Consider the following 85,033-nt stretch of genomic DNA (forward strand, 5'->3'; position numbering starts at 1 on the left):
GTTCGATCTTTACCGGATGAGAATGCCATATCGAAATTGGCGATGGATTTTCCGTCATTGGTGTAGCGAATCTCTGGATCGTTTCCAAGATTTCCAGCCAGTACGCATGTGTTGAGCATAGTGATTAACTCCTCCTAACGTCGAAGAATGAATAGCAGTAGTAGTACGAAAACTGCGGTGAATGAAACGGGCAGAATCAAATGTGAGATGCTTTCAGCCAGCAGCAACGTGATGGAATTGAGTTGGACGAATGCGAAGTGAAGCAGCGGTAGGAACAACAATGCGGGAATACACAACATCAGCCAGTAATAGAGGCATATTTTTAGTAGATTTCGCAGCGTACGTCTTGGACTGAGCGTGTATTCGATGGAGGGAATGGTGAAACGTAGCGATTCTAAGATTTGAAAAACGGGATTTTGTTGCAGGAAATTTGGGTCAACTTGCGGTGGTAGCAGTGGTAGATTTTGCTTGGGTTTTGCTTGCATTCATAGTCACCTCCTGAGAGTTTTCAGCCGCTTTGCGCGTTTCTAATGCCAAGATAGACGCCAAGTATCAATGAGACGGCGATTCCGGCGATAAACAGCCCCTTCAAAAACGCATTGGAGCGCTCTAATTGGATGATCTGCTCGGTATGCTGGTTGATCTTCGCTGACAGCGACTCGAATTGAGACTCCAGGACGGTCAGTTGCTGGATTTGCGTGGTGATGGTGGTGGATTGCGAGTCGTTTTGCGGTGTTTCGTTGGTAGGTTGCTTGCTGCATGAAGTGAGACAAATGAGACAGAAAATCAGTGAAAATGCTCGAAAACTACGGACATCGGGTGGCTTTAAGACGTTCATTCATACATAACCTCCTGAAAATTGGAATGATGATTAGGGTTTAATATATATAGTGGATGACGAGATTTAACAGATAGGATTAACGGGCTGAGCAGAAAAAAGAGAATCTTGGACAAATCCTTTAAATGGAATTGATACATAATTTTTGGGTACTGGCTGGATTTCCACTCTGTGAGCCTCCTCTACTTTAGTTGAAGGTAGTATAGGAAGGGAAAGCATGTTTTGCTTTCCCTTCCAACTTAATACCGATTTGGAATCTTTAATTATTGGGTAAAACTCTGATGCTTTCTGCAAACAGAGAGTCAACCAATTCGTCGCCGTCGCTGTCGAACAGTTTGACATGCACTGCCGCACTGTCTCCAGACTGAACCTCAATTTTGTCCGTCAGTCGCGAACGAATGAGCGTCGTTTCATTAATACGAATGGGAATACCTGAAAGGATCAGTTCACCTGCGTCGAGATCAATGGAATCAACCACGCCTCGAATTCCGCCTTCGTCTTCATCCAGGATGCGATGCACGTCGTCCATCACGCGGACGGTCAATGCCTTGATGATTGCTCCTTCGTCTGTTTCGACAATTTCACCGACTAACGATACCCGTTGTCCTGCTTCAATTACAACTTCTTGATCGGGATCGTCTATTGAGAACCAATGTACATATTGCAACTCGGCCTCAGAGGCGTCGATGACAAATGCACCATTCAGAACTGAAAACATCAATTCTTGCACTTCGGTTACTGTAGCCGTCAGTTGAATTTGCCCTTCTTCCAACAATGGGCCGAAGTGATTTCGAGTTGCTGATTCGATATTTCCGAAATGGCCGTGACCGCCATGACGCCAATTTCCATGACCTCTACCGCCCATCATGCCGCCGAACTGGCGAGCGCCATTTAATTCATTGAATGAATCGCAAATGCCATCGCCGTCTTCATCGCGAAAATTAAATTGAGAATTTTCTGATGGCGCCTCAATAACGCGTTGATTATTGAGTTCAGGCCCGAAAACGCGAATACGGTTGTGTCCAAATCCTTGAGCGGATGCGTCTGCGGATGCGAACAACAGCCCCAAGGCCATTCCAAATGCGAATAAGGCGTACATTTTCCTCTGCATGTTTTACTCTCCTGTTTGCAAGGTTGATGATTCACGGAGCAACGACGTTCGAACGTAAGTTGCGGCCCTGTAAAAAGGAATGCGTGAGTAGAGTGTTTGGTTTACGCAGCAGGCAAAAAATCAGGGGATGTGTTGAGAAAACGAGAGGCCGCCGCCGAAACTGCCTAAATCGCCCACGCTGCGAAGTCCATTGCTTGGTTGGTAGCAGGCGTCTTTATAAAGAGAACCGATTCCCGGCAAAGGACATAGCGCAAGGCTTGAATCTACTTCATCCGGGCCGAAACTAGTGACGCCGTATCCTCGAATTGGATTTCGGGGGGGAACCATAAAATGAGAGTAATCATAGTAGCCATAGCCAAAGACGCTTGGTGAAGAATTGATGTCTAATGAAACGGTTTGGTTGATCGCCTGCGCAGTGGATTGGGTAAACGTATCATTTAATAGTGTTGCGTCGTCTGGAAGGTATGCGCCCAGCAACGGCTGTAACGCTTCCTGTGCATCGTAATTGGTCATAAAACGAGTGGGCGGTTCGCTTGAGCCGTATGGGTACTTACCCTGATCGATAGCAAAGGCTTCAATAGCACTAGAAACTTGGCGGAGATTGTTTTGCGTTTGTGCGATGCGGGCTTTAAGGATCGCGTCGCTGGCAACGGGGATTGTAATCGCGCTGAGAATGCCAAGGATCGCAACAGAGACAAGCAGTTCATTGAGAGTGAACGCTTTCTGATCCTGATTCCACCGAAGATGCCGTATTGAGCGACTCATGATATCCTATTGTATTGTGAGTGGTTCCATTTGTAAACAATAGATTCGAACAATAACTGGATGAAAGCATATCCAAAAAATATTTTTTATCGAGTAAACCCAAAGCGAACGCCAAGCATTCAATTGTATAGATGCAATGTAGACGAAAGGATCAACAGAGTGGCGGTTTCCGGTCAAACGCTTTCAATGGACGCTCAACCGCTGGAACAACAGAGTCTTATGCTACACGCTCTTTCAGATGAAGAACTGGTTGAACGCTCAAAACAGGGCGATCGGGAAGCATTCAGCCAACTGACCGGACGATATTTAAATATGATTTTCGCCGTTGCGTTGTCTATTTCCCGAAATCGTGAAGACGCCGAAGACGCCTGCCAGGATGCGATGATCAAAGCGTTTCATCACATTCGTACGTTGCGCGACGCCCGGAAAGTCGGCGGTTGGCTTCGCAATATTGTCAAACAGGTAGTGTACGGAAACTATCGCAAGCAATCGCGCTTTTGGAATTTTTTGGACGGATTCACTTTGCAAGCAAAATCAGACGCATCTGCAATCGAGTTTTCAAATGATCAAAAAATTTATCAGCAGCAACTCTTTGATTTTGCCATCGCCAGTCTGTCAACCAAGGCGCGAGAGATTGTTCTGATGCATTACATGAGTGAACTGAGTTGCGAGCAAATCGCGACGCAAGTTGGAATTAGTTCAGGCGCCGTAAAAAGCCATCTACACAAAGCGCGCAGCAAAATGTTAAAGGCGCTCGCAGAGATTGGCGTTCAATCACTGGATGAAATGTAAGGCAATACAATGACGAACAGCCGAGAAAATAAAATGGACAAAACCGCTCAAGCCTTTGAGAGTGAAGACGAATTGCTTGCTCGCCTAGGCCGAGCGATGGCGCCCGACCCGGAGCGCTTTCAAAACATGCTGCTTGCAAGGCTGAATCAAGAACGCATCCGGCCCTCGCGTGAATTGGATACTCGCCGTATCGGCTGGTTTTCCGTCACAACTCCCAGTGTAGCGTACGCCTCTGTCGCACTGGTTGCAATGATATCCATTGCCGTCTTGTTGTCATCTCAATATGCAACGAAGCCCGTTGCGAATGTCGTCGCCTCAATCGGCGAAACCAATCTCGCCGATGTCTTGCAACCGGGAGAAACGATCCAGACCATGAATGACGGCCAAGCCAGTTTGCTTTTAACGGACCATTCGCTGCTTCGTTTTGATAACGATACCTCTGCGATCATAGAGGGGCGCCGTCAAGTGAAATTAACGAATGGGCGGCTGTATGCGGAAGTGGCGCGATCTTCTCAAGCGGAACGGTTTCAAATCACAGCGCAAGACGTACAGATCATCGTTCTTGGAACGGCGTTTGAAGTCGAAACCAATCAAGATGGAACATCCGTGAAGGTGACGGACGGCACAGTAAGGGTTTCTTGGGCCAGTCATGAAGAAATTTTAAACGCAGGCGACTCGATCACGATTTCAAAAGGAAATATGGTGCCGTCTAAGACCACCGTGAAAAAAGTTGCTCCTGATTGGATTGAAAATCTTGCAAAGGCCGAACAACTCAATCCTGTCATCCAGGCTATGCAGAAACACTTCCCCAGTCGATCTATGAATCTCAAATCGACTCCTTGAAAGGAAGTTAATGCAATTTATTTTCAGCATTCTCTTTTTTCTTTGCATGATGCATACGGTATTTGCAAGTACACCTCAACCGTTCGCTGGCTTTGAGATTAAACCTCTTGATATCTCCGTCGATTTAGTAACCGGTCTCTACAACTCGCCGGAAGGAATTGTCGCCTGCGACCGGGGACAAGGCGCGTTGCTGTTGTTTCCTCCGAACCGCCCCGCTCAAATTTTGTTTAACAATCTAAATACTCCCGTCGATGTATCAAAATTGGGAAACGAATGGTTGGTCTTACAGGAAGAATCGGGATCGCTGATTGTAGTCGATGCGTCAACATCAAACCAAAGAATAATCGCATCAGGATTCCAGCATCCATCTGCGTTTGCATTGGATGAAAATGGTCGCGCATACGTCGTTGAATTCGACACCGGGTTTCTATTTCGAATTGAACTTGATACCGGGGAAATAGAGCAAGTCGATGTGTTTTTCGATAAGCCATCAGACGTGGTTTTTGTTCCGCCCAATAGATTAATCGTCGCCGATCAAATTAGTCTTGATGGACGCGGCGGATCCGTCTACACAGTCAATACGCAAGGTCAGATTATTGATGTTGACCGTCGCGTCACTGACCCAACAAGTTTGGCTATTTCGGATTCTGGAGAACTGTACGCTACTTCGTTTTTTATTCGGGAACACCAAATGGGGCATTCAAATCAAAATAACAAAGGCGGCGTCATACGCTTTGGTTCGTTTGGGCGACCAGAGGTTGTCGCCGACAATTTGATCGGTCCGACAAGCTTATTATTTGAGAAGGACGGTAGTTTGGTTGTGCTGGAAGAGCCGACCGATTCCCTCTATCGCTATTCACCGACAGGACAACGAACGGTCATTACTGAAGGGTTCTCTCGCATCCAACAAGCCGTTAGAAACACGAATGGAGCAATTGTCACAATTGAAGGCGGTCTTTTCGAACGGCTGCGAACATCACACGGAGGGGTTTCTCATCAAACATGGGCTGAGCCTGAATTTGGAAATTGGGAAAGAGCCGCTCTTGCCTCTGATGGAATTGGAAATGTTTATCTCTCTGAACCGTTTCTTTCTCATATCCATGTCTTTGACTCTTCTGGCAATCAAACGGAGACCTTCAGTGGCATCGTTCCATTTTACATGGCGGGTATTCCATCAGGAGGCGTTTATGCGTTCACTCAATCGGGAAATGCAACCTTTATGACGAGGCTAGGGACTGTCGCAAACCCAATAACCATTCGCTTGGATTTAAACTCCGTCTTTACCGCTTGCGTTGTGCGCCAAGACAACAATCTTCTGATGGCGTTATCAAGCGGCGAGTTATCTGTTCTATCCCCTGAAGGAAATAAAATTTCAACGCTTTTGGCAGATCAACCAGGATTTCACTTCAGTTCAATCGTCACAGATTCTTCATCAGACAATACTGTTTGGTTGCTGGAGGGAAATCAGAAAGAAATATATTATTTGAATCGCAATAACCTTCTACAACCTGTTGCTCAATTAACTGAGAATGGCGTTTTGCTTACCGACCCTGAAGGCGTATTATTTCTCTCCGAATCGGGAAAACGTTTTATCATCAAACCTGAACAAACAAAAATCCATAATTGGACAATTCACTAAACGGTTCACTGTGAAATTTTTTCTTTTCTTCGATTCGTTTTCACAGTGATAATGAACCCCCAAAACTGTAGGCAGATAACAGCAATAATTCCAATCCAGAAAAACCATTGAAATAGAAAAGCCTTTCGAGCATCCAACATATATACAAAAATGAACGAATGAAGTACAACAAGCCAAAAGACGCTATAGACAGATTGTTGGACGAATTTCCAAGAGGATGTTCCCAAAAGTTTCTCAGAATAACGATTTGACGTAACTGAAAGGACAACCATTCCCAATAGAGCGACTAGGCCGATCCAATTACTCGCATGCGCGGTTTGTTTTAGCAGTTCGCCTTCTTCATTGAAAAAAAAGCGCAGGAGATTCCATTTAAGGTGCAGTTGAGCGAGCAAGCCTATATGGATGAAGCTTGTGATTGCAAACCATAAACCGATGTCCCGCCGCCAGGGAATCAAAAACTTGAATTTAGGCGATATTCGCACAAGCGGGCCGATGATCAACGAAAAACACAGCAGCACGAAAGAGACATCCGCCCACGCCCGGTTAATCTGATGGCTGAAAGGAATTCCAGACTTTGACCAGAAAAAAAGCAAATAAAGAAGATACGATGCAACCCCTAATATGGCATTTTGAAGAAAAATCCGCAGCCATTCATTTGAAACAGCTAATACTTAATCTGACATTATCCGATTAAAAAATGCATCTGACTATGACTACGCAAGTGCGAAATTTGAAGAACTTTGGGCGCTTTCAGTTGATGTATCAGAGCCTTATCAAGATGTTGTGATCAACCGCTCTCCCTTTGCCAATTTCACTCCATACGAACTTTATCTGAAGTTTCTTTATGAATATTTCAAGAACGAATTGAATCGTGAAGAACTTGATGATATTTATGTTCCAGAGGGTTTTAAGCGTCTTAAATATCAGGAAGAAGCCGTACTAAGCGCCAAGAAAGTATTGGAAGAGTATGGGGGCATTTTTTTATCTGATGTTGTTGGCCTTGGCAAAACCTATATGGCGGCGCTGTTGGCTCAGCAAATCAATGGGCGTTCTCTCGTTATCGCTCCTCCTCATTTATTGGATAAACACAACCGTGGGTCATGGCCGAATGTCTTTGGTGATTTTCGCGTTCCGCATACGGATTTTGAATCAATCGGGAAAATTGAAGACCTGTTGAATCGAGACATTTCGAAATATACCAATGTCTTCATTGATGAATCTCACCGCTTCCGAACAGAGACCAAAACCTATGAGATGCTCGCGCAGATTTGTCGGGGTAAGCGGGTGATCCTGGTTTCTGCAACGCCGTTAAACAATAAGCCTAGAGACATATTGAGCCAGATTAAGTTGTTTCAAACGGGGAAAAACAGCACCATTCCCAACGTGCGGAATTTAGAAGCCTTTTTCTCGCGCCTTGAGAAAAACCTGAATGGCCTGGACCGACAGAAAGATCGCGAGCGTTATTTCATAGTCGTTCAGAGCAATGCACAGAAAACCCGCGACCAAATATTGAAGTTTCTCATGGTTCGGCGTACGCGCAACGAAATCATGAAATACTACGGCGACGACTTAAAACTTCAGGGGATGAAGTTCCCGGATGTGGCTGATCCGCATCCTCTCTTCTATCAACTTAATCAAAAAGAGAACGATATTTTTTTGCAGACGATTCAACTGTTAACAGTTGATTTTAAATACGCTCGTTATGTGCCTTTGGCCTACTATGAGGGCAAACGTGAACAACGGGAGATACAGGGACAACGAAACCTTGCCCAATTTATGAAGATTCTCTTTGTCAAACGGCTTGAAAGCAGTTTCTATGCTTTCCGCCACACGCTTGACCGTTTTATCAATACGTATGAACGCGTCATCGAGGAGTTTCATAATGGCGCCGTCTATATCAGCAAAAAGCATATCAACAAGATTTTTGAACTCTTAGAAGCGGGCAACTCTGAAGCAATTGAGGAATTAGTTGAGAATGAAAAAGCAGAGCGCCTGAACGCAGATGATTTTTCTGACAACTTCATCATCGATTTAGAAAATGATCTTAAGATTCTTAAGAAAATCAAAAAACTTTGGGTGCAAATCAAACGCGACCCCAAGTGGGAGGCGTTTTGTGATCAATTGAGATCGGATGAGGATCTAAAGGAAAATAGATTAATTATCTTCACCGAATCAAAAGAAACCGCAGAGTATTTGCAAGAGAAATTAAATAGCGAAACCAAAAATCGCATTCTCTTATTCACAGGCGGCTCTCATGATTCCGTGCGTAAAGAAGTGATTGCAAACTTTGACGCTCGCGCCTACAAACCAAAAAGCGATTACCGGATTCTTGTTTGTACCGAAGTGTTATCAGAAGGCGTCAATCTTCACCGCGCCAATGTGGTGATTAACTATGACATCCCCTGGAACCCGACCCGTCTGATTCAACGCGTAGGCCGCGTGAACCGCGTCGATACGGAGTTTCCGAAAATCCATACCTATAATTTCTTCCCCACCGAAGAGAGCAATGACATTATCAAACTCAAAGAAGCGGCGGAGGCGAAAATTCACGCCTTTATCGAGATGTTGGGCGCTGACGCCCGCTTGTTGACCGAAGGCGAGGAAATCAAATCTCACGACTTGTTCGCTAAGTTGAACTCAAAAGAAACCATCACGGGCGAAAATGAAGACGAAGATAGCGAACTCGAATATCTCGCTGAAATCCGCGAGGTGCGCGATAACGAACCAGAGTTATTTACCCGCATTAAGCGCTTGCCCAAAAAAGCCCGCTCAACCCGGCTGGCGCCATCACACTTGGATATCCCTCCAAAAGGATTTCCCGCTCTGTTGACGTATTTCAGAAAAGGGAAACTCGATAAGTTCTTCCTGGCGAACTTACAGAGCAGTGCAGCGGCTGAGTTGGGCTTTACCGACGCGGCCAAAGTTCTCAAGCCTACCAGCAACAATGAAAAGCGACGTAAAATCCACAAGGATTTTTATGATTTGCTCAACAAGAATAAAAGCGAATTTGATTATGCAACCAGTTCGGAAGACGACGAAAAAAGCGCGTCAGTCAAAGGCGGAAAGAACGACGCATATATTTTGAAACGCCTGAAGGCCAGGGAGATTCAGAAATATCACGGGTTCACGGATGAAGATGAATTGTATATTGAGAGAGTGAAACAATTATTACTCAATGGGGCTTTGCCGCGTCCGACGACAAAGCGCTTGGCGGCGGCGCTGAAAAAAGAGGCGGAACCGCTCAAAGTGTTAGGAATTCTCAAGCGCGACATCCCAAAAGAATTCTTTTTTGAGACGCCCGCACAACAATCGTCAAACCCATTTGCGCCCCGTGAAGTGATCTTATCTTCGTATCTGGTGAAAGAATAATGGACAAAACTCAGGCGAGACAACTTGTCACTGAAACATTTACCCAATCGTTTGATAAAGGGCGCTTTCGGCATTTCATTCTCAATATTCTCAACCAGATTGATGAAAATAAAAAAACGGCGGTGAATAAGCAGCACATCAAAAAAGCGTTTCGAGACCATGTGGCGCGTAGCGAACGTCTTGGAACCTACACCTCGCCCGATGGCGGCAAACTTGATGTCTTGATCGTTTCACTAACACAAGGCTCAAAACTTGAACGCGCCCGCACCGCTATCCGTAATTTTGTCGCCGACCATTTGATTCAGCGCGACAACAAAGACGCCGCCCTGGTTGCGTTTGTCTCTCCCTCAGAAGACCAGTGGCGGTTCTCTTACGTCAAGATGGAATACGCCACCGTAAAGAAAGAGTCGGGCGACATTGGCGTCGAGAAGCGCTTGACGCCCGCCAAACGCTTTTCATACATCGTGGGCGAAGGCGAGAGTTGCCACACCGCGCAGGCCCGTTTTATTCCGTTATTGTAAGACACCAAAGAAGACCCGGCGCTTGCTCAGATTGAAGAGGCATTTAGCGTCGAGGCCGTCACCAAAGAATTCTTTATGAAGTACGCCGAGCTATTTAACAAACTCAATGATGAAATTGAGAAGATCAAAAAGAAAGACAAAGCCGTCCGCGATGAATTCAAAAACAAAAATATCAAGACAGAAGACTTCTCAAAAAAACTGATGGGGCAAATCGTCTTTCTTTACTTCCTGCAAAAGAAAGGCTGGCTGGGCGTCGAAAAAGGCAAGCAATGGGGGACGGGGCCGCATAACTTCATGCGCCGCCTGGCGACTGGCGAGTATGGCACGTATAAAAACTTCTTCAATGACAGGCTCGAACCACTGTTTTATGACACCCTCGCCAGCGACCGCGGGCACGAAGCCTATTGTGAAATCTTCAAACGGCGCATCCCCTTTCTCAACGGCGGATTGTTTGAACCGCTGGGCGACTATGACTGGAAGAAGACCGACATCGTCATTCCAGACCGTTTGTTTATCAATGACGACTTTGTCGAAGAAGGGATATTCGGCACGGGCGTTTTGGATGTGTTTGACCGCTATAACTTTACCGTCAACGAAGCCGAGCCGCTCGAAAAAGAAGTGGCGATTGACCCCGAAATGTTGGGCAAGGTCTTCGAGAACCTGATCGAAGAAAACCGCCGCAAAGGCCTGGGGGCGTTTTATACGCCGCGTGAGATCGTCCACTATATGTGTCAGGAATGCCTCATCAATTATCTCGACACGGCCTTGAGCAAACAAAGCGTTGACGTTCCCCGTGAAGAGATCGAACAGTTCATACACATGGGAGAGCAAATATCCCCCTATGATTCTGATGATTTCAAAACAATACACTATAAATTACCCAAGGGTATAAAAGATAACGCCCGCCTGATTGATGAGACGCTGACCGCTATCACCGTGTGCGATCCGGCGGTAGGTTCGGGCGCGTTTCTGGTGGGGATGTTGACCGAGATCGTCAAAGCGCGGCTGTCTCTTACGCCCCATTTTAACGACGTACATGACCGCGTTGCTTATTTCTTTAAGCGTGACGCGATACAGAAATCGTTGTATGGGGTAGACATCGACGCGGGCGCGGTCGAAATCGCCAAACTGCGCCTGTGGTTCTCGCTGGTGGTTGACGAAGAAGACGTCAAGCAGATCAAGCCGCTGCCCAACCTCGACTATAAAATCGTTGAAGGCAACTCGCTGATCGGGCTGGAAACAGAAGCAAACCAGATTACCTTCATCGAAGATGACTTAAGCGAATTAGAAAAACTAAAACGTCAGGAATTTGATGAAACCAATCATAAAAAGAAACTTGATTTGAAGAAGAAGATTAACGATGAATTAGACATACTAACCAATGGTAAAAGAATATTCGACTATTCCATTTACTTTTCAGAAGTCGTGCAGGGGCAATACGGGTTTGACGTCATCATCGGCAATCCTCCTTATGTTCGTCAAGAAAAAATTAAGGAATACAAACCCCAACTGAAAAAGCAATTTAATTGCTATACTGGCGTTGCCGACATCTATGTCTATTTTTATGAGAAAGGCTACAACCTTCTGCGCAAGAACGGCGTACTCGCCTTTATCACCTCAAACAAATACATGCGGGCGGGCTACGGCGAAAAACTGCGGGAGTTTTTAGCGGACAAGGCCCAAATTTTGCAACTGATCGACTTTGGCGACGCTCCGGTGTTTGAAGCCACCGCCTACCCCAGCATAATTGTTTTGAAAAAAGAGAAGACTCGCGAGCAAGTCAAAGCGCTCAACTGGGAGCGCGAACGCCCCGTTTCGGAATTTGAGAGCGTGGTCCATACCAACACGTTTTTTATCGAACAACGAAAACTCACTCCCGACGGTTGGCGCATTGAGTCGCCCTTTGCGATTAAACTCTTTGATAAGATACGCGCCGCCGGGCAACCCCTGGGCGAGTATGTCAATGGGAAATTTTATCGAGGCATCTTGACCGGATTGAACGAAGCCTTTGTGGTAGACCGCGCCACCCGCGACGCATTAATCGCCGAACACCCCTCTTCGGAAGACGTGCTCAAGCCCTTCCTGCGCGGCAGAGACGTAAAACGCTGGTGCGTGGATTCGAAAGACTTATGGCTGATCTATATACCTTGGCATTTTCCACTTCATTTAAAATCAAACATCAAAGGAGCGTCAGAAGAAGCAGAAAAAGCATTTAAAAAGCAATATCCCGCAATTTACAGGTACTTATTGAATTTTAAGGACAAACTTGCAGCCAGAAATCAAGCTGAAACTGGAATACGGTATGAGTGGTATGCTTGTCAGCGTTGGGGCGCAGAGTATTGGCGAGAATTTGAAAAACCGAAGATTATTTACCCTGATATAGCTAAAAAGCCTGAATTTTCTTATGATCCCGATGGGTACTTATTAGCTAACACTTTATATTTAATACCAAGTGATACAACCGTACTTTCAGGTTTTCTAAACAGCAAAGTTCTTTTCTGGTATTACACAAAATTAAGTTCGCAAATCAGAGGAGATTTTGTTCGGTTTATTGCGCAGTATGTATCACAGTTACCAATTTCAACCACAAATGATACCAAGCAAATAGAAAAGCGGGTTACAAAAATCCTCGACATCAAAGAAGATAACCCCGTGGCGGATGTGACTGAACTGGAACAAGAAATCAATGAACTCGTCTATAAACTCTACGGGCTGACCAAAGGCGAGATTAAGTACATCGAAGAGAGCGTGTAGCCGGATTATCATTGCTTGAACTGATGTAGTCACGAAAAAGAGGACTGGACCATTCGATGATTGAGAACCTATTACAAATTCACCAAGACCGCTTTGTAGATTCTGCGTTTTTGCTTCAACCCGCTTTATTCACACATTATTCTGGCAACCACTATAAAACATAAATCTCGACTGAGGTTCGCTTGACCGCAGGTTTTTGTCTGTGAGACAATGGTATTTAATTTCATCGCAGCGTTGGATGCAATCAGACACAGGCCGATCTCTGGAGGAACAGAATGAAACAACAAGGCTTTTTAACTATCACCCGTCGCGGTTTTTTAGGAACAGCCGCCGCAACATTGTTTGCGCAACCCGCGTTTGTGCAGGCCGCGAGCAAACCCAACTCAAATTTCAACGGCGTGCAGATTGGTACGATTACCTATAGTTACCGGGGGATGCCCGGAAGCGCCGAAGACATTCTGAAGTACATCGTGCAATGCGGAATCAGCTCGGTCGAATTAATGGGCGAACCGGTGGAGCAGTTCGCTGGCGTTCCGTCTGTGCGCGGCGGAAGACGCGGACAACAACTGACCGATGAACAGCGCAAAGAAATAGAAAAACAGCGCGAAGATTTAATGAACTGGCGTTTGAACGCGCCGATGGACAAATTCAAAGCGCTGCGAAAACTCTATAACGACGCCGGCGTGAATATTCATATCGTGAAATTCGGCAGCATCGGCGACGCCAGTCTATCCGACGGCGAGATCGACTATTACTTCAAGGTCGCGAAAGCGCTCGGCGCCAAAGGCATCACCCGCGAGTTGTCCGAAGACGCCGCCAAGCGGCTGGGGCCGATTGCCGATAAACATAAAATTATGATCGGCTTCCATAACCACACCCAGATTACGCCGACTACTTACGATGGCCCCATCTTGTCGTATGGAAAATATTTGGGCATTAACCTCGACGTTGGTCATTATCTCGCGGGGACGGGCGAGTCGCCAATTCCGCTGATTAAAAAATATCACGACCGAATTATCAGTTTGCATATTAAAGACCGCAAACGGGATAATGGCCCGAACATGCCCTTTGGGCAGGGCGATACGCCGGTTGCGGGTATCCTGCAGTTGTTGAAGAAAGAAGAATGGCCGATCCATGCGGATATCGAACTCGAATACGAAGTACCGAAAGATTCCGATGCGATCACGGAAATTACAAAATGCGTCCAGTATTGTAAAAAGGCGCTCGCGTAAGATATTTCTCACAAGATGACATGCGAGAGCCGACGTCAATCGCGTCGGCTCTTTTGTTTTTCAGGCGGTTCTCAACCAGGCGCTTTCAGATACAGATGCGTCGGCTGATTGCGGTCGCAAGATATCGCGCCGTCATTGTATTGCAACTCAACCACCTGAATCGAACTGCGGCGCTGTTCGTATCCATTCTTGTCGGCGTCTGCTCCCCGTCTGCCGGGATGCGTAAAGTAAAATAAAAAAGCGCGTCCGTCGTTTACGACTACATCCGGGTGCCCGCCCTTCACTTGATCGTCAGGCCCGGCGCCGGAGAGAATGAGTATCTGAATGAAAGACTTTAATTTCATTTGTCGTCCCTTTATTACGTTTCAAAAATCACCACGCGCATCTGGTGCGGTTCAAACGACAATTCGCTTTCTGGATCAAACGCCTGGCTTTCGCCCGTATGGAGCGCAAGTCGTTTCGCCTCGCCGCTCGCGGAAAACTGAATGCGCGTCTCCAATGTTTTCTCGCCTTCATTGAATAACAAATAACAATCGCGCCCGTCTTTGACGACATGGCGAACGCGAATGTCATTCTCTTGAGGAGACAGCGCGACGTCAGGTTCAATTAATTTTTTGAGGCTCGCTACCAGCCTGCTTTCATCGTCTTTCCATTGAATGACGCGACCGACTTTTTGAAGCGTCTCAATCATGGGCGCGGCTTGCTTGGGCGGTTCGACTTCAATGATTAACGCTTTGTAGTGCATGCCCGCAATGTGAACGCCGTTTTCGTCAACGGTTGCGTCTTCCCACAGGTGGCGGGCTTCGAGATAGTTGAAGTCGATCTGGTTTTGAAAACAGGCCTTCGCCGCTTTCCAAGGCAGCAAGTCGTTTAGCCCCAATATCGCAACCTCGCACACGTGGCGGCTGTCGGCGTTGAGCCAACACAGGCGGCTGGTCGCGTCGGCGAATGGCTTAAACTCGCCCCACCATGTATTGTTCGGCCCCACGTCAGGCGGGCGTTCGTCGACGCGCGGCCCGCGTACGGAATAATAAAACGCATGAGGATAGAGCCGGTTGCAGCCTCGAATGATGAGCCAGTTCGCCAGCCATTGCATCTCGCGAAAGGTGAAGTTGTGACCATACGCGCCGCAATATTCGTTTGAATTAAACCGCTGGCCCAAGTGAATCATGGCGGACGAGGCGCACTTGGCTTGGGTGGATTGGGCGCCCTCTAACGCGCTTGGTTTGCCCGGTTCGATGTAACGCCAGACGATATCCTGCCCGGGAATTTGGAAGTAGCGCAGGTGTCCGATGTCGTCGGGCGCAGCGGGGTGTCCGGTCAGGGCGACGCCGTGTTCTGTGCACCATTTGGAAATAGGCGCATAAAAAGTCTCTTCCAACCGCGCCTGTAACGCCCGGTTGTATTGTGCGCGGTGTTCGGCGGCGTTGGGTTCATCTTCAAAAAATAACGAGGGCAGATGCGGCGTGAAATCTTCGCCGCTCCATTCATTGACGAATTGCAGCACATCCGCATTGCCTGGGACGGCGCCGCGTTCGCCTCGCTTGCCGAAGAAGGAAGGCTCGTCGGTGAACATCGCTTTGATGGTCGTCCCAAAATGCTCTTTGAATTCGTCGTAGCAATGTTGATACACCAGTCGGATGAAACACTGCACCGATTCGGGATTGAGAATATCGCCCAGCGGTGGCATGTCCTCGGCGACCTCGCGTTTGTCGGCGCGGCGTTGGGGACCGTTTTCTTTAAAATGCAGCCCGCGGATCAATGAATAGCCGGGGGTGATATAGCGGTCGAGAACCGCAATGCGATGTCCATCGTTTCGTTTTACAATCGCGATGAGTTTTTGATCTTCTCTCAGTACGGGGCCGTTTTCGTCGATTTTGAATCCACGTACTTCGTCGCCGGATTTGGCTTCATCCAGATCAACGGCGAACAGCCCGCGCGGGCGGAACGTGGGATTCTCGGCTACCACCTGTCCGCTCGAAGAGCCGCTGGGGTACATGCCTTCGTCGTAGAGCACCACCCACATATCGAGGCGCTTGGCTTCATTGATCGCGTGGCGCATGTAGTGAATCATGCGGTCGCTCATCCAGCCGATGGAACGCGGCAGCCCTGCGCGCGGGTGAATGACGAAGCCGTAAACGCCGTGATCGCAAAAGTCGAGCAACTGGCGCGTGATTTCTTTTTCGGACAGGTCGTCGTTCCAGAACCAGAAGGGCGCTTGCGAAAACTCGCGGGCGGGCGTTTGCCATTGCGATAAAAATTGGTTGTCTTTCCCATAGGCGAGCCGGGGCAATCCGCCCAATGAAAGCGCGGCGCTGCTGGCGCCGATTTTCTGAATAAACCGTCGTCTGGTTTCAAACATGTTTTTTCTCCCAAAACAGTATTCACCATCGGATCATTCAGAAAACAAACAGCAGCGTCATTGCAAGCAAAACAATCAATATTAATTTTACTTAGAATTACGAATTTGGATTCGGTCTCCCGGTGACGTCTTAAAGGCGATTACGTTTTTTTGATCTGAAGCGACCGGGACGCCGCCGGAAAATTTGTAAGAACCCGGCTCCGGCAAATAGAGCGAAAGCAATCCGCCTTTTTCCGATTCAATATCAATTTCAGTGATGACGCCGCCCTCGCGTTTGGTGGAAACCAGAAAGGCGCCTTCGGCCCTCAGCGTTTTGAATGACGCGTCTTTCCATGTTTTTGGAACCGCCGGGAACACGCGAATTACGCCCGTGTGGCTTTGCATCAGCATTTCTTGAACGCCCGCCGCGAAAGCAAAATTGCCTTCTAACGTAAACGGACGGTATTGGAATTTCGACTTGCCGGACTTGGTCTGATCGCCGTTGAGATGAAAGGTGTTGATCGAAGTGAAACACTGCGCAAAGTCGCGCAACATCTGCGCGGCTTTTTCGCCGTCAAACGCCCGCGCATACATATTGCCCACCCAGGCGTATGAATAACCGCACCACCAGTCGGGGCCGAGATCTTCAAGCCGCTTGAGCGACGCCTTAATGGTTTGGGCGTCTTCTTCGCCGTTGCTCATGTCAACCAACCCCAGCGGATGAAACGCCATCAAGTGAGAGAAGTGGCGGTGCGAGTCGTGCAGCGGATACTCCGGCGCAACCAAAAGCCGCCCGTCGTCTTTTGCGCGCGCCAGTTGAGGCCATTGGTTGAGGGTTTCTCTAAAAAATTCTGCATCTCTGAAGTTGCCCAGCGCTTCCGCCATTTCAATGCCCGCGCCGTACAACCAGCGCACCAGCGCGAGGTCATAATTGGTCGTTTGCTTAAACCAGGCGTCGATGCGATTGTCATTAATTTCAGGCGATGAACTCAGCGGCAGGCGGCGGACGCCGTCTTCAAGAACGCTGTGCTGTTCGAGAAATTCAATGACGGCTTTTATATATGGATAACCGCGTTCCACAAGAAATTGCTCATCCATGCTGTAGCGCCAGTGCAAATAAAAGTGGTGCGCCAACCAGGCCGAGGTCGTCGGAGAAAATGAATATTGGTTCCACCCGCCCATCGCGTCGCCGTCGAGCGTGGTTGTTCCGGGAACGTTCAGCCCGCTGTGTCCATAAAAGCGTTGAGTGAATTTTTCGTTGGCGGGCTTGATCTTCCACAGCCAATCGAGAAACGCCATGCCTTCATCCAGATGGTTAGCGCTGTAACAAGGCCAGTAACTCAGTTGGGTGTTGAGATCGTTGTGATAGTCGCCCTTCCAGGGAGGCGTACGCTGTTCGTCAGCGGTCCAAACGGCTTGCAGGGTAATCGGCGGCGCGCCGCGTCGGCTGGCGGAGCCAAACTTGTATTGCTCCAGATACCACTGTTTTTCAAGTACGTCGTCGGGAATGTCGATACTGGATTGCTTCCAATAATTTCGCCACCAATCCAAATGGCTCTGCTTGTCGCTTTCGTATCCGCGCGTCAGGGCCGAATGCGCCATATCGGAGGTTTTTGTTTTTGGGTCAATATTGCTTTCGGTGGAGATGATCGCCCATACGCCTGTGAGAATTTCGTCTTGCTGTTTCCATTCACAATGCACGGCAAAACGAAAGTCGTCCCAACCCTGTTGCACATAATTGGATGACGTTTTCCCTTCCATGAGCACTGGCTCAGGATACCCCAACGCGCTGAGCGGCGGGGTGTTAAGCGAGTTGATGTTTGAAAGATCGCCGGGGTCGCCGCCGAATGGAGGCGGAACGATTTTTGGGGTGATGTCAGTTTTTAAATTTGTCAGGCGAAACCAACCGATGGGGCGTTTTGCATGGACGAAGGTTTCTAGTTGAACGCCTGAATCCCACTTAACAGTACAGATCGCCAGCGCTGGATCGAGTTCGACGCTCAGTGCGTTGCCAAAACTCGATTGGTCGAACTCAAGCCGCGCCGCTGGAATTTTGGTCGGCCCCGGTTCTTTGTCATAAGGCCTGTCGATCAACTCTTGCACCGGGCCGATGTCGCCCTTGTTGACTTGATCAAGCATCCACTGAAAGCGAAACTCCGGCTTCTCAAAATTCTCGACCGGGCGCTCGTCCCACAGGTCGGCGCGGTCGAGCGAAAAACGCACCACGTCGCCTTCCTGCCAAACCAGCGCGCCCAGCATACCGTTGCCAAGCGGGACGGCCTCGTCCCAGCGCGTCGCCAGATCGTCGAACCGCATGAAATGGTCAGACGTCGGCGCCGCGTGTGCGATTGAGGCTAATAGAATAAGCGAGAGTGACAGAGATCGAATCATAATGGTTACCGTTGAATGTTCAATTTTTGGGGCTGCGCAAATTGCGCGAAGGCTTCTTTCACCATGGCGTCTTCACTGTCGCCGCGATGCATGAACAGGCGATACTGATTGGTGTATGTCTTGCCCGCGACAAAATGGAACGTGTCGATGCCCGGCCACGAGATTCCCAGAAAACCATAATCATCGGCAGCGCGAATGATCCACGGCGGGTTGGCGTCGATGTTGTCGGGGTGGTTCATAATGGTTACGCCCGACGGAGCGTTTTGCCCTTTGAAAACGCCGGAATAGTCCGTCCAGGGCGAGCGCTTCAAATCACTGGTCGGCTGTACGCCGTCGATGTTGGTGACCACGGTGTTCTTTCGATTGGGGAAGCGGAAATTCAAACCACCGTAGCCCTTTTGGTCTTTGGGGCCGATCTCGATGTCAACCAGCGGCGTCCAGGTATATTGCACGTCCATGAATTGGCCGACGCCGTCCGAATGCCACACGGTGAGGTTCATCACTTCGTCCATCACCTTGCGCTGGCTGTCGTACCAGCCGTTTTGAATGATGAGTTCGGTAAAAACCGGGCCTTCTTCTTTGACGAGAATGCGCTCGAATTTGGTCCACATTCCGATCAGGTGCCACATGTCATAGCGTTGGTCGCCGACGTGAACGCCCGGCCAGGCAAAGTAAAAACCGCGATGGTGGTAATGGTCAGTAGGGAAGTCTTCGGTAAAGATTTCGCCGTCTAATCCCGTTAGCGGATGAAAGTAAGACGAGCGCGAGCGGTGAGTCGCGACGCCTTCGGGCGGGGAAATGACGCCGTAGTGATAATTGAGAATGAAGCGGTCGCCTTCATAAAGCGAAAGCGTGGTCTCGCCGTCGTCTTGCCAATGCAGTTTGTCCGATACGACCACCGGGTCGGTCGAACGCGCCAATTTATAGGTTGAGTTATTCGCGGCGTTGATTGGGGCCAGCGCCGATGCGTAATCAAAAGGCGTGTTCAGGTTTTGCTTTGCAGCGCTCATTTGCGCGGGCAGCGTCGAGCCGTCGTCGGCGCCCAGGGTGATATGCTGCGCTGAAATCGACCATCCCCCCGGCGTTTCAAACGTAACCGGGACATGCAGCGTTGCTGCTTTCATCACGCTGGTTGATGATGAAGGCTGCAGCGTCGCGCAACCAACAAAAATAAATAGAGACAAGGCAAGCATTGAGACGGATAGAATTCGCATTCGTATTCCCCTTTGTTAATCGTGAGGCTATTGCAACATAGACGGGCAATGAAGTCAATTTTTGAGAGCCGGATATCGGGCGGCGAGCCAAGGCTCTCCCGGGGATCGGATTGTGCAGCGTCTCATCAAAGCAATTGTAGGTTAACCCACCACAGTAGGCTGGGCGGCAAGGGGCAAGCCGTCGCAAAAGGATGGCTTGCCCTTGATGACAACGTTTTCTATTTGCTCTCGAAGCGGTAGTTCCATCGGCGGTTGGGTGCGCTGTCGCCGTTGAGACCCAACTCTTCGACGCCTCCGAAACTCTGGATGTTGTCCGCCCAATGAAAATCAAACGCGGGCGCATCGCTGTCTAAGCCGACTGCTTTGCGATCAAGGCTGATTTCGATTCCGTTGCCGTTGACGCGATAGGCCGCATTGACGGTAATGGCCCAGGCGCCATTTTTCCATTGATGGACGCTGGTTTCGCTTGTGCTATCAGGTTCGAGGTTGACGATAAAGTCATAGCCCAGCCAGCCGGTTTGCGCGTCCTGGTCGGCGTCGATCAGCAGGTACATCCAATGCGGGTCCGTGTACGGCGTGATCTTGTCGCGGGTCTGCGCAAAGAAGTAGAGGTTGCTTTCATCATACGCCGCTTTGCAGATGACGAAGTCATTGCGGCCCGTGGTATTTGTATAAACCAGGTCGCCATAGCCGGGGAAATGGCGGTGGGCAACGTCGCCGATTGTGTCGCGAAACTCAGGCGCGGCTTGCTGCCAGTCACCGAACGCCCCGTCAATCGTGATCGCTGACGGCCCATTCGCTTTGGGGCGTTCGCGTACGCCTTTGAATTGACGCACCCAGTTCGCCAGTTGATAGTAATAATTGTCGGTATGTCCGCCGCGCATAGGTTCACTGTCGCGGCTGTATTCATGGTTATATTGATCGACGAACATGCCGCCGGGATAGATACAATCCGCATCGGTGTAGATGTGCCATTTGAAATACCGCCCGGCGATCCATTCGTTCCAACCCGTGACGAAGATGAAAGACGGATCGACTTCGAGCGCCCTGCGCCATTGTTCGTCAAAGTTGAGGCCGAGATTGACGGCGCCGTCGCGCGCGTCTTTTTTGCCGTCGTGCCAGCTGCGTCCCATGGCGCCGCGTTTGTGGCTCATCGGCACCGGGCCGGGCGTGTTGGGCAGCGCGTTATGCGCGACGCCTACGCTCATCTGCTCGTTTTCGCCCTTGCTGTTTTTGAAGACGTGTTGTGGATAGGTTTCGAGCCAGCTCCATTGGTCCGGGCCTGAGGGCCCTTGCCAATAGTCGGGCATGGGGCGGCGGAAGGTGAAGAACGCCAATTGTTCCGGGTCTTTGATGTAGTCCTTATTGGCGAGAACCAGCGGCTTGCCGTCCCATTGAAACCACAGGTCTTTCCACAGGCCGGGTTTGTAGAGGTCGTTCCAAAGCCGGTCCGTTACCGGGCGCGGGTCGCCGAAGGGCGCGATGAAACAAATCGACGGCGTACGCGCGCCTTCCTGCCGCATTTGTGTGTAAGTTTTACATAACGCTTCGTATTCGTCTTTCCAGGTGAAAGGCGGGTTGGTGGTGTCAAAGAACACCGCGTCCACGCCCGCGTCGACTAACAGGCTGGCGTGTTTGCGAATCACGAACGGGTCCGTCATCAGGTAGTAGCCCAGCTCAGGCTCGCCCCAATGGTGGGTTTGCGGCGGCGTCGGCCAGTTGACCACCCCGTTGCTGGCGGCGGCGAGCAGTTTGGTATTGTCGTTGGGGCCGCCCCGGCCCGGGGTGTGCCAGGTCCAATAAAAGATGCCGACCCATTTGTCTTTTTTGACCGGGCCGCATTCATCAACGCCGACCGAGTCGCGCCCGAGGGCGTCAGTCGCGACCCATGTATCAGCATATACATCTCCGTCTCGATAGGGTTCGCCGAAGAATTTCGTCTGCGATGTCTGCGCGTTTGTTGTGAGCGCTGCTCCCAAAAGTGCAAAACCAACCAGCATGTAAAGAGAATGTTTGAGAAGTTTTGATCGTTTCATGGATTTTCCGCTTTCCTTTGAGATAAAAAGAAAAATTTTATGCAAATGCCCCCAGATAATTGTATAAAAATTCACAAAAATTTTGTAGAATTGTTTTCAGCCATTCAAAAAACGCGCAAAGTCAGCAACCAGGATAAGCAAAATGAAATCGTCAAATCAAAACGTCATCCTCGCCGCCGTCGTCAGTTGTTTCGCAATCATCATTCTGCTCACCTCTGTCGCTTCCAGCGCAGAAACTGATATGCAGATTACGCGATTGCGCTGCGAGTATCTAGAGAATCCGCTCAGCATTGATGAGCCCAGCCCGCGCCTGAGTTGGGAACTTCTCTCAAACCAACGCGGACAGAAACAATCCGCCTATCAAGTTCTCGTCGCCAGCAATGAAGAAATTTTATCAAAACACAACGGCAACCTGTGGGATACCGGCAAAGTCAAAAGCGACGCCTCGATTCATATCGCTTATGACGGCAAGCCGCTTCAGTCGCAAATGCAATGCTTCTGGAAAGTACGCGTCTGGGACGCCGACGGCGAAGCCTCCGCCTGGAGCCAGCCCGCTTTTTGGGGGACGGGCTTGCTGAAACCTTCCGACTGGAAAGCCAAATGGGTTGGGTGGGACCACAGCGACCCCGCGCCCGAGGCGTCAAGCGCTCAAGACGTAGACAGCGCCAAATGGATTTGGCATGTACATGAAAAGGCCGCCCAGGCGGCGCCCGTCGAAAAGGTCTATTTTCGCCGTGTGGTGAATGTTGAGAAAGACATCGAATCCGCCAGCATCCTCGCGACAGCAGACAATAGTTTTAAACTTTGGGTGAATGCTGAAATCGCTGGAACCGGCGGCAACTTTAATCAGTTATATGAAATTGACTTAAACGGCCGTTTGCACAAAGGCAAAAACACCATCGCCGTCGAAGCAACCAATGATGGGGCCGCGCCCAACCCCGCAGGGTTCATCGCGATTTTACAAATCAAACATTCCGATGGTTCCGAAGAATTTATCACAACCGACGCCGGATGGAAAAGTCGCAACGCTTCCGCTGCTGGTTGGACGGGATCGGAGTTTGATGATTTCTCTTGGAACCAGGCGATCATTGCCGCCAACTATGGCGACGCGCCCTGGGGAAAAGCGGGCATGAAAAACGAAGCCCTCGACCGCCGCTTGTCGGCGCGATATCTGCGGCGTGATTTTAACGTTGATAAGAAAGTAAAACGCGCCGTGGTCTATGGAAGCGGCTTGGGCCTTTCGGAATTTTATCTCAACGGCGAAAAACTGGGCGACCATGTGTTGAGCCAGGGGCTGACCGATTACGACAAGCGGGTCTTATACGTCGCCTATGATGTCACCGATCAATTAAACCAAGGCGATAACGCGCTGGGCGCCATCTTAGGCAACGGGCGGTATTTCGCGCCGCGTTTGACCGTGCCGACTGAAACCCGCACCTACGGCTACCCCAAACTGTTACTGCAAACAGAAATCGAATATCAGGACGGCACGAAAGAAACCATTGCGAGCGACTCGAAATGGATGGTTACGACCGAAGGGCCAATTGGCGCCAACAATGAATATGACGGCGAAGAATATGACGCCCGCAAAGAAATGCCTGGTTGGAGCAAACCCGGATTTGACGACTCGTCATGGAACAAAGTCGAAGTCGTCGAAGCGCCGTCGGGCGAATTGCGCGCGGAGATGATCGAACCCATCCGCGTGACCGAAACCATCAAGCCTATCGCAGTCACAAACTCCATCGGCGATGTGTATATCTTCGACATGGGCCAAAACATGGTGGGCTGGTGCCGCCTGAAAGTGCGCGGCCCCAAAGGGACGCAAGTGCGCCTGCGCCATGCCGAAGTGTTAAAAGACGACGGGACGCTGTATCTCGATAACATCCGCTCCGCCAAAGTGACGGACGTGTATACATTGAAAGGCGACGGCGTCGAAGAGTACGAACCGCGCTTTACCTATCATGGCTTCCGTTATGTTGAAGTGACGGGCTACCCCGGCGAACCCGCGTTGGACGCCATCGAAGGCTGCGTGGTGCATGACGACGTTGAGCCAGTCGGCGAGTTTATTTGTTCTGATCCGATATTAAACCAAATTCGTGAAAATATTCGCTGGGGCGTTCGCGGCAATTACCGTAGTTTCCCCACCGATTGCCCGCAGCGCGACGAGCGTCAAGCATGGCTGGGCGACCGCGCAGCGGAATCCAAGGGCGAAACCTATTTCTATAACGTCGCGCAGCTATACCGCAAGTGGATGGGCGACATGAACGAAGCCCAGAAAGATAGCGGCTCCGTCCCCAGCGTCGCGCCCAACTATTGGCCGATGTACCCCAACGACGTGACCTGGCCCAGCTGCTTTCTCATCACGCCTTCCAGTTTGTTGGTTCAATACGCTGACGTGCGCGTGTTAGAAGAACGCTATGACGGCATGAAACGCTGGATCGAATTCATGTCGCAGTATCTCGAAGACGGCATCATGCCGCGCGACACCTACGGCGACTGGTGCGTACCGCCCGAATCGCCGGAGTTGATCCACTCGAAAGACCCCAGCCGCCAAACAGCGAAGCCCGTTTTAGGAACAACCTATTTCTATTACGACTTAAAGTTGATGCAGTGGTATGCAGAGACGCTCGGCATCAATGACGATGCGAAAGAGTTCAGCGAATTGGCTGAAACCATTCGTGACGCGTTCAACAAAAAATTCTATAACGAAGATGAAGGCTACTACGACAACGGCTCGCAGACCTCGCACGTCTTGCCGCTGGCCTTCGGCATGGTTCCCAAAGATCAAGAAGAGCGCGTCTTTAATAACCTCGTCAAAAAAATTGAAGAAGAAACCAACGGTCATGTCGGCACAGGCCTCATCGGCGGGCAATGGTTGATGCGTACGCTCAGCGATCATGGTCGCAGTGATCTCGCGTTTCGCATCGCGACCCAGACCGCCTACCCCAGTTGGGGTTACATGATTGAACAAGGCGCTACCACCATCTGGGAACTGTGGAACGGCAATACCGCCGATCCCGCGATGAACTCCGGCAATCACGTCATGCTGGTCGGCGACCTCTATATCTGGATGAACGAATATCTGGCGGGCATTCAGGCTGACCCGAAAAACCCCGGTTTCAAACACATCATTATGAAGCCGCGCATTGATAACAGCCTCACGTTCTGCAATGCGTCTTATCACTCCATCCACGGCGAAATCATCAGCGAATGGAAAAAAGAAAACGGCGCGTTCATCTGGAAGATCAAAGTGCCTGTTAACACGACGGCGGAAGTTTCCGTCCCCGCCAACGACGCGGCGCTAGTGAAAGAAAGCGGCGTCGAAGCCTCAAAAGCGAAGGGCGTGTCGCTGTTAAAGAAAGAAGATGGCCGCATGGTTTATCGCGTTGAATCAGGCGAATATCAATTCACCGCGAAGTTGTAATAGGAAATGTAGGGTGGGTTCTTAACCCACCAGAGAATTTTTTTTAGAATTGAATGGGACGAATATCGAAATGTAAATTCATCTTGTTGATTGCATGGTTGGTGAATTTGATTCATTTGAATGGGGAATACGATGAAGAAATGCCTGGGATTTACCTTAATTGAGTTGCTGATTGTCGTCGCGATCATTGGGATACTCGCCGCGATAGCGGTGCCGAATTTTTTGAATGCGCAAACCCGCGCCAAAATCGCCCGCGCCGCCGCCGACATGCGCAATGTGGGCGTCGCATTCGGCGCCTACGCCATCGATAACAACGAGTTTCCGTTGGGGATCATCTCGTTCCTCTCGCCGCGCGAAGCGCACAACTGGGGCTTCTTGCCCGAGTCACTCACCACGCCCGTCTCTTATATGACCTCGCTGCCCGTCGATGAGTTTAACATCGGCTACCGCATCTACGGTAACGATACATCCACCGGGCCTGAGAAACGCAACGACCCGCACGCCCGCTACCGCACCGCCCGCAAGAAAGTGTACGCGGGCGACGGCGCCGGAAACACCGCCGAACAATGGAAGTCATCGTGGAAGAACATGTTGAAAAATGTGAAGATTGACGGCGAGTACATCATCACCAGCCCGGGGCCTGACAAGGTCGAAGACATTCTGCCTGCATACAACCCCCGGGCGTATGCCGTTAGCAACGGCCTGCTGAGTTCCGGCGACATTGTGTATACGCCGGGCGGTCTGGCGGGAATCTAATCGAATATTTTTTGCAGCACTATTAATTCTAGGAGGATATGGATGATGAGAAGAATTCTTGCTGTAGGTTTGTTTTGCTGTTTGGCGGTTTCGGGATTCAGCCAGGATATTGTCGAAGAATTTTTTACAGGGCAAGGCGGAAATTCGCCAATTTCGCTCAACGGCGGACAAAAGTGCGGGCAGCGTTTTACCGCAACCCAGCCGTTTGAAGGCATCGAAGTCAACGGGCCTACCTGGAGCGTCAGCGGCGAAAAGGGCCTGACCATCCGTTTATATGAATGGGCGGGCAGCTATGACGCCACCGTTGCGCAGGCGCCGATCAAAGTGAGCATTCTGGTTGATCTCGCCGACGGCGGCTGGTTCCCGGCCTATGCAGGTTCTGAGTTACCGGCGGGCGAATATTTTTGGGAAGCCTCCGAGCCGACCAACTCGAACCCTGAAGCGGTTGATCCCTATCAGATCGGCTGCTGGTTGTGGAACGAAAGCCGCTACGAAGGCGGCGAAGCCTACTTCAACGGCAAACCCTACGACAACGTGGCTGTCACATGGCTGAGTTGGTACGGCGACGGTCAAGCGGGCGCTTGGACGCCTTTCTCCGTGCCCGATACAGAAGTTGCTACGCTCGCGCAGAGTTTTACCGTCCCGTGGAACTTCCAGGGCGTCGCACTCAACAGCCCAACCTGGAACGGAAGCGGCGCGGGGATGCGCTTGTCGCTCTATGTCTGGGATACGGATTATCAAACCACCATCGCGTCTACCCCCATCGGTCAAACCGTGATCGAAAACCACTCGGATAATTCCCGCGCGGAAATGGTTTTAGAAAACCCCGCGCCGGATGGAAAGTATCTGGTGGTAACCGATATGCCTGAGCGAGGAACGGGAAACATCGGCCATTGGGGCTGGATGGATTCCAGTTGGTGGGATGATGACAATGTTGCGTATTCTGACGGGGTTGAGATCGAGGGCTTCGCGGGCTTTGACTTATACATCGGTGAAATTTCGTCGGAACCCATCGGCAAAGATTTTGCTTCGCGTTCCGTCACGGGCGTTGCGACCCAGGTTTCTACATGGTCGCTTCACAAATAAAATAAATGAACCATGCTCGATAATTACGGGGTGTTGATATCAACGCCCCGTTTTTTTTGATAGCTTCTGGAAGTAAACTCCGCGCCTTTTGGTGATTAATTTAGGTTCATCCGGTAATTGAGTATTTAGTATTGATGGATAGCCATAATTTTAGTTAGGAAAACGTATTCCGGCCTGTCAAAAATCGACAAACCAAATTAGGCATGGATGCAACTCTGGAAGCGCCTGTGCAAAAGGGCCTGGAAGCCCGCACTGAAGCGAGCAGAGTTGTACCCATGCCGCATGCAGCGAAATCTCAATTCAATTTATAAAAAAGTACCCAGTATTCGGAAGAACCTTAATTTAGTTTGATAATTCAGGTTGTGTCATCGCGAGCGTAGCGAAGCGATCTCGTTTTCAACTATTAGATTTGGTGTCCGCAGCGGTTTCAATCACCAGAGGCAATCGCCAAACGCCCGCGCGTTAATACCGTTCGGGGTTCAATCCCGGCGCTGTTTCCAATAAGAGGTCGCCGTCGCTGATTAAGCCATTCGACGCTGCGTATGTTACAAACTTAGTTGAGTTGGGGTAGGCGCCAAACGAGAGCGTGTCGTCTTCCATGTCGGGGCCAAGGCTGGCGAGCGCATAATTTTTGCCTGCGCCTTTTTCCGCCCGGTTGGCTTCGACAAATTCGTAGTAGGGGTGTCCATTCACAAACAAGTCGCGCTGCTTCGGCTGAAATATGTCGATGGGAATCGTAGAGAGGTAGGCGATGGGCGTCGTGAAGCGTCGCCATGCTGCATACCACCCGCCGTCCGCCCACGCGTCGGGCAGACTGCCGCCGGTGTCGAGGCGGTACATTTCAAATGCGGTTTTGCTGGTGTTAAACTCCGACTGGACGCTGCCGATTTTTGCCCGGATTTGCGCGTTTAAAAAATTAGGGACGGCAATCGCCGCCAGAATTCCGATGATGGCGACGACGATTAGCAATTCAATTAGCGTGAAGCCTGTTTTGTTTCTCATGTCCGATCTCCCATAGCAATTTAACGTGAGTGTAGTAGTTTAGAGAATACGCAAGAATTAGTCGAATTGTATTATCAATACATTATGCACACAAATCGTTAGAGGCGAAACATGAAACGACATTTCTTTTATTCGGTCATCTTTTCTTTATTCACGATCAGTGCGGTATTTTCTGTTGCCGCTCCAGACAATCTGTTGCGTGGGCGCATGAACACGCCGCTGCTTAAGGCGGAAGGCGCGATGACAGGCGAAGGCGTTTGTTGGCACGCGGCCTATGACGCAGGCGAGTTTCTTGAGGGATATCGGGAAACCCATGACGTTGAGTATCTCGACGCGGCGGCGAAATATTTTGACGCGCTCATCGCGAAACTTCACGAATCGTCCGACGGATACAAGGGTTGGGTCGGCCCTTATATTTATGATAAAAACTTCATCGGCGACGTCCACATCGGCGACGCGATTCTCATTAACCCCATGCTGGAATTTAGCGAAACGGTGTTGAAAAATTCTGATGCCGCCGTCGTTCAAAAATACCAATCAAAAGCGAATGAGTACCTGCATCTCGCCAAAAAACACTTGATCGAAAAGTGGGACGCGCGCGGGACTTGGCGCGAAGACGGCCCCTACGGCGTCTATGTTTCGTGGGACCAATTTATGACGCCCGACAACCTGACCGAATGGCGCAACCTGAACGTCGATAAATCCACGCTCACGCTGCCCTTCAATAAACAAAACTCAATGGGCATCGCCTGCCTGCGCATCTATCGCATCACTGGCGATGAAGCGTATCGCGAAAAGGCGCTCAAGATTTTTAATTACATGAAAAGCCGAATGTGTCTTTTCGAAGACCACTACGTCTGGAACTATTGGGAACCCTTCGGCGAATGGGACATCGAAGAATTGAAATGGAGCAAACTGCGCCATTGGGTCAACGTGCATCCATATCGTAATTATCAATCAGGCGAAATTCACGAAATCGCCGAGGCCTATCATTCGGGGCTGACATTCACGCAAGAAGACATTCAGCGCATCATTAATACCAACTTGAAAATCATGTGGAACGGCGACAAAGAAAATCCGCAATGGCGAAATTCCAACTACGCCGTTCAGATGGCGGCGCTAGGCGACATCCCCATCAAAAAAGCGCCGGGCGGCCATTTTGAAAACCTCGCCGGGGCCTTATGGACCGGCTTGTTTGATTTTGATGCGGCTGTGCGCGAACTCGCGGGCGCTAAGATTTCAACGCCGCCGAGTTTTGAGAGAAAACACGCCGACCTGCCAGTGACGGAATTGCAGCGCCCGTTTCATAGCAACCAGTATTTCATCATGGCAGCGGCGATGCCCGCTGTCGTTGCTGACGGCCAAACCACAAACATCACCTGCCAAATCCGCGTTGCAGGAAAAGTGAAAATTGAATTGCGCTCATCGGATGGAAAAAAAGTCGTGCAATCATTGCGTGAGGCGCCGGAGAAAAATGACGGCGCCGCGGCCTTAATTTTCCCCTGGAAGATTAGCGATGTCGCTGCGGGCGATTACCGTATTCGATGGACGATGAACGGAGACTATCGCGAGTTTCCTGTTACGGTTCAATAAAACGATTCAATAAATACGTTCCATGCGCTTTTAAAAATGGGCGTTCATCCTGTATGATTTGTGGTGATTGTTTATCGCATCTTTGAAAATTCAACTGTAGGCGCAATCATCTAATGAATTTAGTTATTCATCTGTTTACATACTGGCTGCATTGTTTGAGTTTGCAATCCACGCGCTGTGTCCTCGCGGTGGTTTTCTTGTCGCTTGCGTTGGCGTCCGCTGTGGCGCATGACGACCCCGACGCGGGCGTCCCATCGATGAAAGCCCACAAGACGACGGAAGAGATACGCGTCGACGGCATTCTCGACGAACCTTTCTGGCAGGAGTGCGAAACCTCCGGCGACTTTGTTGATATCCGCACCCAAGACGTAGCCGACCAGCAAACCATCGTTCGCGTTGCGTATACCAAAACCCATCTCTATATATCCTGTGTGTGTCTCGACAACGATATGAGCGAGTTGCACGCCACCGAACGCCGTGAAGACCGCGCGTTTAGCGGCGATGATTTTGTCGAAGTCCACATCGACCCCATGCACAGCCATCGCGCAAAATACGCGTTCTTTACCAACCCGCTGGGGACGCCCTATGACGCCAACGAAGGCCCTTCCGGTCAATTCAATATCGGCTGGACGGCGGAATGGGAACTCGAAGCCAAGATTGAAGAAGACCGCTGGACGTTTGAAATGAGCATCCCGCTGTCGGTGATGAATTTTTCTCAAGCCGACGGTCAAACCTGGGGGCTGAATTTCACCCGCGTCTTGCGCAGCAGCGATGTCACCAGCTTTTGGAGTTATAACCCAACCGATTATTTTAAGCCGCGCCACTTCGGCCATCTGGAAAATTTAGACCTCGCCGACAGCGAGTTTGACCGCAATCTCGAAATCACGCCGTATGTCAGTACGCAGACGGATATCAACGGAGAAACCAGCACCTTGTTTCAATCCGGCATTGATGTGAGTTTTCGCTTGACGCCGTCGATCACCAGCGCTTGGACGCTGAACCCGGACTTCGGGCAAATTGAGGCGGACGCCGACACCATCGAGTTGCGCGACACCGAGCGCTTTCTCCCTGAAAAACGCTTGTTCTTTCGTGAAGGCGAAGAACTGTTGAAGATGCGCAAACAGTTGTACTACAGTCGGCGCTTCACCGATATTGAAGCGGGCGGAAAAGTCAGCGGCGAGTGGAACGACTACAAGTTTTATTTTTTAGACATCCAGGGCGACGTGGTGCATGACGGCTCCTATCATGGAAATTCCAGCGTGTTTCGCGCCATACAAAACATCGGCGAGCGATCCACCATCGGTTATTACGCCAATGCGTCAGAGTTTGACGAAGGCCACTCTCGCGTGGGCGGCGCCGACGGCATCCTTTTTCTGCATGATGATTGGCAATTGCGTTTTCAGGCCGCCGTCGCGGATGAAGAATTGCAAGACCGTCAAGCGGGGATCGAAAAAGACAGCATCGACTATCTCGGCTATTCGTCTCTTCAATTCGAACGCTACCCCTGGGATATCGACATTGGATATGATGTTGTGAGTAAAGAGTTTAATCCGGTGTTGGGTTATATTCCCCGTCAGGATATTTATGGCCCCGTCGCGGCAATCGAATACCGCCATGAGTCTGACGAAAAATGGTATAAAGAATTATCAGTATACGCCGATTCGCAGTTGTATGAAAACGAAGACGGTCAAACCATCCTGCGCGACTTTGCGTTGCAATCCTCCGTGGTCTTCCCAAATGATTTTGGGCTGCGCGCTGGACAATCCATTGACTATCACCACCCCTACGACAACACGCGCACTCGCGCGGGGTTCTCGCTCTTTAGTTCAGATTTTTGGAAGCGCATCGACGTATTGTGGGGCGGCGGCGAATTTGAAGAGACGGACTATAACGAATTGACGTTAGAGAAAAACTTCAAGCCTTTCGAACGCTGGCCGATTCGCTACGAGTTTACCATTCGCTTAGAAGACGACCCGCTCACAGGCGAAGAAACCGTCTGGCTCAACCGCATCGTGTTTGATTATTATTTCACCGACGAGATGTGGATCAAATCGTCGCTGCAACACCGCAACAATAGCGTCGGCAACATCAGCGTGATCTACGGTTGGGAGTTCGTCCACAACGCCCATTGGTACTTGGTGTTCAATAGCGTCAAAGATGAATTTGACACCGACAACAGCGTGTTTACCAAACTGACGTATACGTTTTGACGCGCTGTTTCGTTAATGGCGGTGCTGGGGCCGAAGTTGCAGCCCACCTGCCAGCCGATTTCGCTATACCATTGGTTGGCTTTTTCTGGCGTCCATAGAGCGCTGTCCGCCAGTGCGCTTAGATTGATCCCCATAATTAAAAGTGCGGTCATTCCCATTGCGGCAAGTCGCTTCATTTTATTTCACCTGTTGAAGTTATTTTTTATTGCCAGGCATTATTCTCCGTTTTTTCGCAGAATGATACCCGGCAATTGATTTGAGGGTATTGAAAGCGTATCAATGGATTTTTCCTTGCGTATAATAAAAGCACCTTGATGAACGGCGATTGGGTATGAATGTTTTTGGCTTTAATGTATATGGCAGGCCCGTCGAAGACTGTTTTGATTATGCGCTTCAGCATTCGATTCGCCACTTAGAAATTGATTTGAATGCCGCCCATTCTCAATTACACACATTCACGTTGCCCCGAATCGAGTTGCTCAATCAATTTTCACAGCAAACCGGCATTCGCTATAGTTTTCACGCGGATGTGGATATGAACCTGGCGGGCAATTATTTTTTGCGCAAGCCGCATATTCAAGACGCCAAGCAGTGTCTTGAGATCGCCCATCAAATCAACGCCGCTCACATCACCTGCCATCTCGGCCATTTCAGCGCGTTGAAGCCCTGGTCGTGGCGCCGCAAGCAGATGCTTGAGCAGGCCGCGCGCAGCATCGAAAAAATCTTGCGCGGCTTCGCGAATAGCTCCGTCGTCTTGGCCTTAGAAAACGCGCCTTCAATCTCCGGCGAGCGTGAAGTGCACCATCTTGGCGACTGCCTGGATGATTTCGAATATCTGTTCGGCGTGATTCAATCCGATCAAGTGGGCATGTGCTTAGACGTAGGCCACGCGAATACCAACGATGGCGTGTTGGCTTTTTTGAAACAGTTTGGCTCCCGCATCAGCGCCATTCATTTTCATGATAATAATGGAGAGAACGACGAGCATTTATGCGTATGCGACGGCAGCGTTCCGTGGTTGGATTTTGCGGTTGAATTCAAAAAGCAAAACCAGCAAACGCCGTGTATTTCTGAATGCTTTAAGGTGGAGCCTCATGTCGCCATCGGGCGCTTGAAGGCCATCTTCTCTGAAGCCGCTACGCCGAACCCGTGAAGTCATAACTAATTTTAGATTGCAGGTCGGTGATATGCGAGAAGGCTTTTTTCAGAATGGCGCCGTCGAGATTGCTAAGCGCTTTTGGGTTGATAAAGTTATCGGCTTCGGTGTTTTGGCTGATCTTGATCGCCTGATGTTTTAGCCGCAGTTGCATAAGGAACTCATACGTTTGCACGGCGTTTTCAAAGGCGCTTTCGGTCAGGGCGCCCCTCTCCCGCATCGCGGTCAGGCGCTGAACGGTATGGGTTTCTTGAATCTGGTGTTGCAGGGCGTAGAGCCGGGCGAAGTCAACGATGGGGATCATCGCTTCTTTGATGTCAAAGGTTTCAGGGCGCCCCTCTCGGTTTTGAACGACGATGTTTCCAAATAGTCCCAGCGGCGGCTTCAGCAGAAGCGTGTTCTGTGCGAGGCATTGATAAAACGCCGCTTTGCCGCTTGATGTTGCGTGCAGATGCCGGGTCAGGCGTTGTACCAGTTTTGGCTCGCCATAGAGCAGGCGGTAGTCGAAAAATATCTTTAAATCCAAAAACGCTTGCGGGTCAGGGTTGTGAATCCAGTCGGAAAAATATTGTTCCCAAACGCTGATGGGTTGCAGCCATTTGGGGTTCATGGCCATCACGCCGCCTTTGCAGAGGGTGTAGCCGCACTGGTCTAAATTCATGCAAACGGTTTTTGCCACGGCGCTGAGATAGGCCTGGACGGATTCAGCCTGGCTTTCGTCAACGTCTTCATAAATGATGGCGTTGTCCTGGTCGGTGATGAGAGTCTGCTCGCCGCGCCCTTCGCTGCCAAGCGCGATGAAGGCGAACGCGACCGGCGGCGGGCCGCATTCTTCGATGGCGAGATGAATGGCGCGTTGCGCAATTTCATCGGCGATGTTCGTAATCAGGCGGGTCATGCTTTGCGCGCGCGCGCCGCTTTCAAGCAGCGCCTGAATGCTCGCCGTCAATTGTTCGCGGCATTCGTTTAAGTCAATCGCCGAGGAGGCCGCGCGTATCGTTTGTATGAGAAGCGCGGGCGAATGGCTGTGGGCAAACAGCAGTTCATGGTCTGTGATGACGCCTTGAATCTCGCCGTTTGATTGCCGGATGGGGATGTGGCGAATTTTATTCTCCGCCATTAATAGCGCGGCTTCAAATAACAAGGCTTGCTCGTTGAGCGTAATCAGGGGCGAACTCATGATCTCAAACGCTGGGCGGTCTAAGTCAATCTCTCCCTTGAGTACGCGCGCGTTGATGTCGTGTTCGGTAATGATTCCGACCGCTTGGCCTTCGTCGGACTCAACCAAGACGGCGCTGGATTTGTTTTTATTCATAAGTGAAATCACAATATGAATTGGCTGTTCCATGCGGCATGAAACCCGTTTGGCGGATGATTGCGTCACCGGCTGCATCAAGTGGTGTTGTGAGGTTTGCATGTCAGCCAGCAGGCGGCTTTTTTGGTTGTCCGCGTTTTTTTGCTTGGTCTTATCTTCAATCACGCCCATGAACATGCGGGAGTAGGCGTTTGCGTTCGATGCCGCCGCAGACAGCGAGGCGTGGACCAATGCGCCGTCTTTACATTGCAGGCGAATGTCGGTGTAGCGGGCGCATCCATCGTGGTTGAGTGAATGAAGAAATTGGTGGTAAGCGCTTTCATCCGCAAATATCGCGCGCAGAGAAACCGCCGCCAGTTCGGCTTCGCTCTCATACCCCAGAAGCGCCAGCAGCGCAGAATTGGCTTTGGTGAAGCGCGGGTTTTTATCAAGCGTTGAAAGAAAAATGGCGATGTCGAGCCGTTCCGTCATGGCTTGGTAGTGTATGTCGGCTTGCCCGTTTTCAATTTCGTTGTCGCTGGGCTGGTGCGCGTCTTTAACGATTAATAACACCGCCTGCTTGTAGGCGAACACGACTTTGGACGCAGAGAGTAAAACCTCAATTGGCTCGCCGTCTTTTGTGATGAGATGGCAAGGGTGTTGCGGCGGGACGTCGCTGTCTGAGAGAAAATCTTCCCAGTAGGATTGCGTAAAAAACGCCTCGTCAAATAATTGTTCGAGAGAGAGGCCCTCAAACTCGTTGGCGTCATACCCCAGCATGTCTTGCGCTTTTTGGTTGGAATAAAACGCCTCATTGTTGGCCAGTATGATGAAGCCTTCGGTCGAGGCTTCGACCAGCGTCTTGTATTTTTCGCGAGACGCCCGCAGTTCGTTTTCCGCGTGGACGCGCTGAATTTCAATGTTTGAACTTTGCCAGGCGATGAATGTCAGCAGCAACGAAACCAATGCCGTAATGCCGAATGAGATGAAAATGAGATGGTTGGTGATTGCGCCGATTTCTTCTTTAACGTCTTCAATGTAGATGCCGGTGCCGATGATCCATCCCCACGGCTCAAATTGTTTCACGAACGAAAGTTTGGGTACGATGCGGCTTTGGTCGTCTTTCCATTGCCACATATAATCGACGAACCCCTCACCGTTTTGTTTTACCACATTGACAAATTCAACAAACATGCGCTTGCCCGTCGGGTCTTCATAATCGGTCAGGCTTTGATTGTTTAAGTCGGGCAAGTAGGGGTGGACCACCATGCGCGGTTCCATGTCGGTGATCCAAAAATAGTCTTTGCCCTCATAGCCATATCGCAGAAACTGGATGCGGGCGATGGCGCGTTGTTGCGCTTCTGCACGGGTGAGTTTGCCGTCGCGCTCTTCGGTTTCTAATTCAGCGAGAACGCTCCACGCCGAGTAGGTCAACTCGCGAATCATCTCGCGTTTGCGTTCGAGGATGGAGTCTTCAAAAAAGGGGACCAATAGAAAAAACAAAATGGCGACAAATAAAACAATCGTCAGCAGCGATGGAAGAATGATGCGGAAGAAGAAGCCCCGGTTCGTGATGTATCTCATGGCGTTGCCATTAGCCCTTGTCGTGGCATTGCGCGGGTGTGGAACGACCGAAACAAGGGGAGGGCGAGGCTCCCGCCGAGCCGCAAAGACGCGAAATGCTTTCACGCAATTCTGGCTCATTCGCAATGACGCATATTTTTTTGCTGCTTATAGATTACATGAGTCGGATCGAAGAACAAGCATAAAAACAACCGCCCCTCCTCTGAGAACAGAAGAAGGGCGGAATCATCAACAAGGATTAATCTTAATAGCCGTGAACTTTTTTGGCGAGGAACTCTTTGATCTCAATCGGCGTATTTCGCCCCGTGGCAATCGAGACCAGGATGTTGGCGATAATGGCCAGCGGTGCGCCCAACCATGCGAAGTACCAGGCGTTGAGGTAGTAAGTCACCATCTCATGCGCGGGCAGCGTAACGTTGTATTTTCCGCAGACGAAATAAACCAGCGCGATCATCGAGACGGCGCTGCCTGTGAGCAATCCCGCCCACGCTCCGGCGCGGTTGGAGCCGCTCCACCAGATGCCCAACAAAAATAGCGGGAAGATGGTGCAGCCCGCCAGCGAAAACGCCAGCGCAACCAGCTGGGCGATCAGGCCCAGTTTCATCAGCGCAACAATCGTGACCGCAATCGCCATCAGGACGGTGCCGAGACGCGCCATAAACATCTGGGTGCGTTCGGTCGCTTGCGGGTTAATCACTTTGAAATACAAATCGTGCGAGAAGGCCGATGCGCCTGCAACCAGCAGGCCGGAGACAGTAGAGAACGCAGCCGAGACCGCGCCCGCCGCGAGAAGCCCTATGACTAGCGGGTATACATCGCCCAACTGCGCGGTGTATACCACGATGGCGTCTTTGGCTAACACGCCGACTTCGGGGTTGGCGGAAAGGATTTTACCAAATGCGGAATAAACCGGTGCGCTCCAATAGAGAAGCGAAATAAAGAACAGGCCCCATACCACCGACCAACGCGCGTCTTTTGCGCGGGGGACGACGTAAAAGCGCTGAATGACGTGCGGCAGCCCGGCGGTTCCGATCATCAATGAGAAGCAAATCGCCATCCATTGAAACGAGGTCTGCCCGGTGGCCGGGTCCCACGGCATGGCGAATTCGGCTGATGGAAGAATGCCAAACTCATGCCCCATCACGTTGGCTAACCCGTTGGGTTCAACCCCGGCGACGATGTCGGAGACCACTGCGCCGTAGCCCAGTTGCGGCAGAATCGCCATGTAGCCGTATTCGTTACACAAAATAAACAGCGGAATCATAAACGAAATAATGATGATGACATACTGAATCTGCATGTTCTTGGTGACGCCCAACATGCCCGAGATCAGCGTGTAGGCCAACACCACCGAACTGCCGACGATGACTGCGAGGGCGTAGTCGATGCCGAGAATCCACTTGAACATCAGGCCGATGCCCGCGAACTGGCCGACGCAATAGGAAAACGAAATGAAGATCGCCAGACACGCGCCGAAGGCGCGCAGCCCCTGCGAGTAATAACGGTCGCCGATGAAGTCCGCCGCCGTGTATTTCCCAAAGCGGCGAATCTGCCCCGCCATCAAAACCAATAGCAGAACATACCCGCCCGTCCAACCCACGACGTATGAAAGGCCGTGATAGCCGGAACCATACATGATGGCGGCCATGCCGAGAAACGACGCCGCGCTCATCCAGTTAGAGGCGATGGCCATGCCCGCGCCGATGGGCGAAATCTTGCGGCCCGCCGCCCAATAGGCTGAGGTGTCTTTGGCGCGGTGGAAAATGCCGACCATGATAAATGTCGCCAGCAGAATAATAAGAATAATCGCCGGGCCGAGTTTGAACTTGCCTTCGAGCTCGGTGGCGCTGGTGATTTGCGCAAACGCGCTTTGATTAAACGCGAGAATGATCGTAAACAGTGTGATTGAGATCAGTCGTGTCATTGTTGTTCTCCCCTTTAGAATTGTGGCTGTCATTATTCATCCTCGAAGTTGTACTTGGTGTTGAGCCGGTCGGTGATGGTGGCAAAAATCAAACAGAGAACAACAAATAGGATGAGCAGAAACTGCGCGGTATACCAATAATGAAAAGGGAAGCCGAGAAAACGAAAATCGGTCAACGCGCTTTGGTTATGGATCAAATACAGTTCCATAATTTCTGGAACCTGGCTGCTGACGGCGCCCTCTTCAGTCGGCGCTAACGCAAACGCTAGAAAGTCAGCCCGCAGCGAGTCAAAACCGGTGCTTTCGAGGCCAATCGCTTGAACGGCGAGGGCGACCGCTTGCGGCTTGGTGTCCGGGTTGGCTAGATTGGCGAGATAGCCCGCTTTTTGGTCGGCTGCAATCAGGCTGAGAACGATTTTGCTGACGGAATCTTGCAATACTTCTTTGTGGTCAGGCTTAAGGGCGATGTTTTTGCCCAAGGCCGATAAGGCGGCTTTGGCGAAATCTTGTTTTTCACTTTGACTGGCGCTGGCGTTTTCGATGTTCGGCCAGACAGTCTCAAAGGCCGTATAACTGGGTTCCGGCGTGGGTTGGTTCATCGCGATCAGCAAAAACTGAAAACCAAACACCGCGACCGCCCAAACCACCACCATGATGACCACCATTCTCATGTTGGCGCGTGAATGGTCGGTTTTGGGAAAGAAAAAATTGACGTCGTGTTCGCTTGCTTCGCGCCCTGCATTTTGAGTCGGCTGTTGAGACATTCCGTTTCCTCCTGCGTAATGTGAAATCAAAGCAATTCAGTTAAACTCGCAGATACACATATATATTGACGCATCTCCATTGAGGTGCGTTGGTGATTTATTCTCGCATTGAACTCGTCGAATCCAAGAGCATCTGATGCTTAATGCAACGTATTGAATGTCTCACTTAAATCAAAGCAATCAAAATAAAACGTGTTAGAAATGGGGCTTTTGTCATTCTTATATATACATAGAAACCTTTGAAGTGCAATCAAGAATTAAGATAATCCCCAGTCAAAAAAAAACACTCGCAAGTCGTTTGTGAGAACAGTGTTAGTTATATAAATCGCGATGTTAGCATATTTGCGCTTTACTGTATACTGATGATCCTTCAAGGATGATACGAACTTTTATTTCGCGAGGAAGTATAAGTAAGAGCCATCCATTGCTTGATCCCCCCAGGTGTTACAAGTCCAAAAACATTATGATATTTGCCCCCCTTAAAAAAAGGGGGGTGGCGCCATAGGCGCCGGGGGGATGAGATTGGGTTTTCAACAATAACTAATATGTCATACATAAAAATTGGTAATCATATTTTCGTTTCATCTTGTTTTTGACGCAGTTTTATAGTCCAATACAACCATAATCCTCATAAAAGAAACGTACGGCATCCATGCAACTGAACACGATTGATATCCTCGTTTTTCTCACATTCTTCATCATCGTTGTTGGCGTCAGCCTCTTTAAAAGCCGCCACGAAAAAAACAGCGAAGACTATTTTCTCGCAGGCCGCGGCCTCAGCTGGTGGATGATCGGCATCTCGATTGTCGCCGCCAATCTCTCCACCGAACAATTCGTCGGCATGGCGGGGCAGGGCGCGGGCGGCGTGGGGCTGGCGGTCAGTTCGTGGCAACTGGTCGGCGCAGTTGGCATCGTTCTGGTCGCGTTTACGTTTTTGCCGCGCTTTCTCCGCAGCGGCATCTACACCATGCCGGAATATTTAGAATACCGCTACAACAACACATGCCGCGCGATTATGGCGGTGTATACCGTGGTGGTGTATGTCACGGTGTTGGTTACCGCTGTGTTATATTCGGGCGGGCTGACGCTGGCGACGATATTTGATCTTGATCTCACTCTTTCCGTTTGGATTATCGGGATGCTCGCGGTGATGTATTCGGCCTGGGGCGGGCTAAAAGCCGTCGCCTGGGCGGACGTTTTTCTCGGCAGCGCCCTCTTATTGGGCGGCTGCGTCACCTTATGGCTTGGATTGCGCGAAGTCGGCGGCCTGGGCCAGTTCATGCAAGACAACGCCGATAAACTACACATGGTTTGGCCTTCCGACCACCCGGACCTCCCCTGGACGGGCATCGTCGCCGGGATGTGGATACCCACGCTGTATTATTGCGGACTCAATCAATTTATCGTACAACGCACCCTTGCCGCCAAGAGCCTCAAAGAAGGCCAGTTGGGCATCGTCTTCGCCGCGTCGTTGTGGTTGCTGGTGCCGTTCGCGATCGTGGTTCCTGGAATCATCTCGTACCAGTTATACGGCGCTCAACTCGAAACGCCCGACCAAGCCTATCCGATGTTGATTCGCAATCTGGTTCCCGATGGTATGCGCGGGCTGATGTTCGCCGCGATTGCGGGCGCGGTGGTCAGTTCGCTGGCGTCGATGTTGAACTCGGCCTCCACCATCTTCACCATGGATTTATACAAACGCTATGTCGGCCCCGACGCAGCCCAAAAAACACTGGTGACGATTGGGCGGGTGATGACGCTCGCTTTTGTGGTGGTGGGCTGTGTGCTCGCGCCGTATTTGGCTGACCCACGTTTTGAGGGCGTGTTTAATTTTATCCAGGAGTTTCAAGGCTATGTTTCGCCGGGCGTTTTGGCGGCGTTTGTGTTTGGCTTCGCGGTGAAAAAAGCGCCGCCGCTGGCGGGCGTGACTGCGTTGTTGCTGAGCGCGCCGCTTTATGGATTGCTGCAATGGCAGATCAACGACGTGCATTATCTCATTCGCATGTGCATCACGTTTTTCGTCGTCATCTTTGTGATGTCGGCAATCACTCTGGCAAATCCGCTGGCTCAGCCGCGCGTTATGCCAGTGAAAGCCGACTTTGATATGACTTCGTCCGGCCTGGCAAAAGTGCTGAGCGGTTTTGTGATCGCTGCTGTGATTGTGTTCTTTATCGTATTTCGCTAATCCGGTTTGACAATCAGGAGAATGACTATGAAGCGCTTCATTACTAGCCTGCTCATACTATGCACCGTATCTCTCGCTTACGCATCGAATGAAATTGATCTTGCAGGGCGTTGGCGTTTTCAACTCGATCCTGAAAATATTGGAACCAGCAGCCAGAATTGGCAACTTCAAACGCTCACGCAAAGCGTTCGCTTGCCGGGTTCGCTGCAAGAACAAGGCTACGGCGAGGCGCCGCGCAAGGATTCAAACTGGACAACGGGAATCGGTCTCAAGTTGCTCGACGATTCGCGCTTTGCTGAGTATGTCGAAGCTGACGAGTTTCAAAGCCCATTTTGGCTGACGCCCGAACGCCTCTATGTGGGCGCCGCGTGGTATCAGCGCGATATCCAGACGCCAAAGAATTGGGACGGCAAACGCATCGTTCTTTTTTTAGAGCGCCCACATTGGCAAACCAGCGTCTGGATTGACGGCAAAGGCGCGGGATCGCAAGACAGCCTGGGCGTTCCCCATGAATACGACATTACCGAATTCATCATCCCTGGAAAAAAACAGCAGCTCACCATCCGCGTCGATAACGGCTATGTGGTTCCGGTGGGTAAAGATGCGCATAGCATTTCTGACCAGACCCAATCAAACTGGAACGGCCTCGCAGGCGCAATCAAACTTATCGCCGGCCCGCGCATTTGGTTTGATGATGTTCAAATTTACCCTGACCTCGACCGCAACCAGATTGATGTTCAAATTAAACTCGGCAACGCCACCGGGCAATCAGGCCAGGGCGAACTCTCACTCTCAACGAAGAACGCAACCGCTCGCTCGCATCCCGTCAAATGGAACGCCGAAAACGGCGCCGTCAATCTCACATATAACATGGGGGACGACTGGCAGGCGTGGAGCGAATATAGCCCTGTCCTCAATACATTGCATCTTTCTCTCAAGCAGAACGGCGCGGCGCTGGCGCAACGCGACGTGCAATTCGGGATGCGTGAATTGGGCATCAAGGGCAAGCAGTTCACCATCAATGGCACCCCGATTTTTATTCGCGGAACCTTGGAATGCGCCATCTTTCCTGAACACGGCTATCCGCCAACGGAGGTAAAAGAATGGAAGCGTTTGATTGGCATCGCCAAGTCGCACGGCTTGAACCATTTTCGCTTTCATTCGTGGTGCCCTCCCCAGGCGGCGTTTCAAGCGGCGGATGAAGAGGGCTTTTACATTCAGGCCGAAGGCTCTTGTTGGGCGTCGTTCGGCGATGGTACGGAACTAGACGAATGGATTTATCTCGAATGCGACCGCATGTTGAAAACCTACGGCAACCATCCCTCGTTTTTATTTATGTCGCCCAGCAACGAACCCGGCGGAAAAAACCGCGATGCGTTTTTGGGCAAGTTGGTGAATTACCTCAAACAAAAAGACCCGCGCCGCTATTTCGCCGCCGGGGCGGGCTGGCCCAATATCCCTGAGAACCAATACAGCATTCAATACGCGACCCGATTGCAAAATTGGAAGACGCTCAAATTCGATCAACCGCCGCAAACCTGGGACGACTATCGCGACTATGTGAACGACCTTCCTATCCCCACCATTGGTCACGAAATCGGGCAGTGGTGCGTATACCCTGACCTCAGCGAAGCGGGCCAATACAAGGGCGTATTAAAGGCGAAAAATATTGAGGTGTTTCGCGATAAATTACAAAAAGCGGGCATGTTGCATCTAGCGGACGATTTCTTGATGGCGTCGGGCAAGTTCCACACGCTGCTTTACAAACAAGAGATCGAGGCCGCGCTGCGTACGCCGGGCTATGCGGGCTTTCAGTTGCTCGACCTGCATGATTTCCCCGGGCAGGGCACAGCTCCCGTCGGGGTATTGAATGCGCTCTGGAACGAGAAGGGCTATGTGAGCGGCGATGAGTATAGCCGCTTCTGTAACGATGTGGTCCCGCTGGCGCGTATGAAAAAACGCATCTTCACCAACGATGAATATTTTAACGCGGCAATCGACGCCGCCAATTATCGCGATAGCGACTTGAGCGATATTAACGTCCACTATGAACTCGTCAGCGAGTCGGGGCAGTCTATCTTTGACGGCGAGCGCCTCGCGCCGCAAATCTCCGCTGGCGGATTAACCCGCCTCGCAGAAATCGCCTGCCCGCTCGATCAAATTCATCAAGCCGAAAAATTAACCCTTACCATTTCGTTTGAGGGGACGCCCTACAAAAACTCATGGGAAATTTGGGTGTATCCAAAAGATGTTGCCGTCGATCCCAAAGGCGTCGTGTTGACCCAAGACTGGCGCGAAGCGCTTGCGGAACTGCAATCCGGCGGCAACGTGGTGCTGGTTCCCAAAAGCGATGAAGTCGCTAGCAATACGTTAGGCCGCTTCCGTCCCATTTTTTGGAACCGCATTACTTTCCCTCAACAAAAAGAACACACAGTCGGGTCATTGATCCGTAACCACCACCCGGCGTTGGAGGGCTTCCCTACAGACGCCTATAACAATTGGCAGTGGCAAGACCTGCTCGATTCGTCGAAGCCGATTATTTTAGATTCGCTGCCCGAACCATACTTCCCCATTATGCAACCGATTGACGATTGGAATGATTGCCAAAAACTGGGCGTGTTGTTCGAGGCCAAAGTTGCGAAGGGAAACCTGTTGGTTTGTTCGATGGATGTCGTGAATGATCTCGAAAGCCGCGTGGTTGCGCGGCAGTTGCGTTCGAGCCTGCTTCACTATGCTGCGGGCAAGAAGTTTAGCCCGGAATTTGAACTGGCGGAGGAAACGGTTCGCAGCCTGTTTCAGTAAGCGGCGAAAAATTTAAAATAGTTCATCCGGTAAGTGAGTCCCTACATTGACGGATGGACATGATTTAGGTTAAGAAAACCTATTCCTGCATACCAAAAATTGATAAACCAAATATAGGCATGGATGCAACTCTGGGAGCGTCTGTGCATAAGGGCCTGAAAGCCCGCACTGAAGCGAGCAGAGTTGTACCCATGCCATACACAGCGAAATCTCAATTCAATTGATTAAAATAAAGTATCCAATTTACGGAAGAACCTTTAAAATTGAGATTGGATGGCCCGGTTAAGTTTCTCTTTATACTTTCGGCCCATGCCCAGTTTTTTGCCGTCGCGTAACACCACGATGTAGTCATGCCCGTCGGGTTGGATTTCTTGAATATGGTCAATGTTGATAATCGCTGACCGGTGAATGCGCAAAAACGATTGCGGGTCGAGTTTGGCTTCAAGGTTCGTCATGGTTTCACGTAATAGATGCGCCTCATTGTTGGTGTGCACTTCGACATAGTTTCCCGCCGCTTCGACCCAGTCGATTTCACTGACTTGTAGAAAAAAGATGCGTGACGTCGTCCGAATCGCCAAGCGCGTGATGTGCTTAGGGGTGAGTTGTATCTCTTGCATCACTTGCAGCAGCCTGTCTGATTGTGCGCCTTCTTGCTGCTTTTCAATAAAACCAAGAACTCGCTTTAACGCGCTGTTGAAGCGCTTGGGCGGGTATGGCTTCAATAAATAATCAAACGCGTGTTTTTCAAACGCTTCAATAGCGTATTGGTCATACGCGGTGACGAAAATAACGAAGGGCATCTCCGCCGCGCCAATGGCGTTAATCACTTCAAGGCCGTCCATCACCGGCATTTGAATGTCTAAAAAAACCAGCGACGGCTTATGTTGCAAAATGGCTTCGGTCGCTTCCATCCCGTTTGAACATTCCGCCGCGACCTTAACTTCAGGGAACGCTTTGAGCGAAGTGAGAATCGTCCGGCGCGCCAGCGCTTCATCATCAACGATCAGGGCTTTATAGTGGTTGCCAGAATACTGTGCGGATTGAGTTTTCATAACGGTGTCTATCGCTGGGCCCCTGCCTGCGGCAGGCAGGCTACGGGCGCGAATATTTTTTTCAACGCTCTAATGGGCTGGTTCATGGTTGTTTGATGTTTGTATGGGTTCGGTGTGGTAGGGAATCCGAATCATGATTTCCGTTTCGCCGTCTGCGTTTTTGTTCATTTGAAACGAATGCGATTCGCCATATAAAAATTGCAGGCGCTTTCGGGTGTTCGTCAGCCCGACGCCTTCGCTCGATTGTAATTCATCCAGCGAGCATGAACCACTGTCTTGAATCACAAACTCAATTTCATCGCCGTTGCGCTGCGCCCGAATACGGATGACGCCCCCGTCTGCTTCTTTTGAAATGCCGTGCCGGATGGCGTTTTCAACGATGGGCTGCAATAAGAATGTTGGCGTTAGCGCAGAATCTAATTTGGGGTCAATCGCTTTTTCCACCCGAAGCCGGTCCGAGAAACGAATGGTTTGAATGGCAAGATAATTGTCGAGAAATAAAAACTCATCGCGCAGCGGCGCTTCGTGTTGGTCGTGAGATTTCAGCGTATGCCGGAACATTTCGCTTAAATTTGTTATCATATTGTCGGCGGCGCTCATGTTGTCTTGCAACTGTTCCGGTTTGACCTGTTCGCGCAGCAGCGACGAGATTGAGTTGAGCGTGTTAAACAAAAAATGAGGCTGCAATTGCATTTGCAGCGAATTGAGATGGGCCTGCGCCAGCTGCGTCTCTAACTGGCTGGAGTGTATCTCTCTTTCCCGCAGAACATGGTAATACTGCAACGAAAAAACAAACGCGAGGATGAAGCCAAAAATCATATATTCAATAAACAGCCGGGGCGAAAAAATTGCGCGGACAACCAACTCTTGGAAGGTGTCAATCCTGCGCCAATCGGTGCGGCCAAGATTGAAAATATATTCGAAAAGCAATGACTTAATCACAACAACGACCGTTGCGGCAATCAAAATCACAAAGATGCATTTCCCTATTTTTTTTTGAAATGAAAATTGAGTATTGATCAACCAGACCGCAACCGGGACGGTGAGCGCCCAGGAGTTCCACCCCAAAAAACTAAACCAAAAATCTTGCAATACATTCGGAGTTTTGCCGTAAAAACTATCGCGAAACGCCTCCATCGTTGTGGTGGCGCAGGCGATCAGCGTGAAAAAAATCACAACAACGATGGTGTTGTACAGAACGCTGTTGCGGGGGCGGTTCATGGGGCTGGTTTCCAAAGTCATGTTCTCGAGTTAAATTCCCGTGGTTATTGATAACAACGTAAGACGGACTAAGTGAAAAGCATAGTTGTATGAAATTCATCCGGCTCTGTTATTTTGATAAAATTCAGGGATGAGTCGCTTGTTTTAGAGGCAAAGCGCATATCCGTTCGTCTTATCTCTGTTGATTGAATAATTATTCATTTATAATTCAGCCAGGTGAAGTAGAATGACTTCTATTGGCTTTTTTGCATTGAAAAAAACGGCGGAAAGATTGGGAGGTCATATCTTCAATAGATAGTCCTGGGATCTTTCCGCCACACCAACATACCTGAATAACAGAGTAGTGCAGTCATTTTTTAATGACCGTAATAATGTGATAAGTGTTTCATTCAAGTGTTTAAACTGCATTATCGTGTGATGAGTTGTTACTCAGCATGGCTTCTTCATTTCTTCTATGCTTCAGCCCTGTTATTGTTGGTCCATCCGGTAAGTGAGTTCTTGTATTGATGGATGACCATGATTTTGATTCAGAAACAGGCTCCGGTATTTCATAAAGTGACAAACCAATCCGGCTTGGGTGCCATTGACTTAAGACTCGTAGCCCAGGCTTTTAGCCCCCCTTATTTAAGGGGGGACGGCGCTGAAAGCGCCAGGGGGGATTCGGGCGCAATGAGTTGTACCCATGCCACATACAGCGAAATCTCAATTCAATGTATAAAAAAGTATCCAATTTACGGAAAAACCTTATTGTTGAAACGCCTCGGTGAATTGCCGGGTTCAGTTTAAAGAGTCGAGCCCTGTCTATCATTTGTAAAATCAATGACTTGAGGAAAGTTGAGTGATTTAATCTGTTTTTTGAGGTGCATTCGACTATAATTAATACACGATTTTACGATGCAATTTATCTTCAGGGGAAACATGGGACGAGCAATCCAGGCCAGCGAAATAGAATCGGCAACATGCCCGGTTATCGACATTGATTTAATCATTAATGCGTCGATGACGCTGCAAAATATGATTCAACTGTTTCGCGATTCAACTGGGTTAGACCTGTTTTTGGTTCTCAAAAACCAAGACGATGAATTTGAAGAGCAAGGTCTGCTTCAGGATGTCTGCAAACCGGATTTCTGTAGTTTAATGCAGCACAGCCCTAAAGGCCACGATCACTGTAAAACCTCACACGAGACGATGTGCCGCCAGTCGGTTTCGGAAAACCGCCCGATGTTAAAATTGTGCCACTCGGGTCTCGTCACAATTCATTACCCCATTTCGCTCAGCAATGGCGTGACGGGAGACATTCAAACAACATGCGCCATTGAACATGGGGCCCGTGAATCGTTTTCAAAACAAGCGCAAGAAATCGCCCATGAATATGGGTTAGAAAAAGACGATGTCGAACAGTCCATTGATGCCATGCGGATTTTATCGAAAAAGAAAATCCAGAATGTGATGAATTGGCTGGAATTAGTTGTTGATTACCTCTGCGAATCTTCAAATAAAAATTCGCCCGTTCAGCCTGACGAAACGGCGCCGACTAAAAGCGAAAACATCATTCAATGCTCGTCTGTTGAATACCAAATCCGAAGCGAAATCGCCCGTACGGTTTCCTTGCCGGTTTGGCGTTCTAACCGCAGTACCGGGGCAACCGCTGAAGTGATGGAGCTGGTTCAAGACTACGTGTTAACACACTATTCAAAAGACTTGTCCGCCAAAATCATGGCGCAAGCCTTAGGGTATGACCCCGGTTATTTTTCTAAAAAATTCAAAGAACACACAAGCGATTCATTTGTGAAGTTTGTCGGGCGAATCCGCCTGCAAAAAGCCAAAGAAATGCTACAGGACCCGTTCATCACGCTGGTTGACGTATCGGAGCGCTGTGGATTCTCAGACCCTGCTTATTTTTCCAATGTCTTCAAGAAAGAATTCGGCGTTTCTCCCTCCCGACTCCGGTAATTTTCAGTCATTTATATAAAAGTCCATGTTTCCCCTCGGCGATGATCCTGGAAATTCACTCGAATATCTCTGATTCCTCGAGAATTCACAAGGTTTCCCTATTTATTACAAGCTTTTTAGTATTGAAGTCTGCCTTCATAACAGGAATAATCCCTAATGTACTCCAATGTAGCTAATTAGTTATATTTTGATCATTTGATTGATTTTGGGATTGGCTACTTACTCTTCACATCGAGGTGCAGCATGAAGAAGCGAAATATCTTAAGCAGAATTCTTGTAATCTGTATGATGATGGCGGCTCCGGTTTTCGCAATGGCGGCTGGCGGCTTAAGCGTCACCATTGATAATGTAACCATTAATGACGCGATGCAGCCTGTCGTGAGTTTTGAGATGCTCGATGATGGAGGAAACCCGGTTGCCATTAGCGATGTTTCCTATCGTTTTGCTTTTGCGCGTTTAGAAGTCCTCGATGCAGCCAAAGGCAGTTCCCGCTATGTGAACTATGTTGTCAATGTTCAAACGGTTCCCGAAGGCTACGAAAATGCAGGCGCCTCCGCCGAACAGGGCAGTTATGACAGCCGTGGTGCAATTACTGATTTTGGCGGCGGTCGCTATCTCTATACATTTGATAATGTGGTTCCTGCTGATTTCGACTCCTATTCAGGCATGACTCACACCATGAGCGCCCAGATTCAGCGCACCTATGAAGAAAAGAGTTACATTGCTAATCCGTTGTTCCACTATGTCCCCAATGGCGGCGAAGTGACGGAACTGCGCAAAGTCGCTACAACCGAAGGCTGCAACAAATGCCACTCCAGTTTGGCGTTGCACGGCAGCGGTCGTCGTGAGATCGGCTATTGCATCCTCTGCCACAACCCGCAATCTGTTGATCCCGATACCGGCAATACCGTCGATATGGCGGTTATGACCCACAAAATTCACATGGGTTCGAGTTTGCCCAGTGTCGAAGCGGGCGGAAGTTACAAAATCGTTGGTTATCGCCAAAGCACACATGACTACTCACACGTTGTGTTCCCTCAAGACATCCGAAATTGCGAAACATGCCACGCTGGCCCCGATGCAGAAGTTTGGAAGACAGCGCCTTCACGCGCGGTTTGCGCTTCCTGCCACGATGACGTCAACTTTGAAACCGGTGAGAACCACGGTTCCGGCATTCCGCAAGCGAATGATGATATGTGCACTCAGTGCCACCAGGCGGATGGCGATGAATTCGGCATCAGCGTCGCTGGCGCCCATACGATTCCTGTTAAATCAGCCAAAAACAAAGGGCTGATTGCAGAAATTATTGAAGCATCCAACACGGCGAATGGCGAAATGCCGATTGTTAAGTTCACGCTGAAAGATGGCGAAGGCAATTTGGTTGCTCTCGAAAGCCTGAGCCGCTTGCGTTTGATCGTTGGCGCTCCAACTAGCGACTATGCTTCATACTACAGAGAGGATATGCTTACGGATCCTCCTTCTGTGACATTAGATGGCGATGTCTACACCTACACCATGACCACTCCGATTGCTGATGATATTCAAGGATCAATCGCGTTGGCCATCGAATCTCGTATTAGCGTTCTCGTTATCGACGTAGCTGGTGAAGATGATGACGTTTCCGTGAATGAAAACACATTCAACCCCGTATTTTATGCAGCGGTTACCGACTCCGCTCCCGTTGCGCGCCGCATGACGATTTCACAAGAAAAATGCGAAGCCTGCCATGATCGCCTTGAATTCCACGGCGGCTCCCGACGCAATGTTGAATACTGCCTCGTCTGCCATAACCCGCGCACCAGCGACGTTGAAGAACGCCCCGAAGGCGTGATGGGCGGCGAATCGGTGGGCATGGCGTACATGATCCACAAAATCCACAAAGGCGAAACGCTGGAAAAACCGTTCTTGGTCTTTGGACATAATTCAAGCGAACATGATTTCAACGAAGTCTTGTTCCCGGGCAGCATCACCGAATGCAGCCTCTGCCATACCACAGAGGTTCCTAACTTGCCGTTGCCGAGTGGAGTCATGCCGATCGAATTCTTGGATAAAGAGCTCAATCTGGTCAAGATTCCTCCGACGACTGCTGCTTGCATATCGTGTCACGATAACGACGGCGCGATTGCCCACGCTGAATTGAATACAACTTCAGGCGGCGTCGAATCATGCGCCGTTTGCCACCAGGGCGGTCGCAGCTCGGATATCATTAAAGCCCACGAAGACGATTCGTTTCTGAACGTCATCGAAGTGCTTGGTTCTGATGATACGAGCGTTGGTCCATGGGATATTCACTAATCTTTGAAAATACCAGATGCAACAAATGCAGAATGGGCCTGCCGGAAACTTCCGGCAGGCTTTTTTTTTGTGGATGCCATGATTTTGATTACGAAAACGTATTCCGGGATATTAAAGAAAAAGACAAACTAAATCAGGCGTGGGCGCAACTCTGGGAGCGCCTGTGCAAAAAGGCCTGAAAGCCCGCACTGAAGCGAGCAGGGTTGTACCCACGCCAAACGCAGCGGAGGGGTATCAAATCGTTCATGTACATCATCCAAGCGACGCAGGTGATTGTGTGGAGCGGCTTTCGTAGGAAGCGACCAATAAGGCCGCCCGGAGACAAGCGGAATACAACACCGAGGAGTACGGCGATCATGTATAAGTTTCGTTGTTTTGCTACTTTTTTGTTATTGCAAGCGCAGTAAAGTTATCTCGCATTTCGATGCGTGAGCCCCTACCTCCCGCAGGCCGAGGCTTAGCGAAAGATACAGTTATGAAAACTCAATCCGCACATAATTCAGGCAACCGCTCTAAAACGTATTCCGGGATATAAATAAAAAGACAAATCAAATCAGGCTTGGGTGCAACTCTGTGAGCGCCTGTGCATAAGGGCCAGAAAGCCCGCACTGAAGCGAGCAGAGTTGTACCCATGCCTGATGCAACGAAAGAGGAAGAGGTGGCTTTTAGAGCGATTGAAATATAAACGCGCCTGTAGCCTGCCTGCCGCAGGCAGGTGTGCATAAGGGCCTGAAAGCCCGCACGGAAGCGAGCAGAGTTGTACCCATGCCTGATGCAACGAAAGCCCAATTGAATTGGTTGAAAAGTATCCGATTTACGGAAAAACCGTATTTCGTTAATCGTTTGTTGAGTTCGAAATTACTTGCTGCCTAAGCAATAGAGAAAGCGGTCGCCGCGAACAAAGATTCGCCCTTGAGTGAACGCGGGCGAGGCGAGAATCCACTCATCAATAAAGGGAACTTCTTCCGCTTGCTCAAATTCCGCAGTCGTTTTGACGCGATAGGTTTTACCTTTTTCGCTCATCATATAAATCCATTCGCCAACCAGAACCGGCGATGATTGAAACATATCGTCCATCTCGTGCTCATAGAGCATCTCGCCCGTCTCGACTTTGTGACATGACAGCGTTCCCATCGTGGTCAACAGCCAGATCAATTCGCCGTCGGTCACCGGGCTGCCGATATCGGGCGCCATGCAGTCGACATGCCAGGCAACGTGCGATTCGGTAACGTCGCCGCTGCCGTCTGTTTTGATCGCGGCCATCCATTCATTGGGTTGAATCACAATCGCCATGTCTTTGGCGATTACGGGCGAGGGCGCGAGGTCGGTTCCCATCATGGTGGCGCGCCACAGTTCTTCGCCGGAGTCGGCCTTGTAGCCAATCACCCACGGTTCCGAGACGGTAATGATCTGTTCGCCGCTGTTGGTTTTCGCCAAAATCGGCGAGGTCCAACTGTTCGCCACCGGGCGGACGGTTTGCCATACAACGCTCCCCGTCTTACCGTCGAACGCATACAGGACAGACGTGTCATCGTCTTCATAGCCCTGGTCATATTGCACGATCACTTTGTCTTGATAGCACATCAGAGACGTGGCGTAGCCGTACACGCTGTCAGGGACGCCCAGGTTTTTCGCCCACACGCGGTTGCCGTCAAAGTCAAACGCGACCAGCGAGCCGTCGAAGAAAATCGCATACACGCGGGCGCCGTCGGTCGCCATGGTGGAGGCGGTACGGCCTGTGCCTTCCATGACGCGCGGTTCTTCGCTGGGCGCGCCGGGAACCATGCCAATCGGTTTGCGCCATAGCAACGCGCCGTCTTCAGTTGAATAGCAGAAAATCTCTTTGGTATTTTCATCGGCGCCCGACATGAATAAGCGGTCGCCCCAGACGATAGGCGAGTTGTTGCCCTCGAGCAGGACTTCCGTCTTCCAGATGATGCCGTCGCCGCTTTCGCCGTCCCAGGTTGTCGGGGCGGTTTCGTAATGGGCGACGCCTACGCCGCCCGGCCCACGAAAACGCGACCAGTTCTGGCGAATTTCTTCTTGGGTCGGAAACGTGACTTGCGGCGCCGCTTCGGCGATTTGCTCGGCTTCGTCGGATGCTGAGGGCAGATCAACGCCAGGGGCGAACCCCAACGCCAGAGCGCCTGCCAACAAGACGATGGATGAGCCGATGACGGTTTGCCGCGCTTGCGTCGTCGCATTGGCTTCGCGCAGCGGGTCTTTGTTCTTTACTCTCTTCTTGGGTAATTTCTTTTGCATCGCGACTGTCTTCTTTAATGCGAGCAACAACACAATCACGCCCGCCAATAGCAAATATTTGCCGCGTTTAGAAAACGCCATCCGTTCAAAATATTGCTGACGCAAAGCCAGATCGAGGTCGCGAATTTCACTTTTGAGTTCTTCGTTTTTAACGTCCTCGATTAACAGCGCCTTCTTTTCCGCCATTTGTTGAGAGTAAATCCGTTCTTTTTCAGGAAGCCCCGACTGGGCGGCGGCGTAATTGTAGGCTAGAAATCCCGCGACCAGGATGCAATAAATCGCGGCGACGACCGCGATGTTTTTCGCAGAGGAATCCCACAGGTCTTCGAAGAATTGAAAGCGGTTTTTATTATTCATCACGTCTCACTATACAAATGAAGCTGATTTGAGTTGTTTCAGGCGTTTGCGCTCTAATGGACACGAACAATAGCAACGTCCGCAAGCCAGGCAGTCTGAGCGGTCGGCTTCGTAGGCGATCCGTGTTTGTTGGACCGAATGCCAGATCAGTTTCAACGCGATCACGAAGCCCAAAAACGCGCCGAGTATCCACCCGCCCCATACATACTGCTCGCGAATCCGCCGGGCGGACTCAAACAACGGCGCGGCGGGTTGTCCGCTGTCGCGGAACGATTGGCTGGCGTCGATAAAGCCTTCGACCGCGCCCGCGTCTTCGAGCGCGATGCGTTCCGCCAAGCGTACTGTGTAATCCATCTGTGAAAAGGGAGTAGCGGAAAACGATCCGGCCCATGCCGCAACAAGAATAACGACTGGAGCCAAAACGGAAAAAAGAACCAGTCGTTTCTTGTCAACTTCGCTGGGCGGCGGGGCGTCGTCGGGCGTTGGTTTGGTGATAGCGTTGAACGGACAGGCGTCTTCGCATGAATCGCACTGCACGCAGTCGCCGCCGGGGCCGACGGTGACGCGCCATTGTGAGAATTGTCCGAATGCTTTTAGCAAGACGCTATAGGGGCACAGATACAAGCAATAAGGCCGTCCGATAAACATGCCGATGATGAGCAGGCACACGCCCAATGTGACCACCGTGATGCTGCCCGTCAGGCGGAAAAACGAAACGAACGGATCGTACTTACAAATAATAAACGCGCTGCCCATCGCGGCGAACAATACGGCAGCGCCGAAATAAACGTATGTGAGCATCCCCAGCGCCTGGTGCAGCCAGCGGGGAACTTGCATCGGTTTGATTAACACCAAATCTTGAATCGCGCCCAGCGGACATACGCCCGCGCAAAAGACTCGCCCGAAAAATAACGTGAAAAACAACGGTAAGAGAAAAAACGCGACCGCCGCCAACGGCAGCGAATAATTCGGGTCAAACAGCGCCAGCGTGACGTTTTGAATCGCCCCGATGGCGCAGATGCAGCCTTCGCGGTAAAAGCCAAAATAGAGCAGCGAAAAAATGGTGAGATAAAACACGCCCTGGCGGTTGCGTTTGTGAATCGAAAAATACGACGCCAGCGACAACGCCGCAAACAACACGGCGATATCCACATAACTCATCACAACGCCGCGCGGGGCGGGCGTCTGCGTCATCGGAAATGTGTAGCCGCTTTCAAAATCCGGCGGCGGAAAGCGCTGGACGTCTTGCGCCCAGCCGCTCAGTGAAGCAAGCAGAATCAATACAGGGATGATGCGGGCCATGATGTTCATTCGGGTTTGTTCTCTATTTTCAGTCGGTACGGTTTGCTTTTCGGGACGCGCACAAACGCGTCGGCTGGACACGCCAGCGCAATCGAACATTCGTTGCAGTTGAGGCAGCGGTCATGGCGCACTTGCAGATAGAGCGAGGCGTTGCCGAAGGCTTCGCACCACTTCACGCATTTGGCGCAGCCGATGCACAGGCTCTCGTCAATGGTGTAGTCAAAATAGGGGTCTTCCACAAACGTGCGGATAATCGCCCCGGTGGGGCAAAGTTGGTTTTCGGCGCCGGTGTCGAGCGCGCTAGGCGCGGCGTTAAAAAACCCGGTGCAGAGTTTGCAGTAGCCGCACATGGGGTATGACTGAACGCACTTCGACGCTGATTCTTCCAACACGCAATGAGAAGCGCAGTTGCCGCAGGAGATGCACTTGTGCGGGTCAATCTGCCAGACGTAGTCTTCGGCTTGCACGCGGCTAACCAGATAGCCCGACGCGCCGCCCATGCTGAGCACGAAAAAACTGCGGACGCCGTCTCTGAGTACGCTACGCCGCGTGATTTTGGTTTCTTTCTTAGGCTTGTCCATGGCGGCGCTCCTGGGTGGTTTTCTCTTTTAATGCTTGCGGCAGCGAGCAATCATCGAAAGCGCCGCAACCCTGGCATAGTGGAAACGGCTCGCAGTCGCTGTTTGCAGACGGCTTCCGCAGCAACGCGCCGCCGCCGATCAGCCCTAAAAATCCCAGCGCCGCGTAGCGTCCGGTTGAGCGCAAAAATTCGCGTCTTCGTTTCATGGTTTCAAAGAACCGCATGTTGCATCTCCTTGAAGCAGGCTCGGTCTTAACTCATTTTCTTGCTGTAGGCTCTCACTTCTGATTGGGTCGGGTCTAACACCAAAACGCGCCCGTTTGAATCGACGACTGCATCAACGCCGGAAGCGCTGAAGCACGACTCCGGGCTTTGGCAACCCGCGTCATGTTTTGAAAACTGTTCGGGCGGGGCGACATAGCCGACAAACTCGCCCGCTGCGTCGTAAACCTTCACGCGGACGATGCCCTTCTCGCAGGTGATGAAGCCTTGATTGTTGGGCAGCAGGGCAAAATGGATCGGGTTGCAGCAACCGCAAAAGCGGTCGGGCTTGGTCATCGAAAACGCGCCCCACCATGCGGTCATGTCGCCCTGGAAGTTGAAGGTCTCGATGCGGTGCTCTCCGGTATGCGCGGCGTAGAGTTTGTCTTCGCCCGCAACGGCGACGTCAAAATAAAAACTGGGAATCGCAAATTCGCCGAATGTATTGATCTTGTTTCCTTCGGCGTCGAAATGATGAATGGCTTTTATGCCCGCGTCTGCGGCGAAGACGTGATTTTCATACTGAGCAATAGATGTGATGAGTCCTTTTTCGCCGACGGGGTTCCATTGGGCGGTTCGCTGACCATCGGCGTTAAAGATTTCGATGTGGTCAGAGAGTCCAAGATAGATCGGGCCATCGTTTGAAACTTCGATGGCGGAAATTTCGGTTTCGGTTTGAATATGAAGTGAACGGGGCTTGCCTGCTGAATCAAAACTTTTGACTTGCGTTCCACTGACGGTATAGATTGCGTCGTTGCGGTCAATCGCGATCAGCCGCGCATGGTCAAGCCCGGTTTGAATGCGCGGCGCCGATTCTTCATAGAGGTGCAAAGCGGGGTCGGATTTCAGCAAGTCCGCCAACGGGAGATTCATTGGGTCATTGGCGACGGGCTTTTCGCCGAACAGGTCAATGCGGAAAATAGAAAACACCGCGCCCGCAACAGCGGCCAGGATCAAGCCGATAGTCCAGCGTTTGGAATGTGATATTTTTTCTTCCATGATGCCGCTCCTTCTAGAATCTGCGTCTTTAGTCGGCTGCGACTGCAATGCAAACCATCTGGGTCAGGTCGCGTAAAATCATGCGTCCCGACGCCAGCGCAATCGGCGCCCATGATTCATGTCCGTGTAAAACTTGCGTCTGATCGACCAGATGAAATTCATCGGTTCGCGCTTCAACGCGGGAGAGCAAGCCTTCGTCGTCCATCACATAAATATACTGTCCGGCGATCATGTAAGGCCCCAGCCCGAATTTATACGCCGGGCTGCTGGCCCAGACCTCGTTGCCGTCGAAATCCAGGCAAACCAGTTGACCGTCGGGGCGTACGCCGATGATGTGGTTTTGAAATAAAATCGGCGTGTGTTGGGTCGAGCCGAATTGCTTGTTTTCGAGTTTGAATAAAATTTCTGGAACCACGCTGCCGTTGCTTTCGCTGACGCTGAGCTTCATCATCATCGCGCCTGCGCCGTAACCGCCGCTGAAGAACACGCGGTTTTCGTCGATTACCAACGGCGAGGGTACGTTCGCCATGCGGATGGTCCAATCGGGCGTTTCCCACAGAATGCTGCCGTCTTCGGCGGAGACGCCAGTGACGCCGCCGCTGGCGCAATAGATGTAGGTGCGCTGTCCGTTGAATTCCATCGGCGTGATCGAGGAGTGGGTCATTTCCCATTGGTTGGGGTTGGGTGTTTCCCAGATGGTCTCGCCTGTTTCGATATCGAGCGCGACCATCAGCGCCGAACCGCTGGGCGCGAGAATCAGCCTGCCGTTATCGACCAGAGGGTTTTGTCCGGCGTACCAGGGCGGCACTTCGGTCCCGTAGGCGAAAACCAAATCAAGCGACCATTTTTTCTCGCCGCTCTTGGCGTCAAGGCAACTGACGTGGCACTTGGGGCCGAGTGAAATCACAACGTCGTCGGTGACGTAGGGCGCGGTGCGGCTCATGCCGTGGTTGCGTTTGACGTTAACGGGGTAGGTGTATCGCCATATTTCTTTGCCGTCGTCGAGCGACAGGCAGCGCAGCGCGTCTTCTTTGTTGTCGCGGTCATAATCCATCAAATAGACGCGGCCATGTTTGACCACCGCGCCTGCGAACCCTTCGCCGACCTCGAGACCCCACAGTTCTTCAAAGCCGCCGTCTTTAGCGATTGGTTTAAAATTTTCCTGGCTGATGTTGTCGAAATTCACTCCGCGAAAGCAGGGCCATTCGCCAGTCAGTTCCGATGGAACGCCGTCGGATTTCGTCAACAGTCCAGCCGGGCCGGTGCGGCTGCGTTCAGAAGCGGCGCTGTTTTGGGATTTATCCATGCCGGGAACGCGGTGTTCCAGGCTATAGGGGCTGGAGGCGCTCAACCAGAATAGGATCGATAAGATTCCGGCGGCAGCGAGAATGGTAGAGGCAATTTTGCCCGTCAACGATGTATTCATTTGGCTTCTTGTGTTGTGACGAAAGATGAAATCGTGTCTCAGTATATAAGTACGACCGAAGAGCCTAGCGATACGTTCATGATCCCATTATTCAATCTTGAATTTTGAACATGCAATCACGATAAAATCGCCCTCGCCGAAGATTATACATCAGCGAGGGCGTAATGTTTACTATTTTAACGAACTTTAAGGCATTTAATCTGGGTCTGGTCGCGAACCAGCAGTTTGCCGTCAACCAATGCCAGCGGGGCCCAATTTTCGCCCGGCTCCAGCAGTTTGGCTTTGGCAAGCGGCTTGAAGGCGTCCGGCGACGGATCAACCAAATACAGTACGCCGTCTTTGCCGTCTGATATAAAGATCATGTTGTCGGCGAGAATCAAACCGCCTTTGTCAAAGATCGGGTCGCGTTCGGTTTTCCATTTGACGTTGCCGTCCAGGTCCATGCAGATCAGGCCGTCGCGTTGCTCGTTGGTGGTGCAGGGGCCGTACAGATGGCCTTTGTATAATAAGGGTGGATGGCAATGCGCATTATACGCTTTGGTCTTGAATAGCTCTTCCACTTTGTAATCGCCGCCGTCTTTGGTGACGCGAATCATCGCCGAACCGGCTTCGTAGCCGCCCGTGATAAAGAAGCGTCCATCGCCAATGGCAACCATGTTGGGAATCGGTATCATGCAGCCCCAACCGTTGTACTTCCACAAGGTTTTTCCATTGGTGGGATCAAGCCCGGCAACTGCGCCTTGGTTTTGCGGTTGGATTTCAGCGCTGCGGTTTCGGCGGTCTATGACTGTGGCGCTAATCATAACAATATGGTCTGTACCGCCTATCGAATACACGGCCGGAGATACATAGCCCGCGCGGCCTGTAAAAGGCTCAGACGCCCAAATTAGTTCTCCGGTTTTGGGGTTTAACGCGACGACCTCGGTTTGTTTGGTCATCGGCGCTACGATCAACATCCCCTTATAAACCAATGGGTTTTGTCCGAATCCCCAGTTGAGAGACTCGCCTTCGCCAAAGCCGTCACGCAGCATTTTGTTCCAGACGGGCTTTTTGGTTTTCAGGTCGAAGCAATACAGGTGGCCTTGTTGCCCGATGGTGTAGGCGAGGCCGTCGGCGATGGCGGGGGTGCAACGCGAACCGCCGTGGCTGAAGCGGCCCGGCGCGTCATATTCAAACGACCAGTCGAGTTTACCGGAGGCCATGTCGATACAAAGAAAGATATCTTTGTTGGGCTGGCGGTCTAACAGATAGGCTTTGCCTTCAGAGACGGCGGGCGCGCCGTAGCCAATGCCGAGCGGCAGCGTCCATAAGACTTCGGGGCCGCCTTCGGGCCATTCTTTTAAGAGGCCGGTTTCGGGTGAAGTGGCGTCGCGGTTCGGGCCAAGATATTGGGTCCAATCTGCGGCGAAAGTGCTTGTCGATAATAGGGTTGTGAGTGCGACGAGGGACAGAAATAATCTCTTCATTATGGTGCGTCCTCCAGGCTGATGGTCAACTCAGGCGCAAACTCTGCCTGAATTATTAACTAGGTCGCTCAAATGTAGCAAAATGTTCATCTGATTTCTATGTGGTGATGGTCTCCCGCGTTAATCATTGATTCAGTCACTCAAATTTTAGAGAGGCCTATCATTACGCCAATAGCCGTTTTCCGCAGACGAAGCGTTCGACCAGATTGGGTTTTTCTTCCCAAGTGCGGATGCACACCTGGTTTTCATCTTCGGCGTGTGCGAATGCGCCCGGATCAATCGCAACCGCGACATGAGAGATGCGCCCCGCCGGGCCGCTGAAAAACAGCAGGTCGCCCCAGCGCAACGCGTCCTTGGTTTGCGGCGTCGCGCAGATACGCCCCGTGAGGTATTGCTGGTCGGCGTCGCGCGGCAGGTGGACGCCGATGGAGCGATAAACCGTATTGGTAAATCCCGAACAATCAATGCCTTGTTTAGACATCCCGCCCCAGACGTACTTGGTTCCCAATAAACCGTTCGCCGTTTTTTGCATGGTCTTGATGCGCTCGTCGTGGTCGGGCGCCTGTTGATTGATGGCCGCGACCCAGGCGGTCGAACCGACGGGTTGCAAGTGCGCCGCCTGCGCCCAGCCGATGTATCCGTTGGCTGAATGCAGCAGAAACGCCCCGCATTCATAGCGCAACAGCACCAGCGCATCGCCGGGCAAAGCGGTATCCATACGCTCCGTCTGATCGGTGTTGGCGTAGATGGGGCACTCTTCGGTAACGATTGCATAACTATTGTCGCCTAAGGCGGCAGCAGGCAAGGGGATGACTGCGCTCGAGTCGCAGGTCCCGCCGAGATGGGCGACGGCTTTTTCAAGAACGCGCAAACTGAACGGGTTTGAAATCCACCCCTCAATTTTGAAGGGGTCGCAACTGACCGCCCGCACTTGCCAGGCTTGCATACGCAAGTCGGAGTGGGCGCAATGACCGATATAGTCGCATAAGGTTTGAGCGGAAGCCGCGCCATTAAGGGATGGAACGGGAATGTCATCAAGAATGGCGTGGATTTTACGCCGGGGATACAACGGGGCCATGATTTCGTCTCGATTCATAAGATCACCATCGCGTCGCCGTACGAAAAAAAACGGAAGCGGTGTTCTACCGCATGGGCGTAGGCTCGCTCGCGTAAGTTGTTTCCCATGAATGCAGAAATCATCAGTAATAATGTCGATTTGGGTAAATGAAAATTGGTTATCATTGCATCGACGATTTTATAGTCATATCCAGGATAAATGTAGATCCGCGTCGAGCCAGCCCCGGCTGCCAGTTCGCCGTTGGCTCCAGCGGATTCCAGCGTACGCGTTGCTGTGGTGCCGACCGCGATCACCCGGCGGCCTTCGCGGCGGGCGCGGTTGACGGCCTCGGCGGTTTCGGGCGGCGCGTCATATTCTTCTGCGTGCATGATGTGGTCTTCGATGCGGTCCACCCGCATTGGCAGAAACGTGTCGAGCCCCACCCGTAATGTGACCGACGCGGTCTCAACGCCCTTTGCTTTGAGCGCATCAAACACCTGCGGCGTAAAGTGCAGCCCGGCGGTGGGCGCCGCAGGCGAGTTATATTCAAACTGGTTGCGGGCGTAAATGGTCTGGTAGCGCTGGCGGTCTTCGTCGCTGCATTCGCCGTTGTCTCGCGCAATGTAAGGCGGCAGCGGGACGCCGCCGTGCTGCGCCAACACATCGAGCCATTCGCCCCGCCACTCAAACGCGACGATAAAGCGCCCGCCGTCCAGCGTCTCGCGTACCGTGCAAGACAGTGTCTCTGAAAATACGACTTGTACGCCCGGTTTGAGCCGTGAAGCGCGATAGGCGATGACTTCCCAATCGGTGTTTGACTGAGGCTTAAGCAGCAGCATTTCAATCTGTGCGCCGCCCGGCGTCTTGGTTCCAAACAAACGCGCTGGAATCACCTGGGTATCATTGAGAACCAGCAGATCGCCTTCTCGCAAAAACGAAGGCAGGTCAGAAAACGCGGCTTCCTGCAGCGAGGCGTCATCCCGCTTCACTACAAGCAGCCGCGACTGGTCGCGTTGTTGCGCGGGATGCTGGGCGATGAGCTCTTCGGGCAAATGGTAATCGAATTGCGAGACGTCCATGTGTGGTTTATTTGCTCCCACCGCTGAATAGATTGAGCACAATCGTAAGGATGACCGAGATCACGATGCAGGTGACGACGGGAAAATAAAACGAGACGTTGCCGGATTTATTTTCCATATAAATATCGCCGGGCAGTTTGCCCAAAAACGGGACCTTGGGGCCAAACCACACCGCTAGCCCCAGCGCAATGAGAACCACGCCGAATAGGACGAGCGATTTGCCGATGCTTGCAGAAATTCCCGGTTCCATAATGCTCCTGCGTCGATCCACTGGATGGACGCTAATCGTGTTATCCTGTATGTATATCTTATCTGATTTATGATTGTTTTCACTGGAGAGCGCGGCTTGAGCGACGTGTTAGTTTTAAATTCTTGCGGCGAAGTAGAATTTCGCCCGGTTGAAGCCGCTTCGCCCGGCGCGGGCGAGGTGCGGGTTGATGTGCATCTCACCGGTGTCGAGCAGGGGCTTGACCTTGCCGCGTTGCGGGCCGGGCGCGAATCACAGCCGGGAGGCTGGGGCGTTGGCAAGGTGCTCGAAGTGGGGCGCGGCGTTTGCGGGGTGCGGCGCGGCGAGTGGGTGCACGCGCTAATGGCGCATGGCGCCCGGCAGGTATTGAAGGCGGAGAACGTGTACCCGCTGCAATGGCTGCGTAAGGAATTCGCCGTCTTCGTCGGCCCCGGCGTACACGCATTGCGTTGCGTCCACGCCGCCAACATTCGCTATGGCGACCGGGCGGCGATCTTCGGCATGGGCGCGGTGGGGCTGATGGCGCTGCAATTCGCCACGCTCAACGGCGCTTCGGAAATCATCGCCCTGGATGCGCACCAGCCGCGCTTACGCATCGCGCAGCGTCTGGGCGCGCACGGCGTGTTGCAACTCGAGGAGCCGTGTCTGTTTCGCGACGATATGCTTCAGATGGACGCGGTGGTCGAACTCTCCGGCCATGATGACGCGCTGCGGGCGGCTCTTGCCAATGTGCGTAAGGGAGGAACCTTTGTCGCGGGCGGGGCGGGCTATTCAAGCGAGGCGCTAGGGCAAACCGCCGACGCGGCCCAGCAGCAGAGCGTTCAGTTTATCTCTTCTATTGAATCTACCAGCGAAGACCGCATCGAAGACCGGGTGATCCGCAGCCTCGACAATCAGCAGGTGATCGTCTGGCCGATCATATCGCACATCCTGCCGATTTCCGACGCCCCCGCCGCCTACCACAGCATCCAACAAAACCCCGAAACATACATCAAAGTGCTTTTTCAGTATGAAGGATTTTTTTCCAGATAACTAATGATAACCTTAAGATAACTAATGATAACAATAGGATACCTTAGGTGTTTTTTGTTGTCGAGTATAATTACCTCTAATAATTGAAGATAATCACGAAAAGTATTTATTTTATGGGTTTATATGTTGCAACTCAATATTCAGTTGGTATATATATGTAAATGAAAATTCATCAGCCTTTGATAGGTGTGTTTTTAGTATAAGTACTATTAACATTGAATAAAATCAATTGTTGACATTGAGGTTACAAGAGGATACAATCCTCAATTGAATAAGTAAATATTCAGATTGATTTTTTTAAGGAGGTGATGGCGATGTTTAGAATAAAAAATGCCTTTTCTGGCTAATCGCATCAATCCAGAAAAGGCGTAATACAAGAAAGGCCTTCTATTCCGCAATCCCTGATCAAGGTGGTGGAATAGAAGGCCTGATGCACATCTTACGATGTGTTAATTTTTTTCTTTGAAGTAGTAAATCGAAATTTGCTTGCGCTCAACGTGATCATATCAGAGCGCTTTATTTATAAAGTAAACTTTCAAGGATTATATCATGGCTTCCCCACAAAGGCGAGCAATAGAGGAAAAACGTTTAGAATTAAGGTTAAGTCTTTGGCCAAAATTGAATGTTAATGATCTGTGGAATAAAAAAAAGAATCAAGGATTCACAAATGTACCAAGGACTATCCCAATCATCTTAAAGATAATGGACAGTATGTCTAAAGGGCGTCCTGTCTCATCTGTATACTTAGATTTATGGTGTCGCTCATTTGACGAGTCATTTATAACACTAAATAAGTCGAAAGAAATGGCATTTAGTTCTGGTTATACTGGTCAGCGTGCAGAAAAAACTTGGGAAGATAGGTTAAAAATATTAGCAAAGCTCAAATTTATTGACCTTAAATCAGGACCACATGGTGTTTGTAGTTATGCTCTAATTTGGAATCCATACCTTGTAATAAAAAATCATTATAAAGAAAAAAAAGATGGTTTAACAGAAGATTTATATAATGCACTTTTAGCAAGATCAGTTGAAATAGGAGCTCGTGACCTTCTTTCTAGAGAGAATAGTGAATAATTGTATTAATCACCCTTTTATAGCGCTGGGCGCCGAGCCAAGGCCGTGCAGCGAAGCAGCCCACCGATTACCTGATCTCATCCTGGGAATAAACGCACAATCTACTCCCTCTCCCGCTGGGAGAGGGCTGGGGTGAGGGCTTTAATTTCGATTTCAAAACCTAATTCTAAACCCTCATCCTCCGCTTTCTCCCATAGGGAGAAGGGACTACGCCCCTACTTCAATTCACTCAGCGAAATAAATTCCAGTCATCAACTTCGGCGGGCGTGAACTTGCCTGTCGAGGTGATAAGGGTGTTTCCGTTATCTAAATGAACCACGCCCGGATCGCTGCCGAATCCGGTATGTTCATAGGCTTGGGCAACGCCAAAATCGGCGCCGTCTGCGGCGTCGGCAAACCACATCGACCCGAACAGGCCTTTACCTTTAACCAGGGTTCCATAAAAACGCACCCGCCCGTCAAGAAAGACTGCGCATCCCAACCAGTTCTGCCCGAGTTCGTTCACCAGGTCGTCTTGCCGTTCGAATGCCAGCCCATCGCTTGAAGTCGCGTGATATGCTGTTCCCACCGCGCCCTGAATCGGCGAGTAAAGATGAAACTCATCATCCGTGCGGACCACGGCGCAATCAATCATCGGCGCATCGTCAACGCCGAAGCGCTCGCCTTCTTCATAGACGTAGTGGATTCCATCGGTTGAAACGGCTGAGTAGATGCCCGTGTTTTCGTTGAGGACGCGTGATGAATCTGGATTGCCGGTGAAATACATTCGCACCCGGCCATCCGCCAGAGCGACCAGGGTAGGATCAAATTGTCGGGTAATGTTGGAAGGCAAGTCGATGAAGTCTGCGACTTGCGGCGGCGACCAACCCGTCCCGCCGTCGTCAGAAAATCTCACTGCGATCTTATTGACTGCTTCGGGTTGGTCTTCGGGGAACCATTGAAACGCAGCCAAAATGCGCCCGCTTGAAAGTTGAATGATCGTCGAAACGCCTGCGCGTAATGCCAATGGCCCTGTAGCAGCCGGGTTATCGGGGCCGACGCGGGTTAGTAAAATGTCGAGGTCGGCGGGCGACATCTGAGCGCTTGAGATAAGGCAGCATGTTACTAGAAATGCAACTAGAGAAAGTGAAAACCGAGTCTTCATAAGATGCTCCTGTTTGATCGCAATTAAATTAGAATAACATACATTTTCCACGCATGAATTAATTGTTGAATCTCACAGATTTAAGTCTTGCTTTACTACTGCGACTTCCCAGGGCATGACTTTGACGCGGAACGTCATCTCGCCGTTGGTGGTTTCATCCTGGATGGTAGTTCCCGTTTGATGAGGAAACGCAGGGTGCAACACAAAGTGGTTGTTCGCTTTCATTTCGCCCTTTGAAAACTTGTCGTAATATTTGATGCTGCATTCCACCGCCTCGTCGTTGAAGTTGGCGAATACAACCAGTTCGTCCTTGTCGTGGTATTGATAGATGCTGACCCCGTTGGGCGCCTGCGCGTGGATGCCGCGAATGGGCAGAAACGACTTTTGAATTTCCTGGACCACTTCGTCCGGCCAGTCGGTCACCGCGAGCGGACGCGGCGGCAGAAACTGCTCGCGGTCTGGGCCGAATTCTTCATGGCGAAAGGTGGGGAAGTTGATCGTGCGAATCAAGCCGACCCGTTCCCCGCGCGCGCCGTAAATGTTTGTGAATAAAATCGGGACGGTCGCGCCGTCAACGATAGCGGCGACATGAACGCGCGCCTCTTCGGGCCACGGCAAAGCGCGTACCTTGTATTTCCCTTTTTCCACATCAATGGTTTTGTCTTTCACCCAAAACGCATCCACTTCGACCAGCGGTTGATTCAGGTCAAGCGGTTCCGAATACCCGGCGAATTCAGCCATTTCCGGTTTATCAAGCGCTTGGATGAAGTCGGGCGTGGTCAGCCAATGGCCGCCGCGTCGAATACGCTCGATTATGATCGGGTCGTCCGCCGCTTGTCGCGGTAGAAAGGTATACGCGCCGGGAGAATAACCAAACGCAAGATCGCTAAACATGACCGGCGTCAGCCCCATGCAGGCGAGGTAGTCATAAATAAAGAGGTTCGCTCCGCCTTGTCCATCGCTGGCTTCGCTGTGGGCGGGTTTGTACGAGGGGATGCCGATCAGCTGTGCATCGCCGACGATTTCGCCCAGTTTTGAGACGGCGGTTTGGCGCTCGCGAAACGGCGACAGGCATTCGTTGTTCGCGACGATGCTGCCGGTTTCAAACAGCGTGAGTTCTCTCGCGCCCGCCAGCACAGATTGATACGCCTGCATCAAGTACGCCCCCGGCGTACAATCGCCAAAGTCAAACCAGGCGCCGCCCATTTTGTCGCCTGCGAACGATTTGATGTACGTATAATTGATGAAGCCTTGAGTCGGTTGAACAAACCCGAAACGCACGGTATCCGGGTTGCGGGTTTCGGTTCCGACCCAAATGCGGTCGTAGAGGGTGTGTCCGGTCTCGACGTTGTATCCAAAACGATGGAAGCGGTCGTACCATTGTGGATACTTCAAAATCACGCGAATTTCCGGGTTGGCCTTTCGCGCCGGGGCGGTAATAAACTCTTCCGAAATCTGCGTCATCAGTTCGAGGCGATACTCTGACCACGAGCGCTCTCCCCGCGCTTGTTGAGAGTCGGCGCTCTCGTCATCCGTCGCTAAAAAATCGTCGATGATTAATTCGTCGAACAACGGAGCGATTTTGCTGATATGATCTGCGAGGTCGCGTTGAGTTTTTTCGGCTTGATAATTCATCCAGATGCCCGGCTTGTCTGAATCAACGCCGAAGCCTTTGCCGAAGATGGTGGCGACGCCTGCGCTGACGCTGATTTCATTGGCTTGCAGCGCATCGCGGGCGGCGGTTAACAGTTCAAACGGGGCCCTCTCGACGCCGCGGATGGTTTCTAAATAGACGTGCTGAATGTGGAGACGTTTCAACGCGTCAATCGTCGTTTGGCTTTTTTGCGCATCGCCGAACAAACTCGAAACTTGCCCTGCCGTGACATACGTTTGAAATTTCACTGGCTGCGCATAACCGATTGATGCAATGACAATAATAAGAGAAAATACTGCGATTCGAATCCGGTGCATGTAATTGTTCCTCCCCAGGGGATGCCATTATCCTATGTGTATCATGCGTGAATGGCTGGTCGATGTCAATTTAACATATTCGGACAGTATTGTGATTGGCAAATTACGAAAATGGTTTTAAAGAAGGTTATGATCTCACGATATATAAAAACGACGCTGTCGATTTGGCTGCTGTTTCTCGGATTTTCGTTTGCGGTCTTTTCTTATTTGGCGTATCACCCCCAAACGATACTTGTTGTAGAAGCCTTGCAACCTGGCGCGTCCTACGACCGGGCAAAAGTATCTCTGTCCAATGGAAATATTGAGGATGCGCTGAATTCATATCAGCGTGGAGTGAAATATTTTAAACAACTGTATCAAGAGTCGGGTGAAGACCGCCACAAAATATTCATCAGCCAGGGGCTGCTTGGAATCGCGCACATCTACAAAAATGTGGCGAATCCACCGCGCTTGATCGAAGCCGACGCGTACTATGTTGAAGCGTTAGGCTGGCACTCCGACTGGAACTTGGCTCAGCCTTATTATTCACTGGGCGAAACCCGCTATAAAGCGCAGAAATACGCAGATGCGATTAAGCCTCTGACCTCTGCGATCAACAAAGGAATGGCTCCTATTACATTGGAGGCGCTTTATCTACGTGGTTTGTCTTATACGCATCTAAAGCAGTATGGTCGTGCCGCGAAAGATTGGTATCAGTATCTGCGCTTTCAGTCGGCTCCTATCCCAACCGAACGCTGGAACCAGATGCTAAACCTGCGAGACATCGACATCGAAACGCCTGAATCCATCTACATATTGGGTCGCGAGCGCTTTGCCCGCGAAGAACCAGAAGAAGCGCTTCAATTATTTGATAGGCGCATCGCTCTAAATCAATCCGATATATCGACTCAATACTACGCCTCTGTTTTAAAAAATAATGCGATAGACGCAGGGTTTGGGGAACGCTCCCTGTCTAGCATCTTTCCGCCATCTGATTCAGGGGATGAGGTCCGCCTTTGGGAGCGCTATATAGATGTCTACGCTGCCCAGGCGATAGAGGCAACAATAAGCGTTGCTATGTTGTTCCGTGGAACGACATCAAACCCTCAACGGATCCAATTTGAATTAAATGGCGCTGATTTCTTTGAAATCATTGAAAAAAACGCCGCAATCAACATTTATGAAATTTCTTGCAGCTTTTCTCCCGGGAAAAGCGTCATCCTTATACGAGAGGTTGACCCATTCAACCAAATTGATGGAAGCGGGGTATTCTTACGCTCCATTACCATCAATTCCCAAAATTAAACGAGAGATGTTTGTTTTCATCTTTATGAATAACAAAAAGGGATGTTAAATCGTTGTGACAACAGACGTACAGGCTTTAATGCTTTGTTACCCATCCCAACTTGTTAGTTGACCCATAGAAAGGACCGTTCAGGAATGAACCGTTCTGTGTTAATTCAATCAATTTCTTTTTGCAGCGTCCTTATCTTTGCTTTGATGTTTGTCGGCTGTTCAAAGCAAGCCGAAGAACCCGCGCCAGAGCCGCGAACCCTCTCCGTTACGCTATTACAGGTTAACGGCTCGCCCAGCATCGAAGCGTTTGAAGCCAAAATGGCGGAATACGCCTCTGGAGACGAACTCTTAACGATCAATACCCGGGCGAAAGCGGTATCCGCAACCAGCACCAACGCAGAACTGATTGCCGCCATCGAAGGCGCTGATTTGGTGATTTTCCCCTCACTGTTAAACCGCCAGTTGCGCGAGCAATCCAACGCCTTTCATCCGGTCGAAGCGAACAGTTCGCTGCCTGACCACCTTGCGTCTGCCTACACCGGCGCTGACTCGTCAAGCGCGTGGGCCGCTGCTTTAGCAATTGATCCGATTGTATTCGTCCAAAAGGTCGGCGTCAGTCGAACCGCTGGTTTCTCGGGCCCCATGACAGAATGGGGGCAGTTGCGAGTCCTGACAAACCTCGAAAGAAGTCGCGGAAACCAAGAGCCGTTCTGGGTCTTTATGCAAAACGATAGCGCTCTACAAGACGCATGGGCGTCATATTTTTTGGCATTTAGATACGCTTCTTTGCCTGCGGGCCTCTACGAACAATGGGTAAATACGGTCCAGCGGGCCATTATGGATGATGCAAATTCTATTGTGCCAAATGCGGATGAAAACAGCGTCAGTTCTTTTCCTTTTGTGAAAAATATAACTGATTTCATGCAATCTACTGCATACTTTACCTCGCTACGCTACTCTGAATTATCTGGAGTGGGCGAAAAGGAACAGGCAGGATTTACGTGGAGCCTGTTTCCCTCTGAGAGTGGAACATCAACTGCATGTTACGCGATCGCCGCTGCGGTTCCGCTACTGGCGGCCAACCCGGACGACGCACAGGCCTGGGTAAACAAGGCTGTAACAGATAACGAAACATGGTCATCTGTATTGAATGGGATCACAGTGAACACGGATGGACTGAAAAATTCACTGAATTTACCCGATAATTTTCGCTTTTTTCTACGCGAAGGTTCGTCGAAAATTCCGCCAGATGAGTTGATCAAAATGTTTGAAAATAAACCGGAAAATTTAAATGATGTCGTTGAGAAGATTTTTCGGGACTTCTACCCGGTGCAAAATGGTGTGTAGACATGTGTAAATGGCTGCTGCACACTAATTTTTTTAGAATTAGCGTTGACAGCGATTTTTGCTTGTGCTAGAGTTTACGAACTTGTGTGGTGACATGAACCAAAGTTTATGGATATTAGGCACTTACAGCGGAAAAAGATGGAAGAAGACCTGGAACGATCAGCCCAAATGCCCTAACTGCCTCTTGTAACTGCGGTTGCGGTTGTAGTTGTATGTGTATCTGTGGGGTGTGCGTTCCGATGAAATAGAAGTGGGAGAGAGGCGATCTCCCTGTTTTTAACACTATAGTCGGTTGATCTGTCTTGAGATAGATAACCCAAGGTGACAGTCTCTCTTAGTTGGCATGTAAGGTGCTTATTGAGAGAGGGTTGCTTTGTTTGAATATAAAACGACGTGTATAACAATTGGTTTCTTGGACTGAAAGGGAATTGGCTAATATGGAATATATGAAAACTGACATCGCTGATGATGGCGTTGGATGCAGGGAGGGCGGTATGTTAACTTCGGAATTAAAAAATAAAACTAGCAATATATTTAATCTTGGACGAAATCAGGCAGGTAAAGGAGTTATTATGAGGAAGTCATTCGCTAAATCGCTGACGGGAGTAAAATCCTTGTTCTTGTTCATGTTGGCAATTGCGCTGTTGTTTGGTGCAGGTGCTACGACGGCGCAGAGTTTGTCTTTTGTTGAGTTGAATACTCAATACTATAAAGACGGTTCTGTCGCGGGTAGCGCGATTAAGTCGGGCGCTGTTTTGGTGGGCAATGATGATTGGCGGTCTACGACCGGTGATCAAATTGGTGGCACCAATAAAGACGGTGACCTGAAATTAGATTCCGACGCTCCTAAATATTTGAAGAACGTGGTTGGGCTGACATGGCCAATCATCGCAAATATTCAGTCGAGCGGCGGCGGTGTAATCACCAATGGTGAAGATTACGCTCTGATGACGGTTGTTCGAGGTGTTACGCCTTCTATCGTCACAGACGTTCGCGCTAGTAATAAGGCGGGCGCGTTGGCGTTGGTGAGCGCATCGTTTGATAAAGACCTGTTTTCTACAACGATTGGAAACAGTACGCAGATCACTGCGGTGTCGCCAACAAACGTCTATGCGATTGGCGCCGACACGCAAGGCCTTCCTGCCTCAGTGAAAGTGAACTCGACCACAGTTTTGGTTTATGTGTGGAAGAACGCTTCAGTTTTGCAGGCGGAAAACGCAAATAAAGCAAATGCGGCTAATTCATACAAAGCGCGCGTTTCTATTGTTAATACAACTTCAGCCACGACGTCAAACTTCGTTGGTTATGAAACAGCCGATTCCGGCCCGAATGTAAAGACGGGCGTCTTGGTTGATGGCGACAATAATATAAAGACCACGATTATTCGTAACGCCGAATTGTTTAATGGCGCTTCATTGGCCGCTCCGGCGGGCAAGCCTTCGCCAACCGGCGTTGAATTCCGTACAAAAGACCGCTTAACGGTCTTTACTCAAGTTACTGTGAATGCGAGCCTCGACGGCGAGCCGAATGAATACTTTAGCGCCGCAGGCGATTCGCTCTCTAAATTTAACGCAAGCACTGGTGCAGGAACGACTTCTGGTGGTAAGGGAATGTCGGTCTTGTATGACATTGATGTCCAGGGCGGCGGTCAGGCGATTAACTCTGCTTCCGCATCCAGCGGTACCGTTATTTATACGACCCAAGCTGCGGGCAGCGACGTGATTGTTTCGATTACGGGCGTGGTTCGTAATGATGCACAAACAACAGGCGCAAACTTGCCTTTGCAGATTGTGTTCACGGTCGCGGATGATATTGGTAACGCTTCTTCGGTTACGACATCTGATTTCAAGATCGATACCGTGGCTCCGATCATCGTGAAGATGGACGCGAAGACGGAAGGCAGTATTGGTTCTTCGTATCCGACTGTATACGGTAAGGGTAAGATTGGTCAGAATAACCCTGCTGCCGATAATGTAGACTTCTTAGTTCAAATTGATCCGGCTGGTGAATTGGTTGATTCTGTCGCCAATGCAATCAAATGGGCGAGTATTGCAATTTCACCGACTTCTACTTTAAAAGGACCCAACGTTTGGACTGCGAGTGCTGCTCAGCAGACAAGTTCTGTGACGGTCGCTATTACTCAAGTTTTGGCTGCACCAGATTTGAATGCGGCGAACCAAATTGACGCGGTTTCAATCTCGGCTGACTTCTCGGCAGGTCCTAACAGCGCGACAAGTTCAGCCTTTATCGTGCAGGTTAGCGATAATGCGCGTAACTTCGCTTCTCAGGTAAATGGTTCGACCCAGTTTATCACTGGCGGAAACACGACCTTCCTTCGCAAGAGCACCTCGAACACGATTAGTGCGGTTACGTTTACTACAGAAAACGCTGCTCCAATTGTTTTGGATGCAACGATTTATGCCGTCGGTCTTCCAGACGACTTCTTTACAAGCGCTAACGGCGATGATACCTCATTTGATAAATCTGCGCTCTTCCAGTTGTTGCAATCAATCACGGAAGTCATTAGCAGTGCGTCAAATGTTGGTTTGGCGACTGACGTTCGCCTCGTTACCCACTTTGGTGTTCGCAATGCAACTAGCGGCGCCAAGGGTATGAAGATTGAACTTGAAGTTGCTTTCTCGCCAGACACCAGCACGTCCGCTGGCAATGACTGGCGCTATAGCCACGACGGTAACCCTTCAGGTGGTACTTCTTTCTTTAATGCAATCTTTATCGGTAGCGCGACTACCGCAGATTCAACAATCTATAACAGCAGTGTCCCTGCGTTTGTAAGTAGTCCAACGGCGACGATGGGTTCAGCGGGCAACCCCTGGACATTGAAAAGCGCTGGTTTTAATGAGCAAATGGTTAATAAAGCCACAGCAATCTTCCAGTTGACAAGTGGTATTACCTCTACTGTTGCTTTCCAGGCTTCTGGCGGCGTCGCGAATACGACGGCGATTGCAGTGATTGCTGATACAAATCGCAACTTTACTCAACCGACGGGCGCTCTTACAGTTGCTCGTACTAACCTGTTTACCATTGATGCGGCTCCTCCGATTCCAGCTGGTAATGCCAGTGCTTCATTCGCGGGTGCGGCAATTGATATGGCTACGACTTATGACGGTAAAGCCGCTGTTGCATCAACCGTGTATTTCGTTACAACAGGCCCGATTCCGAGCGGATTCAGTATTGCAGCGAGCCACGCTGTTTTGTTGACCACAGGTGGAGTTGGTAGTTTTGAAAACCAGAAGGCTGCTGGCGCTGTTTCTGCTTCATTTGCGGCTGGTCACACTCTGATTCTTTCAGCCTCCTTTAGCAAAGAGCATTTCGCAAACATTTCTACCTATACGGATGCCGACAAGTCACAAGATCAGTTGGTACGGTTCCCGTTTGTTTTCGCAACAGTCAATGCTGCTGCAGGCGATGACTTGATCGTTGATTTTGAAACAGATACAACAAAGCGATTGATTGGTCGACAGTTTGGTACGATCTCCGCTGACTTTAGTGAAGTGATTACTACTTCGAAAAACGTAATTCCTGACGCATCTTCAGCGGTTAGTGGTAATGTCAGTTCGCCAGGCGCTGGTGATGTTATTTACGCTACTTGGGCGTTCTATGTTGATCCTTCAAAGAGCATCAACTCTTCAATTGGAACGAACAAAGTTCGCTATGTAACCTTCACCGCTCGTGACTTGGCAGGTAACAAAGAAATCTTCTCCTTCCCGCTTGGTAAGGCTGACTTCAATGTTCCTACTGTTTCTGTCGCACGTTGGGATCTGGCTCGCCCGAATAATAGCGGCGGCAAAGATCGCGGCGATATCGTTGGTACAAAGGTTGGCGTAACCGCTGCCAGCATTAGTGCAGCAACGATTAGTAAATCTGCTACTTCTACTGTAGTGGTCGACTTCTCAAATGGCCCGTTTGATATCACTCCGACAACTGACACAATTACGTTGTTGTTGGATAATGCTGGCGTGTCTGGAAACACCAATTTACTTGGTTCTTTAATCCAGCCAACATCCATTACCAACGGCAAGGGCACTGCTCTGGTTGGTGGTTCAACCATTGGTCAAGCGACGTTTGTGATTAATTGGTCGTCTTATGGAAACATTACCGGTCTTGATGTTGCTAGCGCTAAGTTGGTTGCGACTGTTACTGCAGTGACTGGTACTGTGACGCAAGTCGCATCTTCCAATGGCGCTCAGGTTGACGGAAAAGTTCCGACCGTTGTGGCGACGCTTAAAGAGCAAACCGTTCTTACTGGCGATAGTGGTACTGACATTTACGTACGCCCAGGCCGCACATTGATTCTTACAGCGACAGTGACAACTGATTCTTATGAAGGTTCACCTTCAAGTGCTATTGGTCGTTTCGCCGCTTCTGCAGACTTTAAGAACTTTAGTAGCCCGGCAGTTGCTAATATCAAAGTATTGACGCCAGCAACCTTGGGTGGTGGAAATACAACATACCTTTATACGTACAACTATGTTGTTCCTAGCAATAATGGCGTAACAGCCGCTAATGCGATTGTTAATGTTACAGATATGGCCGGAAACGTTAGTTCCAATGTTACGGCTCAGATCAATGGCCAGAATGTTCGCATTGAAACGGCTGTCCCAACTTTGGATATTGTCCGCTTGAATGCAACTGCCGACTATATTCGCACAGGTACTGCCATTACGACAAAAACACCTATCGCTACTACCCAGATTAACGATGTTGAAGCCGTTATGACGGGTAAAGGCGGCGCGATCATTGGTGGCGGCGATACGATTGAATACGGAGTGGAAATTACTCCTAACGATCCTGTCTTTACTGATGTTACTAAATTCTCATTTGCAGCCGACTTCTCGTCAATTGGTCTAGGCAATGCAGTTGCGCCGAGCCAAACTTCGAGCTTCTTGGCAAAAATGTATGCAACATGGTCAGTGACTGTTCCTGCTACTGCAACAAGTATCGTTAACGCCAGTTTCCCGATTACCGTTAAGGATCCTGCGGCAACAACAGGCACTGGAGTTACCAAGTTCCCGAAAATCAATGTCGATACACAGGTTATTCCTGGCGCTATCGCACTGAGCAAAATTGAATTCTGGGCAGGGAATAAGAGTTTAGGTTCCAGCCCGTCAGCATTAAACACAACACCAGGTAATGTCACCGCAACGGTCGTTGTGAAGGCAGTGTTTGACAATCCGTTAGATGCAGCGACTTTGTTCAAAGATCAAACCGTTGGTCGCCACTTTGGTAATATCACTGGGCCGACTTCGGTATTTGAAGTTGTTGAAGTCGTCGGTTTGGATATGACGGCGTTCAATGACAAAGCTCCATTTAATGATGCATCTGGTAATGGACCGTCAGGTCAGTTCGATCCGCCTCTTTCGGCCGGTTTGGCTAACTTGGTTGCGGGGTCATCCTTCACATTTGAAATTTATCGCGCTGCGGCGGATAAAGCATTGATCGTGAATGATGTAAACTTTGCAGGCGCTGTTACTAATTCAACGGCTTATATTTTAGAAGCAACTTGGGCCGGTATTCCTATCACGAAGAATATCAGTTCCGGCGCTTCATTTGTTGTTGGATTAACTGACAGTGTTGGTAACAAGATCACGAAATCACTTGGTACTGTGGTGATTGATGGTCAGGCTCCAACTATTACTGTCACAGACTTGAAAGTCCTTAGTGGCACCTATCTACCAGCTGTTAAGAACGCGACTGGTACAATTCTCGCTCCGACACGCGTCAAGAGCGGCGCCTTGATGCAGATCACCTTGAATGTTGATGATGACCCGAATGATGACATTGAAGGCGTTCTGTTAAAACTCGATGAGTTTGTGTCTGCTGGTGCAGAACAACTGATCGCTGGCGTAACAATGTCAACAGTAGGCGTAACAGATACCTTCACTGTTGGTTCCAGCATTTCTACTTACACAATTGATGCCAATGCAGTCAAAACTGGCTCAAAGAGCTTTGATAATCCATTCTTCTACACAGTTAATTCTGTAAGTGTTGCGAATGTGGTCGTCAATTCAACAGATACAGTTGGTAACGTTGGTTCAAAATCCTCAACGCAACTGTTTGAAGTTGATAATGCAGGCCCGGTACTTGTCGATTCGCGCATCTTTGCGATTACTAACGACTTAGGCTTGCCAGCAATTCAATCTTTAACTCCTTCGTCAACATTGTTGAAAAAATTCAATGCAGACGGTAGTTTCTTGCAACTGGGTCGTAGTTCCTGGTTGGTCTTTGCAGGTACGTTCGTTGTGGATGGTTCAAGTGCATCTCACTTTGGCGCCATTACTTCTGATGTGAATGCTGGTGACTTTATCCCAGATACTATTGAGCGTTTCGAATCAACTAGCATTACGCAAGGCTCAACACTTATCGGTGGAGTCAATTCGGCTACACGTTCGCTGCGCTTTGCTACTTATGCAATTCAGGTTAAGTCAGCAGCGCCTCCGATTCTCCCAGAGAACCCAACATTCACATTTGTTGATGCTCTGGGCAACACAACGAAACGTGATGACGCTCTTATCGCAATTGATGCTGCTGGACCGCGCGCCAATGATATTTCATTGATCGTCAACGGTAAGGCGGATTCAATTGATAACTTCGCCAATGTTGGCATTGGCAATACCGGCCCGGATCTTGGCACAGGTTCAAACTTCGAACTGGCTCCAAGTGACCAAATCATCATTGTTGCGACAATGTCAACAAGTGGTGGTTCCTTCCCGGATGTTGTTCATGCTGACCTTCGTGCATTCTATCCGCAAGAAGTTTCATCATTAGTCGATCAAGTCTTGCCGACCACAATCGTTCTGGATGATGAGAATGATTTGGTTATTGCAGAATGGCGTTATCTCACATTCGCATTTGGTGGTTTGGTCTATGACAGAACGACAGGCGGTAATCCGGTGCGCACGGCGTATCAGACATTTGCTGACCTGAACTTCTTGGATGACAACAACCTTCGTCTCGATTCAGGGACTGGTAACAAAGTTGCGTTAGCTTCTAATGCAGTCATTTCTGGCGCAACTGCTCAGCGTCCAGTCAAGATTTACACAGGTGCATGGCCTGCAGGTTCAATTGCGAAGGCTACAACAATTGCAACGAATCTTGTTGGATTGCCTTGGATTCAAGTTCAACCCGATCCGAAGATTGCAGACGATGTGGCTTCCATCACAATTACTGTTGATGTCTCAAGCGATAACTTCTCCAGTTCGACTTCGGCCTCTTCTAAGTTCACAGTTGATACGAAACGACCGGTTCAAGTTATTAGCATGGATCCAGCGCAAATTGTTCGCAATCGTACGGCTAAGACGTTGGTGACCAACACTGCGAGTAATCGCCTTGGGTATCCTCTGGCGCAGAGCCAGTCGAATGGAGTCTCAACTGTTCCTAACCGTGTTCGCGGCGGTGACGTTGTTCCGTTTATCTTCAACGTAACCAACCACACAATTGCTGGAACAAAAGATGACTTCTTCCGTATGTTGCCTGGAACGACCTTCGATCCAAGCAAGGTGTTTGACATTAACTCTGCCGTTGCTAACACAATCGTGGTCTTGACTGCAGATGTCAGCCGTTTTGCAACTGGTATGAGTAACTTGCAAGCCGGTTTGGATTCAAGTGTTGCTGCTTACACAGCGTCGCTGGTTCCAAGTGGAAGCAAGAACACGATCAAGGCGCAAATTAACGTCACCGTTTCTGGTGCAAACAGTGGTATCGGTACAACAGGTACCGGTTCACGTACTGCCCGTTCAGTTACTGCAACAGTACGGGATGATTCTGGTAATCGTCCTTATGATGGTTACTACACAGATTCAGCAAAACGAACAACCGCTGGTCTGACGTCTCTTGATAAAGTCAAGAAACAATTGTTCCAACCAGTCGCAGTTGACAACCGTGCGCCGACCGTAAGCGGTGAATTACGCGTACGATTGAATAGCGGTTCAGCGACTAAGCCTAATGGTGATGCAGTTGTTCTGGGTGAATTAGTCCCGAATAACTCGAAGATTACCCCGGGCGCCGTGCTTGGAGTCTCTGCAACAGTCATCGACACCGTTGATAATCCGTTGGACATTCTCAACAACATCAACTTTGGCGATCCGAAAATGTCTGGCGTCAACTTGGCTGATGCACAAATCCTGTTAATTACTCAGGGTGTTGGCCTTATTGGTACAGACACAATTGATGTTCCGTTTGAAGTCACGTTGCCTCCTGTTGGCGGCGGTATCAGCTCGAAGAACTTCTCCTTCACTGTTTCCGCATCTGACACGATTGGTAACTCCCAAACCATTACAACAGTGAACCAATTCCAGTTTGATGGTGATCCCGCATTATCATTGATCGTAGATGGTTCAGTGTTGGCGACTGGCGCAACAGTAAATGCGAATGCAAGCGCAACAACAGTTATTTCCGCAAGCGCATTTGATGTTGGCGGCGTAACTGAAATCGCTTGGATTTCAATTCCGTCAGTGAATGGTGCAACAATTACAACAACCGCTTCAACAATTGGCGGCGAGTTTGGATCAGTTGATCTGGTCATTATTCCAGAAGTTACTTCTACATTGACTGGTCAAGTTGTTGCAATCGCTTCTGTCACTGACATTAGCAACAACAATAAGCAAGTCAGCGTAACAATAGACTTCAACCAACCTTCAATCTTTGTTGAAGCCTTCCCTGGAGCATTGACTTCATCGGCTGGTTCAGCGCTGCCTGCGGTTTCACTTGATTCAACAGTCAGTGGTTACACTCCGAACGCAGCAGAAGATGTCCGTTCTGTCACAGTGTATGAAGGTCAGACATTGGTTCTTGACCTGAGCGCATCTGACGCGGATAACGATGCTGTTATCTTTGCAGCAACAGGGTCTGCTGTTGACTCGAGCAAATTTGAAAACTCAGTCATCAGTGGTACGCAGTTCACCTTTAAGCCTGGCTATAAGGCTGTTGTTAGCGCCTCAACTGAACAAGACTTCAAACTTGATGTTTCAGCAACAGATGGGAAAATCGCTGCTGACTTAAGTTCAGTTGATATTAAGGTTGTAGCGCAGTCCGCTACACCGACGCTTAGCGTTCAGTCGATTGCGATTAACGGAGTAAAAGCGACAGATCCTAATGCGTTGTTGCAAGTTGACATGTTTGAAGAAGACACGGTTGAAATTGTCGTGAAGGCTGTTGATGCTGGTGATGAGCCACTCAACTTCTTGTTGCTACAGCAACAACAACTTGGCGCAATTCCCGCAGAGAACATCGTTGTCTCGGGTACCAGCGTCTTGTATGCAACAATCACTTACAAGCCGACCTTGTCTCAAGCAGATGTCATTACGTTAATTATGTCTGCAAAGAATGCGTCAATTGAAAGCAATAAAGCGATTCGCGTTCTCAATATTCAGAACGTGAGCCAGGCTCCAATCATCACCGCTATGATTAGTGTTGATGGTGCTGCTGCTCAATCGATTCTTGCTAACGGTTCGGTTACCGCATTTGCCAATCAGGTCATTAACTTCACCTTTGATGTTGATGATCCAGATGGTGAAGCGATTCGTATCCCGACCGCTAAGGCAGTTGGTGGAGCCGCTGGTTCTTCTAATGCGCCTGGCGTAGCGACTCCGATTTCCGATAGCAAGTTCTCGTTAGCCTTTACCGTCAGCGTTGCAGCCAATGCAGCTCCTGGTTCAGTGATTGAAGTTATCGCTCGTGCGACGGATACTTCAACACCGACCAATAAAGCACGTAAAGTTAGTTACTTCATCCACGTTCCGGCTGGCAATGTTCCAGTACCGGCTCCGTATGATGAATTCGTAGTGGCTCAAGGTGTTGGCGGCCGTACAAACGTAACCTATCGCAACTTGGATCCCACAGTGGATGCAAATGGCGATTCGTTGATCGATGCCTTCGACCTCGCAGCCATCGTTGGTTCATGGGATGCAATGCCTGTTAACTTTGAAGCCAATGTTGGTGGTGGTACTGACCGTGCCGTCTACTTCGCTAAGGGCGATGTGACTGGTGACGGCAAAACTGAATTGGTTACAACGTTCGGCCCGGTATCTGCAACGGCTAATGCGAACTCTTCCAACATGGTTGTTATTCGTAAGGCCACTGGTTACGTTCCGTTGCCTCCGATTGGTAACGTCTTCCCAGATCAAGCCGGTTCAGATGCTCGTATTCTCTATCCGACTGGTGAACTTCGTCCGGTAGTTGGTGACTTCATCGGCGCGGGTACGAAACAAATTGCCTTCGCACAAGGTACAGGCAGCACAGGCGCTTTACGCTTGTTCCAATGGAACGGCGGCTTGGACTTCGCGAATGGTACAGCAAACTATGACATCAAGGCTCAATTGGCTAACCAAGATGAGTTAGATGCTGATAGCGGCTGGATCATGACCGATGACTTAGTAGCCTCAAACAATGGCGCTGGTTATTCAGTGGCTGCGTGGGACTTCAACAAAGACGGCAAGGATGAATTGCTTGTTGGTCAAAATGGTCCGTTAGGTATGATCCAGGCGGTTTCACTTGGTGCGGCTAACGCCACATTCGGTATCGTCTTGGATGCGAGTTACTCGCCTGCACTGGATGTCTTCTCAGCATTAGAAGGTATCTTGGGCGCATTCCGCGGCGACCAGGGCGTTAACCTTCGCGTTTCTGATCTCAATGGCGACGGTACGCCTCAAGTAATCATTACAAGCCGTGGCGATTCAACAGGTGCAGCAGCCTTGAAAAACTGGATTCTGATTGCACAGCCTGTCGTTACAGATGGTCAAGTGACTGCTCTTAACGTACTTGGCGGCGGAATTCAGAATGCCTTCACAGAACCTGCAGGCGCTAACCCATCCAATGGTCTTAACATTGGTGTCGGTGAGTTCTCAGGGTTCTCAAGTGACGGTAGAGCATTGATCGTCGGTTCAAAGGCGATTGTTGATTACACTGGCTTCACAGCCAATGTATCAATGGCTCCGACTGCTTCACTGTACACGGTATTGAAAGTTAACTTCGCCTCGGATGGCAGCGTTTCAGGTACATCGAATATGCTGATTCCGGGTCGCGCTGAAGGCTTTAGCGCCTTCCAAGACAACTTCGAGCCGGCCAGTCATGAAGTTACGGTTACTGGTTACAACATCAACCAGTAGTCCCAGACTTCAGGTCTAATCAGTAAACTAGGCGGGAGAGCGAAAGTTCTCCCGCCTTTTTCTTTGCATTTGCTCGTCAAATCCAAGATGTTTTATAAAGACCGTGATATAGTATTCACTTGTTAAGATGGTTCATTTTGTGGTGGGCCTCACTATAAAAAGACTCTTATGCGCTTACGAATTCAAATTTATATTTCAATTTTCTTTGCAATATCTCTATTTGTGTTTTCTGTTTCTGCACAACCTGTAATCAGAAAAACTCAAACAACAACAGATACTCGTATATCTATCAAAGATTTTGATTATCAATTTACTATTCCATCTGAGAATTTAAGTGGTGATGAGGGGGTGGTATGTGAAGTCTCTGTCGCAGTAAACATCACACACGAAAATACATCTGAACTAACTCTTTGGCTGAAACCACCATCAAGTTTGCCCATTTTGCTTTATCAAGCAGGAGAGCCAAATCCGCCTGGGCAAGGTGAAACGCTTTATTCCACTTCATCTTCATTACGCTTACATACCGATCTCTATTCCCAAGCAGGACGCTCTACCATCGGAAATTGGACATTGATTGTTCAAGATAATGTCGAAGGAACTCAGGGCACGCTAAACAGTTGGCGTTTGATTGTCCCGTATGTTAGAGAAGAGCAAATCGCGCGTTTTTCAGCACAAACGGGGAGCCAACATCTTGAAGTGGGTGTTGATGGTTATGGCGCTTTTGGCAATTTAAGCAAACGGACAGACTATAATTTGGGCGCTTCCCATGACGTTGAACAACTGGTAGGCGTTGAGGTAGGCAGCACCGTCTATCAATCTGCCCTTTCGTTGAATGAAACTATATTGGCTGGTTTACATTTGTTTCAAGATCGACGTTTGCCGCCAGTGAATGTTATTCAAGAGGGGAACAATCGCTATAGCAGCAAGTTCTCTGTCGGCGGAATTGACGTATCGCTTTTTCAAACATTACTGGTTGAGAATGATACGTTTTTGCTGCGTCAAATATATGAATTCAAGACGACCGATACATCTATGCACCAATTTAATTTGATGCGCTTTTTTAATGCAAAGTTAATCTATCCAGGTGTGGATGAGATCGGAATTCTCAATCACGCTTATATCTATACGCCCCCGGGAAAAGCGACCTCTCCCTGGTATAACTTTAACCAGATCAATTCGCTCGAAGATGAAACGAATTATGTCAGTATGGGCGGGTTGTCTTCAGCTGCTGTCTTGACTGGACTCACGGCAGGCTCTTGGTTTGATTTTTTGCCTGTCTTCCTAACGAGAGGAACTCAGGTTTTCAACCCTACCGTGTGGTTGGGAGATTGGAACGACAACAATTTTGATGGATTGACTGACCTGGATTCTCCGATGGATATTGCTCAGGTATTAGGTTGGACCGTCACGTTGAATGATGCAGGCAGTGCGCTATTTGTTGCTGAAACGCGCTGGGGAGTCGATAGCCCTCAGCAGATTATTTCGCAAATTATAGGGCCGCCAACGCCAACTCCAACGCCAAAACCCGAGAATTTATTGCCTCCATTTTGGGTTGAACCGCTGCCTGATTTGCGGCTTCTTGTTGGCGAAAATGCTGGTGCGATTCTTGATCTTGATGATTATGTTGAAGACCCTGATTCGAACACCAACGAACTTGTGTTCTCGCTTGAATCAGAAAGGGATTTACCGTTTTCTATAAATAATGAAAACCAACTGACATGTGATCTGTCAGGATTTTCGCCGCCGGATGGAATGGCTCGTATTGGCGATCAGGGTGCGTTGACTATCACGGCGTTTGACGGTTTATACTCCGTTTCTGAAACGATACGGATTAAGACATCGACATTTCAATTGCGTCATACGTTAGCGGGGCCTCCAATTTCTATCTCTCCTAACGGTGAAGATGATATTACCATTGCGTTAGATGAGCTGGTTCTCGTTGACGGTGGTGGAGACGAGATCATCTGGTCCATCAATTCTTCGTTGTTGCCCAGCGGGGTGGAAGTCAACATTGATGAGAATAATCTGGCGCATATTTCTGGAGCGGCGCCAGAGCATCTATCTTTAGTTCCATTGATCGCTCGCCGTTCGGTTGATGGTTCTCAAGAAACGCCAGTTCCAACCTCAACTCCTACGCTGGAGCCAAGCCCGACTCCGAGTCTCACTCCGACGTGGACACCAAATCCTCCAACGCAAACCACGACGCCGACTCTAACCCCAACGGCGGTTCCGACGGTGACGCCATTGCCGCCTACTCCTACTTCGACGCTAACGCCAACGTCAACACCTACGCGACCTCCAATCGAAATCACGCCAACCGCAACGCCGACGCCTGTTTGCTCTGATGCGTTTAAGTTTTTTGTTCAACCTGAAGTCGCTGCGTTTGAGGCGCCCTCTGCTGTTGTGTTTGATGATGAGCAGAAACGAATGTTTGTAGGCCATTACTTTGATGGCAGCATCGCCGAATACCGCTTCGAGAATGGTGGGCTTCACTTGCAACAAAATATTGCGGGACGTTTTGGTTTGCGTGACATCGCGCTGGGCGACCTGAACGGAGATAACCGCGTCGATGTGATCGGGCTTAATACCGATGAGAAAGAAATGCTCTTTTATCAGGGAACCGAATCGGGAGCGTTAACGCAGAGCGCTTCCATTTTGTTGACGGGCGAGACGTTGCTGCATGAAAATTCCGTGTCGCTCTCTTCAAATATTCAGGCTATTGCCGCTGCCGACGTGGATGGCGACGGCGACGATGAGGCCATCGTGAGCGCAGCCGACGCCGTTTTGATTTATTACTGGACGGAAATCGGATGGAACTTATTGTCGCGACTCGATGTGGATGCTCAAATATTACGGATGGTCGCCGCTGACTTAGACGGCGACTCGGATGCTGATTTGGCGCTCGGCGTGAGGGCATCGCAGCATGATGAAATTCGAGTGTTTATCAATGAAGAGGGATCGTTTCGCGAGACGCAACGATTGGCGACAGACCTTTCTATCAACGGCGATTTTGTGAAACAATTGGTTGTTCGCGATTGGACGGGAGATGGCGTTGCTGATTTGGCCGCGCTGTTATTTAGCGATACCGTCCATTTTTACCGGGGACTCGGGGGCGTGAATTTTGAGTTGGTTAACGCTTCGGCTCCGTTTCCTCCAGGCGTCATTGACTCGATTGTTCCGGCTGACTTTGACGGCGACGGTCGTGTTGATCTGGCGGGGCTTCATCGCGGCATTGACGGCTTGACCGTCTTTATGGCGTGTGGAGATAATTTCTCGTTCCGGCGCTCGATTGGCGTGAAGGTCTTGCCCAGCGCTCCAGCGGATGAAACCTACATGATGACGGGCTTTGATGTTGAGGGAGACGGCGACTTCGACCTGCTCACGGTGCGCAGCCTGCGCGACCGCATGATCTTGTTAGAAAACCAGGCCATACGCCCATGATAATTTTAGATAAAATGAATAGTATCAGATGCAATAGACTGATGATCGCGCTCGCCGTGGTTAGCGCTTTGGCGGCGTTGCCTGTTTGTGCGCAAACGGTTGACGAAGATTTTGACGTCGTTGCGATCCCCATCGGAGGCTCTCTTCGTTCTGGTGAACATGAGTTCGGCGGCCCGGCGTTTTCACTCGCGGATATGGGGCTGGAGCAAGTTGTTGTTCCCAATGTGGATGGCAGCAATTTTCCCGAACCCGCCGAAGAGAGAATCCAAGTATCACGAGATCGTATAGAGATCGAACTCCTTCCCGGCGAGGCGGTGCGGTTTTTGTCTCAGCCGATGGTGGTCTCTACGACTTCGGTATTTTTTACCTCGTTTGTAACGGTTGAAAATGCGATCCCGGAGCAGATTGGCACTGCGTTTTTGGATATTGAAAATTTGGGATTAATTGGCGTTGCGTTATCGTTGCCTGGCGAGAGAAAACTAGGTGAGCGGCGTGAACTCTCCGCCGAATTTCAGCCGCTTGGGCGGCAGGTTCAATTGTTATTGCAATGCGTTGGCCCGGCGGAAGGTTCCAGCCAACCGACAACGATTGCGTGGGAGCGTTTACGCGTATTGGACGGGTTCCGGTCGCTCGATCTTGCTTTGGGCGCTACCGCGCTTACCCGTCAGGAACGCTTTTCTCCATTTCCCAAAACCTTTGAAGAAGACGAAACCGTCACCACGCCAGGCGGATTTATCAGTGCGGTTTCAAATGAGTCTCACTTGCAGTATCCAAAAGAAGCCACTCAAACGTTATTGATCGCTGTCAAATCGGCGACGGATGTGGTTCGCGCAGTAGCGCCGCTTGAGCGCTTGGTGATAGATTCGCTTACTGTTCCTCCGCCGCAGATGCTTACCGCTCAAATGTGGGCGAAGCGTCGCTCTGGCGCTGGAGGCGTTTTTTCAATTGCGCTAGGCAGCGCGCAAACCACCAGCATCGGTGTTTATGAGATGCTGGTTGATTTAATCCCGGTAGATCGGTGGGTTCGCCTCGAATGTCAGATGTTTTTTGACCACAACGCTGTTCCCTCATCATTTTTGTTCTTGCAACTACGTGAGGGCGCGTCTCAAATTTTGATTGATGACATCACGCTGCGCGGTCGGCGAGACGCCCGGTTTTTTTGGGATGAAAGCCTCGCCCCTCCAGGTTTTAACCAGTAGATGTAATTTTTCCCGCCTGCTGTTACGAATACATCCCCCGTAACTAATTTCATCTTTTTTCGTTATAGAGGTAGAGAATACAAGCGGGCATGTTTACCCATCGGAAAGTTGGCGCTTGTGACGTGCCCCTCTAGAATGGTTCCATGTGAAGTGAGAGAAATAATGAAACGGAAGGGATTTCTCTCATGTCAAAAAGCAAAGGCAAGCGGTACACGGAAGAACAGATCCTAGCGATCTTGAATGA

The 85,033-nt window shown here is 50.2% G+C and carries 53 protein-coding genes; 25 read left to right on the top strand and 28 right to left on the bottom strand.

Translation table 11 applies throughout. The features are described 5' to 3' along the window. Window positions 1–134: 134 nt before the first annotated feature. The 4 genes from P9L94_13765 to P9L94_13780 all read right to left on the bottom strand — a co-directional run bounded on the left by P9L94_13765 (window position 135) and on the right by P9L94_13780 (window position 2,714). Window positions 135–485: a hypothetical protein gene (locus P9L94_13765; protein ID MDP8245146.1), complete on the bottom strand. Its 351-nt coding sequence runs from the start codon at window positions 483–485 to the stop codon at window positions 135–137. Between the two features lie 23 nt (window positions 486–508). After that, a complete protein-coding gene (locus P9L94_13770) occupies window positions 509–838 on the bottom strand; it encodes a hypothetical protein (protein MDP8245147.1) in 330 nt (109 codons plus the stop codon). A 259-nt stretch (window positions 839–1,097) separates the two neighbouring features. Next, window positions 1,098–1,949 (bottom strand): hypothetical protein, encoded by an 852-nt coding sequence (locus P9L94_13775; GenBank protein ID MDP8245148.1) that lies wholly within the window; start codon window positions 1,947–1,949, stop codon window positions 1,098–1,100. Window positions 1,950–2,069: 120 nt separating this feature from the next. After that, window positions 2,070–2,714, bottom strand: a complete 645-nt coding sequence (locus tag P9L94_13780; protein MDP8245149.1) for a prepilin-type N-terminal cleavage/methylation domain-containing protein — start codon at window positions 2,712–2,714, stop codon at window positions 2,070–2,072. A gap of 159 nt (window positions 2,715–2,873) precedes the next feature. Here P9L94_13780 and P9L94_13785 point away from each other — a divergent pair, with 159 nt between their 5' ends. The 8 genes from P9L94_13785 to P9L94_13820 all read left to right on the top strand — a co-directional run bounded on the left by P9L94_13785 (window position 2,874) and on the right by P9L94_13820 (window position 13,864). Then, entirely contained in the window at window positions 2,874–3,506 is a 633-nt protein-coding gene (locus P9L94_13785) for an RNA polymerase sigma factor (GenBank protein MDP8245150.1), read from the top strand. A gap of 9 nt (window positions 3,507–3,515) precedes the next feature. Next, on the top strand, window positions 3,516–4,349 hold the full coding sequence (locus P9L94_13790) for a FecR domain-containing protein (GenBank protein MDP8245151.1): 834 nt from the start codon (window positions 3,516–3,518) through the stop codon (window positions 4,347–4,349). Window positions 4,350–4,359: 10 nt separating this feature from the next. Further along, the gene (locus P9L94_13795; protein ID MDP8245152.1) at window positions 4,360–5,988 is read left to right on the top strand and encodes a hypothetical protein; all 1,629 of its coding nucleotides are present in this window, start codon (window positions 4,360–4,362) and stop codon (window positions 5,986–5,988) included. Window positions 5,989–6,399: 411 nt separating this feature from the next. Next, window positions 6,400–6,540: a hypothetical protein gene (locus P9L94_13800; GenBank protein ID MDP8245153.1), complete on the top strand. Its 141-nt coding sequence runs from the start codon at window positions 6,400–6,402 to the stop codon at window positions 6,538–6,540. 312 nt (window positions 6,541–6,852) lie between these two features. After that, a complete protein-coding gene (locus P9L94_13805) occupies window positions 6,853–9,357 on the top strand; it encodes a helicase-related protein (protein MDP8245154.1) in 2,505 nt (834 codons plus the stop codon). Then, the gene (locus tag P9L94_13810; protein MDP8245155.1) at window positions 9,357–9,878 is read left to right on the top strand and encodes a hypothetical protein; all 522 of its coding nucleotides are present in this window, start codon (window positions 9,357–9,359) and stop codon (window positions 9,876–9,878) included. The genes P9L94_13805 and P9L94_13810 overlap by 1 nt, the downstream gene beginning before the upstream one ends. A 75-nt stretch (window positions 9,879–9,953) precedes the next feature. Next, the gene (locus tag P9L94_13815; protein MDP8245156.1) at window positions 9,954–12,632 is read left to right on the top strand and encodes a TaqI-like C-terminal specificity domain-containing protein; all 2,679 of its coding nucleotides are present in this window, start codon (window positions 9,954–9,956) and stop codon (window positions 12,630–12,632) included. 275 nt (window positions 12,633–12,907) lie between these two features. Further along, a complete protein-coding gene (locus P9L94_13820; GenBank protein MDP8245157.1) occupies window positions 12,908–13,864 on the top strand; it encodes a sugar phosphate isomerase/epimerase in 957 nt (318 codons plus the stop codon). A 71-nt stretch (window positions 13,865–13,935) separates the two neighbouring features. Here P9L94_13820 and P9L94_13825 read toward each other — a convergent pair whose 3' ends face one another. From P9L94_13825 to P9L94_13845, 5 genes are all read right to left on the bottom strand, one after another. Beyond that, complete coding sequence (locus P9L94_13825; protein ID MDP8245158.1) at window positions 13,936–14,208, bottom strand: hypothetical protein; 273 nt, start codon at window positions 14,206–14,208, stop codon at window positions 13,936–13,938. A 14-nt stretch (window positions 14,209–14,222) separates the two neighbouring features. Continuing rightward, window positions 14,223–16,226 carry a hypothetical protein gene (locus tag P9L94_13830; GenBank protein MDP8245159.1) on the bottom strand — a complete coding sequence of 668 codons (2,004 nt, stop codon included), beginning with the start codon at window positions 16,224–16,226 and terminating at the stop codon, window positions 14,223–14,225. An 87-nt stretch (window positions 16,227–16,313) separates the two neighbouring features. Next, window positions 16,314–18,596, bottom strand: coding sequence for a glycoside hydrolase N-terminal domain-containing protein (locus P9L94_13835; protein ID MDP8245160.1), 2,283 nt, complete (start codon window positions 18,594–18,596; stop codon window positions 16,314–16,316). 5 nt (window positions 18,597–18,601) lie between these two features. Then, window positions 18,602–19,810 carry a PmoA family protein gene (locus P9L94_13840; GenBank protein ID MDP8245161.1) on the bottom strand — a complete coding sequence of 403 codons (1,209 nt, stop codon included), beginning with the start codon at window positions 19,808–19,810 and terminating at the stop codon, window positions 18,602–18,604. A gap of 218 nt (window positions 19,811–20,028) precedes the next feature. Then, window positions 20,029–21,846, bottom strand: a complete 1,818-nt coding sequence (locus tag P9L94_13845) for a hypothetical protein (protein MDP8245162.1) — start codon at window positions 21,844–21,846, stop codon at window positions 20,029–20,031. 142 nt (window positions 21,847–21,988) lie between these two features. Here P9L94_13845 and P9L94_13850 point away from each other — a divergent pair, with 142 nt between their 5' ends. The 3 genes from P9L94_13850 (at window position 21,989) to P9L94_13860 (ending at window position 27,112) form a co-directional block, all read left to right on the top strand. After that, window positions 21,989–25,270: a glycoside hydrolase family 78 protein gene (locus P9L94_13850; GenBank protein MDP8245163.1), complete on the top strand. Its 3,282-nt coding sequence runs from the start codon at window positions 21,989–21,991 to the stop codon at window positions 25,268–25,270. A gap of 132 nt (window positions 25,271–25,402) precedes the next feature. Beyond that, complete coding sequence (locus tag P9L94_13855) at window positions 25,403–26,026, top strand: prepilin-type N-terminal cleavage/methylation domain-containing protein (GenBank protein MDP8245164.1); 624 nt, start codon at window positions 25,403–25,405, stop codon at window positions 26,024–26,026. Between the two features lie 42 nt (window positions 26,027–26,068). Then, complete coding sequence (locus tag P9L94_13860) at window positions 26,069–27,112, top strand: hypothetical protein (protein MDP8245165.1); 1,044 nt, start codon at window positions 26,069–26,071, stop codon at window positions 27,110–27,112. A gap of 462 nt (window positions 27,113–27,574) precedes the next feature. Here the strand turns inward: P9L94_13860 and P9L94_13865 are convergent, their stop codons facing one another. After that, window positions 27,575–28,114, bottom strand: a complete 540-nt coding sequence (locus tag P9L94_13865; GenBank protein ID MDP8245166.1) for a prepilin-type N-terminal cleavage/methylation domain-containing protein — start codon at window positions 28,112–28,114, stop codon at window positions 27,575–27,577. 111 nt (window positions 28,115–28,225) lie between these two features. On the opposite strand from P9L94_13865, the gene P9L94_13870 reads away from it, so the two are divergent. Together P9L94_13870 and P9L94_13875 are read left to right on the top strand one after the other, a co-directional pair. Beyond that, window positions 28,226–29,707, top strand: coding sequence for a hypothetical protein (locus P9L94_13870; GenBank protein ID MDP8245167.1), 1,482 nt, complete (start codon window positions 28,226–28,228; stop codon window positions 29,705–29,707). 113 nt (window positions 29,708–29,820) lie between these two features. Then, a complete protein-coding gene (locus P9L94_13875) occupies window positions 29,821–31,917 on the top strand; it encodes a carbohydrate binding family 9 domain-containing protein (protein ID MDP8245168.1) in 2,097 nt (698 codons plus the stop codon). Here P9L94_13875 and P9L94_13880 read toward each other — a convergent pair. Next, a complete protein-coding gene (locus tag P9L94_13880; GenBank protein MDP8245169.1) occupies window positions 31,806–32,093 on the bottom strand; it encodes a hypothetical protein in 288 nt (95 codons plus the stop codon). The genes P9L94_13875 and P9L94_13880 overlap by 112 nt on opposite strands. A 155-nt stretch (window positions 32,094–32,248) precedes the next feature. Between P9L94_13880 and P9L94_13885 the strand changes: the two genes are divergently transcribed. Next, the gene (locus tag P9L94_13885) at window positions 32,249–33,070 is read left to right on the top strand and encodes a sugar phosphate isomerase/epimerase family protein (GenBank protein ID MDP8245170.1); all 822 of its coding nucleotides are present in this window, start codon (window positions 32,249–32,251) and stop codon (window positions 33,068–33,070) included. On the opposite strand, the gene P9L94_13890 is transcribed toward P9L94_13885, so the two are convergent. The 3 genes from P9L94_13890 to P9L94_13900 form a co-directional block, all read right to left on the bottom strand. Then, entirely contained in the window at window positions 33,054–35,951 is a 2,898-nt protein-coding gene (locus P9L94_13890; GenBank protein MDP8245171.1) for a DUF294 nucleotidyltransferase-like domain-containing protein, read from the bottom strand. The two genes, P9L94_13885 and P9L94_13890, sit on opposite strands and share 17 nt — an antisense overlap. Before the next feature lie 244 nt (window positions 35,952–36,195). Beyond that, window positions 36,196–37,875, bottom strand: coding sequence for a VC_2705 family sodium/solute symporter (locus P9L94_13895; protein ID MDP8245172.1), 1,680 nt, complete (start codon window positions 37,873–37,875; stop codon window positions 36,196–36,198). Window positions 37,876–37,907: 32 nt separating this feature from the next. Further along, a complete protein-coding gene (locus tag P9L94_13900; protein ID MDP8245173.1) occupies window positions 37,908–38,639 on the bottom strand; it encodes a DUF4212 domain-containing protein in 732 nt (243 codons plus the stop codon). A gap of 652 nt (window positions 38,640–39,291) precedes the next feature. Here P9L94_13900 and P9L94_13905 point away from each other — a divergent pair. Both P9L94_13905 and P9L94_13910 read left to right on the top strand, forming a co-directional pair. Continuing rightward, the gene (locus tag P9L94_13905; protein MDP8245174.1) at window positions 39,292–40,824 is read left to right on the top strand and encodes a solute:sodium symporter family transporter; all 1,533 of its coding nucleotides are present in this window, start codon (window positions 39,292–39,294) and stop codon (window positions 40,822–40,824) included. 27 nt (window positions 40,825–40,851) lie between these two features. Next, a complete protein-coding gene (locus tag P9L94_13910; protein ID MDP8245175.1) occupies window positions 40,852–43,626 on the top strand; it encodes a glycoside hydrolase family 2 TIM barrel-domain containing protein in 2,775 nt (924 codons plus the stop codon). 257 nt (window positions 43,627–43,883) lie between these two features. Here P9L94_13910 and P9L94_13915 read toward each other — a convergent pair whose 3' ends face one another. Both P9L94_13915 and P9L94_13920 read right to left on the bottom strand, forming a co-directional pair. Further along, window positions 43,884–44,678: a LytTR family DNA-binding domain-containing protein gene (locus tag P9L94_13915; GenBank protein MDP8245176.1), complete on the bottom strand. Its 795-nt coding sequence runs from the start codon at window positions 44,676–44,678 to the stop codon at window positions 43,884–43,886. Window positions 44,679–44,747: 69 nt separating this feature from the next. Continuing rightward, window positions 44,748–45,899 carry a histidine kinase gene (locus P9L94_13920; GenBank protein ID MDP8245177.1) on the bottom strand — a complete coding sequence of 384 codons (1,152 nt, stop codon included), beginning with the start codon at window positions 45,897–45,899 and terminating at the stop codon, window positions 44,748–44,750. A gap of 918 nt (window positions 45,900–46,817) precedes the next feature. Here P9L94_13920 and P9L94_13925 point away from each other — a divergent pair. Both P9L94_13925 and P9L94_13930 read left to right on the top strand, forming a co-directional pair. After that, window positions 46,818–47,852: a PocR ligand-binding domain-containing protein gene (locus P9L94_13925; GenBank protein ID MDP8245178.1), complete on the top strand. Its 1,035-nt coding sequence runs from the start codon at window positions 46,818–46,820 to the stop codon at window positions 47,850–47,852. 243 nt (window positions 47,853–48,095) lie between these two features. Further along, window positions 48,096–50,147, top strand: coding sequence for an OmcA/MtrC family decaheme c-type cytochrome (locus P9L94_13930; protein MDP8245179.1), 2,052 nt, complete (start codon window positions 48,096–48,098; stop codon window positions 50,145–50,147). 858 nt (window positions 50,148–51,005) lie between these two features. On the opposite strand, the gene P9L94_13935 is transcribed toward P9L94_13930, so the two are convergent. From P9L94_13935 to P9L94_13980, 10 genes are all read right to left on the bottom strand, one after another. Then, window positions 51,006–52,766: a PQQ-binding-like beta-propeller repeat protein gene (locus P9L94_13935; GenBank protein ID MDP8245180.1), complete on the bottom strand. Its 1,761-nt coding sequence runs from the start codon at window positions 52,764–52,766 to the stop codon at window positions 51,006–51,008. A gap of 9 nt (window positions 52,767–52,775) precedes the next feature. Next, a complete protein-coding gene (locus tag P9L94_13940) occupies window positions 52,776–54,077 on the bottom strand; it encodes a 4Fe-4S binding protein (protein ID MDP8245181.1) in 1,302 nt (433 codons plus the stop codon). Then, a complete protein-coding gene (locus P9L94_13945) occupies window positions 54,074–54,649 on the bottom strand; it encodes a 4Fe-4S binding protein (GenBank protein MDP8245182.1) in 576 nt (191 codons plus the stop codon). The genes P9L94_13940 and P9L94_13945 overlap by 4 nt, the downstream gene beginning before the upstream one ends. Beyond that, on the bottom strand, window positions 54,636–54,872 hold the full coding sequence (locus P9L94_13950) for a hypothetical protein (GenBank protein MDP8245183.1): 237 nt from the start codon (window positions 54,870–54,872) through the stop codon (window positions 54,636–54,638). Before P9L94_13950 ends, P9L94_13945 begins: the two co-directional genes overlap by 14 nt. Before the next feature lie 28 nt (window positions 54,873–54,900). After that, window positions 54,901–55,908 carry a hypothetical protein gene (locus P9L94_13955; protein MDP8245184.1) on the bottom strand — a complete coding sequence of 336 codons (1,008 nt, stop codon included), beginning with the start codon at window positions 55,906–55,908 and terminating at the stop codon, window positions 54,901–54,903. A gap of 28 nt (window positions 55,909–55,936) precedes the next feature. After that, window positions 55,937–57,334: a PQQ-binding-like beta-propeller repeat protein gene (locus tag P9L94_13960; GenBank protein MDP8245185.1), complete on the bottom strand. Its 1,398-nt coding sequence runs from the start codon at window positions 57,332–57,334 to the stop codon at window positions 55,937–55,939. 176 nt (window positions 57,335–57,510) lie between these two features. Continuing rightward, window positions 57,511–58,800 (bottom strand): PQQ-binding-like beta-propeller repeat protein, encoded by a 1,290-nt coding sequence (locus P9L94_13965; protein MDP8245186.1) that lies wholly within the window; start codon window positions 58,798–58,800, stop codon window positions 57,511–57,513. 163 nt (window positions 58,801–58,963) lie between these two features. Further along, window positions 58,964–59,896: a C40 family peptidase gene (locus P9L94_13970; protein ID MDP8245187.1), complete on the bottom strand. Its 933-nt coding sequence runs from the start codon at window positions 59,894–59,896 to the stop codon at window positions 58,964–58,966. Next, on the bottom strand, window positions 59,893–60,936 hold the full coding sequence (queA, locus tag P9L94_13975) for a tRNA preQ1(34) S-adenosylmethionine ribosyltransferase-isomerase QueA (protein MDP8245188.1): 1,044 nt from the start codon (window positions 60,934–60,936) through the stop codon (window positions 59,893–59,895). Before queA ends, P9L94_13970 begins: the two co-directional genes overlap by 4 nt. A 7-nt stretch (window positions 60,937–60,943) precedes the next feature. Continuing rightward, complete coding sequence (locus P9L94_13980) at window positions 60,944–61,186, bottom strand: DUF2905 domain-containing protein (protein MDP8245189.1); 243 nt, start codon at window positions 61,184–61,186, stop codon at window positions 60,944–60,946. A 105-nt stretch (window positions 61,187–61,291) separates the two neighbouring features. Here P9L94_13980 and P9L94_13985 point away from each other — a divergent pair, with 105 nt between their 5' ends. Beyond that, window positions 61,292–62,215, top strand: coding sequence for a zinc-binding alcohol dehydrogenase (locus tag P9L94_13985; GenBank protein ID MDP8245190.1), 924 nt, complete (start codon window positions 61,292–61,294; stop codon window positions 62,213–62,215). 549 nt (window positions 62,216–62,764) lie between these two features. Then, entirely contained in the window at window positions 62,765–63,289 is a 525-nt protein-coding gene (locus P9L94_13990; protein MDP8245191.1) for a hypothetical protein, read from the top strand. Between the two features lie 229 nt (window positions 63,290–63,518). Here P9L94_13990 and P9L94_13995 read toward each other — a convergent pair whose 3' ends face one another. Beyond that, window positions 63,519–64,433 carry an exo-alpha-sialidase gene (locus tag P9L94_13995; protein ID MDP8245192.1) on the bottom strand — a complete coding sequence of 305 codons (915 nt, stop codon included), beginning with the start codon at window positions 64,431–64,433 and terminating at the stop codon, window positions 63,519–63,521. A gap of 72 nt (window positions 64,434–64,505) precedes the next feature. Beyond that, on the bottom strand, window positions 64,506–66,404 hold the full coding sequence (locus P9L94_14000) for a hypothetical protein (GenBank protein ID MDP8245193.1): 1,899 nt from the start codon (window positions 66,402–66,404) through the stop codon (window positions 64,506–64,508). A gap of 111 nt (window positions 66,405–66,515) precedes the next feature. Between P9L94_14000 and P9L94_14005 the strand changes: the two genes are divergently transcribed. From P9L94_14005 to P9L94_14025, 5 genes are all read left to right on the top strand, one after another. Continuing rightward, window positions 66,516–67,688 carry a tetratricopeptide repeat protein gene (locus tag P9L94_14005; GenBank protein ID MDP8245194.1) on the top strand — a complete coding sequence of 391 codons (1,173 nt, stop codon included), beginning with the start codon at window positions 66,516–66,518 and terminating at the stop codon, window positions 67,686–67,688. 135 nt (window positions 67,689–67,823) lie between these two features. After that, a complete protein-coding gene (locus P9L94_14010) occupies window positions 67,824–69,026 on the top strand; it encodes a hypothetical protein (GenBank protein ID MDP8245195.1) in 1,203 nt (400 codons plus the stop codon). 437 nt (window positions 69,027–69,463) lie between these two features. Beyond that, a complete protein-coding gene (locus tag P9L94_14015) occupies window positions 69,464–80,149 on the top strand; it encodes a hypothetical protein (protein MDP8245196.1) in 10,686 nt (3,561 codons plus the stop codon). Window positions 80,150–80,317: 168 nt separating this feature from the next. Further along, entirely contained in the window at window positions 80,318–83,590 is a 3,273-nt protein-coding gene (locus P9L94_14020; GenBank protein ID MDP8245197.1) for an FG-GAP-like repeat-containing protein, read from the top strand. Between the two features lie 41 nt (window positions 83,591–83,631). Beyond that, window positions 83,632–84,789 (top strand): hypothetical protein, encoded by a 1,158-nt coding sequence (locus tag P9L94_14025; protein MDP8245198.1) that lies wholly within the window; start codon window positions 83,632–83,634, stop codon window positions 84,787–84,789. Window positions 84,790–85,033: the final 244 nt, after the last annotated feature.

The sequence above is a fragment of the Candidatus Hinthialibacter antarcticus genome, assembly GCA_030765645.1.
Classification (GTDB): Bacteria; Hinthialibacterota; Hinthialibacteria; order Hinthialibacterales; family Hinthialibacteraceae; genus Hinthialibacter; species Hinthialibacter antarcticus.

What these genes read in the sequence shown, in the direction of transcription:
- P9L94_13765 (MDP8245146.1), bottom strand. Translation starts at nt 485, where the DNA reads ATGCAAGCAAAACCCAAGCAAAATCTACCACTGCTACCACCGCAAGTT.
- P9L94_13770 (MDP8245147.1), bottom strand. Translation starts at nt 838, where the DNA reads ATGAACGTCTTAAAGCCACCCGATGTCCGTAGTTTTCGAGCATTTTCA.
- P9L94_13775 (MDP8245148.1), bottom strand. Translation starts at nt 1,949, where the DNA reads ATGCAGAGGAAAATGTACGCCTTATTCGCATTTGGAATGGCCTTGGGG.
- P9L94_13780 (MDP8245149.1), bottom strand. Translation starts at nt 2,714, where the DNA reads ATGAGTCGCTCAATACGGCATCTTCGGTGGAATCAGGATCAGAAAGCG.
- P9L94_13790 (MDP8245151.1), top strand. Translation starts at nt 3,516, where the DNA reads ATGACGAACAGCCGAGAAAATAAAATGGACAAAACCGCTCAAGCCTTT.
- P9L94_13795 (MDP8245152.1), top strand. Translation starts at nt 4,360, where the DNA reads ATGCAATTTATTTTCAGCATTCTCTTTTTTCTTTGCATGATGCATACG.
- P9L94_13810 (MDP8245155.1), top strand. Translation starts at nt 9,357, where the DNA reads ATGGACAAAACTCAGGCGAGACAACTTGTCACTGAAACATTTACCCAA.
- P9L94_13815 (MDP8245156.1), top strand. Translation starts at nt 9,954, where the DNA reads ATGAAGTACGCCGAGCTATTTAACAAACTCAATGATGAAATTGAGAAG.
- P9L94_13820 (MDP8245157.1), top strand. Translation starts at nt 12,908, where the DNA reads ATGAAACAACAAGGCTTTTTAACTATCACCCGTCGCGGTTTTTTAGGA.
- P9L94_13825 (MDP8245158.1), bottom strand. Translation starts at nt 14,208, where the DNA reads ATGAAATTAAAGTCTTTCATTCAGATACTCATTCTCTCCGGCGCCGGG.
- P9L94_13830 (MDP8245159.1), bottom strand. Translation starts at nt 16,226, where the DNA reads ATGTTTGAAACCAGACGACGGTTTATTCAGAAAATCGGCGCCAGCAGC.
- P9L94_13835 (MDP8245160.1), bottom strand. Translation starts at nt 18,596, where the DNA reads ATGATTCGATCTCTGTCACTCTCGCTTATTCTATTAGCCTCAATCGCA.
- P9L94_13840 (MDP8245161.1), bottom strand. Translation starts at nt 19,810, where the DNA reads ATGCGAATTCTATCCGTCTCAATGCTTGCCTTGTCTCTATTTATTTTT.
- P9L94_13845 (MDP8245162.1), bottom strand. Translation starts at nt 21,846, where the DNA reads ATGAAACGATCAAAACTTCTCAAACATTCTCTTTACATGCTGGTTGGT.
- P9L94_13850 (MDP8245163.1), top strand. Translation starts at nt 21,989, where the DNA reads ATGAAATCGTCAAATCAAAACGTCATCCTCGCCGCCGTCGTCAGTTGT.
- P9L94_13855 (MDP8245164.1), top strand. Translation starts at nt 25,403, where the DNA reads ATGAAGAAATGCCTGGGATTTACCTTAATTGAGTTGCTGATTGTCGTC.
- P9L94_13860 (MDP8245165.1), top strand. Translation starts at nt 26,069, where the DNA reads ATGATGAGAAGAATTCTTGCTGTAGGTTTGTTTTGCTGTTTGGCGGTT.
- P9L94_13865 (MDP8245166.1), bottom strand. Translation starts at nt 28,114, where the DNA reads ATGAGAAACAAAACAGGCTTCACGCTAATTGAATTGCTAATCGTCGTC.
- P9L94_13870 (MDP8245167.1), top strand. Translation starts at nt 28,226, where the DNA reads ATGAAACGACATTTCTTTTATTCGGTCATCTTTTCTTTATTCACGATC.
- P9L94_13875 (MDP8245168.1), top strand. Translation starts at nt 29,821, where the DNA reads ATGAATTTAGTTATTCATCTGTTTACATACTGGCTGCATTGTTTGAGT.
- P9L94_13880 (MDP8245169.1), bottom strand. Translation starts at nt 32,093, where the DNA reads ATGAAGCGACTTGCCGCAATGGGAATGACCGCACTTTTAATTATGGGG.
- P9L94_13885 (MDP8245170.1), top strand. Translation starts at nt 32,249, where the DNA reads ATGAATGTTTTTGGCTTTAATGTATATGGCAGGCCCGTCGAAGACTGT.
- P9L94_13890 (MDP8245171.1), bottom strand. Translation starts at nt 35,951, where the DNA reads ATGAGATACATCACGAACCGGGGCTTCTTCTTCCGCATCATTCTTCCA.
- P9L94_13895 (MDP8245172.1), bottom strand. Translation starts at nt 37,875, where the DNA reads ATGACACGACTGATCTCAATCACACTGTTTACGATCATTCTCGCGTTT.
- P9L94_13900 (MDP8245173.1), bottom strand. Translation starts at nt 38,639, where the DNA reads ATGTCTCAACAGCCGACTCAAAATGCAGGGCGCGAAGCAAGCGAACAC.
- P9L94_13905 (MDP8245174.1), top strand. Translation starts at nt 39,292, where the DNA reads ATGCAACTGAACACGATTGATATCCTCGTTTTTCTCACATTCTTCATC.
- P9L94_13910 (MDP8245175.1), top strand. Translation starts at nt 40,852, where the DNA reads ATGAAGCGCTTCATTACTAGCCTGCTCATACTATGCACCGTATCTCTC.
- P9L94_13915 (MDP8245176.1), bottom strand. Translation starts at nt 44,678, where the DNA reads ATGAAAACTCAATCCGCACAGTATTCTGGCAACCACTATAAAGCCCTG.
- P9L94_13920 (MDP8245177.1), bottom strand. Translation starts at nt 45,899, where the DNA reads ATGAACCGCCCCCGCAACAGCGTTCTGTACAACACCATCGTTGTTGTG.
- P9L94_13925 (MDP8245178.1), top strand. Translation starts at nt 46,818, where the DNA reads ATGGGACGAGCAATCCAGGCCAGCGAAATAGAATCGGCAACATGCCCG.
- P9L94_13930 (MDP8245179.1), top strand. Translation starts at nt 48,096, where the DNA reads ATGAAGAAGCGAAATATCTTAAGCAGAATTCTTGTAATCTGTATGATG.
- P9L94_13935 (MDP8245180.1), bottom strand. Translation starts at nt 52,766, where the DNA reads ATGAATAATAAAAACCGCTTTCAATTCTTCGAAGACCTGTGGGATTCC.
- P9L94_13940 (MDP8245181.1), bottom strand. Translation starts at nt 54,077, where the DNA reads ATGAACATCATGGCCCGCATCATCCCTGTATTGATTCTGCTTGCTTCA.
- P9L94_13945 (MDP8245182.1), bottom strand. Translation starts at nt 54,649, where the DNA reads ATGGACAAGCCTAAGAAAGAAACCAAAATCACGCGGCGTAGCGTACTC.
- P9L94_13950 (MDP8245183.1), bottom strand. Translation starts at nt 54,872, where the DNA reads ATGCGGTTCTTTGAAACCATGAAACGAAGACGCGAATTTTTGCGCTCA.
- P9L94_13955 (MDP8245184.1), bottom strand. Translation starts at nt 55,908, where the DNA reads ATGGAAGAAAAAATATCACATTCCAAACGCTGGACTATCGGCTTGATC.
- P9L94_13960 (MDP8245185.1), bottom strand. Translation starts at nt 57,334, where the DNA reads ATGAATACATCGTTGACGGGCAAAATTGCCTCTACCATTCTCGCTGCC.
- P9L94_13965 (MDP8245186.1), bottom strand. Translation starts at nt 58,800, where the DNA reads ATGAAGAGATTATTTCTGTCCCTCGTCGCACTCACAACCCTATTATCG.
- P9L94_13970 (MDP8245187.1), bottom strand. Translation starts at nt 59,896, where the DNA reads ATGAATCGAGACGAAATCATGGCCCCGTTGTATCCCCGGCGTAAAATC.
- queA (MDP8245188.1), bottom strand. Translation starts at nt 60,936, where the DNA reads ATGGACGTCTCGCAATTCGATTACCATTTGCCCGAAGAGCTCATCGCC.
- P9L94_13980 (MDP8245189.1), bottom strand. Translation starts at nt 61,186, where the DNA reads ATGGAACCGGGAATTTCTGCAAGCATCGGCAAATCGCTCGTCCTATTC.
- P9L94_13990 (MDP8245191.1), top strand. Translation starts at nt 62,765, where the DNA reads ATGGCTTCCCCACAAAGGCGAGCAATAGAGGAAAAACGTTTAGAATTA.
- P9L94_13995 (MDP8245192.1), bottom strand. Translation starts at nt 64,433, where the DNA reads ATGAAGACTCGGTTTTCACTTTCTCTAGTTGCATTTCTAGTAACATGC.
- P9L94_14000 (MDP8245193.1), bottom strand. Translation starts at nt 66,404, where the DNA reads ATGCACCGGATTCGAATCGCAGTATTTTCTCTTATTATTGTCATTGCA.
- P9L94_14005 (MDP8245194.1), top strand. Translation starts at nt 66,516, where the DNA reads ATGGTTTTAAAGAAGGTTATGATCTCACGATATATAAAAACGACGCTG.
- P9L94_14010 (MDP8245195.1), top strand. Translation starts at nt 67,824, where the DNA reads ATGAACCGTTCTGTGTTAATTCAATCAATTTCTTTTTGCAGCGTCCTT.
- P9L94_14015 (MDP8245196.1), top strand. Translation starts at nt 69,464, where the DNA reads ATGGAATATATGAAAACTGACATCGCTGATGATGGCGTTGGATGCAGG.
- P9L94_14020 (MDP8245197.1), top strand. Translation starts at nt 80,318, where the DNA reads ATGCGCTTACGAATTCAAATTTATATTTCAATTTTCTTTGCAATATCT.
- P9L94_14025 (MDP8245198.1), top strand. Translation starts at nt 83,632, where the DNA reads ATGATCGCGCTCGCCGTGGTTAGCGCTTTGGCGGCGTTGCCTGTTTGT.